The organism is Streptomyces sp. NPDC025784, assembly GCF_055558435.1.
Map to the genome: position 1 here is coordinate 267,120 of NZ_JBVHMN010000011.1, position 95,190 is coordinate 362,309.

Consider the following 95,190-nt stretch of genomic DNA (forward strand, 5'->3'; position numbering starts at 1 on the left):
GGTGGCCGCGACGGCCGTGCTGCAGCCTTATCGGGCACCCGACTTGAGCCAGTAGACCGTGCCGCCGTATTCGAAGCGCTGGAGCCCCGCGCTCATGTCGGCGCCGTCGATGCCCGCCGGCCTCCAGCTGCGGTCCGGCGCCCGCCCGAGGGTCGCCCCTGAGGGCCGTGCCGAGCCCTGCTCGCAAGACCCCTTCCTCCAGCGGCCGTTCGCGTCCGCCCTCGTGGCGGGCCCGTCCCTCGGAACCCCCGTGCCGTCACTCCCCGGTCCCCTCGGCCCGCTCCTGCGCGGCCATCACCTCGTCGCCGTGGACGTGGGCCCACGCCCCGAACGCCTCGATCGGGTCGAGCAACGTCCGGCCCAGCGGCGTGAGGCGGTACTCCACCCTGGGCGGTGACCCGCCGTACGCACACCGGGTCACCAGGCCGTTGAACTCCAGCCTGCGCAGCGTCTGCGTCAGCACCTTCGCGCTGATCCCGCCGATCGCGGCGCGCAGTTCCCCCGGGCGCCGCGGCCCGTGCCGCAGAGCCCACAGCACCACGGAATTCCAGGTGTTGCCCAGCAGGTCGAAGGCGAGCCGGGCCCGGCAGTCGGCGAGGAACGCGTCGGTGGTCACGTACCGAATGGTGCCCGAGCGGCTTCCTACTGTCGTCCCCGAACCACGGATCCGGGGACCGCGCGGATGCCGGGACGGCGACGACCGCGCACGGATGCGGTGGTGCGACGACGGAAGGGGCACGAGGCGGATGAGGATCGGGACGCTCGGCGCGGGGAACATGGCGGACGCGCTCGCCACGCAGTGGGCGCGCGCCGGGCACGACGTGTGCGTGGGCGCGCGTGACCCGGGCCGGGCGGCCCGGCTGGCCCGGCGGATCGGCGGGCGCGCCGGAGATCTGCGCGAGGCGGCCGAGTTCGGTACCGACGCGGTGCTGCTCGCGCTGCCGTACGCGGCCGTCGGCGAGGTCGTCGCGGGTCTCGAAGAGCCGCTGCGCGGCAGGGTGCTGATCGACTGCGTCAATCCGGTGGGACCGGGATTCGTCCTGCGGACCGCGGGCGGACCGTCGGCCGCGGAACGCGTCGCCGCCGCCGCGCCCGGCGCCCGCGTGGTCAAGGCGTTCAACCTCTGCCACGAAGACGTCTGGCGGCTGTCACCGCCGGTGTTCTCCGGGCGCCCGCTCGCGGTTCCGCTGTGCGGCGACGACGCGCAGGCGCTCGACGTCGTCCGCCGGCTCGTGCGGGACCTGGGGTGTGAGCCGCTGGACGCGGGCGGAACGGTCAGGGCCGGTCTGCTGGAGGCGACGGCTGCCCTGCTGATCGGACTGTGGGTGGGGGAGGGGGCGGACGCCCAGGCCATCGCCCCGCCCAGGGAGTTCGCGGGCGAGCGCTGACGCCGGGGCCCGCCGGTACGACAGCCGACGGACCGTGCAGGGGGATTCGGTCAGGGTCCGAGAGACGGCTCCGGCCTCGTGTCGTGCGGCGCGTGTGATGGTGTGGGTCACGGTCTGCGGGGCGGTTTCGGCCGTGTTCCGTGCGGCGCGTGTGACGGCTGCGGCCCCGTTCCGCGCGGGCCAGGCGAAGCCCGCGACCGCGCTCCGCGCGCCCCGCGCGGAGCGCGCCCGTGAACTCCGTTGGCGGGGCGGCCTGTCGTCGCGCGGTGGCCGCGCGGGCCCCGGCCGACTCAGTCCCTGCGCAGGGAGCAGAGCGCGTCGATGCGGTTCGTCGTGATGGAGTCGACCCCCAGGTCGAGCAGACGCCGCATGGAGCGGCGGGTGTCCGGCGTCCACACGGAGAGCAGGTGGCCGCCGCGGTGCACGCGGGCGGTGAGCTCCCGGGTCACCAGCCCGAAACGGTAGTTGAGCCAGCGCGGACGAATGGCGGCGAGGAGGCCGGGCCGCGGCGGCGCGAGCGTCGTCCAGGTCAGCGCGATCTCCGCGCCGGAATCGGCGGCCCGCACCGCGAGCATCGCCTCGGCGCCCGCGCAGTAGTACACCCGTTCCTCCGCGCCGCACGCCCGGACCACGTCGACAATCGTGCGGGCCGCCCGCACGTCGACCGGGCCGGGCAGATCGACCATGATCCGGCTGTCCCCGGTCGCGGCCAGGGCGTCGGCGAACGTCGGCACGCCGCCCCCGGTGAGCCCGCGCACCTCGTCCGAGGAGAGCGAGCGCAGCGGCCGGTCCTGCTCCCACAGCCGCTTCAGCGTCGCGTCGTGCAGCAGGACGGGTACGTCGTCGCGGGTCAGTCGTACGTCGATCTCGACCGCGTCCGCGCCCAGTCGGAGCGCGGAACGCAGGGAGTCGAGCGTGTTCTCACGGACGCGGTAGGGGGCGCCGCGATGGGCCACGGCAGTCACGGTGCGCATGGGCCCATTGTGTCGGGTCAGGGAGTGAGCCAGGTCGAGGCGTAGGTGTCGATCTCGGCTGCGAGGCGCGACTTGCCGTCCGCGTCCAGGAACGAGGCCTCGACGGCGTTCTTGGCGAGGGCGGCGAGACCCTGCTCGTCGAGGGCGAGGAGACGGGCGGCGACCGCGTACTCGTTGTTGAGGTCGGTGCCGAACATCGGCGGGTCGTCGGAGTTGATGGTGACGGGCACCCCGGCCTCCACGAACTCCCTGAGCGGGTGCTCGTCGAGCGTGCGCACCGCGCGGGTGGCGATGTTGGAGGTCGGGCAGACCTCCAGCGCGATGCGGTGCTCGGCGAGGTGGGCGAGCAGCTTCGGGTCCCCGGCGGAGCTCGTGCCGTGCCCGATGCGCTCCGCGCGCAGGTCGTTCAGCGCGTCCCAGACCGTCTCGGGACCGGTCGTCTCGCCGGCGTGCGGCACGGAACGCAGTCCGGCGGCGATGGCCCGGTCGAAGTACGGCTTGAACTGCGGCCGCGGCACTCCGATCTCGGGGCCGCCGAGTCCGAAGGAGACCAGTCCCTCCGGGCGCAGCCGGTCGTCGGTGGCCAGCCGCACCGTCTCCTCCGCGGCCTCCAGCCCGGCCTCGCCCGGGATGTCGAAGCACCAGCGCAGGACGACACCGAGCTCGGCCTCGGCCGCCTTGCGGGCGTCCTCGATCGCGTCCATGAAGGCCCGCTCGTCTATGCCGCGGCGTGTGGAGGACCACGGAGTGATCGTCAGCTCGGCGTAGCGGACCTGCTGCCGGGCCATGTCCCGCGCGACCTCGTACGTCAGCAGCCGCACGTCCTCAGGGGTGCGGATCAGGTCGACGACGGACAGGTACACCTGGATGAAGTGGGCGAAGTCCGTGAACGTGAAGTAGTCCGCGAGGGCCTCGGGGTCGGTCGGCACCTGCGAGTCGGGGTGCCGGGCGGCCAGGGCGGAGACGATGCGCGGGGAGGCGGAGCCGACGTGGTGCACGTGCAGTTCGGCCTTGGGCAGTCCGGCGATGAAGGCGTGCAGATCGCGGGCGCCGTCGCGTGCGATGTGGTGGTCGGTCAAGGTTCCTCCCCGGAACGGCGTCCCCGGACCGTGGTCGGCGGGACGCGGGTGATCGGCTGATCGGTGACTCGGGGATCATCGTAGGCGGACGCCCGAGCGGCCCGGCCCCGGTCCCGGGCCTTAGCATGACGGAACGTACGACTGAGGGGATTCGCGCATGCCCGACGATGCCCGGACGCCGGAAGCGCCCCGCGACGCCGCCGCCTGGGCCTCACCGGGCGGCCCGTCCCCGGACAGCGCGCCGCCCACGTCGGAACGGGCCTCCGCGGCGGGCAAAGCCGCTGAGTCGGGAGAATCCCCTATATCGGGACAAGGTCGGCCGTCGGCGCCGGAGGAGACGGGCGCGCCGGAACAGGCCCCCACGTCGGATCGGCCCCCTGCGTCGGGCCAGGCCTACGAGCCGGGGCACGACGACACAGCCGGCCAGGCCCCTCAGCCGGGACGGCACGCCACCTCGGACTGGCCCGCCGCACTTGGGGAGCGGCCTGCGTCAGGGGGGACGCGCAGGTCGTTTCAGGCTCCCGAGCCGGGACAGGGCTACACCTCGGACCGGCCCGCCGCACTTGGGGAGCGGCCTGCGTCAGGGGGGACGCGCAGGTCGTTTCAGGCTCCCGAGCCGGGACAGGGCTACACCGCGGACCGGCCCGCCGCGCCGGGCGAGAACCCCGCGCCGGTCGAGCCCCGAGGGTGGGAGCCGGGCCCCGTGCCGGAGCGTGCGGGAGCGGACCCGGTGTCGCTCGGCAAGCCGGACCGGACCCCGCCGCAGGCGTTCGATCCGTGGGCTCCGCCCGCGGAGCCCACGGACACGGTGCCCTCCGGGTGGGGCTCCGCGCCGGGGCCGCACCCCGTGCACGACGGGCCCACGGTCACCTCCGTCCCCGGCACGCCGGGGCCCGGGACGCCCGGCGCCTGGAACAACCCCTTCGCCCCGCCGCCGCATTCGGCCTTTCCGGGCGGCCCGGTGCCGGGCGCCCCGGGCAACCCCTTCGCGCCCCCCGCGGCCCACACTCCGTACCCGCAGCCCGCTCCGGGAGAGCCGGTACCGCCGCCTCCGACAGCCCCCGACGGCCCCGGCCGGTTCCCCTACGACCACGCGCACTACGCTCCCGCCCCGCCGCAGGGCCCCTACCAGGGTTTCCCCGGCTACGGATGGCCGGGGACACCCGTGCCGAGCAACGGCATGGGCACCGCCGGTCTGGTGCTCGGCATCATCGCGGCGGCCGTCTTCTGTCTGTGGCCGCTCGCCATCGTCCTCGGCGTCCTCGGGGTGATCTTCGGGGCGATCGGGCGGCGCAAGGCGCGCCGGGGCGAGGCCACGAACCCGGGGCAGGCCCTGGCCGGGATCATCTGCGGAGCCGTCGGCATCGCTCTGGGGATCGCGATGCTCGTCTTCCTCGTCGTGACCCCCGACGACGAAGGCGACGGCGGCCCGGGCGGCGACGGCGGCTTCTCCACCTCGCTCGTGACCGAGCGGTCCCGGTAGGACACCGCACGGAGACCGCCGCGTCGCGGCGGTCCTTGTGGACGGCGAGGGTTCGACCGTGTCGGGTGCGCCGCGGGACGGCGCGCTAGCGGAGCCGGTCCCGGGCCTCCATGAGCGCGAACCCGAGCAGATTCGGTCCCCGCCACCGGGCGGGATCGGCCGCCCGCTCGTCGTCCGCCGCCAGTCCGATGCCCCACACCCGGTCGAGCGGGCTCGCCTCGACGAGCACCCGCTCGCCGGTGCCCAGCAGGAACTCGCGCAGATCGGCGTGGGCCCGGAACTTGTGGACGCTGCCCTCCACCACGATCCCGAACCGCTCGCGCTCCCATATGACGTCGTCGAAGCCGCGCACCAGCCGTCCGGCCTTCTTGGCGAGCGCCGGGTTCGCGGCGTCCACCGCCAGGCGCTCCGCCTCCGCGTCGCCGAACAGCCGTGCCTTAGAGGCCATCATCCAGTGCTCCGCCGTCGCGTATTCGACGCCTTCGACCACGAACGGCGACGGCCACCACTGGCTGAGACAGCTCGCGCCCACGCCGCCGTCCGGTCGCGGACGGTGACCCCAGAAGTGCAGGTACTTGACCCTGGCCCCCGATTCGACCTCGCTGACCAGCGCTTCCCAAGAATCGATCTTCCCCATGCACGCCACTGTGGCACGCACCACTGACATTCCGTCCCGCCTTTACCAATCGGACTCGACACCTGGTCGACAGATTCCGTCGCGTAACCAAAAGGCAACAACGGAATCACTTGTTGGCGTCCCTTGGCTCTGTCAGGATCGGCACTCAAATCGAGCTGGAGCTACGCCGACCCCTCGCGGAGACGGGGAGGACGGCGGAGGAGAGCGACATGCACAATCCGGGCCATCGCTTCCAGGCGCAGGACCGCTTCGCGGACGGCGCGCAGTACATCGCGGGCCGGCTGACCAAGGGCACTTCCGGCCGTATGCACGCGGTCGCCGACCCCGCCACCGGCGACGAGGTCTACACGTACGAGCTGGCGGGCACCGCCGATGTCGACGCGGCCGTCGCCGCCGCGCGCGAGGCGTTCCCCGGCTGGTCGGGCGCCACCCCCGGCGAGCGCTCCGACGCGCTGCACCGCTTCGCCGCCGTCCTCGCCGAGCGCGCCGAGGAGTTCGCCCAGGCCGAGTCCCTCCAGTGCGGCAAACCGCTCAAGCTGACGCGCGAGTTCGACGTGCCGGGCACCATCGACAACGCCGCGTTCTTCGCGGGAGCGGCCCGGCACCTCCAGGGCCAGTCCGCGGGGGAGTACTCCGGCGACCACACGTCGTACGTCCGCCGTGAGGCGATCGGCGTCGTCGGCTCCATCGCGCCGTGGAACTACCCGCTCCAGATGGCCGCGTGGAAGATCCTCCCGGCCATCGCCGCGGGCAACACGATCGTCCTGAAGCCGGCCGAACTGACCCCGCTCACCTCGCTCCTGTTCGCCGAGGCGGCCACGCAGGCGGGGATTCCGGACGGTGTCGTCAACATCGTCACGGGCCTGGGCAAGGAGGCCGGCGAACACCTCGTCGGACATCCCGACGTCGCGATGACCTCCTTCACCGGGTCCACCGCCGTCGGCAAGCGGGTCGCCGAGATCGCCACCTCGACCGTCAAGCGGCTGCACCTGGAGCTGGGCGGCAAGGCCCCCTTCGTGGTCTTCGACGACGCCGACCTGGACGCCGCCGTGCACGGCGCGGTCGCCGGGTCGCTCATCAACACGGGCCAGGACTGCACGGCCGCCACGCGGGCGTACGTACAGCGGCCTCTCCACGACGAGTTCGTGCGCCGGACCGCCGCCCTGATGGAGAGCGTGCGGCTGGGCGACCCGTTCGCCCCCGGCACCGACCTCGGACCGCTGATCTCGCACGCCCAGCGCGACCGCGTCGCCGGGTTCGTCGACCGGGCCCGTGGCTACGCGCGCGTGGTGACCGGCGGGGTCGTCCCCGAGGGCGACCTCAAGAGGGGTGCGTACTACGCGCCCACGCTCGTCGCCGACGCCGCCCAGGACAGCGAGATCGTGCAGGCGGAGATCTTCGGACCGGTGCTCGTCGTGCTGCCCTTCGACACCGACGACGAGGGCATCGCCCTCGCCAACGACACCCCGTACGGACTCGCGGCCTCCGCCTGGAGCCGCGACGTGTACCGGGCGAACCGCGCGACCCGCGAGATCAAGGCGGGCTGCGTCTGGGTCAACGACCACATTCCGATCATCAGCGAGATGCCGCACGGCGGTTACAAGGCGTCCGGCTTCGGCAAGGACATGTCCGCGTACTCCTTCGAGGAGTACACACAGGTCAAGCACGTCATGTTCGACAACACCGCGGTGGCCGAGAAGGACTGGCACCGCACCATCTTCGGGGACCGGCCCTAGCCGGTGAGACGTTCGGCCACGGCCGAGCGGCAGACCAGGCCGCGACCACGGCCGCGACCCTTCCGAAAGGGCATCAGAGCATGGAGCACCACGAGCCCGAACGCCTGTCCCCGGTTCAACTGGCCGCGATACGGCGCAGCTTCCGGAACGGCAGGGCCTCCCTCACCCGCCGTTCGCTGCTGCGCGCCTCCGCGGGCGGAGCCCTCGCCGTCGGCGGTCTCGGGGCACTGAGCGGCTGCGGGATCCCCGCGGCGGGCAAGACGCAGGGCGGCACGTCCGCGGAGGACCACTCGGCCAAGGAGAAGACAGTCAACTTCTCCAACTGGACCGAGTACATGGACGTGGACGAGAGCGAGAAGCACCACCCCACGCTCGACGCGTTCACCCGGCGGACCGGCATCAAGGTCAAGTACACCGAGGACATCAACGACAACAACGAGTTCTTCGGGAAGATCAAGCCGCAGCTCTCCGCGGGCCAGGACACCGGACGTGACGTCATCGTCCTCACCGACTGGCTGGCGGCCCGCCTGATCCGCCTGGGCTGGGTCCAGAAACTGGACCCGGCGAACCTGCCGCACGCCTACACCAACCTGTCGGCGCAGTTCCGCAACCCCGACTGGGACCCGGGCCGCGCCTACTCGTACCCGTGGCAGGGCATCTCCACCGTCATCGCCTTCAACAAGAAGGCGCTCGACGGCATCGAGGTGAAGTCGGTCTCCGACCTGCTCGACAACCCCAAGCTCAAGGGGCGCGTCGGCTTCCTGTCGGAGATGCGCGACAGCATCGGCATGACGTTGCTCGACATGGGCAAGGACCCGGAGAAGTTCACCGCCGACGACTACGACGCGGCGATCGCCCGTATCCAGAAGGGCGTCGACAAGGGCCAGATCCGGCGCTTCACGGGCAACGACTACACGTCCGACCTCACCAAGGGCGACCTGGCGGCCTGCGTGGCCTGGGGCGGTGACATCGTCCAGCTCAAGGCGGACAGCCCGGACGTCGACTTCATCATCCCGGACAGCGGGTACATGACGTCGACCGACAACATGCTGATCCCGAACAAGGCGCGCCACAAGACGAACGCCGAGCGGCTCATCGACTACTACTACGAGCCCGAGCCGGCCGCCCAACTCGCCGCGTACATCAACTACGTGTCGCCCGTCGACGGCGTGAAGCCCTACCTCGCGAAGATCGACAAATCCGCGGCGGACAACCCGCTGATCATTCCTGACAAGGTCATGGCCGCGAAGTCGCACTCCTTCCGCGCACTGTCGCCGAAGGAAGAGACGGCCTACGAAGCGAAGTTCGCGAAGCTCACAGGGGCGTGACGATGATGACGACAGACAACAGCGGCGACGTCCGCCTCTCCGGGATCAGCAAGACGTACGGCTCCTTCACGGCCGTGCACCCGCTCGACCTGACCGTGCCGCAGGGCTCGTTCTTCGCCCTGCTCGGCGCCTCCGGCTGCGGCAAGACCACCACCCTGCGCATGATCGCCGGCCTGGAGGACCCGACCTCGGGCACCGTCTTCCTCGGCGACCAGGAGGTCACCCACCTGCCGCCCTACAAGCGCCCGGTGAACACGGTCTTCCAGTCCTACGCCCTCTTCCCGCACCTCGACATCTTCGAGAACGTCGCCTTCGGTCTGCGCCGGCGCGGCATCAAGTCGGTGAAGAAGCAGGTGGAGGAGATGCTCGACCTGGTGCAGCTGGGCGAGCAGGCACGCAAGAAACCGCACCAGCTCTCCGGTGGCCAGCAGCAGCGCGTCGCCGTGGCCCGCGCGCTGATCAACCACCCCAAGGTGCTGCTCCTCGACGAGCCCCTCGGCGCCCTCGACCTGAAGCTGCGCCGCCAGATGCAGCTGGAGCTCAAGCGGATCCAGACCGAGGTCGGCATCACCTTCGTCCACGTCACGCACGACCAGGAGGAGGCCATGACGATGGCCGACACCGTCGCCGTGATGAACGCGGGCCGCGTCGAGCAGCTCGGCGCGCCCACCGACCTGTACGAGAACCCGCAGACCACCTTCGTCGCCAACTTCCTCGGCACCTCCAACCTCATCGAGGCCGAGGTCGACTCCCGCAGCGGCGACGAGATAGTCCTCAAGGCGGGCGGCGGCAAGCTCACCCTGCCCGAGGCGCGATGTTCCGCCCCGGCGACCACCGGCGGCAAGGTGCTGGTCGGGGTGCGCCCGGAGAAGATCTCCCTCACGCACGCCGAGGACGCCGGTGAGATCCCGGCCGGCCGCAACCGCATCACGGGCCGGATAGCCGACTCCAGCTTCATCGGCGTCTCCACGCAGTACGTGATCGACAGCCCGGTCTGCCCCGAGTTCGAGGTCTACGCCCAGAACATCGACCGCGACTCCCGGCTCGTGCCCGGCGCCGAAGTCGTCCTGCACTGGAACCCGGCCCACACCTTCGGCCTGGACGCCGCTCAGGACATCGACGCGGGCGTCGAGGAGGAGGCCGCCTGATGTCGACGCTCACGGAGGCGCCGCCGCCTCTCGACCCCACCGTCACGGAGACCCCGGAGAGCAAGCCTCCGCGCAAGAGGGGCCGCTGGACGCCGTACTGGCTGCTCCTGCCCGGCATCCTGTGGCTGCTGGTCTTCTTCGCGCTGCCGATGATCTACCAGGCCTCCACGTCCGTGCAGACGGGCTCCCTGGAGGACGGCTACAAGGTCACCTGGCACCTCGCGACCTACTGGGACGCCCTGTCCGAGTACTGGCCGCAGTTCGTGCGCTCGGTGCTCTACGCGGGCTCCGCGACGATCCTGTGCCTGCTGCTGGGGTACCCGCTGGCGTATCTCATCGCGTTCCGCGCGGGCCGCTGGCGCAACCTGATCATGATCCTGGTGATCGCGCCTTTCTTCACCAGCTTCCTGATCCGCACGCTGGCCTGGAAGACCATCCTCGCCGACGGCGGCCCGGTCGTCGGCGCCCTCAACTCGCTGCACGTCCTGGACGTCACCAGCTGGCTCGGCATGACGTCGGGGGACCGCGTCCTGGCCACGCCGCTCGCGGTGGTCTGCGGTCTGACGTACAACTTCCTGCCGTTCATGATCCTTCCGCTCTACACCTCGCTGGAGCGCATCGACGGGCGGCTGCACGAAGCGGCGGGCGACCTGTACGCCAAACCGTTCACGACCTTCCGGAAGGTCACCTTCCCGCTGTCGATGCCCGGTGTCGTCTCCGGCACGCTGCTCACGTTCATTCCGGCCTCCGGCGACTACGTGAACGCCGAACTCCTCGGCTCCACCGACACCCGCATGATCGGAAACGTCATCCAGACGCAGTTCCTGCGTGTGCTCGACTATCCGACGGCCGCCGCCCTCTCGTTCATCCTCATGGCGGCGATTCTCCTCATGGTCACCCTCTACATCCGCAGGTCCGGGACGGAGGATCTGGTTTAAATGGCCTTCGTCAACTGGCTCAAGCGCCATCTCGTCGTCATAGCGGGACTGGTCACGCTCGGATACCTGCTCCTGCCGAACGTCGTCGTCACGGTGTTCTCCTTCAACAAACCGAAGGGGCGCTTCAACTACGAATGGCAGCAGTTCTCCACGGACGCCTGGAAGGATCCGTGCGGCGTCGCCGACATGTGCGGCTCGCTCTCGATCAGCCTCCAGATCGCCCTGTGGGCGACGGTCGGAGCGACCGTCCTCGGCACGATGATCGCCTTCGCGCTGGTCCGCTACCGCTTCCGCGCGCGCGGCGCGATCAACTCGCTGATCTTCCTGCCGATGGCGATGCCCGAGGTCGTCATGGCGGCCTCGCTGCTCACGCTGTTCCTCAACCTCGGTGCACAGCTGGGCTTCTGGACGATCCTGATCGCCCACATCATGTTCTGCCTCAGCTTCGTCGTCACCGCGGTCAAGGCACGAGTGATGTCGATGGACCCGCGCCTGGAACAGGCGGCGCAGGACCTGTACGCAGGTCCCGTGCAGACCTTCCTCCGGGTCACCCTGCCCATCGCGGCACCCGGTATCGCGGCGGGCGCCCTGCTGTCCTTCGCGCTCTCCTTCGACGACTTCATCATCACCAATTTCAACGCGGGTTCGACCGTCACCTTCCCCATGTTCGTGTGGGGATCGGCGCAGCGCGGAACACCCGTTCAGATCAATGTCATCGGTACGGCCATGTTCCTCGTCGCCGTACTGTTCGTCCTGGTCGGCATGGTCGTAGGAAATCGCCGGAACAAGCAAAAGGCATAACGCTCGTAGGGAGTTGAAATCATGGCCCCTAGCGCCATGACCCGTGGTAATCAGTGGACGAAGTCTCTTTCCGACGTCCAGCCGGTCTCGTACTGGCTGGACGACCCCGGCAAGCCCCACCCCGAGCCCGCGCTCACCGGCGCCGAGACCTGTGATCTGCTCGTCGTCGGCGGCGGCTACAGCGGACTGTGGACCGCGCTGCTCGCCAAGGAGCGCGATCCCGGGCGCGAGGTGGTCCTCGTCGAGGGCCGTGAGGTGGGCTGGGCCGCCTCCGGCCGCAACGGCGGCTTCTGCGCCGCTTCCCTCACGCACGGCCTGGCCAACGGTCTCACCCGCTGGCCGGACGAGATCGGCACGTTGGAGGAGCTGGGCGCCCGCAACCTCGACGAGATCGAGGCGACGGTCGCCCGCTACTCCCTCGACTGCGACTTCGAGCGCACCGGCGAGATCGACGTCGCCACCGAGCCGCACCAGGCGTCCGAGCTGCGCGACTGGCACGAGGAACTGGAGCGAGCCGGCCTCGCCGACGGCATCGAGTTCCTGGACACCGACGCGGTGAGGGAACAGGTCGACTCACCGACCTTCCTGGCCGGCCTGTACGACCGCCGGGGCGTCGCCATGCTCCACCCGGCCAAGCTGGCCTGGGGCCTGAAGGAGGCGTGCCTCCGGCTCGGCGTGCGGGTGTACGAGCACACGCCCGCGCTCCAGCTGAAGGCGTACGGCGCGGGGATGGCCGTGCGCACCCCGTACGGCTCGGTGCGCGCCCGCCGGGTCGCCCTCGGCACCAACATCTTCCCGAACCTGGTCAAGCGCGTCCGCTCCTACACCGTCCCGGTCTACGACTACGCCCTGATGACCGAGCCGCTGACGGCGGACCAGCTGGCGTCCGTCGGGTGGAAGAACCGCCAGGGCCTCGGTGACTCGGCCAACCAGTTCCACTACTTCCGGCTGTCGGCCGACAACCGGATCCTGTGGGGCGGCTACGACGCGATCTACCCGTACGGCGGCCGGGTGCGCGCCGAGTACGACGACCGTCCGGAGACGTACGCGAAGCTCGCGGAGCACTTCTTCACCTGCTTCCCGCAGTTGGAGGGCGTCCGCTTCACGCACGCCTGGGGCGGCGCCATCGACACCTGCTCGCGCTTCTCGGCCTTCTTCGGCACCGCCCACCAGGGCAAGGTGGCGTATGCGGCCGGGTACACGGGCCTCGGCGTGGGGGCGACGCGGTTCGGTGCGGACGTGATGCTCGACCTGCTGGCGGGGGAGCGCACGGAGCGCACCGAACTGGACATGGTCCGCAGGAAGCCGCTGCCCTTTCCGCCCGAGCCCTTCGCCTGGACCGGGATCGCCCTGACCAAGTGGTCGCTGGCGCGGGCGGACGCGCACGGCGGCCGGCGCAATCTGTGGCTGCGGGCGATGGACAGGCTGGGGCTCGGCTTCGACAGCTGATCCGCGGCCGGGCGAGCCGACCGGCGGGCGGGGCGCGTGGAGGCGTTCCTGATCCGTCGGCGCACGCCCTGATCGCACGGTGTGACCCGGTTCACTGCCCACAAGAAGCCGGAACCCGCGTAATGCCCGGCCCGAACCTCCCTCTCCCCTGTGACGCGACCAACGTCGCAGCAGAGAGGGAGGTTCCGTCATGACAGGGGCGAAGGCGGCGGTCGAGTGGCTGACGTCGGTGGCACCGGACCCCGAGGCCTGCCGATGGGAGTGGGAGCGCAACCCGAAGGGAGTCGCGTTGCTACCCGCCGGCCGGGCCTGGGACGTGCTCATCCTGCCGGGCGAACTCGGCTATCCGACGCTCGACGTGCTCACCCGGGTGATCGACCAGCCGGGGCCCGTGCTCGTCGACTTCGGTGACGCCCGGATGGGGTTCTTCGTGCCCGCGGGCACCGCGGCGCGGTGGCTCGGCACCGGGGTGCGCACGGCGGGCAGCGGCACGTGGATCGTGGTGCCGTACCCGGGCCGGTCGACCGGCGGGGTCCGCTGGCTGGTCCCGCCCGACGGCTCCGGCACGCTGACCGATCCGGCACTGCTCGAACTGGCCATGCACGAGGCGGCGGCGGGGCTGGCCGGGAACGAGGGTCGCTAGAGGCGCGCGGGCGGGTCCCGCGCCTGTCAGAGGTCTTGACAACCGAATTGGTCTGGACCAAGTTGGGCGCGCTCCACCCTCCCATTTCCCCCATGCCCGGAGGCAGTTGTGGATCGCACCGGACGCACCGGACCGTTCTCGCGTCGCAGACTCATCGCCGTGTGCACGGCGACCGCCCTGACCGTGCCCGGCCTTGCCGCGCTCTCGTCGGCCGCCCGTGCGGCCGACGCGGACCTCGCCCGCAACGGCGGGTTCGAGTCGGGCCTGGACGGCTGGACCTGCACGGCGGGCAGCACCGTCACCTCACCCGTCAGGAGCGGCAGTTCGGCGCTGAAGGCGACCCCGGCCGGCAGTGACTACGCGCAGTGCGCGCAGACCGTGACCGTCAAACCCGACGCGCAGTACACCCTCTCCGGCTACGTCCGGGGCAGTTACGTCTACCTCGGTGCCACCGGCACCGGCACCACCGACGTCTCCACCTGGACGCAGTCGGCCACCGACTGGCAGAAGCTGGCCACGACCTTCCGCACCGGCCCCTCCACCACCAAGGTCACGATCTACACGCACGGCTGGTACGGCACCGGCACCTACTACGCCGACGACGTCTCCCTGGTCGGCCCCGGCGTCGACGCGGGGCAGCCGCCCGCCGCGCCCACCGGCCTGACCGCCGGCACCGTCAGCTCCTCGTCCGTCGCCCTGTCCTGGTCCGCGGTGGCCGGCGCGACCGGGTACGCCGTCTACCGCGACGGCGTCAAGGTCCAGACCGTCACCGGCACCTCGGCCACCGTGAGCGGACTGACGCCGTCCACCGCGTACTCCTTCCAGGTCGCCGCCACGAACGACGCCGGCGAGTCCGCGAAGTCCTCGACGGTCACCGCCACCACCTCGGCGGGCTCAGGCGGCGGCTCCTCGGACCTCCCCCCGCACGCCCTCGTCGGCTACCTGCACGCCAGCTTCGCCAACGGCGCCGGCTACACCCGCATGGCCGACGTGCCCGACAGTTGGGACGTCATCGACCTCGCCTTCGGCGAACCGACCTCCGTCACCTCCGGAGACATCCGCTTCAACCGCTGCCCGGCCACCGAGTGCCCCACCGTCGAGAGCGACGCCGACTTCAAGGCGGCGATCAAGGCGAAGCAGGCCGCGGGCAAGAAGGTGCTGATCTCGATCGGCGGTCAGAACGGCCAGGTCCAGCTCACCACCACGGCCGCCCGCGACACCTTCGTCTCCTCGGTCTCGAAGATCGTCGACACCTACGGCCTGGACGGCCTCGACATCGACTTCGAGGGCCACTCGCTCTCCCTCGACGCGAGCGACACCGACTTCAAGCACCCGACCACACCGGTGGTCGTCAACCTCATCTCGGCGCTGAAGACACTGAAGGCCAAGTACGGCTCGAAATTCGTCCTGAGCATGGCCCCCGAGACCTTCTTCGTGCAGCTCGGCTACCAGTACTACGGCACGGGCAAGTGGGGCGGCCAGGACCCGCGCGCCGGGGCGTACCTCCCGGTCATCCACGCGCTGCGCGACGACCTGACCCTGCTGCACGTCCAGGACTACAACTCCGGCCCGATCATGGGCCTCGACAACCAGTACCACTCCATGGGCGGCGCGGACTTCCACATCGCCATGACGGACATGCTCCTCACCGGCTTCCCGGTCGCGGGCGACGCGAACAACGTCTTCCCGCCGCTGCGCCCCGACCAGATCGCCATCGGCATGCCCGCCTCCACCAACGCCGGCAACGGCTACGTCGCCCCGGCGGAGGTGACCAAGGCCCTCGACTGCCTCACCAAGAAGACGAACTGCGGCTCGTACGCCACCCACGGCACCTGGCCGGGGCTGCGCGGCCTGATGACCTGGTCGGTCAACTGGGACCGGTTCGGGAGCTGGGAGTTCTCGACGAACTTCGACCGCTACTTCGGCTGAGGAACATCCACAGTCCCGTCAGCAGCGCCGTGCACAGGCACCAGCTCGCCACCACGTCCAGCGGCCAGTGATAGCCGCTGCGGACCAGGCCGCAGGCGACCAGGGCGTTGAGGAGGAGACAGACGGCGACCAGGGCGCGACGGGCGCCCGGGCCGCGCAGACGGGGGAGGAGGAGCAGCGCGGCGGCGCCGTAGGCGATGGCCGCCGTGGCCGTGTGGCCGGAGGGGAAGAAGCCCGTGCCGGGACCCATGACAGGGGGTCCCGGACGGGCGACGAGCTCCTTCAGCGGGACGATCAGCGCCGGTACGGCCGCCATCAGCAGCGCCGCGGCCGTGGGCGCGAGCCACCAGCGGACCGCGCCGGCACGGCGGGCGTGGACGGCCACACCGACGAGGACGACGGCCAGGACCGGGACGGCGACGGCGATGCTGCCGAGGTCGGCGAGAAACTCGGCCGCGCGGTCCGGGCGGACCAGGCGGCCGCTGAGGCGCTCGTCCGCCCGGGCGAGCGCGCCATGGGCGGCCACCTGCCAGGTGATCAACGCGAAGAGGAGAACCGGAAGGCCGAGGAGGAAGGTCGGCCGCCCCGGAACAGGGGGGGTGGTTCCGGGGCGGCCGTCCTGATCGGATTGCCGCGCGCCCCGGGGGGTTTGGGGCGGGCGACTGTCCGATCGGTGAGGAGATCCGGAGCCGGAAGCCCCGGGTGTGTGCGCGAGGGCACGACCAGGCTGAAGCTGGGGAGGCCCCGACCCGGTGTCACCCACAGTCCCCTGTGGGCGGGGTGTATCTCTCATCTGGGTAGAACCTACGACAGGGGGTGCGGCTCCGACAGGCGGAATCGCGTCCCGTCATGCACCTCGCACACGTTCTTCACACGCTCTTACGCCGAGTGCCCCGGCACCGGAACCGACCGGAACCCGGCGGGGCCGGCGGACCGTGTTCCGGTGCTGGGGCGGGTGGGGTGTCAGACGCGGGCGAAGGCCTGCTCGATGATGTCGAGGCCCTCGTTCAGGAGGTCCTCGCCGATGACCAGCGGGGGCAGGAAGCGGAGGACGTTGCCGTAGGTGCCACAGGTCAGGACCAGCAGGCCCTCCTGGTGGCAGGCCTTGGCCAGCGCGGCGGTCGCCTCGGGGTTCGGCTCCTTGGTGGCCGGGTCCTTGACCAGCTCGATGGCGATCATGGCGCCACGGCCACGGATGTCGCCGATGATGTCGAACTTCTCCTGCATGGCGGACAGGCGCGACTTCATCGTCGCCTCGATCGCCTTCGCCTTGGCGTTGAGGTCGAGCTCCTTCATCGTCTCGATCGCGCCGAGCGCGCCGGCACAGGCCACCGGGTTGCCGCCGTAGGTGCCGCCGAGGCCACCCGCGTGCGCGGCGTCCATGATCTCGGCGCGGCCGGTGACGGCGGCGAGCGGCAGGCCGCCCGCGATGCCCTTGGCGGTGGTGATCAGGTCCGGGACGATGCCCTCGTCCTCGCAGGCGAACCACTGGCCGGTGCGGCAGAAGCCGGACTGGATCTCGTCCGCGACGAAGACGATGCCGTTGTCCTTGGCGAACTTGCTGATGGCCGGGAGGAAGCCCTTGGCGGGCTCGATGAAGCCGCCCTCGCCGAGGACCGGCTCGATGATGATCGCGGCGACGTTCTCGGCCCCGATCTGCTTGTTGATCATGTCGATGGCCTGGGCGGACGCCTCGGCGCCGGCGTTCTCCGGGCCGGTCAGCCAGCGGTAGCCGTACGCCACCGGAACGCGGTAGACCTCGGGCGCGAAGGGACCGAAGCCGTGCTTGTACGGCATGTTCTTCGCGGTCAGCGCCATCGTGAGGTTGGTGCGGCCGTGGTAGCCGTGGTCGAAGACGACGACGGCCTGGCGCTTGGTGTACGCGCGCGCGATCTTGACGGCGTTCTCGACGGCCTCGGCGCCGGAGTTGAACAGGGCGCTCTTCTTGTCGTGGTCACCGGGGGTCAGCTCGGCGAGCGCCTCGGCCACGGCGACGTAGCCCTCGTACGGCGTGACCATGAAACAGGTGTGGGTGAAGTCCTGGAGCTGGGCGGAGGCCCGGCGTACGACGGCCTCCGCGCTGGCGCCGACGCTGGTCACGGCGATGCCGGAGCCGAAGTCGATCAGCCGGTTGCCGTCGACGTCCTCGATGATGCCGCCGCCCGCGCGCGTGGTGAACACGGGGAGCACGGAGCCCACACCGGCCGCGACCGCGGCGGTACGGCGGGCCTGAAGCTCCTGCGACTTCGGGCCGGGGATGGCGGTGACGACGCGGCGCTCCTGCGGAAGTGCGGTCATGAGGGGCTCCCTGATGATCTTGCGTGGGGGTGTTTCGGACGCTTGCCTTCTTTTCTCGCAGGCTAGGACGGTAGGTGCGGACTGGGCATGCTCCATGTGGGCGTTGTCCGGGAGGACGCTTGTCCGCGGTGGACATAGCGGAGCAACCGTGCATCCCCGCGAGCCCGGCCGCGTATGCGGTGAACTCCCCTTGCGGGGGCGTTAGATTGACTCGCTGACGGTGGACGGAACGGCTGGTCAGGGGGCAAGGGCGATGAACAGCGACGGGACGCAGGACGCGCGGGACACGCATGCGGACCCGGTGCCGCGCCCGGCGGGACCCGCGGACGCGACACGGGTGCCGCCGCAGCCGGGGCGGAGCCCCGGCGCACGGGTGGCCGACTGGCTCAACGCGAACCGGCCCGAGGCCGAACCCGGCATCTGGCGCTTCGGCTACCAACGCCCGAAGGCGGCCCGCACGGCGGAGCGGCTCTCCGCGATGACGGTCGCCGGGATGCTGGTCCCGGTCGCCCTCGGGATCATCGTCTGGTCCTTCTGGCGGCGCGGTGAGGTCCCCTACGAGTTCACGCTGCTGCGCCTGTTCACCCCGGACGACTGGTGGTGGGGCGGCACGCTGGCCACACCCAAGGCGCTCAAGGGCGAGGCGGTGCCCTACCCCGGCGTGGAGGCGCTGGAGGTCTACGCCGGTCTCTCCTTCGCGGTGATCGTCTACGCCGTGATCCGGCTGGGCGGCTGGTGGGCGGTCGTGCGCCACTACGTCGGCCGCAAGCCCCAGCCCGCACGGGCCCTGCTCGCCGCGCTGCTCGCCCTGGTCGTCCTCAGCTTCGTCTTCCCGGACGCCTTCCCGCTCGTCGGCTGGGACCCGGTGCCCGTGATGACCCCCCTGTTCTCGCTGATCGTGCTGATCACCGGCGGCTACGGGGTGTACGAATCGCCGTCGAAGGAGGTCCTCGACGTCCTGGTCGTCCTCCTCGTGCTGTGGCCCTGCGCCCTGCTCGGTGACTGGTGGCCGCTGCTCCGGGCCCGGCGCGACGCCCGTCGCCGCGCCGCGCAGGACGGCCACCCCGCCCCGGCGGCCGAGCAGCCCCGGGCCCGCTGGCCCGAGCTGCGCGAGGCCGGACAGCAGCAGGTCGCCGACGCGCTCACCGCCGAGGTGCTCGCCGGGCGGATGAACGACGTGGACTGTGCCCGGATCGAGCACCGCTGGACCGGGGCTCGGCGCCTGGGCCGGCTCGCCGACTTCACGGACACGGTGCTGCGGCAGGGCGCCGCCGCCTTCACGCACCCCTCGGGCGCCCGCGACCTCGCTCACCGCGCCGCCCGGCACGACCTGCTCACCGGGCAGGTACGCATCGGACGGTGGGTGAAGGCCGAGCGCACCCCGTTGGCTTACGGCGGCGTCGACGCGGCCCTCGGTCCGGAGACGCTGCGCACCTCGCTGCTGCTCGTCGGGCCGTCGGGCGCGGGCAAGACCCGGCGGGTGCTCGCCCCGGTGGCGGAGTCCCTGACGCTCCAGGCCCTCACCGGCGCCTGCGCCGTCGTCGCGGTCGGCGCCCCGGGCGGCGAGCTGGGCCCCGACTCGGCCTACGACGTGGTGGTGCGCGTCGGCGACCCCGCCTCCGTCCACGACCTGGACCCCTACGCAGAGAGCGCCGACCCCGACGAGGCGGCCGGATTCCTCGCCGAGGCACTGGCCGGGGACCTGGACGGAGTGGGCGCCGAGCGCGCGGCCCGCCCCCTGGCCCAGGTGCTCGGCCCGTACCAGGCCGCGCACGGCCGCTTCCCGGCGCTGCCCGTCCTGCGGGAACTGCTGGACGGGGACCCCGCCGCCCTGGCCGACCTGCGTGAGCGGCTGGCCGGCGCCGAGCACGCGGTGATGCGCCGCGAACTCGACGCCCGGGCCCGGCAGGCCGGCGGCCCCGGCGACCCCGGCCCGGCGCTCGCCGACCGGCTCGCCCTGCTCGACCGGCCCGCCTTCGCCGGCTTCTTCGGCGCGGGCGGCGACACGATCCGCCCGTTCTCGCTGCGGGCCGTCGTCCACCACCCGCTGCGGGTCCGCATCGACCTGCCCCAGCACGGCCACGAGGAGGCCGCGCGGCTGATCGCCCGGCTGGTGCTGGCCCAGTTCACCGGGGTCGCCCGGGAGGACCCCCGCGACCACTTCCTCACCCTGGTCCTCGACGACGCCACCGGCACCGTCACCCCCGGGTCGGTACGGCGCATCCAGCGCCTGCGCTCCCAGAACGCCGGGGTGGTGCTCGCGCTGCGCACGGTCTCCGACGTACCGGAGGCGCTGCACGGACCGCTGTACGGGGCGGTCGGCTGCCGGATGGCGCTGGCCGGGGTGACGACCTGGGACGGCACCCGGTTCGCCGACGCCTGGGGCACGGAGTGGGTCGAGACCAAGGATGTCGCCCAGCACGCTGTCTTCGCCGACCAGCCGATGACCCGGGCCATGCACGCCCTGCGCAAGCTGGTCACCGGCAAGGCCATCACCACGGAGGCCGTCACCGTGCGCCAGGTTGAGCGGGAGCGCTGGTCCGCGTCCGAACTGGCTCACGCGGTACCGCCGGGGCACGCGGTGCTGTCGCTGACCGATGTGAAGGGAGAGCACGCGCCGCCCCTCCTGGTGGATCTACGCGGCTGAGCAGGACGAAGGGGCATCGGGTCACACGGCGACCGTACGGTGAGGCAGAATCGACACAGGTCGTTCATACGCCGCGGCCAAAAGATCACAGAGATCACACAGACCTGAAGGCCCCATGCCCCCCACGCTCGCCTCGCTCGTCCACCATTCCGCGCTCAAGCTGACCGTGCGCGCGGGCGAGGACCGCCTGGACGTGCCCGTCCGCTGGGCGCATGTCAGCGAGCTCGCCGACCCCGTGCCGTACATGGAGGGCGGGGAGCTCCTCCTGATCACCGCGCTCAAGCTGGACGCGGAGGACCCGGAGGCCATGCGGCGCTATGTGAAGCGCCTGGTGGGGGCGGGGGTCGTCGGACTCGGCTTCGCCGTCGGCGTCAACTACGAGGAGATCCCGAAGGCGCTCGTCGACGCCGCCGAGGAGGAGGGGCTGCCGCTCCTCGAAGTGCCCCGGCGCACGCCCTTCCTCGCCATCAGCAAGGCCGTCTCCGCCGCGATCGCCGCCGACCAGTACCGGGCCGTCACCGCCGGATTCGCGGCACAGCGCGAGCTCACCAAGCAGGCCCTGAACGACGGACCCGAGGGGCTCCTCGCCGCGCTCGCCGGGCAGGTCGACGGATGGGCGGCGCTCTACGACGCCTCCGGAGCCGTCGTCGCCACCGCACCCGAGTGGGCGGGCCGCCGGGCCGCACGGCTCACTCCGGACGTGGAGCGGCTGCGGGAGCGGCCCGCGCCCGCCAGCTCCGTCGTCGGCGGCGACGACCGGGTGGAGCTCCACTCCCTCGGCACCGGGCGACGGCCGCGCGCCGCGCTCGCCGTGGGCACCGCGGCCGCCCTCGGCACGGCGGAGCGCTATGCCGTGCACTCGGCGATCGCCCTGCTCACGCTCACCACGGAGCGGTCGCGGTCGCTGCACGCGGCCGAGCAGCGGATCGGCGCCGCCGTGCTGCGCATGCTGCTCGCCGGGGAGCCCGACCACGCCCGCGCCGTCGCCGGGGACCTGTACGGGGAGCTGCTGGACGCCCCGTTCCGGCTGATCCTCGCCGAATCGGCGTCGGCGTCGGCCGCGCGGGCGCACGCCGACGGGCACGCGCGCGTCGGCGCGGCGGCGCCCACGCAGACCGCCGTCACCGTGCCCGACACCCACGGCGACCCGCTCGGCGGGCTCGCCGAGGTCGTCGAGTCCGCCGCCGCGCGCTCCGGGGAGTCCGTGCTCGTCGTGCCCGACGGCGAACGGCTCGTCGTGCTCGCCGTGGACGGGGGCGCGGCGGTCGCCGCGTGCGGGGAGTACGCCGCCGGGCTGGAGGCCTCGCGTAGCACCGTGCGGGAACAGCCCGCCGGGGACGAGGACGAACTGGTGGTCGGGCTGTCGGCGCCCGCGGGCCCGATCGCTGCGGCGGCCGCCTACAAACAGGCCGAGCAGGCCCTGTCGGTGGCGCGGCGACGCGGACGGTTCCTCGTCGAGCACGAGGAGCTGGCGGCCGGCTCGGTCCTGCCGCTGCTCGCGGACGACGCGGTGCGGGCCTTCGCGGACGGCCTGCTGCGCGCGTTGCACGAGCACGACGCGACCGGGCGGGGCGACCTGGTGGCCTCACTCCGGGCCTGGCTGTCCCGCCACGGTCAGTGGGACGCCGCGGCCGCCGACCTCGGAGTGCACCGACACACCCTCCGCTACCGCATGCGCCGTGTCGAGGAGATCCTCGGCCGCTCCCTGGACGACCCCGACGTACGCATGGAACTCTGGCTGGCCCTGAAGGCGACGTCGGCACCGGGGGAGTAGCCCGCTGCGGCCCACCCGGCGAGCGGGTGCCTCCGGCGCGTCCGGTGACCTGGTGGCTTCGGCGCGTCCGGCGAGCGGTTCGCTCCGGCGCGTCCGGCGGCGAGGCTGTAGTCCGTCCGGGGGCAGAGAGGAATTAGCCCGTCCGGCGTTCGAGGACGGGGCCGTCCAGGCCGATCAGGGGGCCCGGGGGCGGAGCCCCTGGGGAACAGGCACGCGCCACCCACCGTGCCAAAGCGGAGCATCCCACCCGCTGACTGCTACGACTCGGACAAGCGACCGTCCCACGCCCCGGCCCTACCGTGGATCGTGAAAGCGCAGGACCATCCAGCGACACCCCCCAACACGGAAGGGCCGGGACTCGACAATGACTTCCACCCACGCCTTCTGGCTCGCCGGCCGCCAGGCCACCGGTGAGACCACGTTCGACGTCACCTCGCCGTGGGACGGCCGAGTCGTCGGACAGGTCAGCGTGCCGACCGAGGCACAGGTCGAGGAGGCCGTCGCCGCCGCGTACGCCGTGCGGGACGAGTTCGCCGCCACCCCGGCCCACGTGCGCGCCGCCGCCCTCGACCACGTCAGCAAGCGCCTGGTCGAGCGCACCGAGGAGATCGCGCAGCTCATCTCCGCCGAGAACGGCAAGCCGATCAAGTGGGCGCGCGGCGAGGTCGGCCGTGCGGTGTCGGTGTTCCGGTTCGCGGCCGAGGAGGCCCGTCGCTTCAACGGCGGAGAGGCCCAGCGCCTCGACACCGACCTCGGTGGCCAGGGGCGCCTCGCCCTCACCCGTCGCTTCCCCAAGGGCGTCGTCCTCGGCATCGCGCCGTTCAACTTCCCCCTGAACCTGTGCGCCCACAAGATCGCCCCGGCCATCGCCGCCGGCGCGCCGATCATCCTGAAGCCGGCGCCCGCGACCCCGCTGTCCGGCCTGATCATCGGCGACCTGCTCGCCGAGACGGAGCTCCCGGCCGGTTCCTGGAGCATCCTGCCGGTGTCGAACGAGCGGATGCCCGCTCTGGTCCAGGACGAGCGCCTGCCCGTCATCTCGTTCACCGGCTCCGAGAAGGTCGGTTACGCGATCATGGACTCGGTGCCGCGCAAGCACTGCACCCTGGAGCTCGGCGGCAACGGCGCGGCCGTCGTCCTGGCCGACTTCGCGAGCGACGAGGACCTCGACTGGGCCGCGACCCGCATCGCGACCTTCTCGAACTACCAGGGCGGCCAGTCCTGCATCTCCGTGCAGCGCGTGATCGCCGACGCGTCGGTGTACGACCGGCTGCTGCCCCGCATCGTCGCCGCCGTCGAGGCCCAGGTCACCGGTGACCCCTCCGACGACAAGACCGACGTCGGCCCGCTGGTCAGCGAGGACGCGGCCAAGCGCGTCGAGGCGTGGGTGGACGAGGCCGCCGCGGCCGGCGCCCGGGTGCTCACCGGCGGCAAGCGGGACGGTGCCTCCTACGCGCCGACCGTGCTCGCCGACGTGCCGACGGACACCACGATCTCCTGCGAGGAGGTCTTCGGCCCCGTCCTCACCGTGCGCAAGGTGGACGGCGAGGCCGCCGCCTTCGCCGCGGTCAACGACTCCAAGTACGGCCTCCAGGCAGGTGTGTTCACGCACGACCTGCAGACGGCCTTCCGCGCCCACCGTGCGCTGGAGGTGGGTGGCGTCATCGTCGGCGACGTGCCGTCCTACCGCGCCGACCAGATGCCGTACGGCGGTGTGAAGCAGTCCGGCGTGGGCCGCGAGGGCGTGCGCTTCGCGATGGACGACTACACCTACGAGCGCGTGATGGTTCTGACGGGCCTCGCCCTCTGACCCACACGTCCCGAGCCGACGGCCGGAGCCCGCTGTGCGGGGGCTCCGGCCGTCGGCGTATGCCCGCACGTCGTGACCTGGAGACGGCCGGCCCCGGCCGGTGCCCGGGCGCAGGGGAATCGCCAACAGGGCGCGGCGGCGCGGTCCGGCTCGTAGGCTGAAGGCGCCTGGCACGGACGCGTGCCCTCGGACGAAGATCAACCGATCGCATCACAGGAGGAACCGTGGCCGGTCAGTTCGAGGCGACAACCGAGGTCGACCGCCCCATCGACGAGGTCTTCGCGTTTCTCGCCGCGGGCACGAACGACCCGAAATTCAGCCCCCGGGTCCAGAAGATCACGAAGACTCCGGACGGCCCCACGGCCGTGGGCACGGTCTTCACCAGCACGGTCAAGGACGCCGGCATGAAGACGGGCCGGCAGTTCCGGATCACCGAGTTCGAGGCGCCCCACCGGATCCGCTGGGCGGAGATCTCGAAGAACGTCGTGACGGCCGACGCGGGCGGCTACGACCTGGAGTCCACCGGTGAGGGCAAGACGCGCGTGAGGATCTTCAACGTCCTCGAAGGCCACGGCATCGGCAAGCTCCTGGTCGGGTTCGCGCTGAGCGCGGCGCGCAAGGACGCGGACGCCTTCGGCCGGCGCATCAAGGCGGCGGTGGAGGCCTCCTGAGACCGGCCCGGCCCCGCCCGGCCCTGGCGTCACCGCCGGCCGAGCCGGCGCCCCGGCCGACTTCGGCCGGGTGCGTGAGCCCCGCGGCCCGAAGGCCCGACACCAGTGCTTCCGCGTGCCGCGCTCCGCGCCGTACGCGGACATCGCGCGCTCCCGGTGCCCCGCTCGCTCCGGACGCGCCGCGCCCCGTACGCGGAAAGGGCCCGACGTCGATGCCTCGTGTGCCGGCCCCGCCCCCTCCCCGAAAAGGGCCCGGCACCCGTGTCCCGGTGCCGGGCCCTCCGTCGGCTTCCGCGGACCCTCAACCGGAGAAGCCGACGTGCGCGAGCCGCAGCGGCCCGCGCAGCCTGAGGTGGACGTCGCGCACTCCGTCGGCGGTGACGACGGCGCCGAGCCTCGCGTAGTCGTACGGCCCCTTCGTCGCGGCGACGGTCAGTGCGACGTACGACCGGCCGCCGTCCAGCGACAGTTCCACGACGCCCTCGCCCGCCGCCTCGACGGAGACGTCCGTGATCCCGGTGCCGAAGTCGCAGGCCGTGAAGAGGAGTTCGGCCGTTCCGTCGTCCGCCGGTGACACCGCGTCCCCCGCCGTCCGCGTACGGTCGACCAGGACGGCCCCCCGCTGTTCGTCGAAGTCGGCCGCGTCCAGGCCGTGTGCCAGGACGGGGCGGGGCGTGGCCGGTTCACCGTCGAGCTCGACCGTCGTACGGAGCCGCACGTCCTCGCTGGACGCACCCGCGAGCAGCTCGTACCGGCCCGGTTCCAGGCGTGGCCGGCCGAGGGCCACGTCCCAGAACTCGAAGGAGGAGTAAGGGACTTCGAAGGAGAGCTCCGCCGAGGCGCCGGGTGCGAGGCGGAAGCGGCGGTGCGCCGCCAGTTCGCGTCGGGGACGCGGCACGGAAGGGGCGGCGGCGCGCACGTAGAGCTGGGCCACCTCGTCGGCGGTGGTCCCGCCGGTGTTGGTGACGCCGAACGAGACCGTCAGCCCGCCCGGGTGTCGGCGGACCCGGAGGTCGGCGTAGGCGAACGACGTGTACGACAGGCCGTGTCCGAAGGGGAACAGCGGCGTGCCCTCGAAGTACAGGTAGGTCTGGCGGCCGCCGATCACGTCGTAGTCGAGGAGGTCGGGCAGGTCGTCGTCGAAGGCGTACCAGGTCTGCGGGAGACGGCCCGCGGGCGAGACGTCCCCGGCGAGGGTGCGGGCCAGGGCCGTTCCCGCGGCCTGTCCGCCGTGCGCGGTCCACAGGACGGCCGGCAGCGCGGCGACGTCGACCGCGTACGGGTACGCGGACACCAGGACGAGGGCCGTGGCCGGGTTGGCGGCGCGGGCGGCGCGCAGCAGCCGCTCCTGGTGCGCAGGCAGCCGCAGGGTCGTGCGGTCCTCCGTCTCGCGGCCGTTGATGTGCGGGTCGTTGCCCGCGACGACGAGGACGACGTCCGCGGAGGCCGCCGCGCGCGCCACGGCGTCCGTGCCCCGCTCGGTGAAGTCGAGGAAGAGGACCGCCGGGTTCTCCGCGGCAACCTTCACGCCGTCGGTGGCGACCGTGACGTACCTGCCCGTCCCCAGGTGCTTGAGGAGGTGGCCGTTCTCGTGGGACTGAGAGGGTTCCAGGCGGAAGGTCTCCTGGACGACCCAGCCGCCGGGCCGGTCGGCGGAGGCGCGCACGAAGCCGTCCTCGGCGACCGACAGGTAGCGGCCGTCCGGGGCGCGCAGGGTCAGCACGCCCTCGCCCCAGTCGATCAGGGCGAACTCGGTGCCGGGGCCGTCGGTGGTGAGCGGCGGCAGGTCGGTGCGGCCGGACAGCAGGGCCGGATCCAGGGCGCCCGCGGCGCCGCGCACCTCGTCCGTGGCGCCGTCGGTGGCGGGCACCGACAGGTGCGTGCCCTGCGTGGTCCGCAGACGGACCCGGTCCACGCCTTCGGCGAAGTCCACGCGGTCGGCGCCGAACCGCTCGTACAGTCCCTCCAGCGGCGTCGAGCGGTGGATGAGCGTGCCGCTGTACCAGTCGAGCTTGCACTCGTCGGCGAGGAGCCCGACGACGGCGACGCGGACGTCCGGGGCGAGCGGCAGCAGCCCGTCGTTCTTGAGCAGGACGATCGCCTGTTCGGCGGCCTCCTGGGCGAGCGCGCGGTGGGCCGGGGTGTTGAAGTCCTCGGTGCCGGCGTACGGGTCCGAGTCGGGGTCGAACTCGCCCAGCCGGAAGCGGACGTCCAGCTGGCGGCGGACCGCGGTGTCGATGTCGGCCTCGCTCAACAGGCCCTGGACGAGGGCACCCTGGACGCGGGCGACGATCTGCGAGCTGTCCGTGCCGTGGTCCGTGAAGCTGTCGACGCCGGCCCTGACAGCGGCGGCGGTCGCCTCCTCGTGGGTGTCGAAGTAGTGCTCGGAGTCCACCAGGTTGGAGGGGGCGCCCGCGTCCGAGCAGACCAGCAGCTCCTGGTCGGTCCAGGTGCGCAACTGCTCGCGCAGGTACGGCGAGACGTGGTTGGGGCGGCCGTTGACCAGGTTGTACGCCGGCATCACCCCGGCCACCGCGCCCGCCTCGACGGTCGCGCGGAAGGCGGGCAGGTCGTACTCGTGCAGCACGCGCGGGCGCACCGACGACGACGTGGTGTCGCGCCGCGTCTCGTTGTTGTGTGCGAGCCAGTGCTTGAGGACGGGCGCCGTGCGCCAGTACAGCGGGTGGTCGCCGCGCAGGCCCCGCGTGTACGCCGTGGCGATGGCGGAGGTGAGCCGCGGGTCCTCCGAGTAGCCCTCCTCGTTGCGGCCCCACAGCGGGTGGCGCAGCAGATTGACGGTGGGGGACCAGACGTTGAGGCCGACGCGGTCGTCGCGGGCGCGCATGGCGCGGGCCTCCGTCGAGACCGCTTCGCCGACCCGGCGCACGAGGTCGTCGTTCCAGGTCGCGCCGAGCCCCACGGCCTGTGGGAACACGGTCGCGGGGCCCATCCAGGCCACCCCGTGCAGGGCTTCCTGCCCGGTCCGGAAGGCGGCGACGCCGAGCCGTTCCACGGCGGGCGTGAACTGGTGCAGGAACGCGATGCGTTCGTCGAGGGTGAGCCGCACCAGCAGGTCGTCGATGCGCTTCGCGAACGGCAGTCGCGGATCGCGGAAAGGCGGCGTAGGAGGCGTCTGTGCGGTCACTTGGTGATCCCTTTGCGACGGAGCGGCGGGGAGCTTTCGAAGCGCTTCGATGCTGGTTCGACCGAGGGGCGGGTGTCAAGACACCCCGGTGCAACAACTCCGATTCCTGGTTGTGATGTCAAGTGTCAGAAGGGGCACGCAGATTGGTCCACACCTCCGAGGAATCTTGGGAACGACTCTTGTGCGCCCCCAGGTGTTCACTTAACCTCGCAGCAACATCGAAGCGCTTCGACTGCCGGGCCTGCCGCTCAGAAGTCCGCATCTCTCCGAGGACCGCTTCAGCTCAGCCAGTTCCACTCAAGACACCGCAGCCGACGGCTCCACCGCCGGGTGTCCTGCTGTGCGCCACGAAGGGTTGACGCAATGACGCCGAACTCCGCCACCTCCGCTCCCAGCCGGAGAAGCTTCCTCGCCTCCACGGCGGTCGCCGCGGCCGCCGTGGCCGGCGGCATGCCGCTGCTCACCGCCTGCGGCGGGCAGGACGGCAACAAGGAGGGCACGACCTCCGGCAAGGACGCCCAGAAGATCCTTCCGGCCTTCGTGGCGTCGAGCGTCGTGACGCCCGACATTCCGGCGAAGAACGGTTCGGCGGCGGGGTTCACCCAGGCGATCGCCCTGGACGGGCTGAAGGCGTCGGTGCCGAAGAAGCTCGGCAGCGGCGGCAAGCTGAAGGTCATGGCGCCCCTGTGGGGCACCCCGCCGTCCAACGGCAACGCCTACTACAAGGCCATGAACGAGGCCGTCGGCGTCGACGTGACCTGGCAGAACCAGGACGGCAACACCTACGACGAGAAGTTGGGCGCGGTCCTCGCCTCCAGCGACATCCCGGACGTGGTGGTCGTCCCGGGCTGGAATCTGATGGGCAAGATCCCCAGCGCCGTCAACGCCAAGTTCGCCGACCTCGGCCCGCACCTGTCGGGCGACAAGGTCAAGGACTATCCGAACCTCGCGGCCGTCCCCACCGACGCCTGGCAGCGCGCCATCTTCGGCGGGAAACTGCGGGCGATCCCGATGCCCGCCTCGTACGTCAACAACATCGCGCCCTTCTACCGCAAGGACATCTTCGCCAAGAAGGGTTACCAACTCCCCAAGAGCGCGGACGAGTTCCTGTCCTGGGCCAAGGACGCGACGAGCGCCAGGGCGAAGGTGTGGGCCTGCGACGACCTGAAGTGGACCGCCTTCAACATGTTCGGGGTGCTGTCCGGCAGCGACAAGGCGCTGTGGTGGAACCTCGACGGCGGCAAGCTGATCAACCGCATCGAGACCGACGAGTACCTCGAAGCCCTGGAGTGGACCCGCAAGCTCTACGCGGCCGGCGTGGTCCACCCCGACGCCAAGGCCGTCAAGGGCGACGCGTCCAACCGGTTCGGCGCCGGACAGGTGCTCGTCTTCAACGGAGACCTGTCCTACTGGTACGGCAAGACCGCCGAACAGCGCACCCAGAACGCCGACTTCGAGATGGCCGCGTTCGACATCTTCGGCCACGACGGCGGCGACCCCGCCCTGTGGGCCGTCCAGCCCGCCAACATCTTCACCTTCGTCAACAAGAAGGCGTCCGAGCAGCAGATCAAGGACTTCCTCGCGCTGGCCAACTTCTGTGCCGCCCCGTTCGGCACCAAGGAGCGCATGCTCACCGACTACGGGGTCGAGGGCGCCGACTTCGAGCTCAAGAAGGGGCTGCCCACCAAGACCACGCAGGGCACCAACGAGGTCAACGGCGCCTACGACTACACCGGCGACCCGGCCGCCTATCTCGCGCACCCCGACCTGCCCGAGATCGCCAGGCTCCAGGTCGAGTGGCAGCAGCGCATGGGCGCCTTCACCAAGAAGTCGTCCTTCTACGGCCTGACCGTCACCGAGCCCAACCGGTGGACCAACCTCGCCAACGACTTCGAGCAGCTCGAGGACGACATCGTGCGCGGCCGCAAGAAGATCGCCGACATGCAACAGGCGGTCTCCGACTGGAAGCAGAAGGGCGGCGACGGCCTGCGCGCCTGGTACAAGAAGCTGCTCGACGACAACGGCTCCGCGGCCAAGTGACCCAGGGCTGAGGCAAGGAGGAGGCCGTGTCCCACAGCACGGTGCCCCGGAGCAGGGCCGATGCGACGACGGGCGGGCGGACGCCGGGCGAGGACGCGCCCGGCGGGAGCGCCGGGAAGGCGGCCGCGAGACGTGCGGCCAGGCGGGCGGGGCGGCGTACCGGCCGGCTGGAGCTGCGGCTGCGGTTCAGACGCGACCGCACCCTGATCCTGATGACGCTGCCGGCGGTCGCGCTGGTCCTCGTCTTCACCTACATACCGGTGCTCGGCAACGTCGTAGCCTTCCAGGACTACGACCCGTATCTGAGCGACAACGGCTTCGTCGCCATGCTCCAGAGCCCCTGGGTCGGCTTCGAGAACTTCCAGCGGATCTTCGAGGACTCGGCGTTCTGGCACGCGGTGCAGAACACCTTCGTGCTGTTCTTCCTCCAGCTGGTGCTCTACTTCCCGATCCCGATCCTGCTCGCGCTGCTCATCAACAGCGTCGTCAGGCCCCGGGTCCGGGCGGTCGCCCAGGCGATCATGTACCTCCCGCACTTCTTCTCGTGGGTCCTCGTCGTCACCGTCTTCCAGCAGATCTTCGGCGGCGCCGGCATCATCGCGCAGACCCTGCGCCAGCACGGACACAAGGGCATCGACCTGATGACCGACCCGGGGATCTTCAAGTTCCTGGTGACGGCCGAGGGCGTCTGGAAGGACGCGGGCTGGGGCATCATCGTCTTCCTCGCCGCCCTCTCGTCCGTGTCGAACGACCTGTACGAGGCCGCCGCGATGGACGGCGCCGGACGCTGGCGGCGGATGTGGCACATCACGCTGCCCGCCCTGCGCCCCGTGATCGCCCTGCTGCTGGTACTCCGCGTCGGCGACGCGCTGACGGTCGGGTTCGAGCAACTGCTGCTCCAGCGCGATTCCGTGGGTCCCGGAGCCTCCGAGGTCCTCGACACCTACGTGTGGTGGAACGGCATCCGCAACCAGGACTTCGGGTACGCCGCTGCCGCCGGCCTCGTCAAGGGTGTCGTGGGCCTCGGACTCGTCCTGACCGCCAACAAGGTCGCCCATCTCATGGGTGAGCAGGGGGTGTACAAGAAATGACCGCCGTCATGGACAAGTCCGCCGTCCGGCCGGCCCGCCCGCCGGGCCGGTGGGCGGCGCCGCCCCGGCCGCCCTGGGAGGAGGAGCCGAGCAGGGCCGGGATCGCGGGCAAGGGGCTCGCCCTCACGCTCGCCGCCCTCGCGATCCTCTTCCCGCTGTGGATCGTCGTCGTCACGAGCCTGCAGTCGAAGAAGACCATCGACGCCGCCGGAGGCCTGGTGGTGATCCCCAAGGGCGTCACCTTCATCGCCTACCAGGAACTGCTCGGCGGCGGCCAGGTGCAACGTGCCGCCCTGGTCAGCCTCGGGGTGACGCTGGTCGGCACCCTCTTCAGCATGGCCGTCTCGGTCCTGTGCGCGTACGGACTGTCGCGCATCGGCTCGCTCGGTCACCGCTGGCTGCTGATGCTGCTGCTCGCGACGATGTTCTTCGGCGCGGGACTCATCCCCACCTATCTGCTGGTGCAGGCGCTCGGCCTCACCGACACCTACCTCGCGCTGATCCTTCCGAGCGCGGTCAGCGTCTTCAACATCCTGGTGCTGCGCGCGTTCTTCATGGGCATCTCGCCGGAACTGGTCGACAGCGCACGCATCGACGGCGCGGGCGACTGGCGCATCCTCTGGAAGATCGTGATGCCGTTGTCGCGGGCCGTGCTCGCGGTGATCTCCCTCTTCTACGCGGTCGGGTACTGGAGCGCCTGGTTCAACGCCTCCATCTACCTCACCGACCAGGACATGATGCCGTTGCAGAACGTCATGATCCAGCTGGTGCAGAAGCAGGAGCGTCCGGTCGGTCTCGCGACCCAGGTGAACACCGGGCAACTGTCGCCGCTCGCGATCCAGATGGCCGTCATGGTGCTGGCGCTGCTGCCCGTCGCCGTCCTCTCGCCCTTCGTCCAGCGGCACTTCAAGAAGGGGATGCTCACCGGGGCGGTGAAGGGCTGACCTGGGGTCCGCCCGCTCTGCTTCGCCTCGTCGTTCGGGTCGGCCGGTCCGGGGTGCCGGGTGCTCCTGCTGTCCACCGGCCGCGGGTTCGTCGTGGCCGGTCGGGCAGTTCCCCGCGCCCCTGGGCGGCGCAGTCCTTGCCGCCTCTGATCAGTGCCGTCCCTGATCCCTTCCCTCCTTCACGAACGAGGTATGTCATGCGCACGCCCCGACCGGGCAGAAGAACCGTGCTCGCCGGAAGCGCCGCCGCGGCTGCGGTCGCCGCCATGCCCGGCGTCGCCGCGGCGGCACCGGGCGGCCCGACGGACAAAGCCGCCGCGGACCCGGCGCCGTACCGCTGGCGCAACGTCGTCGTCGGCGGCACCGGCTTCGTCACCGGTGTCCTCTTCCACCCCGCCGTACGCGGTCTCGCCTACGCCCGCACGGACATAGGCGGCGCCTACCGCTGGGACGACCGGACGGCCCGCTGGACGCCGCTGACCGACCACCTCGGCTGGGACGACTGGAACCTGCTCGGCGTGGAGGCACTGGCCGTCGACCCCGCCCACCCGGACCGCCTGTACCTCGCCGTCGGCACCTACGCACAGTCCTGGGCGGGCAACGGCGCCGTCCTGCGCTCCGAGGACCGCGGCACCACCTGGGCGCGCACCGACCTGTCCGTGAAACTCGGCGCCAACGAGGACGGGCGCGGCTCGGGAGAACGCCTTCTCGTCGATCCCCGCGACAGCGCCGTCCTGTGGCTGGGCACCCGGCACGACGGGCTGCTCAGGTCCACCGACCGGGGGGCCACCTGGTCCGCCGCGACCGGTTTCCCGGCGAAGGCGAACCCCACCGGGCAGGGTGTCACGTTCCTCGCCGCGGCCGGGCGCACCGTCTACGCCGGCTGGGGCGACGGCGACGGCACCCCGGGCACGCCGAACCTCTACCGCACGGCCGACGGCACCCGCTGGGAGGCCGTCCCCGGGCAGCCCGCGGGCAGCTCCGCCAGGATCCCGCTCCGCGCCGCGTACGACCCGCACACTCGGGAGCTGTACGTGACGTACGGCGACGCGCCCGGCCCCAACGGGCAGACCGACGGCAGCGTGCACAAGCTGCGCACCGCCACCGGAACATGGACCGAGGTGACCCCGGTCCGGCCGGGCGGCACCACGGCCGACGGCTCGGCGGACACCTTCGCCTACGGCGGGGTCGCGGCCGACGTCCGCAGGGCGGGCACGGTCGTCGTGTCCACCAACAACCGCTGGGCGGACGGCGACACCGTGTTCCGGACCGCCGACGGCGGCCGTACCTGGACCTCCCTGAAGGACACGGCCGTCCTCGACGTGTCCGAGACCCCCTACCTCAAGTGGGGCGGTGACCGGCCCAAGTTCGGCTGGTGGATCCAGGCGGTGGCCGTCGACCCGTACGACTCGGGGCACGTCGTGTACGGCACCGGAGCGACCCTCTACGCCACCCGCGACCTCAGGCACTGGGCGCCGCAGATCCGGGGCCTCGAGGAGTCGGCCGTGCGCCTGCTGATATCGCCCCCGTCCGGCGCGGCGCATCTGATCAGCGGAGTCGGGGACATCGGGGTCCTCCACCACGAACGGCTCACGGCGTCCCCCTCACGCGGCATGGCCACGAACCCCGTGTCCGGCACGGCGACGGGACTCGCGCAGGCCGCGGCCGAGCCGTCGTACGTCGTCCGCACGGGCTGGGGCGACAACGGAAACGGCGCCCACTCCCACGACGGAGGGCGGACCTGGACGCCCTTCCTGGCGCAGCCCGCCCTCGGCAAGGACGCGCCGGGGCCGATCGCCGTCAACGCCGACGGCAGCGTCCTGCTGTGGTCCTTCGTCCACTGGGACGGCACCAAGTACGCGGCGCACCGCTCGACGGACGGCGGCGCAACCTGGGCCGAGGTCCCCTCGTTCCCGAAGGGCGCCACACCGCTCGCCGACCCGGTGGACCCGACCGTGTTCTACGCGTACGACACGGACACGGGAACGCTGTACGCGAGCACGGACGGCGGCGGCTCCTTCGGCGCCCGCGCCGGCGGACTGCCCTCAGGGGACGACCAATTCAGGCTGGCCGCGGCACCGGGACGCAGCGGCGACCTGTGGCTGAGCCTGAAGGGGAACGGGCTGTACCGGTCCACCGACGGCGGCACGGGCTTCGACAAGGTGACCAGTTGCTGGGCCTCGTACGCCCTCGGCTTCGGAAAGGCGGCCGACGGCGCGGACTACCCCGCCCTCTACCAGGTCGGCTCGACCGGGCCGGGCACCGCGGTCCTCCGCTCCGACGACACCGCCCGGACCTGGATCCGGATCAACGACGACGCCCACCAGTGGGGCTGGACCGGTGAGGTCGTCAGCGGCGACCCCCGTATCCACGGCCGTGTGTACCTCGGCACCAACGGCCGGGGCATCCAGTACGGAGACCCGGTCTGATGCGCGCACACCAGCGACCGAGCCTCGCCGACGCGACCCGCGGCCGCATCCTCTTCGGCGGCGACCACAACCCCGAGCAGTGGCCCGAGGAGACCTGGCACGAGGACGTCCGCCTCATGAAGGAGGCCGCCGTCAACTCCGTCACCCTCGGCGTCTTCTCCTGGGCGAAGCTCGAACCACGTCCCGGGGCACGCGAGTTCGGCTGGCTCGACCGGCTGATGGACCTGATGCACGACCACGGCGTCGGTGTCGTCCTCGCCACCCCGACCTCCTCGCCCCCGCCGTGGATGGGTCGCCTGCACCCCGAGACCCTGCCCCGCGACGCGGAGGGCCGCACCGAATGGTGGGGCTCCCGCCAGCACTTCTCCCACTCCAGCGCCGTCTACCGCAGGTACGCCGCCGCCATCACGGACGACCTGGCCGCCCGGTACGCGGGCCACCCGGCCCTCACGATGTGGCACATCAACAACGAGTACTGCACCTACGACTACGGCGACGAGGCGGCCGCCGGCTTCCGCCGCTGGCTCCAGGACAGGTACCAGACCCTCGACGCCCTCAACCACGCCTGGGGCACGGCCTTCTGGGGCCAGGGATACGACCGCTGGAGCGAGATCCTCCCGCCCCGCCACGCCCACTACATGAAGAACCCGACGCAGGTGCTCGACTTCCGCCGCTTCACCTCCGACATGCTTCTGGAGTGCTTCGTCGCCGAACGGGACATCGTCCGCAGGCACGCCCCGCACATCCCGGTCACCAGCAACTTCATGCCCCTGTGGGCGGGACAGGACGCGTGGCGGTGGGCGCGGGAGGAGGACGTCGTCTCGGTCGACCTCTATCCCGACCCGCGCGACCCCCTCGGCGCCCAGTACGGGGCGCTCGTCCAGGACATGACGCGCTCCCAGGCGGCGGGCGGGCCCTGGATGCTCATGGAGCAGGCGGCCGGAGCGGTCAACTGGCGCGGCGTCAACCACCCCAAGCCGCGCGGCCTCAACCGGCTGTGGTCCCTCCAGGCCGTGGCGCGCGGCGCCGACGCCGTCTGCTACTTCCAGTGGCGCCAGTCCCGGCAGGGCGCCGAGAAGTTCCACTCGGGGATGGTCGGCCACGCGGGGGAGCGGGGACGCACCTTCCAGGAGGTCAAGCAGCTCGGTGCCGAACTCGCCGTGATCGGCTCCGAGGTGGCGGGCACCCGCATCACCGCCGACGTCGCCGTGCTGCACGACTGGAACTCCTGGTGGGCGGGGGAGCACGACGGCCGCCTCTCCCAGGAGGTCGACCACCCCCAGGTCCTGCGGGCCTGGCACCGCGCCCTGTGGGAGGCACACCTCACCACGGACTTCGCGCACCCCGAGCACGACCTGTCCGCGTACCGGCTCGTCGTCGCCCCGCAGCCCTACCTGCTCACGGACGCCGCGATCGACAATCTCCTCGCCCACGTACGCGACGGCGGCACCCTCGTCTGCGGCTTCCTCACCGGTGTCGCCGACGAGGACGACCGGGTCCGGCCCGGCGGCATGGACGCCCGGCTCCGAGAGCTCTTCGGCATCCGCACGCTGCACGAGTGGTGGCCGCTGGACGCGGGGGAGACCGCCGAGTGCGACGGCTTTCGCGGGACGCTGTGGTCCGAGGAGCTGGAGGCCGAGGAGGACGCGGTCGTCGAGGCCGCGTACAAGGGCGGCGAACTGGACGGGTTGCCCGCGGTGCTGCGCAAGGGCACGGCCTGGTACCTCTCCACCCTGCCCGAACCCGACGCGCTGCGCGCCCTGCTGGCCGGCGTCGCGGACCGTGCCGGCCTGCGCCCGGTGCTCGAAGGCCTTCCGGACGGAGTCGAGGCCGTCCGGCGCGGCGCACTGCTCTTCCTGCTCAACCACCGGCCCGACGCCGTCACGGTCGCGGTGCCGGGACGCCACCGCGACCTGCTCACCGGCGACCGTGTGAGCGGCTCGGTGCGGCTGGAGCGCCACGGAGCGGTGGTGCTCCAGCCATGACCGGCCCCACCCGCGACAGGAACGGGTCCGCGCACGGCGCGGGCCACGGCGCCCGCCGGACGAGCGGGCGCGCCGGCGGCCCGGCCTCCTCCGCGCCCGGGACGAGCGACCGCACCGGGCCCGTCCACGGCACCTGGGAGCCGTTGCCCGCCGGCCGCTGGGAGGACGCCTTCCTGAGCGGGAACGGCACACACGGCGCCATGGTGTTCGGAGATCCGAACAGTGACCGGATCATCGTCAACCATCACCGCCTGGTCCGGCCGAACGGCAGCGCGGACGCCCGGCCCCCCGCGCTGGCCGACCGTCTCACGGAGCTTCAGGACCGCTTGCTGGCGGGAGACGTCACGGCCGGGGAGGACTTCACCGACGGGCGCCCGCTGCTGTGGGTGCAGCCCTTTCACCCCGCCTTCCAGGTGCGGCTGCGCCGCCCGGCCGCACAGTGGCAGGCCTACCGGCGCGAGTCCGACTTCACCACCGGCGTCGTCGGCGCCGTGTGCGGCGGCTGGCGCAGCGACGTCTTCGTCTCCCGCGCCGACGACGTCGTCGTCCAGTACGTCACCGACGCGGACCTCACCGTCGACGTGACCCTGGACCACCGGCTGCCAGGGGCCCCCGCGGGCCTCGCGGTGGGGCACGGCACGGTCCTGACCCGCGAGGGCGCCGTACTCACCCTGCGGGCCCGCTACCCCGACAGCGACCGCGCGTACACCGGGGTGACGCTCGTCGTCGTCTCCGGCGGCCGGACCCGGTCCGTGCTGCCCGGCGTCCGGATCGAGGGCGCCCGCTCGGTCCTCCTGCTGACGCGGGTGAGGCGGCACACGGGTGAACTGGACGCGACGGCGGAGGCCCGCGCACTCCGCGACCTGCTGCTCCCGGACGAGAGCCACGACGATCCGGAGCGGCTCGGAGACCGGGACCGACACGGCGACCCGGACCAGTTCGACGATCCGGACCGGGACGGGCGCCGGGACCAGGTCCGCCACGGCGACGGGGACCGGGACGGGCGCCGGGACCAGGTCCGCCACGGCCACCGCAGCCAGGACCGGCACCGGACGGAAGACGCCGCGCCGGACGGCGGTGACGCGTACGCCCGGCTGCTCGCCCGGCACACCGCGCTGCACCGCCCCGCCTACCGGCGGGTCACGCTGGACCTGCGCGCCGGCCCCGCCGAACGCGCCCTGCCGGGCTCGGAACTGATCAGCCGCCCCCAGAGCCCCGCTCTCCTGGAGCGGCTCTTCGCGGCCGGCCGCCACCACCTGCTGTCCGCGGCCGGCACTCTGCCGCCACGGCTGACCGGGCTGTGGACGGGCGACTGGGACACCGCATGGTCCGGGGCGTTCACCACGGACGCCAACCTCAACCTCCAGACCGCGTCGGCGGCAGCGGCGGCGCTCCCGGAGGTCACCGAGGCCCATGCCGCACTGATCCACGCCCAGATCCCCCAGTGGCGCGACAACGCGCGCGCCGTCTACGGCACCCGGGGCGTCGTCGCCCCCGCACACACCGACGGCGAGTCCGGCCACCTCTACCACCTCAGCCGCGAGTACCCGCTGCACGTGTGGACCGCCGGCGCCGACTGGCTCCTCAAGCCGCTCGTGGACCACGACGAGACACGCGGTGCCCGCGATCCCCGCCTGGCCGCAGCCCTTGCCGAAGTGGCCCTCTTCTACGAGGACTTCCTCACCCGCAGCGACGACGACGGCCGCATCGTGATCGTCCCGTCGTACTCCCCGGAGAACCGGCCCGCGAACGCCGGCTGGATCACCGTCAACTCCGCCATGGACCTCTCCGCGGCCCGCCACGCACTGCGCACCGCCGCCGACTACCACCCCGGACCCGCCGCCGAACGCTGGCGCGCGCTCGCCGACCGGCTGCCGCCGCACCGGGTCAACGCCGATGGCGCGCTGGCCGAATGGGCCCGGCACGGCCTCGACGACACCTACGACCACCGGCACCTCAGTCACCTCTACGGCGTCTGGCCGCTCGACGAGATCACCCCGTACGACACCCCCGCACTGGCCGCGGCGGCCCGCCGGGCCCTCGAACTGCGCGGCTCCGAGAACGACTCCGCGCACGGCCACCTCCACCACGCCTTGGTGGCCACCCGTCTCGGGGACGCCGGCCGGGTGACCCGGGCCCTGCACGAGGTCCTCGCCGGGGACTTCTTCCACGTCTCCCTGATGAGCGGGCACTACCCGAAGCGCCACGTCTACAACGCCGACGCCGCGCACACCCTCCCGGCCGTGCTCATCGAGTCACTGATCCAGTCCACCCCGCAGCGGCTCGTCCTGTTCCCCGCGCTCCCCGCCACGCTCCCCGCCGGTGAACTCCGCGGCATCCGCACGAGGTTCGGCGCCGAGGTCGACCTCGCCTGGAGCCCCGCGGGAGCGACGGCGGTGGTGAGACCGGGCCGTACCTGCCGCGTCGACCTCAGGACTTCCACCGGCGCGCGACCGCTCTCCTTGAGCGCCGGCGAAGACTGCGTCCTCAGCCTGGGGCCGCAGTGACCGAGTGAATCCGCAGTTCCCCCCACCCATGGAAGGGACACCATGGCACTTCGCACACTGAAGAGGATCACCAAGGCCCTCGTCGCCCCCGCACTCGCGCTCGGCGCCACGGTCGGCCTCGCCTCCGCCCCCGCACAGGCCGCCGTCTGGTCCTCCTGCGACCAGTGGGGCAACACCACGCTGAACGGCTACACGCTCTACAACAACATCTGGGGATCCGGCGCCGGCAGCCAGTGCATCTGGGCCAACTCCGGCACCAGCTGGGGCGTATGGGCGAACCACCCCGACACCGGCGGCATCAAGTCCTACCCCAACTCCAAGAAGTACGTCGGCAGGACGATCTCGGGGCTGTCCTCCCTCACCAGCACCTACAACGTCACGGTCCCGTCCTCCGGCGCCTACAACACGTCGTACGACATCTGGGACACCGACTACGACTACGAGACCATGCTCTGGGTCAACTACAACGGCGCCGTCGGCGCGCTCGGCACCTCCCAGGGCACGCTCACCCTCGGCGGCAACACCTGGACCGTCTACAAGGGCAACAACGGCTCGAACGACGTCTTCTCGTTCCTGCGCAGCTCGGACTCCACCTCCGGCACGATCGACATCCTCCCGATCCTGAAGTGGATCGCGAACACCAAGGGCTGGATGTCGAGCAGCGAGACCATCGGCGACGTGCAGTTCGGCTTCGAGATCACCTCGTCCTCGGGCGGCCTGGACTTCGCCGCCGACAATCTGACGGTCAGCAGCAGCTGACCCCCTCATGGGAGTGCGGCCGGTCCTCCGGGGGACCGGCCGCACTCGGCTGCCGGACTACCCGGCCACGGGCAGCCGCGCCCCGTCCCGCAGGAACAGCGGGATGCGGTCCAGCGGCGCGTCGACCGTCACGGCCGCGCCGCCTTCGTACGTCTCGCCCGTCCACGCGTCCGTCCAGCGGGCCCCCGCCGGCAGGTACGCCGTACGGGCGGTCGCCCCCGCCGTGAGCACCGGCGCGACCAGCAGATCGGGGCCGAAGAGGTACGCGTCGTCCACCGACCAGGCGGCCTGGTCGTCGGGGAACTCCAGGAACAGCGGGCGCATCACCGGCAGCCCCTCCTCGTGCGCCTGCCGCATGACGTCCAGCACGTACGGCTTCAGGCGCTCCCGCAGCAAGAGGTACTTCTCCAGGATCGCGCCGGCCTCCTCGCCGTACGACCAGACCTCGTTCGGGCCGCCGGTCATGTCCGGGCCCAGCGGCATGCCCGGGTCGCGGAAGCCGTGCAGACGCATCAGCGGGGACAGCGCGCCGAACTGGAACCAGCGGACCATGACCTCCCGGTACGCGGGGTCGTCCGGATCCCCGCCGTGGAAGCCGCCGATGTCGGTGTTCCACCACGGGATGCCGGACAGCGCGGTGTTGAGGCCCGCCGCGATCTGACGGCGCAGGGTCGGGAAGTCCGCGCCGATGTCGCCCGACCAGAGGGCCGCCCCGTAGCGCTGACTGCCCGCCCACGCCGAGCGGTTGAGGGTGACGATGTCCGTCCGGCCGGCGGCGAGCAGGCCCTCGAAGAAGGTGCGGGAGTTCTCCCGCGGATAGAGGTTGCCGACCTCCAGGCCGGGCCCCGCGTGATAGCGCAGGTTCTCCTGGAAGCCGGGCTTCAGCTCCGGCTCGCAGGCGTCCAGCCAGAAGGCCTTGATGCCGTACGGTTCGAGGTAGTTGTCCTTCACCCGCGACCAGAGGAAGTCCCGCGCGTCGGGGTTCGTCGCGTCGTAGAACGCCACCTGGACGGTGGACGCGACCCCCTTGTCCGGCCAGTCCGCGTGCGCCATCGGTCCGTACTGGGTGCCGATGAGATGGCCCCGCTGCTCCATGAGCTGGTGGTTCTCGGAGAGCGGCGAGACCGAGGGCCAGACGCTGACCACCAGCTCGACGCCCAGCTCGGACAGCTCCCGCTGCATGGCGGCCGGGTCCGGCCACTCGGCCGGGTCGAACTTCCAGTCGCCGAGGTGCGTCCAGTGGAAGAAGTCGCACACGATGACGTCCAGGGGCAGCCCGCGACGCTTGTACTCCCTTGCCACGGCGAGGAGTTCGTCCTGCGTTCGGTAGCGCAGCTTGCACTGCCAGAACCCGGCCGCCCACTCGGGCAGCATCGGTGTGCGGCCGGTGGCGGCGCTGTAGCGGCGCTGGGTGTCGGCCGGGGCGCCCGCCGTGATCCAGTAGTCGATCTGACGGGCCGAGTCGGCCACCCATCGGGTGCCGTTGCCCGCGAGCTCCACGCGGCCGATCGCCGGACTGTTCCACAGCAGGGTGTAGCCGCGGCTGGAGGTGAGCACGGGGATGGTGACCTCGGCGTTGCGCTGGACGAGGTCCAGGACCGCGCCCTTCTGGTCCAGCAGCCCGTGCTGGTGCTGTCCGAGGCCGTACAGCTTCTCACCCTCGTACGCGGCGAACCGCTGCTCCAGGCGGTGGTGGCCGTTCCCGGTCGGGGTGTACAGGCGGGGTCCTGGCCACCAGAAGTGGGCGCGTTCCTCGGCAAGCAGCTCGCCCCCGTCCGCGGTACGCACGAAGCGGATCATGCCCTCGGCGTCGACCTCGACGGTCAGCGCGCCCACCGTCAGCCGGCCCTCGCCGTCGAGGATCTTCACGGTGCTCTCGGTGGCCGGCGGCTCGTCGAGCAGTGCGCCGGGGAGGCCTTCGAGGAGCGGTCCGCCGAGGCGCGCACGGACCCGGACCGCGTCCGGCCCCCATGGTTCGATGCGGACGGTCTCCTGGCGTCCGCTCCACTCCAGCGCGCCGTCCCGCTCGCGGAACGTGCCGACGGTCGGGGAGGACTGCGCGAGGCTGACCGAGCTCGACGGGGTCTGGTTTTCGGCAGGCTGATTCACGTGGAGTGCTCCTGAAGGAAGGAGTGACGACGAACCCGGAACGGCCGTGACGGCCGCCGGGGCAGACGGGGCTGCCGCAACGCCCTTACGGACCGGGGCGGTTGCGCGGTACGTGGACTCGGGGAGCGGCCGGGGCCGTCCGGTGCCTTCGGGAACCGGCTGCTGCCGGTCCCGTTCTTCGGGGACGCGGCCGGAGCCGGTCCCGTGCCCTGACGGGCGTGGTCGGTGCGGTGGCGCCTCGGGCCCGCCGGTCAGGGCGGGCCGGTTGCCCACGCGGCGGCCCCGGCCGTGCCGCCGGTGCCTGTCCGTCCGTCTCCGGGGGACGGACGGACAAACTCCGCGACCGGCTCCGACGACTGGCCCGGCCCGGGGGCTTCCCGGTCGCGGTCCCGGTCCGGAAGTCCGGTCCCGGTCCGGAAGTCCGGTCCCGGACCGGATCCCGGGCCCGAGTGCGGGAGTCGTTCGATGCCACTGCCTTGGCCGGGGAGCGGCCCGGTGCTGCGCCAGAGCCCGGGAGCCGCCAGGGCCCGACGCCGGGCCCCTTGTGCGAGGGGAGGGGGCCCCGGCCGGGGAGCCGCCCGGTGCGCCCGGACGCCGTCCCGGGCGGGCCCGGGACGGCGTCAGGAAGCGGACGGCGCCGGACCCGTACTCGCCCGTACTGTCAACTCCGGTGCGATCAGGGCGACTTCGTCCTCACCGTGTCCGTCGAGCTTGGCGATCAGCTGCTCGACGGCGTGTCGGCCCATCTCCTGTGCGGGGATGGCGACCGAGGTCAGCCGCACCGAGGCCTGCGTCGCGACCTGGTCCGGGCAGATCGCGATCACCGACACGTCCTCCGGTACGGCCCGGCCCTGCTGGCGCAGCAGGGCGAGCAGCGGTTCCACCGCGGACTCGTTCTGCACGACGAAGCCCGTGGTGGCGGGGCGCTCGTCGAGGATCCGGGCGAGTGTCACGGCCATCGCGTCGTACCCGCCCTCGCAGGGGCGGTGCAGCACGCGCAGGCCCAGCTCCCGCGACCGGGACCGGAGCCCGTCGAGGGTGCGTTCGGCGAAGCCGGTGTGCCGTTCGTAGACGGCGGGCGCCTCGCCGATGACAGCGATGTCACGGTGTCCCAGCATCGCCAGATGCTCGGCGCACAGCGCGCCGGTGGCGCCGAAATCGAGGTCGACGCAGGTCAGTCCCGAGGTGTCGGCGGGCAGACCGATGAGCACGGACGGCTGGTCGGTCTCGCGCAGCAGCGGCAGCCGCTCGTCGTCGAGTTCGACGTCCATCAGGATCATCGCGTCGGCGAGCCCGCTGCCGGTGACCCGGCGGACCGCGTCGGGGCCCTCCTCACCGGTGAGCAGCAGGACGTCGTACCCGTGGATGCGGGCGGTGGTCGCCACCGCGATGGCGATCTCCATCATCACGGGTACGTACATGTCGGTGCGGAGCGGAACCATCAGCGCGATGATGTTGGACCGGCTGCTCGCCAGTGCGCGGGCGCCCGCGTTCGGGTGGTAGCCGAGCTCCTGGATGCTCTGCTCGACCCGCTGCCGGGTGTTCGCGGAGATGGACCGCTTGCCGCTGAGGACATAGCTCACCGTGCTCGCCGAGACTCCGGCGTGCTGGGCGACCTCGGCGAGGGTGACCATCCAGCTCTCCAAGCTTTGTGAAGCGCTTCGACAGTGCGCGTGTTGCGGACAGGGGAGTGAGGGTGGCTCGACAGTAGCCCGGTGGAGATGGTGTGTCCATAGGCTGTCGAAGCGCTTCGACAACGAAATTCCGGCGACGGGAATCCTCGGTGCCCCCCGGTAAGCCGCGGGGTGGGGTCCCGGGCGCCCCGACTCCTCGTGGGTCGCGATCCCGGACGCTCCCGGCGAGCCGGAGGGCTGCCGTCCCACGAGCTCCCCGGCGGTCTTCGCGAAGAGGATCCCGGGAGGCTCCCCGGCGCCCCGGGAAGGGTGCGGCGGCCGCTCGGTGGCCTGTGCAGACGTTCCCCCGAACGGCCCCCTGACGCAATATCGCGGACAGTGCCCGTCCGGGGCGGCGCGGACACGGCGCACCGGCCCCGAACCCGGGGGCGCGTACCGGCCGAACGCCGCGCGAGGACTGGTGGGGTCACCCTGGATCGGGTACATACGATCGAGTAGCACCGGTCGGTAATGATCGATGCTGATGAGCGATGAACGGCCCCAAGATCCCTATTCGCGGCGAGGTGAGCCTCATGTCCGCAACACCCCACAAGCCCACGGTCACGGAGCGTGAGGCCCGACAGGTCGCCGAGGCCGCGCGTGAACAGGACTGGCGCAAGCCGAGCTTCGCCAAGGAGCTGTTCCTCGGGCGCTTCCGGCTCGACCTGATCCATCCGCACCCGATGCCGTCCGACGAGGCCTCGCAGCGCGGCGAGGAGTTCCTCGCCAAACTGCGCGACTTCTGCGAGACGAAGATCGACTCCGCTCGCATCGAGCGTGAGGCGCGGATCCCGGACGAGACGATCGACGGGCTCAAGGAGCTCGGCGCCCTCGGCATGAAGATCGACACCAAGTACGGCGGCCTCGGGCTGACGCAGGTGTACTACAACAAGGCGCTGGCCCTGGTCGGTTCGGCGAACCCGGCGATCGGCGCGCTGCTCTCCGCGCACCAGTCGATCGGTGTCCCGCAGCCCCTGAAGATCTTCGGCACCCAGGAGCAGAAGGACGTCTTCCTGCCGCGCTGCGCCCGCACCGACATCTCGGCGTTCCTGCTGACCGAGCCCGACGTGGGCTCCGACCCGGCGCGGCTCGCCACGACCGCCGTGCCGGACGGTGACGACTACGTCCTCGACGGCGTGAAGCTGTGGACGACCAACGGTGTCGTCGCCGATCTGCTCGTCGTGATGGCGCGGGTGCCGAAGTCCGAGGGCCACAAGGGCGGCATCACGGCCTTCGTGGTCGAGGCGGGCTCCGAGGGCATCACGGTCGAGAACCGCAACGCCTTCATGGGTCTGCGCGGCCTGGAGAACGGCGTCACCCGCTTCCACCAGGTCCGGGTGCCCGCCGCGAACCGGATCGGCGCCGAGGGCGCCGGCCTCAAGATCGCCCTGACCACCCTCAACACCGGCCGGCTCTCCCTGCCCGCGATGTGCGTCGGCGCGGGCAAGTGGTGCCTGAAGATCGCCCGCGAGTGGTCGGCGGCCCGCGAACAGTGGGGCAGGCCGGTCGCCCTCCACGAGGCCGTCGGTGCCAAGATCTCCTTCATCGCGGCCACCACCTTCGCGCTGGAGGCCGTCGTCGACCTGTCCTCGCAGATGGCCGACGAGGACCGCAACGACATCCGGATCGAGGCGGCCCTCGCCAAGCTGTACGGCTCCGAGATGGGCTGTCTGATGGCGGACGAACTCGTCCAGATCCGTGGTGGCCGCGGCTTCGAGACGGCCGCCTCGCTCGCCGCCCGCGGCGAACGCGCCGTGCCCGCCGAACAGATCCTGCGCGACCTGCGCATCAACCGGATCTTCGAGGGCTCGACGGAGATCATGCACCTGCTGATCGCCCGCGAGGCCGTGGACGCCCACCTCTCGGTGGCCGGCGACCTCATCGACCCCGACAAGTCCCTCTCGGACAAGGCGAAGGCGGGCGCGAACGCCGGCGTCTTCTACGCCAAGTGGCTGCCGAAGCTGGTTGCGGGACCGGGTCAACTCCCGCGGTCGTACCACGAGTTCAACCAGCAGGTGGACCTGTCGCCGCATCTGCGGTACGTCGAGCGCAGCGCGCGCAAGCTCGCCCGCTCCACCTTCTACGCCATGTCCCGCTGGCAGGGCCGCATGGAGACCAAGCAGGGCTTCCTGGGCCGGATCGTCGACATCGGCGCCGAGCTCTTCGCGATGAGCGCGGCCTGCGTCCGCGCCGAGCACCTGCGCGCCACGGGTGAGCACGGCCGCGAGGCCTACCAGCTCGCCGACGCCTTCTGCCGCCAGTCCCGCATCCGCGTCGAGGAACTCTTCGGCCGCCTGTGGTCCAACACCGACGACCTCGACCGCAAGGTGGTCAAGGGAGTCCTGTCCGGCACCTACACCTGGCTGGAGGAGGGCGTCGTCGACCCGTCCGGCGAGGGCCCCTGGATCGCCGACGCGACTCCCGGAGCGAGCCGGAAGGAAAACGTCCGCCGGCCCATTCGCTGACCATTTTCCCCAGGAATTCACTGGGGTCCCGTTCGCCATTCCGCTGCTTGCCGCGCCGAACGTGTGCGCCGACAATGAACGGAATGGCGAACGGGGACGGCAGATGCGCCAAGGAGTCGGGGAAGAATACAGTCACGGTATTTCCGTACAGCTGACGCGCGCCCGCGGGGAGGCGTGGCGTCAGCTCGACGAGATGGATCTCGTACGGGCGCTGCGGACGGTGCGCGACGAAGTGCAGCCGCTGGCGCAGAAACTGCGCGAAGGGGCGCCGGAGACCTTCGAGGCACACCGCGACGCGCTCGCGGTCCTGCTCAACGACTGCGCGCTGGCCGTGGTCGACGAGGAGCCACGGCCGCCCGTGGCCTCCTTCGACGCGGTACGCATCCGGAGGATCGACCTCCGTGACGTCGACGCTCTGCTCGACGCCGGACGGCCGGGCGAACGGCCCGTGATCCAGCAGCTCCTCCGCGCCGCGCTCGACGTCGTCGACGACCCCGTGCTGCGCGAAGTGATCACCGCGAATCAACAGGGCGTCCATATTCTCCAGCGCGCGAATCGCTGGATCCGGATGCTCGCGGACGCCGTCTAGTTGCGGGGGAATTCCCATGTCAGGTAAAGGCCTCGACGCCCTGACCGGAAAAATCATGCGGGCGGGCGAGGGCAGGATGCTGCGGCGGCTGGAGCGCACAGCCGCCCAGGTGGGATCCCTGGAGGAGGAGTTCAAAGCCCTCACCGACGAGGAACTCCAGGCGCTCACACCGGAGTTCAAGACGCGGTACGCCGACGGCGAGAGCCTGGACGATCTGCTGCCCGAGGCCTTCGCCGCGATGCGCGAGGCGGCCCGGCGGACCCTCGGCATGCGCCACTTCGACGTGCAGGTCATGGGCGGCACGGCGCTCCACCTCGGCAACATCGCCGAGATGCACACGGGAGAGGGCAAGACGCTCGTCGGCACACTGCCCGTCTACCTGAACGCGCTGACCGGCAAGGGAGTCCACCTGGTCACGGTCAACGACTACCTGGCCGAGCGGGACGCCGCGTGGATGGGCCGGGCCTACCGGTTCATGGGGCTGACCGTCGGCGTGATCAAGACCGGGTCGACCCCGGCGGAGCGGCGCGCGCAGTACGCCTGCGACATCACCTACGGCACCAACACGGAGTTCGGCTTCGACTACCTGCGCGACAACATGGCCTGGTCGCAGGACGAACTGGTGCAGCGCGGCCACCACTTCGCGATCGTCGACGAGGCCGACTCGATCCTCATCGACGAGGCGCGCACCCCGCTGATCATCTCCGGCCCCGCCGACCAGCCCACCCACTGGTACGACGCCTTCGCCGGCTTCGCGCGGCGCATGGAAGGCGTACAGGTCCAGGAGGAGCAGTACACCACCCAGACGGACAAGGACCGCCTCGCCGAACTGCGCACCCGGTACGACTACGAGTACGACCCGAAGAAGCGCACCGTGGCGATCCTGGACCGGGGCGTCGAGTACCTCCAGGACCAGCTCGGCATCGACAGCCTCTACGAGTCCGACCACACCCCGCTCATCGGCCACCTGAACAACGCACTCAAGGCCAAGGAGCACTTCAAGCGCGACAAGGACTACGTGGTGGTCGACGGCGAGGTCCTCATCGTCGACGAGCACACCGGACGCATCCTCGCCGGACGCCGCTACAACGAGGGCCTGCACCAGGCGATCGAGGCCAAGGAAGGCGTGACGATCAAGGACGAGAACCAGACGCTCGCCACGATCACCCTGCAGAACTTCTTCCGCCTGTACACGAAGCTCGCGGGGATGACCGGCACCGCCATGACCGAGGCCGCCGAGTTCCACCAGATCTACAAGCTGCACGTCGTCCCGATCCCCACGAACCGGCCCATGGTCCGCCGCGACGACCCCGACCAGATCTACCGCACCGAGGAGGCGAAGTACGCCGCGATCCTCGCGGACATCGCGGAGAAGCACGAACAGGGCCAGCCGATCCTGGTGGGCACCACCTCCGTGGAGAAGTCCGAGGTGCTGTCGGCGCGGCTGAGGAAGCAGGGCATCCGGCACGAGGTGCTCAACGCCAAGAACCACCAGCGCGAGGCACAGATCGTCGCCCAGGCCGGCCGCAAGGGCGCCGTCACCGTGGCCACGAACATGGCGGGACGCGGCACCGACATCATGCTCGGCGGCAACCCCGAGGCGATGGCGCTCGCGGAGAGCGGGGACGAAGCGGACCCCCAGGAGCGGCGGCAGGTCCTCGACCGGATCACCGCCGCGGTCGCGGCCGAGCACGACGAGGTCAAGGAACTGGGCGGCCTCTACGTCCTCGGCACCGAGCGCCACGAGTCCCGGCGCATCGACAACCAGCTGCGCGGCCGCTCCGGCCGTCAGGGCGATCCCGGCGCCTCCCGGTTCTACCTCTCGCTCCAGGACGACCTGATGCGCCTGTTCCGCGCCAACGTGGTCGACCGGGTCATGGCCATGGCGAACGTGCCCGACGACATCCCCATCGAGAACAAGATGGTCACCCGCGCCATCGCCTCCGCACAGGCGCAGCTGGAGCAGCAGCACTTCGAGTCCCGCAAGGACGTCCTGAAGTTCGACGAGGTCCTCAACCGCCAGCGCACCCTCATCTACGCCGAGCGCCGCCGCGTCCTCGCGGGCGAGGACCTGCGCGAGCAGATCGTCCACTTCATGGACGACACCGTCCGCGCGTACGTCGAGGTCGAGACCGGAGAGGGCTTCCCGGAGGAGTGGGACCTGGAACGGCTGTGGAGCGCGCTGAGGCAGCTGTACCCGGTGGGCGTCTCGGTCGAGGAACTGGAGGACGCCGCGGGCGGCCGGGACGCCCTCACCACCGAGGGAGTGACCGACGCGATCACCGAGGACGTCCACGCGCGGTACGAGGAGCGCGAGACCGAGCTCGGCGCCGGGGTCCTGCGCGACCTGGAACGTCTGGTCGTGCTCTCCGTCCTGGACCGCAAATGGCGCGAGCACCTCTATGAGATGGATTACCTCCGCGACGGCATCGGACTGCGCTGGACGCTCGGCCGCGAACCGATCGTCGAGTACGAGCGCGAGGGCTTCGACATGTACATAGCCATGACCGACGCCATCAAGGAGGAGTCCGTCGGCTACGTCTTCAACCTCGACGCGGCGGGCCCCGGCGCCGAGAGCCTCGACCGCCGGGACCGTACCGACGGCCTGCACTTCACCGCGCCGACGCTCGACACGGCGGACGGCGTGGTCGAGGGCGCCTTCGCCCCCGCCGACGCCGCGCCCGCCGGACCGACCTCCGCCGACGCGCCCGGGACGGCGCCCGCACCCGACGGCCCCGGCCCTGCGCCGCGCGACGCCTCCCCGCGGTCCCGCGCCCGCACCGGGAACCGCAAGCAGCGCAGGCGCAGGCGGTAGGGGACGTCCAGGACCACGGGGGACGACGCCGCCCCGTCCGGACCCCAGGAGCGGCAGCGCGGCGCGAAGTGGGGGAGCCCTGTCCTGCCGGGGACGCGTTGCGGCCACAATGGGGGGATGAGCGACAGTCCAGCCCCCCTCGCTGATCCGCACCTTGTCTTCGACCCCGTGGACGGAGTCAGGGATGTCGTGATCCTCGGCTCCACCGGCTCGATCGGCACCCAGGCCATCGACCTCGTGCTGCGCAACCCCGACCGGTTCCGGGTCACCGCGCTGTCCGCCGCCGGCGGCAGGGTCGGACTGCTGGCCGAGCAGGCCCACCGGCTCCGGGTCCGGGCGGTCGCCGTCGCCCGCGAGGACGTCGTCCCCGCGCTGCGCGAGGCACTCGAGGCGCAGTACGCCCCTGGAGAGACCCTTCCCGAGATCCTCGCCGGGCCGGACGCCGCCACCCGGCTCGCCTCCTCCGACTGCCACACCGTGCTCAACGGCATCACCGGTTCGATCGGCCTCGCGCCCACCCTCGCCGCCCTGGAGGCGGGCCGTACCCTCGCGCTCGCCAACAAGGAATCGCTCATCGTCGGCGGCCCGCTGGTGAAGGAGCTGGCCAAGCCGGGACAGATCATCCCCGTCGACTCCGAGCACGCGGCGCTGTTCCAGGCGCTGGCCTCCGGCACCCGCGCCGACGTGCGCAAACTGGTCGTGACCGCCTCCGGCGGCCCGTTCCGCGGCCGTACGAAGGCGGAGCTGGCCGACGTCACCCCCACCGACGCCCTCGCACACCCCACCTGGGCCATGGGACCGGTCATCACGGTCAACTCCGCGACCCTGGTCAACAAGGGGCTGGAAGTCATCGAGGCGCACCTCCTCTACGACATTCCCTTCGACCGCATTGAGGTCGTCGTGCACCCGCAGTCGTATGTCCACTCGATGGTGGAATTCACTGACGGATCGACGATCGCCCAGGCGACGCCCCCCGACATGCGGGGGCCGATCGCCATCGGCCTCGGCTGGCCCGAACGCGTCCCGGACGCGGCGCCGGCCTTCGACTGGACCAAGGCGTCGAGCTGGGAGTTCTTCCCGCTCGACAACGACGCGTTCCCGTCCGTCGGGCTCGCCCGGCACGTGGGGCAGCTCGCGGGCACGGCCCCGGCGGTGTTCAATGCCGCCAACGAGGAGTGCGTCGACGTGTTCCTGAACGGCACACTGCCGTTCAACGGGATCATGGAGACCGTCACACGGGTGGTCGAGGAACACGGCACCCCGGTCACGGGAACTTCCCTGACCGTCGCGGACGTCCTCGAAGCGGAGACCTGGGCGCGTGCCCGGGCCCGGGAACTGACCGCCCGGACGACAATCGCGGAGGCTCGTGCATGACGACCCTGATGATGATCCTCGGCATAGTCGTCTTCGTGGTCGGCCTGCTCATCTCGATCGCGTGGCACGAGCTGGGGCATCTGTCGACGGCCAAGCTCTTCGGCATCCGCGTGCCGCAGTACATGGTCGGCTTCGGCCCGACCATCTGGTCGCGCAGGAAGGGCGAGACGGAGTACGGGATCAAGGCGGTTCCGCTCGGCGGCTACATCCGCATGATCGGGATGTTCCCGCCCGGCCCGGACGGCCGTATCGAGGCCCGTTCGACGTCACCGTTCCGCGGCATGATCGAGGACGCCAGGTCCGCGGCCTTCGAGGAGCTCAAGCCCGGCGACGACACCCGCCTCTTCTACACGCGCAAGCCCTGGAAGCGCGTGATCGTGATGTTCGCGGGCCCCTTCATGAACCTGATCCTGGCCGTCGTGATCTTCCTCGGCGTGATGATGACGTTCGGCATCCAGACCCAGACGACCACGGTCGGCAAGGTCTCGGACTGTGTCATCCAGCAGAGCGAGAACCGCTCGAAGTGCGAGTCCGGGGACCAGGCGGCGCCCGCCAAGGCCGCCGGGCTGAAGGGCGGCGACAAGATCGTCGCGTTCGACGGCAAGGCCGTCGAGGACTGGTCCGTCCTGCAGTCCGACATCCGTGCCAACCCCGGCAAGGACGTCACGATCACCGTCGAGCGCAAGGGCGAGAAGGTCGACCTGACCGCTCACCTGATCAAGAACCAGGTGAGCAAGACCGACGGCAACGGCGGCTATGTCGAGGGCAAGTACGTGTACGCCGGGTTCCTCGGCTTCACACCGGCCTCCGGCATCGTCCAGCAGTCCTTCTCACAGTCCGTGGACCGCATGGGCGACATGATGCAGAACGGCGTCGAGTCGCTGGTCGCGCTCCCCGGCAAGGTCCCCGACCTGTGGGACGCCGCCTTCGGCGACGGACCGCGCAAGGCGGACTCCCCCATGGGCGTGGTCGGCGCGGCCCGCATCGGCGGCGACGTCTTCACCCTGGACATCCCCGCCTCGCAGCAGGTCGCGATGATGCTGCTGCTGGTCGCCGGCTTCAACCTCTCCCTGTTCCTCTTCAACATGCTCCCGCTGCTCCCGCTCGACGGCGGGCACATCGCGGGCGCCGTCTGGGAGTCGCTGCGGCGGAACACGGCGAAGGTGCTCCGCCGCCCCGACCCGGGTCCGTTCGACGTCGCGAAGCTCATGCCCGTCGCCTACGTGGTGGCCGGGATCTTCGTCTGCTTCACGCTCCTGGTGCTCATCGCGGACGTCGTCAACCCGGTGAGAATCTCCTAGCGGCACGAGCTTTTCGGGTGGCCGGACACACGTCGTGTCCGGCCACCTTCCATTGAGTGGGTTTGGGGGCGTGATGTGCTCGGCCGCGCGCCGGTGCCGTAATCTCGAAGCCTGGAGCCCACGATTCCGGGACCTTGATCCACAACTTGGGGTTGCACAGCAGATGACTGCGATTTCTCTCGGCATGCCGTCCGTTCCGACCAAGCTGGCCGAGCGCCGCAAGAGCCGGCAGATCCAGGTCGGAACGGTCGCCGTGGGCGGAGACGCACCGGTGTCGGTGCAGTCGATGACGACGACGCGTACGTCGGACATCGGTGCCACGCTCCAGCAGATCGCCGAACTGACCGCGTCCGGCTGTCAGATCGTGCGCGTGGCGTGCCCCACCCAGGACGACGCGGACGCGCTCGCGACGATCGCCCGCAAGTCGCAGATCCCGGTCATCGCGGACATCCATTTCCAGCCGAAGTACGTCTTCGCCGCGATCAACGCGGGCTGCGCCGCCGTCCGCGTCAACCCCGGCAACATCAAGCAGTTCGACGACCAGGTCAAGGAGATCGCGCGGGCCGCCAAGGACACCGGCACCCCGATCCGCATCGGCGTCAACGCCGGCTCCCTCGACAGGCGCCTGCTCCAGAAGTACGGCAAGGCCACCCCCGAGGCGCTCGTCGAGTCGGCGCTGTGGGAGGCCTCCCTCTTCGAGGAGCACGACTTCCGCGACATCAAGATCTCCGTGAAGCACAACGACCCGGTGGTCATGGTCAACGCCTACCGGCAGCTCGCCGCCGCGTGCGACTACCCCCTGCACCTCGGTGTGACCGAGGCCGGCCCCGCCTTCCAGGGCACCATCAAGTCGGCCGTCGCCTTCGGCGCCCTGCTGTCCGAGGGCATCGGTGACACGATCCGCGTCTCCCTCTCCGCCCCGCCGGCGGAGGAGGTCAAGGTCGGCCTCCAGATCCTGGAGTCCCTCAACCTCAAGCAGCGCGGCCTGGAGATCGTCTCCTGCCCGTCCTGCGGCCGCGCCCAGGTCGACGTCTACAAGCTGGCCGAGGAGGTCACGGCCGGCCTGGAGGGGATGGAGGTCCCGCTCCGCGTCGCCGTCATGGGCTGCGTCGTGAACGGTCCCGGCGAGGCCCGCGAGGCCGACCTCGGCGTCGCCTCCGGCAACGGCAAGGGCCAGATCTTCGTCAAGGGCGAGGTCATCAAGACCGTGCCCGAGTCGAAGATCGTGGAGACCCTCATCGAGGAGGCCATGAAGCTCGCCGAGCAGATGGAGGCCGACGGCGTGGCCTCCGGCGAGCCCTCGGTCGCCGTATCGGGCTGACCTCCCGCCCTGTCCGCCCCCGCCGCTCTCCGAGGGCGGCGGCAAGCTCCGGCCCGCCCGGTCTCCGACGACGAGACCGGGCGGGCTGCTTGTCTGACTCCGGTGGTCTCCGCGTCCGAGGGCGGGGGCAACCCTTCAGCTCGTCCGGCGTTCGAGGACGAGGCCGTCCAGGCCGAAGCGGGGGTCTGTGGGCGGCAGCCTCCAGGGCAACGGGACGGGCAGGGGCGGAGGGGGCGAGAACCGTCGGCCCCAGGCACCCCAGGTGCCACGACCGCATCACGCCCGCCCGTTCCCGGCCGGCGGAAAGCCCCCCACGAGCCCCGGGAAGTCTCCCCGAGGGCCCCAGGGAGGGCAACGGGCGGCACACCCCAATCGGGCCAGGTACAGTGCGGAGATCAGCAGACCGTATGGTGAAGGCCCCCGCACTTGTTGACCCAGACCACCACCAGGGTCCTCGAACCGAGCGACCTGGACGCCGTGCTCGCCGTCCTCGACCGCGAGCCGGTCGCGAACGCGTTCGTCGCCTCCCGGGTACAGATCGCCGGCCTCGACCCATGGCGTCTCGGCGGCGAGATGTGGGGCTGGTACGAGGACGGCATGCTCCGCTCCCTGTGCTACGCGGGCGCCAACCTGGTCCCGATCTGCGCCACCCCGAGGGCCGTGCGCGGCTTCGCCGACCGGGCCCGCCGAGCCGGCCGCCGCTGCTCCTCGATCGTCGGCCCCGCCGAGCCGACCGCCCAGCTGTGGCGGCTGCTCGAACCGAGCTGGGGCCCCGCCCGGGAGGTCCGCGCCCACCAGCCACTGATGGTCACCGACCGGCTCCCCGACACCGTCGCACCCGATCCGTACGTCCGCCGCATCCGCAAGGACGAGATGGAGACGATCATGCCGGCGTGCGTGGCGATGTTCACCGAGGAGGTCGGCGTCTCGCCGCTCGCCGGGGACGGCGGCCTGCTCTACCAGGCACGGGTGGCCGAACTCGTCGGTTCCGGAAGGTCGTTCGCACGCCTCGACCAGCACGGCAAGGTCGTCTTCAAGGCCGAGATCGGCGCCGCGACCACCCAGGCCTGCCAGATCCAGGGCGTCTGGGTCGCCCCCGAGTACCGCGGCCAGGGCATCGCCGCCCCCGGCATGGCGGCCGTCCTGCGCTACGCCCTCGCGGACGTGGCCCCCGTCGTCAGCCTCTACGTGAACGACTTCAACACGGCGGCCCGCGCCACCTACCGCCGCGTGGGCTTCCAGGAGGTCGGCGCGTTCATGAGTGTCCTGTTCTGACGCCCCGCACGGGCCTTACGGCACCTCACACGCCCCACCCCTCGCCAGGTAGTCTCCCCGGCATGCTGCGCATTCCCGGTCAGGGCTTCCGCAACCCCGACGACGTGGTCATCGGCCCGCTGGATCTCGCCGCGCGCGTGGACGAGGCGCTCGCCGTACAGGCCCTCGCCTTCGGACTCGGCGCCGACGAGGTCGCCGTACGCCGCCAGATCGTGCTGCGCCACCTCACCTGCCCGGGAGCCCGCGCGCTGGGCGCCACCACCGCCGACGGACGCCTCGTCGGCTTCGTCTACGGCATGCCCAACGACCGCGCGCACTGGTGGTCCACCGTCGTCGAACCGTATCTGCGCGCCCAGGGCCGCGACGGCTGGCTCGACGACTCCTTCGTGATCACCGAACTGCATGTGCACCCTCGCTACCAGAACCGGGGCATCGGTCGCTCTCTGATCACCCGGATCACGGACACCGCCGCCGAACCCCGCTCGATCCTGTCCGCGATCGACACGGACAGCCCGGCCCGTGGCCTCTACCACTCACTGGGCTACGAGGACCTCGCCCGCCAGGTTCTGTTCCCCAGTGCACCCAAGCCGTACGCCGTGATGGGCGCCCCTCTGCCGCTGCGCAGGCACTAACCGATTTCCACCGTCCCGTCCCGCCCGGCTAACCTCCTGCCATCACCCTTACGCAGCAGGAGTCGAGAATCATGGCCCAGGTCCAGCGCATGTCCCGTTTGATGGTCAAGACGCTGCGTGACGACCCGGCGGATGCCGAGACGCTCAGCCACAAGCTGCTCGTCCGCGCCGGTTACGTGCGCCGCAACTCCGCGGGCATCTGGACCTGGCTGCCGCTCGGCAAGAAGGTCCTCGACAACATCTCCCGCGTGGTCCGCGAGGAGATGGACGCGATCGGCGCCCAGGAGGTCCTGCTTCCCGCGCTGCTCCCCAAGGAGCCGTACGAGGCGTCGGCGCGCTGGGAGGAGTACGGCGACCTGCTGTTCCGCCTCAAGGACCGCAAGGGCGCGGAGTACCTGCTCGGTCCGACCCACGAGGAGATCTTCACCCTGGTGGTGAAGGACCAGGTGGCCTCGTACAAGGACCTGCCGGTCATGCTGTACCAGATCCAGACGAAGTACCGGGACGAGGCCCGCCCGCGCTCCGGCGTGCTGCGCGGCCGCGAGTTCCAGATGAAGGACTCGTACTCCTTCGACACGACCGACGAGGGGCTCGCCGAGTCCTACCGGCTGCACCGCGAGGCGTACCAGAAGATCTTCGCGCGTCTCGGTCTCGACTACCGCATCGTCTCGGCCGTCTCCGGCGCGATGGGCGGCTCCGCGTCGGAGGAGTTCCTCGCCCCGGCCGCGGCCGGCGAGGACACCTTCGTGGACTGCCCGTCCTGCGACTACGCGGCCAACACGGAGGCGGTGACCTTCAAGCTCACGCCGGTGTCCGAGGAGCACGGCCCGGTCGAGGAGCTGGACACCCCCGACACCCCGACCATCGAGTCGCTCGCCGAGCACCTCGGCGTCCCCGCCTCCGCGACCCTGAAGAACCTCCTGGTCAAGGTCGACGGTGAGATCGTCGCGGTGGGCGTCCCGGGCGACCGCGAGGTCGACCTCGGCAAGCTGGGCGAGCACCTCGCCCCGGCCGTCGTCGAACTCGTCACCGCCGAGGACTTCGAGGGCCGCGGCGACCTCGTCCGTGGCTACGTGGGCCCGCAGGGCCTGGAGAAGGTCCGCTACATCGCCGACCCGCGGGTGGCGCCCGGGACCGCCTGGATCACCGGCGCCAACAAGGCCGACACGCACGCGAAGAACGTCGTCGCGGGCCGTGACTTCGAGGTCGACGACTACCTCGACGTCGTCGTGGTCGAGGAGGGCGACCCGTGCCCCGCGTGCGGCACCGGCCTGAAGCTGGACCGCGCCATCGAGATCGGCCACATCTTCCAGCTCGGCCGTAAGTACGCCGACACCTTCCAGCTCGACGTCCTCGGGCAGCAGGGCAAGCCCGTGCGCGTGACCATGGGCTCGTACGGCATCGGTGTCTCCCGTGCGGTGGCCGCGCTGGCCGAGCAGTCGGCGGACGACCAGGGCCTGTGCTGGCCCGAGGAGATCGCTCCCGCCGACGTCCACGTGGTCGCCGCGGGCAAGGCCCTGCAGACCGAGCTGGCGCTCGACGTGTCCGAGAAGCTGAACGCCGCGGGGGTGCGCGTCCTGGTGGACGACCGTGCCGGGGTCTCGCCGGGCGTGAAGTTCACCGACGCGGAGCTCATCGGCGTGCCGAAGATCCTGGTCGCCGGCCGTCGCTCCGCCGAGGGTGTCGTCGAGCTCAAGGACCGGCGGACCGGTGAGCGCGAGGAGCTGACCGTGGACGAGGCGATCGCCCGTCTCACGGCCTAGTCGGTTCCCCCTGGGCCCGCGCGGCGGTGCGCTGCCGCGCGGGCCCTTGCCGGCTTTCGGTCCGTGGTCCTCCGCCGCTGCGTCGTGGCTGGGCGCGCCGTTCCTCGCGCCCCTTTCGGGTGTGTCTCGGCCGGTGCTGTTCGGTGATCCGGGGCAGCCGGTCTGTGTGTCTGTGCCGGTGCGTCGTGGCCGGGCGCGCCGTTTCCCACGCCCCTTTCGGGGCGCTCGGTGCCGTTGGCCGGCGTCGGTGTCAGAGCCAGCCGGCGAATTCGAGGAGGAGTTCTGCGTCCTGGGGGCGGCCGACGCGACGGGCTCGGACGCCCGACTCGACCGCTCGGAACAGGGTCCAGCCGCGCAGCCGTTCCTGGTCCACGTCGAGGGACTCGGCGAGCCGCTTCACCCGGCGCCGGGTGATCGACGACCCCGACGGGGACGCGATCAGGTCCTCGACCCGGTCGCGGACCAGCCGGGCCAGATCGAAGGCGCACTCGCCGACCACCGGGTCGGGGCCCACGGCCAGCCACGGCATGCGCTCGCCGGCGAGCACCTTGCTCTGCCGGAACGTGCCGTGCAGCAGCCGTTCCTCCGGCGGCGCGGCGAGCAGTTCCTCGCGGGCCGTGAGTGCCGCGTCGACCAGCGGCGCGACCTCCTGGTCGGCGGACGCGGACGCCCGCATCGCCTCCGCCTGCCGGCCCGTCCGCTCGGCGACCGTCTCGAAGACGTGCGCCGCGGGCGGCTCGACCCACAGCCGCCGCAGCGTGCCCGCCGCCTCCAGCAGGGCCTTCGCCTCAGGCAGCGACCGTACCGACATCTCCGGGTGCAGCCGCTCCAGAAGCAGCACACCACGGGTGTCGCCGGGGTTGAGGAGCCGCACCGCGCCGCGTCCGTCCCAGTGGGCCAGGGCGGCGCACTCGCTCTCCGGACGGGCCCGCTCGGGCGCGAGCTTCAGCACGGCGGGCGTTCCGTCGGCCTGCCGTACCAGCAGGACCAGGCTGCTCCTGCCACCCGGCGCCTGCACCCGCTCCACGATCAACTCGCGTACGTCTGCGGCCTGTTGTGCCAGCTCGGGCAGCTTGGCGAGCCATTCGTCGGTCCCGTCGGCGCCCTCGGCGCCGCCCCGCTGGATCTCGCCGAGCGCCCGGACGAGACGCCGCGGCGGTTCGAAAGCCATGCCCGAGTTGTTCCCTTCCAGGTCGCGTCACGTCTGTGGGGACGCGGACGCGGAGGTGGTGGCCGCCCGCTCCGCGAGCCCAGGGAAGGCTACGCTCTCGCCGCTCCAGCGCACCGCCCGCACCGCCGCCTCGCGCAGCGCCTCGGCGGCGGCACGCCGCCGGTCGCCGGTGGCGGCGCGCACGAGGTCCGAGTAGACGCCGGCGACGCGCTCCTCCAGTTCCGCCGCGAGCCGGACCGCCGCGGCCGAGTCCTTGACGGCGAACGGCAGCGCGTACGCGGCGGAGGCGGCCTGGGGCGTGCCGTCCAGGTCCCGGACGGCCCGCGCCAGCTCGTCCCGTCGCGCCCGGTGCGCGTCGTAGGCGGCCCGCGCCTCGTCGCGCCGCCCCTTGCCGATCTTGCCGCCGACGACGCCGTATCCGTAGACGGCGGCGTGTTCGGCGCCCAACGCGGCCTGCAGAGCCCCGAGTTCGGCCTTCTCGGCCCGCTCGGTGCGGGCCGGGCCCGTGGTGCGGGAGGTCTTGCTCACTTCGCCCCTTCCGACAGCAGATACGCGTGGACGGCGCCGGCGGCCGCCACCGAGGCCAGCAGCCTGGCCAGTTCGCCCGGCATCTCCACCAGGGCCTTCGTGCGCGCGTCCGCCAGGGCGCGTTCGGCCGCGCCGAGCTCACCGACCGCGTCCTTCGGGTCGGCCGGCACGGTGGGGGAGGCGGACGCGGACGCGGACGCGGGCGCGCCGGCCGCCGTCGCGGAGACGGTCGCGGAGGGCGAGGCGGTGGCGTGAGCCCCGTCCCCGAAAGCCTTCGCGTGCCGGACGACCTCGGCCCGCAGCGGGGTCAGCCGCTCCGCCAGTGCCGGATGCGCGGCGATCACGGCGGCGTAGTGACCGGCGAGCTCCTCGCTGTCGCGCGCGGCACGCGCGCGTGCCCGGTCCGCGGCCGAGGGGCTGCCGCCGGCCGTGTCGGTGGACGGTTCGGAAGTGGAACAGCCCGCGAGCGCGAAGGCGCCCGCGGCCGAGGCGAGCAGGGTCCTTCGGCGCGGACCCGACGGGGCGCGCGACGGCAGGGTGAACGGCACGGCAGTCGTCCTTGGAGGGCTCGTACGGAAGGAGAGGGCGAGGCGCCCGTGATCACGGTACCCGCGCCCCGGCCGAACGCGTGCCAGCGGCTCTCCCGAGCCGGTCCCGGCAGGTGGTTTCCGCCCTTCCGCGCAGGGCACCGGCTAGGCAGCGGGCGGCGGAGGGCCGCACCCGGCCGGCTCCCGGTGGACGGCAACACCCCCCGCGACCGGATACCCTTTGACCTGACACACGACCTAACCACAACAGCACACGCGGCCGAGGAGTCACCCGGATGAGCACCACCCAGAGCGAGAGGCTGCGAGAACTTCTGGAACCGCTCGTAGGCTCTCAGGGACTCGATCTCGAAGAGATCGCAGTGGACTCGGTAGGCCGCAAGCGTGTGCTGCGTGTCGTCGTCGACTCGGACTCCGGTGCCGACCTGGACCAGATCGCCGATGTGAGCCGCGCGCTCTCGGCGAAGCTCGACGAGACGGACGCGATGGGCGAGGGCGAGTACACCCTCGAGGTCGGAACCCCCGGTGCCGAGCGTGAGCTCACGGAGCACCGTCATTACGTGCGCGCGACCGACCGCCTGGTGAAGTTCCAGCTGACGGAGGGCGGCGAGCTGGTCGCCCGGATCCTGAAGGTCGACGACGACGGTCTCGACGTCGAAGTCCCGGGCGTGAAGGGCCGCAAGCCCACCGCCCGGCACCTCGCCTTCGAGGACGTCGCCAAGGCGCGTGTCCAGGTCGAGTTCAACCGCAAGAACAAGAACGAAGAGGAGGCGTAGCCGTGGACATCGACATGAGTGCCCTGCGGGGCTTGGTACGGGAGAAGGAGATCTCCTTCGACCTGCTGGTCGAGGCGATCGAGTCGGCCCTCCTCATCGCCTACCACCGCACCGAGGGAAGCCGCCGCCACGCGCGCGTGGAGCTGAACCGGGAAACCGGCCATGTGACCGTGTGGGCGAAGGAGGACCCCGAGGACCTGGAGGAGGGGCAGGAGGCGCGCGAGTTCGACGACACCCCCTCGGGGTTCGGGCGGATCGCGGCGACCACCGCCAAGCAGGTCATCCTGCAGCGCCTGCGGGACGCCGAGGACGACGCGACGCTCGGCGAGTACGCCGGACGCGAGGGCGACATCGTCACCGGGGTGGTCCAGCAGGGCCGCGACCCGAAGAACGTGCTCGTCGACATCGGCAAGCTGGAGGCCATCCTGCCGGTGCAGGAGCAGGTCCCCGGCGAGAACTACGAGCACGGCCTGCGCCTGCGCTCGTACGTCGTCCGGGTGGCGAAGGGTGTGCGCGGTCCGTCCGTCACCCTTTCGCGCACGCACCCCAATCTGGTGAAGAAGCTCTTCGCGCTCGAGGTGCCGGAGATCGCCGACGGCTCCGTCGAGATCGCCCACATCGCCCGTGAGGCCGGCCACCGTACGAAGATCGCCGTCCGGTCCACCCGCAGCGGCCTGAACGCCAAGGGCGCCTGCATCGGCCCCATGGGCGGCCGCGTGCGCAACGTCATGGCCGAACTGAACGGCGAGAAGATCGACATCGTCGACTGGTCGGACGACCCGGCCGAGATGGTGGCGAACGCCCTCTCCCCGGCCCGCGTCTCGAAGGTCGAGGTCGTCGACCTCGCGGCCCGCTCGGCACGCGTGACCGTCCCCGACTACCAGCTGTCGCTGGCCATCGGCAAGGAGGGGCAGAACGCCCGGCTCGCCGCCCGGCTCACCGGCTGGCGCATCGACATCCGTCCGGACACCGAACAGCAGCCCGAGCAGAGCGGGGAATAGATCCAAGCCGCGGGTGGCTCAGATCACGACAGTTCCCGCCGAAGCAACTGTTCGATTCTTGCCCCAAAGGGGTGAGGTCGCTACGGGGAGGTAGACTTAAGAGTGTCTGGCCGGACGCGAGCCCGCGCATGCCCTGAGCGCACCTGTGTGGGGTGCCGGGAGCGAGCGGCCAAGAAGGACTTGCTGCGCATCGTGGCGGTCGAGGACGAATGTGTCCCCGATCATCGCGGTACGCTGCCCGGCCGGGGTGCATATGTGCACCCCGCCCTGGTCTGTCTCGACCTGGCGGTCCGCCGCCGGGCGTTCCCGCGGGCGCTGCGCGTCCCGGGACCGCTCGACACCGCGGCGTTGCGCCTCTCCGTCGAGCAGGCAACACCGTAAGACGTGTCGTACGGAACCCCCGTGCGGCCCTGGTACCCCGCGAGTTGGAAGTAGGTCGAGATTGCGATGAGCACTCGATGAGCACGCGATGAGTACGCCCATGAAGTAGCGACGGTCCGGACGCAAACCCGGACCTAAAAGGAGCGAAGTGGCTAAGGTCCGGGTATACGAACTCGCCAAGGAGTTCGGCGTGGAGAGCAAGGTCGTCATGGCCAAGCTCCAAGAACTCGGTGAATTCGTCCGTTCGGCGTCCTCGACGATCGAGGCGCCCGTTGTCCGCAAACTGACTGACGCCCTCCAGCAGGGCAGCGGAGGCGGCAAGTCCGCCCCCGCCCGCAAGGCTGCCCCGGCCAGGCCGGCAGCCCCCTCTCCCGCGCAGGCGGCCCGTCCGGCTGCCCCGCGCCCGCCGGCTCCCAAGCCGGCCACGGCCGAGCGCCCCGCGGCTGCCCCGGTCACGCCGGCTGCCCCGGGTCCGCGCCCGACACCGGGCCCCAAGCCCGCGCCGCGGCCCGCTCCGGCGACCCCGGCTCCGGCGGCGCCCGAGTTCACCGCGCCCCCGGCGGCCTCCCCGGCTCCGGCCGCAGGCCCCCGTCCGGGTGCCCGCCCCGGCGCGCCGAAGCCCGGCGCCCGTCCGGCCGGTCCCGGCCAGGGCGGCCAGTCCCGCGGTGACCGTCCCGAGCGCGGCGACCGTCAGGGCGCCCCGCGTCCCGGCGGCCAGGCCCCGCGTCCCGGTGCTCGTCCGGCCGGCCCGCGTCCGGGCAACAACCCCTTCACCTCCGGCGGCTCCACCGGCATGGCGCGCCCGCAGGCGCCCCGTCCGGGTGGTGGGCGTCCCGGTCCCGGCGGTCCGGGTGGCGCAGGCGCCCCTGGTGGCCCGCGTCCGCAGGGCGCCGGTCAGGGTGGTCCCCGTCCGCAGGGCGGCCCCGGCGGCGCTCCGCGTCCGCAGGGCGGTCCGGGCGGCGCCCGTCCGACCCCGGGAGGCATGCCCCGTCCGCAGGCCCCGCGTCCCGGCGGCGGCCCCGGCGGCAACCGTCCGAACCCCGGCATGATGCCGCAGCGTCCGGCTGCCGGCCCGCGTCCCGGCGGTGGCCCCGGTGGCCGCGGTCCCGGCGGCGGCGGTCGTCCCGGTGCCGGTGGCGGCGGTCGTCCGGGCGGCGGTGGCGGCTTCGCCGGTCGTCCCGGTGGCGGCGGTGGCGGCTTCGCCGGTCGTCCTGGTGGTCCCGGTGGCGGTGGCGGCGGCTTCGCCGGTCGTCCCGGTGGTCCCGGTGGCGGCGGTGGCCGTCCCGGCTTCGGCGGTCGTCCGGGTGGTCCCGGTGGCCGTGGCGGCACGCAGGGTGCCTTCGGCCGTCCCGGCGGTCCGGCGCGTCGTGGCCGCAAGTCGAAGCGGCAGAGGCGCCAGGAGTACGAGGCCATGCAGGCCCCGTCCGTCGGCGGCGTGATGCTGCCTCGCGGCAACGGACAGACCGTCCGCCTGTCGCGCGGTGCGTCCCTCACCGACTTCGCGGAGAAGATCAACGCCAACCCGGCGTCGCTCGTCGCCGTGATGATGAACCTCGGCGAGATGGTCACTGCCACGCAGTCCGTCTCCGACGAGACCCTCCAGCTGCTCGCCGGCGAGATGAACTACGTCGTCGAGATCGTCAGCCCGGAGGAGGAGGACCGCGAGCTGCTCGAGTCCTTCGACATCGAGTTCGGCGAGGACGAGGGCGGCGAGGAATTCCTCATGCCGCGTCCGCCGGTCGTGACCGTCATGGGTCACGTCGACCACGGTAAGACCCGACTGCTGGACACCATCCGCAAGACGAACGTCGTCGCGGGCGAGGCCGGCGGTATCACGCAGCACATCGGTGCGTACCAGGTCGCCACCGAGGTCAACGACGAAGAGCGCAGGATCACCTTCATCGACACCCCGGGTCACGAGGCGTTCACCGCCATGCGTGCCCGCGGTGCGAAGTCGACCGACATCGCGATCCTCGTGGTGGCGGCCAACGACGGTGTGATGCCCCAGACGATCGAGGCGCTGAACCACGCCAAGGCGGCCGACGTGCCGATCGTGGTCGCGGTCAACAAGATCGACGTCGAGGGCGCCGACCCGACGAAGGTGCGCGGTCAGCTCACCGAGTTCGGTCTGGTGGCCGAGGAGTACGGCGGCGACACGATGTTCGTCGACATCTCCGCCAAGCAGGGTCTGAACATCGACCAGCTGCTCGAGGCCGTGGTCCTGACCGCGGACGCCTCGCTCGACCTGCGGGCCAACCCGGAGCAGGACGCGCAGGGCATCGCGATCGAGTCCCACCTCGACCGTGGCCGCGGTGCCGTGTCGACCGTGCTCGTCCAGCGCGGCACGCTGCGCATCGGTGACACGATGGTCGTCGGCGACGCGTACGGCCGTGTCCGGGCGATGCTCGACGACAACGGCAACAACGTCGAGGAAGCGGGTCCCTCGACCCCCGTCCTCGTCCTCGGTCTCACCAACGTCCCGGGTGCCGGCGACAACTTCCTGGTTGTCGACGAGGACCGCACGGCACGTCAGATCGCCGAGAAGCGCGCGGCGCGTGAGCGCAACGCCAACTTCGCCCGCCGGGGTGTCCGGTTCTCCCTGGAGAACCTGGACGAGGCCCTCAAGGCCGGTCTGGTGCAGGAACTCAACCTCATCATCAAGGGCGACGCGTCCGGTTCGGTGGAGGCTCTCGAGTCCTCGCTGCTCCAGCTCGACGTCGGCGAAGAGGTCGACATCCGCGTCCTGCACCGCGGTGTGGGTGCGGTCACCGAGTCGGACATCGACCTGGCGACCGGCTCCGACGCCATCGTCATCGGCTTCAACGTCCGCGCTGCGGGCCGCGCGGCGCAGATGGCGGAGCGCGAGGGCGTCGACGTCCGGTACTACTCGGTGATCTACCAGGCCATCGAGGAGATCGAGGCGGCCCTCAAGGGCATGCTCAAGCCGGAGTACGAGGAGGTCGAGCTCGGCACGGCGGAGATCCGCGAGGTCTTCAAGTCGTCCAAGCTGGGCAACATCGCCGGTGTCCTGGTCCGCTCGGGCGAGGTCAAGCGCAACACGAAGGCGCGCCTCGTCCGCGACGGCAAGGTCATCGCGGAGAACCTCACCATCTCCGGTCTGCGTCGCTTCAAGGACGACGTCACCGAGATCCGCGAAGGCTTCGAGGGTGGTATCAACCTCGGAAACTTCAACGACATCAAGGTCGACGACGTCATCGCGACGTACGAGATGCGGGAGAAGCCGCGCTCGTAGCAGCAGGTACCTCTTGGTGCGACCCGGGGCCGGTCGGCGGCAGTAAATGCCGTCGATCGGCCCCGGCCGTTCGTTGTACGGTTCTTGATGTCCCGGGCAAGCATGGCCGGGCCATCTACCCCGTACCGGCGGGACATCCGGATACACATATGTACGTGGGGACTCTGTCCTTCGACCTCCTGCTCGGCGACGTACGGTCGCTGAAGGAGAAGCGCTCCGTCGTCCGTCCGATCGTGGCCGAGCTCCAGCGCAAGTACGCGGTGAGTGCGGCGGAGGTCGACCACATGGACCTGCATCGCAGGGCCGGCATCGGCCTCGCGGTGGTGTCCGGGGACGCCGGCCATCTGACCGACGTGCTGGACCGGTGCGAACGACTGGTCGCCGGGCGTCCCGAGGTGGAGCTGCTGTCCGTGAGGCGGCGCTTCCACGGCGACGACGACGAGTGACACACAAGCTTGAGACGCAGAACAGGAAGAACGAGGGAGACGGACCAGTGGCCGACAACGCGCGGGCTAAGAGGCTGGCGGACCTCATCCGAGAGGTGGTGGCCCAGAAGCTGCAGCGCGGGATCAAGGACCCGCGGCTCGGTACGCACGTCACCATCACGGACACCCGGGTCACCGGGGACCTCCGGGAGGCGACCGTCTTCTACACGGTGTACGGGGACGACGAGGAGCGCGCGGCGGCCGCCGCGGGCCTGGAGAGCGCCAAGGGCGTGCTCCGCTCCGCGGTCGGCGCGGCGGCCGGCGTGAAGTTCACGCCGACCCTGACGTTCGTCGCGGACGCCCTGCCCGACACCGCCCGGACCATCGAGGACCTGCTCGACAAGGCGCGCGCCTCGGACGCGAAGGTGCGCGAGGTCTCGGCGGGCGCCACCTTCGCCGGTGACGCCGACCCGTACAAGAAGCCGGGCGAGGACGAGGACGACGCCGCCGAATGACCCAGAAGCACCGGACGCCCGACGGGCTTGTCATCGTGGACAAGCCGTCGGGCTTCACTTCGCACGACGTGGTCGCCAAGATGCGCGGGATCGCCAGGACCCGCCGCGTCGGACACGCCGGAACCCTCGACCCCATGGCGACGGGCGTGCTCGTCCTCGGCGTCGAGAAGGCGACCAAGCTCCTCGGGCACCTCGCGCTGACCGAGAAGGAGTACCTCGGCACGATCAGGCTCGGCCAGAACACGCTGACGGACGACGCGGAGGGCGAGATCACGTCGTCCACCGACGCCTCCGGCGTGAAGCGTGACGCCGTCGACGCCGGGATCGTCAAGCTGACCGGCGACATCATGCAGGTGCCGTCCAAGGTCAGCGCCATCAAGATCGACGGCGTGCGCTCGTACAAGCGGGCACGCGACGGCGAGGAATTCGAGATCCCGGCCCGGCCGGTGACGATCTCGTCGTTCGCCGTGTACGACGTCCGTGACGCCGTCGCCGAGGACGGCACGCCCGTGCTCGACCTGGTGGTCTCGGTCGTCTGCTCGTCCGGCACCTACATCCGGGCACTCGCCCGCGACCTGGGCGCGGATCTCGGCGTCGGCGGTCACCTGACCGCCCTGCGCCGCACCCGCGTCGGCCCGTACAAGCTGGACTCGGCGCGCACGCTCGACCAGCTCCAGGAGGAGCTGACCGTGATGCCGATCGCCGAAGCCGCCGCGGCCGCGTTCCCGCGCTGGGACGTGGACGCCAAGCGGGCGCGGCTGCTCCTGAACGGCGTGCGGCTGGAGATGCCCGAGGAGTACGCGGGCAAGGGCGCCGTGGCGGTCTTCGACCGCGACGGGGTCTTCCTGGCCCTCGTCGAGGAACAGCGGGGCAAGGCGAAGAGCCTGGCGGTGTTCGGCGCCTAGCTCCTCCGGCCCCCCGGGCGGGAACCGGCGCGGGGGAGTGCTGCCCGAGGAGCGGCGGTCACGGGGTCTCGTGCCCGCCGCTCCACGGTCCCCCCTCGGTTCCCCCACCCAAGGGTGTATCCATCCACCCCCGCCTGTTCACCCCTTCGGGCGGGCGCTCGGAGTGAACCGAGGGTGTGGAAGGGGGCGCGTTCACCGCGCGATCTGTCCCGCTGATCACCTCACGCCTACCTTCGGAAGAAGGAGCACGGCGGGGAGGTTCGAGCATGGCGGGACGGGGCCCGCGGACCATGGGCCGGCAACCGGCGGACGACCGCGGCGATGCGCGCGACACGGCCCTGGTGCGCATCTGCGACCTGGCGGGCCGTCCCCGCGGCACGGGTTTCGCCGCAGACCACCACGGCACGGTGATCACCAGCCACGAGGCCGTCGACGGTCTGGCCCGCCTCGTCCTGCACGCCCCCGGCGACCGCACCTGCGTCGTCACCGCCGACGCGGTCACCCCGCTCCCCGACGCCGATCTGGCACTCGTACGCACCGAAGGTCTCGGCCTCGACCCGCTCCCCGTCACCGTGCGGGACAGGATCGCGACCGGTACGTACGTCCGGATCGCCGCCGGCGGCTGGCGCGAGGCGCGGCTGCTCGGCACCTCCCCCGCCACGTACACGGCCACGGACCGTTTCCACCTCCTCGGCGACGTCCAGGAACTGGCCATCGGCACCGCGGGCGCGGACGCGCTCCGGCTGGGCGGGGGAGCGGCCGGGGGGCCGGTCCTCGACGCCACGACCGGCGCGGTCGTCGCCGTGCTCGGTACCGCCCTGCACACCGGGCACCGGGCCGCCGGCTTCGCGGTCCCGCTGCGCGGCGTGCCGGGTCTCGCCGCGCTGCTCGCCCGGAACGCGGCCTCCGTACCGGCCTACGGCGCGGACCTGAACCTGGCGGGCGCCCTGGAACTCACCGCGACCTCGGTGGGTTCGGACGGGCCGGGCGCGGCGACCACCCTCGGCTCCGGCCGCACCGGGCGCGGTCCTGTCGAACGGGCCGACGTCGTCCGGGAGTTCACTGCTTTCGAGGACGGCCCGGCCGCCGTCCTCGGGCTCGTCGGCCGGCCCGGCAGCGGCCGTACGACGGAACTGGCTGCCCTGGCCGCCCGCCGCACCTCGGGCGCCGAACCGGCCCCCACGCTGTGGCTGCGCGGCGCCGACCTGCTCGGCACCGACACCTCGGTGGCCGACGCGGCGACGCGGGCGCTGGAGAGGGCGGGCCGCATCGTGGCGGCGCCGGGGGAGGAACAGGCAGCCCCCGGGGGTCCGTCTCAGGGGGCTCCGGCGGACGGCTCACCGGCCACTGACCCGGCCGGCGACCCGGAGACGGTCCAGGGGATCCCGCCCGATGCCGGTCTCCTGCCGCCCGGCAGGTACGAGGGAGAGCTGGGCGACATCGGGCCCGAGCGGCTGGCCCGGCTGGCGCGCGAGACGGGGCGGCCCCTGCTGCTCCTCCTCGACGGCCCTGAGGAGATGCCCCCCGACCTCGCCCACCGGCTGCCCGAATGGACCGCCGGGACCGCCGACTGGCTGCGCGAGACAGGGGCACGGCTCGTCGTCGGATGCCGGGCCGAGTACTGGGAGCAGGCGGGCGCCGGCTTCCCCGCCGACCTGCTGCACGGCACGGCCGCGGGGACCGCGTCCCCGCAAGGGCGGCTGCCCGCCTGCGTACATCTGGGGGACCTGACCGAGGACGAGGCACGGCTCGTCCGGGTGCGCGCCGGGATCGCCGAAGGCGCGCTCGCCGGGGCCGACGCACGCCACCCGCTCGTCCTGCGGCTGTTCTCCGAGGTGCGGGCCGCGCTGCCCGGCCATCCGGCCGGGCGGCCCGACCGGGACGAGGTGTTCTCCGCCTACCTCGACCTGATGTGCCTGCGCGTCGCGGTGCGCCTCGCTGCGGCGAACGGCCTGCGCGGCACCGCGGTGCGCAGGCTCGCCGCCCTCGTCTCCGGCCAGGTCCACGAGGCCGCGCGGCGTTGTCTGGGCCCGGGGCAGGGCGAGCTGGACCGCGCGTCCTTCGAGACCGTCTTCCCCTGGGGGCCCGTTCCCGGAGGACGCCTCGCCGGGACCTGCGGCTGGGCCTCCGCCGTCCTCACCGAGGGCCTCCTCGTCCCCGCGGGCGACGGCTACCGGTTCGCCCACGAGGAGCTCGCCGACTGGATCCAGGGCACCCACCTCGACCTGGGGGCGGCTCTGCACGCCCTCGTGCACCGCAGGCGCCCACCGACATCGCCGCAGGTTCCCGCCCAGCGAACGGCACCCTCGCGCCGCGCCCGGCCCGCCAAGGCCGCCGACGCCCGCACGGTCCCCGTACCCCGTCACCGCATCGGCCCCGTCGTGGAGACGCTGCTCCTCCTGGCCCGGCAGCAGGGCGCCGCCGAACTGGCCCGCCGGCTGGACGACCTGGCCGACGCCGTGGACGACCTGCTGCCGAAGTCCCCCGGACCGCTCGGCGACCCCGCCTGGTGGGCGACCCGGCTCTGCGCCGAGGTGCTGCTGCGGGTGCCCGACGCGATGCCGTACCTCGGCGTGCTGCGACGGCTCGCCGAGCGGATCGTGACCTGGCGGGAGACCGGGCGGGACGTACCCGAGGAGTTCGGGCCCGGCTTCTGGGAGGCGCTGCCCGTCCCCGACACCGAGCGGTTCGACCTGCTGAGGCGCCTGGTGGTCGCGGACGAGGTGCGCCGTCCGGGGGCTGCCGGAGGCACGGAGGAACCACGCCGCCCCGGGACTCCCGGGGGCGCCGACGGGACAGCCCGGCCGGCTGCGCGTCCGACGACACCGCAGGACGGCTTCCCCGGGACCGCGGACGCCGGTGGCACCGGGGGCACCACGGATCTCGGGGGCACCGGGGACGCCGCCCGGCGCGGCGCGCGCGAGAGCGGGTTCCGCGCCGCTCCGACGGCCCCGCGCTGCCTGGACGCCGTCGCCCGACTGCTCGCCGCCGACCCCACCGCCGTACAGCGACACCTGACGGGCTGGTTCGACGACGAGCGGCCCCTCCCCGCGGCCCCGCACGCGACCGTGGCGACCGCCGCACAGGCCCTGCTGTACGCGCACCGGGGACGGGCGCTGGACGACCTGGCCGAGGCGCTGGTCGACAGCGCGCACCGACGAGGCGACGAACTGCTCGCCGTGCTGGCGGAGGAGGAGCCGTCGGCCGTGTGCCGGGCCGTGGACCGCTGGGCGCACGACGAGCGGCCCGCACGGCGCGTGGCGGCGGTGACGTACGGACTGCGGGCCGCGCCCTTCGTACGGACCGAGGCCGACCGCGAACTCCTGCGCTACGCGGCGCTCGCCCTGCTGTCCCGTCCCGCGGACTGCACCCTGCACGGCGGCGCGCTCGGCCTCCTCGTCCGAGACCCGCGCACCCGGGCCCGGTACCTCCCGCAGGCCCTGGACCGCTTCACCGCCGGCGACCCGGGCCTCCCCCCGAGCGCGCTGGTCGCGGCGCTCACCACCCACCCGGACCCCGTGCTCGACGCCATCCGGACCCGGCTGCGCGGCACGGGTCCCTGCACCGGCGAGACGCTGCGCACCCTCGCCGACGTCACCACGCCCGCCCTCGCCCGCCGCGTCGCGGCACTGGTGCGGGAAGCCGTGGAGCTGCGCCCCGACGCCGCCTCCCACGTCGCCGCGTACGTGGACCGGCGGCTGGAACAGGGGCCCGCGGTACGCGCCGTACTGCTGCCGCTGGTCGACGGTCTGCTGGACGGCTGCCGCACCCCGGTGCGCGCGGCGCTCGCCGCGGTTCTCGCGGCGCCCGGCAGCCGCTCGTCGCGCCCCCTGCGCCGCGAGCTGCTGGACCTGCTCCTCGCGCGGGAACACGACCCGGCGGTCCTCGGCAGCCTGCTCAAGGCCGCCGCGGACGGAGCGGACCGCCGGGGCGAGGAGCCCACCCGGGAACTGGTGCACCGGGCGGGCCTCCTCCTCGTGCGCACCCCGGCCGGAGCCACCGGCTTCGACCGCGGCCTCGTCGACCTGGCCCGGCACGCCCCGGGATTCGCCGTCCTGCTGGCCCGCTGGCTGACCGGTTCCCCCGAGGAATGGGCGGCGGTCGTAGGACCGAGCACCCGCCGCATGATCGAGAACCTGGCCGGAGTCCGGGTCCCCGCGTGACTGCGAGCACCGTCGGCTGCCCGCTCCGTGTCCGTGCTCCTCGTCACAGCTCGATGCCGATGCAAGCCGAACGCACACGGCATGGCACCCTTAGAGCTGCGAATGAGGCAATCACGGACTCGGGTTCGACAAGGAGCGGTCACAGTGCAGCGCTGGCGTGGCTTGGAGGACATCCCCCAGGACTGGGGGCGCAGCGTCGTCACCATCGGCTCCTACGACGGAGTCCACCGCGGGCACCAGCTGATCATCAAGCATGCCGTGGACCGCGCCCGGGAGCTGGGCGTGCCGTCCGTCGTCGTGACGTTCGACCCGCACCCGAGCGAGGTCGTGCGCCCCGGCAGCCACCCCCCGCTGCTCGCCCCGCACCACCGCCGCGCGGAGCTGATGGCCGAGTTGGGCGTGGACGCCCTGCTCATCCTTCCCTTCACCAGCGAGTTCTCGAAGCTGTCGCCCGCCGACTTCGTCGTGAAGGTCCTGGTCGACAAGCTCCACGCGAAGGCCGTCGTCGAGGGCCCGAACTTCCGCTTCGGCCACAGGGCCGCGGGCAACGTCGACTTCCTGCGCGAGCAGGGCGAGACGTACGACTTCGAGGTCGAGGTCGTCGACCTGTACGTCACGGGTGAGGCGGGCGGCGGAGAGCCGTTCTCCTCGACCCTGACCCGGCGGCTCGTCGCCGAGGGCGACGTCGAGGGCGCCCGGGAGATCCTCGGTCGCCCGCACCGCGTCGAGGGCGTCGTCGTCCGTGGCGCCCAGCGCGGCCGCGAGCTCGGCTTCCCGACGGCCAACGTCGAGACCCTCCCGCATACGGCCATCCCCGCGGACGGCGTGTACGCCGGCTGGCTGCACGTCGCGGACGAGGCGATGCCCGCCGCGATCTCCGTCGGCACGAACCCGCAGTTCGACGGTACCGAGCGCACGGTCGAGGCCTATGCCATCGACCGCGTCGGCCTCGACCTCTACGGCCTCCACGTCGCCGTCGACTTCCTCGCCTTCGTCCGCGGCCAGGCCAGGTTCGACTCGATCGAGGCGCTGCTGGAAGCCATCGGGGACGACGTGAAGCGGTCGCGCGAGCTCATCGAGGCCTACGAGGCCGACTCCGCCCCTCCGGCGTAGTCGCCCAGCCCATTGCGGTACGACGACGGGGGCGGCCGGTGCTCCGAAGCACCGGCCGCCCCCGTCGTCGTGGTCAGCCCGCGACCGTCGCCCGGGCCCAGTGGCAGGCCACCTGCGTCCCGCCGGCGCCGTCGAGCACCTCCAGGTCCCGGCCGCGGCAGGCGTCCGCCACACCTGCCCGCTCGGCCTCGCCGCTCGCGAGGATCTGGCAGCGGACGTGGAAGCGGCAGCCCGCCGGAATGCGGGACGGGTCCGGGGGCTCGCCCGTCAGCACGACCGGATCGCCCGGTGCCTCCGGCAGCACGGAGAGCAGGGCCTGGGTGTAGGGGTGCCGAGGCGTCGTCAGGACCTGCTCGACCTCGCCCGTCTCGACGATGCGGCCGAGGTACATCACCGCGACCCGGTCGGCGATGTTCCACGCCAGACCCAGGTCGTGCGTCACCACCAGGGCGGACAGGCCGAGTTCGGTGCGCAGACGCAGCAGCAGGGCGAGGATCTCGCCGCGCACCGACGCGTCCAGCGAGGCCACCGGCTCGTCGGCGACGATGAGTTCGGGCTCCAGGACGAGGGCTCCGGCGATCACCACGCGCTGGCGCTGACCGCCGGACAGCTCGTGCGGGTACCGGAGGAAGAAGCGCTCCGGCGGGCGCAGTCCGGCCCGGGAGAGGGCCTCCGCGACGGCCGCCCGCTCGTCCCCGCCGTACCCGTGGATGCGCAGGCCCTCCGCCACCGCGTCGTACACGGTGTGCCGGGGGTTGAGCGAGCCGCTCGGGTCCTGGAGGACGAGCTGGACGCGCTTGCGGTACGCCTTCAGGGCGCGCGAGGAGTAGTCGAGCGGCTTGCCGTCGAAGGTGACGTGCCCGCCGGTCGGCGGGACGAGACCGAGGAGCGAGCGCGCGAGTGTCGTCTTGCCGCAGCCCGACTCGCCGACCAGGGCGACGATCTCGCCGCGCCGGATGTCGAGGTCGACTCCGTCGACCGCCCGCGCGCGAGCGGCGCCGTTGCGTCCGGCGAACGAGACGTGCAGGTCCTGCGCGCGCAGCAGCGGAGCGGCCGGCGCGGCGGTGTCAGTGGTCATGGCGTGGTGCTCCTGGCTTCTTCCGCCGGGCTGCCCGGCTGGGGGACCGACGCGCCCGCGTGCACGCAGGCCGCCCACCTTGCTGTGCCCGCGTCGCGGAGCTCCTGGTCCTCGGTCATGCAGGAGTCCAGGGCCACCGGGCACCTCGGGTGGAACGTGCATCCGGACGGCAGCGCGGACGGGTCCGGCGGATCGCCCGGCAGTCCGCGCGGCGCGAACCGCGACGCCGTGTCGCCGATACGGGGGAAGGCGGCCGACAGGGCCTTGCCGTACGGGTGCCGGGCGTCCTCGTACACCTGCCGGGCCGGGCCCTCCTCGACGACTCGGCCCGCGTACATCACGGCGAGGCGGTCGCAGGTGTCGGCCAGCACCGCGAGGTCGTGGCTGATCATGACGAGGCCCAGGTCCTGCTCGCTGACCAGCTGCTCGATCAGACGGAGGATCTGCGCCTGGATCATCACGTCGAGCGCCGTGGTCGGCTCGTCGGCGACGACCAGCCGCGGGTCGCAGGCCAGCGCCATGGCGATCATGACGCGCTGGCGCTGACCGCCGGACAGCTCGTGCGGATAGGCGCTCGCGCGGGCGGCGGGCAGGCCGACGTGTTCGAGCAGTTCCCCGGTCTTCTTCCGGGCACCAGCGGGCGTCGCCTTCTTGTGCAGCAGGATCGGCTCGGCGATCTGGTCGCCGATGCGGTGGACCGCGTTCAGCGAGTGCATGGCGCCCTGGAAGACGATCGAGGCGCCCGCCCAGCGGACCGCCCGCACCTGCCCCCACTTCATCTTCAGGACGTCCTCGCCGTCGAGCAGGATCTCCCCGCTCGTGCGCGTCCCGGCGGGGAGCAGCCGCAGCAGCGCGAGCGCCAGCGTGGACTTGCCGCAGCCGGACTCGCCCGCGACACCGAGCTTCTGGCCCGCGTCGAGCGACAGGTCCACGCCGCGGACGGCGGCCGCGCCTCCCGCGTAGGTCACTTCGAGGTTCCTGACCTCCAACAGGGTCAACGTGCCACTCCCAGTTTGGGGTTGAGGACGGACTCGACGGCGCGCCCACACAGCGTGAACGCCAGCGCGACCACGGCGATCGCGACACCGGGCGGCACCAGGTACCACCATTTCCCGGCGCTGACCGCGCCCGCCTCCCGCGCGTCCTGGAGCAGCCCGCCCCACGACACCACCGTGGGATCACCGAGCCCGAGGAAGGCGAGGGTCGCCTCGGCGAGGATCGCGGAGGAGATGATCAGGGTCGTCTGCGCCAGCACCAGCGGCATCACATTGGGCAGGACGTGCCGGGTCATGATGTGCCAGTGTCCGCCGCCGAGCGCCTTGGCCCGTTCGATGTACGGCCGTGACTCCACCGCGAGGGTCTGTGCGCGCACCAGACGCGCCGTCGTCGGCCAGGTCGTCACGCCGATCGCCAGGATGATCGTGCCGAGCGACCGGCTCATGACGGTGGCCAGCGCGATCGCGAGGACCAGCGTGGGCATCACCAGGAACCAGTCCGTGATCCGCATCATCACGGTCGCGTACCAGCCCTTGAAGTGTCCGGCGGTGATGCCGATGAGCGCGCCGATCGCCACCGAGAGCACGGCGGCGAGCAGCCCCACGAGCAGCGAGACCCGGGCGCCCCAGACCACGAGCCCGAGCAGATTGCGCCCGAACTGGTCCGTTCCCAGGGGGAATTCGGTGCTCGGGCTCTCCATGGGGCCGCCCGGCGCGTCGGTCACGCTCTGCACGTCGGAGCCGACGGTCAGCGGCGCGGTCAGCGCGATGAGCGCGCAGAGCCCCAGGGCGGCGAGTCCGAAGACGCCGGCGTGGTGGGTGCGGTACTGCTTCCAGAAACGGGCGGCGGAATGACGGCGGCGCTGCCAGGCGAGGGCGCGGGGGCTCCTCGCCGTCGTGGGGCCGCCTTTCGAAGCCGCCGTGGGTTCGGTCGTCATCGGCCCGTCCGACTCGGTCGTGGTCATCGGCCCACCCGTGGGTCCAGCAGCGGATAGATCAGGTCGGCGAGTGTGTTCATCACGATCACGGCTGCCGCGAAGACGAAGAACAGCCCCTGCACCAGGGGCAGGTCCGGCACGCTCAGCGCCTGGTAGAAGAGCCCGCCGAGGCCCGGCCAGGAGAAGACGGTCTCGACGAGGATCACTCCCGCGACCGTCCGGCCGAGGTTGATGAAGATCAGCGTCACGGTCGGCAGCAGCGCGTTGGGCACGGCGTGCCGACGGCGTACGAGGTCGTCCCGCAGCCCCTTCGCCCTGGCGGTCGTCAGGTAGTCGCTGCCCATCTCGTCCAGCAGGGCCGACCGCGTGACGAGCAGGGTCTGCCCGTACTCGACCGCGACCAGCGTCACCACCGGGAGGATCAGATGGTGGGCCACATCCATGACGTACGCGAAGCCCTCCTTGCCCCCCGTCTCCATGCCCCCGGTGGGGAAGAGACCGGGGATGGGGCCCATGCCCACCGAGAACACGATGATGAGGAGCAGGCCCAGCCAGAAGGACGGAATGGAGTAAAGGGTCAGCGCCAGACCGGTGTTGACCCGGTCGCTCAGCCCGCCGTTGCGCCACGCGGAGCGCGTGCCGATGAAGATGCCGAGCGCGGTGTAGAGCACGAACGCCGTGCCGGTGAGCAGCAGGGTGTTCGGCAACGCCTCGGTGATCTTGTCGATGACGGGGGCCCGGAACTGGTACGAGGTGCCGAGGTCGCCGGTGAGCGCCTTGCCGCAGTAGTCCGTGAACTGCTCCCACATCGGCAGGTCGAGCCCGAACTCCTTGCGGTAGTTGGCGAGTTGCTCGGCGGACACCTGACGACCGCCCGTCATGTACTTGACGGGGTCGCCGGGGATGAGCCGGAACAGGAAGAAGCTGGTGACGAGGACGGCCAGCAGCGAGACGGCCGCGCCGCCCAACTTGCCCGCCACATAGCGCAGATACGCGGTTCTGGTACGCGCCTTGGGCCCGCGGACCGACGGTCCGGCCTCCGCCGGACCGTCGGTCGCCTCGACCAGCGAGGGTGTTGCCTCAGCGGTCATGAACTACTCATTCGCTCGTGCGTTCACGGGGACCCCGCATGCGTTCCCGGAGGTTCCCTCGGGGGCGGTGCGGGTCCTACTCACGGTCCTCGGCCGTCGAGCGCCTCCGCATCGCGAAGAACGCCCCGACGCCCACGAGGACGACGACGCCCGCGACGATGCCGATGATGACGCCCGTCGAGCTCGAACTGTCGGAGGACTCACCGGAGGCCCCCGCCGGGACCGCCGACCACCAGCTCCAGTAACCGTCCTGGCCGTAGATGTTGCCCGCGGCCTTCGGCATCGTCTCGATCGACTTGATCTGGTCGGTGCGGTAGGCCTCGACCGCGTTCGGGTACGCCATGACGTTCATGTACCCGGTGTCGTACAGCCGCGACTCCATCTGCTTGACGATGTCCGCCCGCTTGGCGGTGTCGTACTCGGCGAGCTGCTGGTCGTAGAGCTCGTCGTACTTCTTGTCACAGATGAAGTTGTCCGTGGCCCCGGTGTCCTTGGGGGTGGCGGGCAGCGCCCCGCAGGTGTGGATCGACAGGACGAAGTCGGGGTCGGGGTTGACGGACCAGCCGTCGAACGCCAGGTCGTAGGTGCCCGCCAGCCAGGGGTCGGTCACGTTGTCCAGGCAGTTGAGGGTGACACCGATGCCCAGCTTGCCGTACCACTCCTTCAGGTACTGTCCGACCGCCTTGTCGTTCGGGTCGGTGGCGTGGCAGAGGACCCGGTAGTTGATCGGCTTGCCGTTCTTCTCGACGCGCTTGCCGTCGCCGTTCTTCTTGTAGCCCGCCTCGTCGAGGAGCTTCGCGGCCCTGGCCGGGTCGTACGCCAGCTGCTGGCTCGCCTCCGGCTTCCAGAAGTACGTCGAGAAGCGCGGCGGGATGTAGCCCTCGCCCTCCACGGCGTGGCCCTGGAAGACCTTGTCGATGAGGGTCTTCCGGTCGATCGCGAGGGAGAGCGCCTGGCGCACCTTCTGGTCGAGCAGCGACTTGGCGCCGTCACCGAACTTCTTGCCGTTCTTCGCCTGGGCACCGGGGTTGGTGGCGAGCGCGTAGAAGCGGCGGCCGGGGGCGTCGTTCACCTTGATGTTCTGCTGGCTCTTGAGCGCCGTCGACTGGGCCGGCGTGAGGCCGGAGACGAAGGACACCTCGCCCTTCTGGAGGGCGGCGACGGCCGCGTCGCCGTCCTTGTAGTACTTGAAGACCAGCTCGTCGAACTTGGGGGCGCCCCGCCAGAAGCTCTTGTTGGGCTTCAGGCGTACGTAGCTGTCCGGCTTGTAGTCCGTCAGGATGAACGGCCCGTTGCCGACGATCGGGAACTGCTTGTCGTTGTTGAACTTCGTGAAGTCCCCGACCTTCTCCCAGACGTGCTTGGGCACGATCGGCACGTCGAGCGCGGCCATCGTGGCCTGCGGCTTCTTCAGCTCGATGACGAGCTTGGTGGCGCTGGGGGCCGTGACCTTCTTGAAGTTGCCGACGAAACTGCCGTTCGCGGTGGCCGCGCCCTCGTCGGTCATCATCTTGTTGAACGTCCAGGCCGCGTCCTCGGCGGTGGCCTGCTGACCGTCCGACCACTTCGAGTTCGCCCGGATCGTGTAGGTCCAGGTGAGCTTGTCGGCGGACGGCTCCCACTTGGTGGCGAGACCGGGGATCGCGTGGTTGTCCGCCGGGTCGTAGTTGGTCAGGTACTCGTACATGAGCCGGTGGATGCTCGTGCTGACCAGTCGTGACGCCAGGAACGGACTCAGCGAGTCGACGCTCTGCGCGACCGCGACGGTGAGGACCTTCTTGTTCTCCTTGGCCTGGGCCTGGTGCGGTGCCGGGTTGAGCGGGGTTGCCAGACCGGCGGTGAGGGTGAGCGCTGCGGCACCTGCGGCGGCGACGAGCCGCGGACGCAGGAGCCCTCTGTGGTGCTGATCCTGTGTGTTCATGGGTCGGTGACCTCACGTCATCGCTTGCGCAGAGATGGCTGGTTGAACGACTTGATCGGGATGGCGCCGGCGGGGTTGATGTGTGTGTCTATCAGCGGCGGTCGACGCGAGTCAACGGCGCATGAACCCCGTGTGGCCTGCGGAAATAACGAGTTGGCGCGGATTTTTCGCTCATTGGTTCAGACCGGTGAAGCCGCCCTGGTGACGGCCTGACGGCTCAAGACGTCCCTGCACACACGAAGGGCCCGCTCCGTCCGTGGACGGTGCGGGCCCGAGCGTGAATCGGTCCCTCAGGAGGGGCCGATCGGGTTACTGCTGAGGCGGCGGGGGCGGCGTCTGGCCCTGGTGCGGCTGGTACGGCTGCCCCGGCGCCGGCTGCGCGGGCTGGTAAGGCTGCCCGGGCTGCGCGTAAGGCTGTCCCGGCTGCGGCTGCGGCTGCGGCTGCTGGGCCTGGCTCTGGGGGGCCTGCGGCGGCAGACCCGGCTGCGGGTACGCCTGACCGGGCTGCGGCGGGTAGGGCTGTCCCGGCTGCGGGTAGGGCTGGCCGGGCCGGCCGTAGGGCTGTCCGGGCTGCGGACCACTCGGCTGCGGAACCTGCCCGGGGTTGTGCTGCCCTGGAGCCTGCTGTCCGGGGACGGGCTGCCCGGGCACGTACTGACCCGGCATCGGCGGGGCGGCCACCGGCGGCGGGTTGCCGTCGTTCGTCCACAGCCCGTGCGACTGCTGGTGCCGCGCGAAGTCCTCGGCCACCATTGCCGAGAGGTTGAAGTAGGCCTCCCGCACCTTGGGCCGCATCATGTCGAGGTCGACCTCGGCACCCGCGGACAGGTGCTCGTCGAACGGCACGACCACGACGCCGCGGCAGCGCGTCTCGAAGTGGCTGACGATGTCGTCCACCTTGATCATCTTGCCGGTCTCGCGCACTCCGGAGATCACCGTGATGGACCGGGACACGAGGTCCGCGTACCCGTGCGCGGACAGCCAGTCCAGCGTCGTACTGGCGCTGCTCGCACCGTCGACGGACGGCGTCGAGATGATGATGAGCTGGTCGGCGAGGTCGAGCACACCGCGCATGGCGCTGTACAGCAGACCGGTACCCGAGTCGGTCAGGATGATCGGGTACTGCTTGCCCAGTACGTCGATCGCACGCCGGTAGTCCTCGTCGTTGAAGGTCGTGGACACGGCCGGGTCGACGTCGTTGGCGATGATCTCCAGCCCGGAGGGGGCCTGGGAGGTGAACCGCCGGATGTCCATGTACGAGTTGATGTAAGGGATCGCCTGGACGAGGTCACGGATCGTGGCGCCGGTCTCGCGGCGCACGCGGCGGCCGAGCGTACCGGCGTCCGGGTTGGCGTCGATCGCGAGGATCTTGTCCTGACGCTCGCTGGCGAGCGTCGCACCGAGCGCGGTGGTGGTGGTCGTCTTGCCCACACCGCCCTTGAGGCTGATCACGGCGATGCGGTAGCACGACAGCACCGGTGTGCGGATCAGCTCCAGCTTCCGCTGCCGCTCGGCCTCCTCCTTCTTGCCGCCCAGCTTGAACCGCGACGACGCGGCGGCGGGACGACCGCTCTTGGGCCTCTGCTTCTTGTTGTTGAGCAGTCGGTCGGAGGAGAGCTCCACCGCGGCGGTGTAGCCGAGCGGGGCCGCGCCCGGGTTGGTGGGCTGGCGCTGGTCGTGCTGCACGGGCTGCGGCCAGGCCGTCCCCGTACGGGGGTCGACGGGAGCGGTACCCGTGGGCTGCTGCGGCACGTGCGGGGCGGCGGGCTGCGGCTGCTGCTGCGCCGGTCCCGGCTGGGCCGGGTGGGGAGGAGCCGCCTGCGCCGACGGGAGCGGCGACGGCGCCGCGCCGGGCACCTCCGAGTGCGCGGGCGCCGCGGACGGCCGGGGGAGGTCGTAGCCGGGCTGCGGGACAGGGGCGGCGGGGGCCTGCGGGAATCCGTAGCCCTGCTGCGCACCCTGGGCCTGCGGTGCTGCCGGGGGCGTGGTCGGCTGCGGGAAGCCGTAACCGGGAGCCGGGGCAGGCGGGTTGGGCGCCGGCGCGTCCTGGGCCGCCGTGCTCTGCTGCGGGAAGCCGTAACCGGAGCCCGGAGCGGGCGGGTTGGCGGCAGCCGGGGCCGGCGGTTCAGGGGTGGCGGCCGGGGTCGGCGCGGGGGCCGGAGCGCCCGGCTGCGGGAAGCCGTAGCTGCCCTGCGGGGTGGGGCTCGGGGCCGGAGTGCTCGGCTGGGGGAAGCCGTAGCTGCCCTGCGGCGGGACTGGAGCGGGGGCCGCGGCGGGCGCTTCGGGAGCAGGGGCGCCCGGCGCCGGTGCGTGACTCTGCGGCGGAACCGGAACGGGGTTGCCGTGGGCGGGCGGTGTCACCGACATGGGTCCCTGCGCCGGCGGCGTCGACGCGGGCCCACCGGAAGAGGGCCACGCGGGAGGCGCCGGCTGCGGGGCCGGCGGCTGGAACGGCCGGCCGGGAGCCGGGGCGGGCGCGGGAGGCTGGAAGGCCTGGCCGGGCGCCGGGGCGGGCATCGGGGGCTGGAAGGGCTGCCCGGGCGCCGGCGCGGGCGGCTGGAACGGATGTCCCGGGGCGGGCGCCGACGGCTGGAACTGCGGCGGCGTCCGTGCCTGGGCCGGCTCGGCCCCCGAGGGCTCGGGCTTCGCGGGCTCGTCGGACGCCGGCCACTGGGCCGCGGGAGCGGGAGCGGCGGGCTGGTACGCGGGCGGCAGGGGCGGCAGCCCGCCCTGCGGCAGCGGCGGGGGAGCCCAGGCGGGAGGCGCGTCCTGCACGCCCTCGGGCGCGCCGGGTCGGTCGACGGGCACGGCGTCCTGGGGCACGTCCAGCGGCCGGGCGTCCTCGGGCTCCGCTTCGGCCGCCTCGGCATCCTGCGGCACCGCGTCGCTCACGTCGTCACGGCTCTCGTCGCCCGCCTCGTCGCGTACGTCGTCATGGACGGCCTCGCTCACGCCGCCGTCCACCGCGTCGGCGGGGACCACGTCGTGCGGTACGGCGTCGGCGGCCTCGTCGCCCGCGCCGGCGGACACCGGCGCCACGGCGTCCGCGACGACATCGGGCTCTCCGGAAGCGTCGGAACCGTCCGAAGCGTCGGAACCGTCCGAAGCGTCGGAGGTGTCAGAGGCATCGGCGACACCAGGCGCATCGGCGACATCAGGCCCGTCGGCGACATCGGAGGCGTCGACGGAGTCGGCCGTACCGGACGCGTCGTCCACCGCCCCGGCAGCCTCCGCCGTCGGCTCGTCCGCCGCGGCGTCCTCGGCACCCACGTCGGAGCCGCCGTCCACGACGCCCTCGGGGTCGGCAGCGGCGTCCGCCTCGCTCGCCGTCCCCGGTGCGTCCTCCTGTGCGTCGGCATGCCGCACGTCGTCACCGACGTGGGCCTCCGCTGCTTCGGAAGTCTCGGAAGCGTCCGCGACGGAGTCGGCGTCCGACGCGGCGGAGCCGGGTGCGGACGTGACGCGGGCCGCGGCCGGAGCATCCGGGTCCGGCTCGGACCCCTCCCCGGACCCGTCCGCGTTCTCGGGCTGCTCCTGGCCCGCGGCGGCACGTTCCGCGAACTCCCGCTTCAGCGCGACAGGAGAGATCCGCATGGTGGCGCCGCTCTCCAGGTCCCCATTGCCGGACTCGATCTCGTCGGAGGCGCCCAGGGGAGCGACGGGGGCCGGCGGCGGAACCGGGGCCACCGGAGCGGCCGGAGGCGGCGCCCACTGGCTCTGGTACCCGCCCACGGGAATGTTCGGCAGCGCCGTCGGACTGCCGGCGTCCGCGACGGGCGCCGCACCCGGAGCCTGCGAGGCAGGTGCCTCCGCCGTCTCCGGCGCCGCTGAAAGGTCGTCAGAAGCCGCGGGGCCCGAAGGAGCCTCGGTCACCGGGGGAGTTGACGGAGCCGAGGAGTCCGCAGCCGTCGAGGGAGCCGGAGCCGCCTCCTCCTCCGCGCCACCGGAGTTCGCCGGAGTCCCCGACGCGTTCTGCGTGTACCAGGCGGGCGGCGCGTAGTCGATGGTGAACTCGCCCGTCGTCTCGACGGCGGACTCCGCGTCGGACTGGTCATCGCCGGGTGTGGCCCAGCCCCCGCGGATCCCGTCCCGATCGCTGTTCACAATTCCTCCTGGTGTGGTCGAGCACCCTCAAGCCGTGCCGGGGCGACCGTTTTCTTGTCGTCCGCCGGCGTCCGTTGACGCTTTTGGTCGTCCGAAGTCGTACGAGGTCGTCCGAATTGACCCGGCTCCCCCTGAGACGCGATCGGCCCCTCCACGGGTTCTGGCGTCGCGCCCTGTCCCAGCCTAATCACCATGACTGTCACAAGGGCAGGCCCGTCCACCCCACCGCGGCCGCCCGCTACGTCACACCCTGCCCAGAAGTTGCTTGCGCACGCTCACGATTGACCTTCAATGCGGACAAACGAAGCCATCGCGACAGACCCGCTGCCCGCTGTATGTACACGATCAAGCGGCATGCATAGTTGGGGGTTCCCCCGCCACCGAACGGTTCCCTCCGAAAGGACTTCTCCGCGTGAGCTTCGGCCCGCCTCCCTCCCCGTACACCCAGTCCGCGTTGACGGCGGACAACGAGCGAAGACGGCGCCGCACAAGGCTGTTCGGCGTCGTGGCCGCCGTACTCGTCGTGGCGCTGTGCGCGGGCGGCTGGCTCCTCATGCACGCGAACGGTGACGACGGCCCGTCGAAGAAGGCGGTGGCCGTCCCGCAGGCCCCTGACGAGATCAGGGAGACGGTCGAGCGGGTCCCCCGCACCCCGGAGGGTGAACTCGTCGTCGACCACGACGAGGAGAAGTTCAAGGACGACGAGACGCGGTACGCCCCCGGCACCTGGGCGACCGACAAGATCTTCGCCAAGGGCATCAAGAACCAGCTCATGGGCTTCAAGTTCGGCGAGTGGGACAAGAAGGCCTGGACCATCGAGCTGGACGGGCACATCTGCGCGACGACGAAGCACGTCACCGCGGACGGGCGTACCGCCGTCGTCGTCCAGCCGGCCAAGCGCAAGGGCACCAAGGACGCCGGTGTCTGCGACGAGGTCGTCTTCTTCGACCTCGACACCGGCAAGAAGCTGTGGACGGCGACGATGCCCGACGCGAAGAGCGCGTACGTCACCAACACGAACCTCACCATGGCGCGTGGCACGGTCGCGGTGGCGTGGGGCAACGGCTCCGTCGCCTACGGCATGGCCGACGGCAAGCAGTTGTGGAAGAGCACCGGTGTCACCACGTGCGAGGACAAGGGGTTCGCGGGCGGCCGCAGTCTGCTGGTCCTGCTGCGCTGCGGAGACGAGTCCGAGCACGCGTACCGGGTGCAGAAGATCGACCCGCGCACCGGGAAGCCGCAGTGGACCTACAAGATGACGAAGAACATCTCGGAGGTCTACCTGCCGTCCTCCGATCCACCGGTCATCGCCGTCGGCGCGGGGGACTACACGGTGACCGACCTGATCACCCTGGACGACCAGGGCCGCCACAGCGCCACCATCTCCATGAAGGGCGGCCGTTTCGACCCGATGTGCGGCAGCTCCTTCGACGGGACGCAGTACTTCGGAGCCATGGAGAACTGCTACGCGCTGGTCGTGGGCAAGGACGCGTTGTTCGTCGCGAGCAAGGACGACGGCGAGATCGACCAGCCGGAGAACTGGATCGTGGCCTACGACGTGCATACGGGCAAGAGCCTGCGGAAGTTCGACGGACGGCCGCTCCAGCCGCTGTGGCCCGTGAAGATGAACGGGGACCAGCTCCTGGCCTACCGGCCGAGTGCCGACACCGTCGGACCCGCCGCCGTCGTGAGCATCGATCCCGCCACCGGGAAGCAGACGCCGTTCCTCTTCTTCAATCTGCCGGACGGCACCACTCGCATGGAGACCCCCGAGTGGTCCGACATCCTCTTCGAGCACGGCAGGGCGTTCTTCTCGCCCCGCCAGCTCTCGGCGTCCGCCGCGCACCCCGACGACCCGGTGCCGGCCGCGGTCGGCATCGGCAACGTGCGCTGACCCGTCACGGCGAAGACCGACCGGTCACGACGCGGGAGGCCCACCCGTCACGACGCGGGAGGCCCACCCGTCACAGAGACGAGGGCCGGCGCGGAGACACGGTCCCGCGCCGGCCCTCGTCCGTCCCCGTCTGCCCCTCGCACCGCGGTGCCTCCGGGACCGCTAGAGCGTCGCCGGACCACCGTTGTGCGGCGCGGGTTCCAGGTCGAACTCCCCGTCCCGCGCGCCGAGCACGAAGGCCCGCCACTCCGCCTCCGTGTACCGAAGGACCGTGTCCGGGTCGAGGGAGGACCGCATGGCCACCGCGCCCTCGGGCAGATACGCGATCTCGACCCGCTCCTCGTGCTCCTCCGTACCCGGGGCGCTGTGCCATTCGACGCCCGAGATGTCGAGGGCGTAGAGCTCGTTCTTCTCCCGCTCCTTGCGCGCCTTCACGTCCTTGTCCGCTTCCTCGGCCATGTTCCGGCGGCCCCTTCCCCACGTGCGAATGACCTGTGCCGTCACAGTAGTGGCCAGGTCCGCGCGGTCGGCCGGGTTCGGGGAGGCGGACGGGCCGGTCCTGCCGGGCTGGTACCCTGTGTGACGGCCGTTTGTGTACGCACCCCCGGAGCCTCGCGCTCTGGAGGCCGCGCCCAGCGGATCCCCGCCTCCCGAGTAACGGAAGCTCCCCTGAGAAGTGGACCAGGGGCACTCGGTGGCCACTCAGAGACTACGAGGAGTACGCGTGTCGCTCGACGCCGCTACGAAGAAGCAGATCATCAGCGAGTTCGGTCAGAAGGAGGGCGACACCGGCTCCCCCGAGGTCCAGGTCGCCATGCTCTCGCGCCGCATCTCGGACCTGACCGAGCACCTCAAGACCCACAAGCACGACCACCACTCCCGCCGTGGTCTGCTGATCCTGGTCGGTCAGCGTCGCCGCCTGCTGCAGTACCTGGCCAAGAAGGACATCCAGCGCTTCCGTGCGCTGGTCGACCGCCTGGGCATCCGCCGCGGTGCGGCGGGCGCCAAGTAAGACGCCGTGAAGGGAGCGGTTCCCACATCTTTTGGGGACCGCTCCTTTTGCTGTACGTGCTGCTGTACGTCTCTGTACGTGCGGAGTGTCACTGACGCTTTGTAGTGTGGTAGCACAACGCAATACGCAGGACACAGCACGTACGACACAGCGTGATGGGGCCGTGCCCGCCGGGTAGGGCCCGTCACGACACGAACGAGGAGAAGCGCACCTCGCCGCCGCCGGTCCTCGGTAGTGGCCCCCGGGGGGAAGCGAGCCCCGGGTGCTTCGATCGAAGACCGGCCCGCACCAGAAGGCGCGTCTCTCCGCCACCGTCCCCCTGCCACACGGGCAGGACAGGACGAAGACGAGGAGAAAACGCTAGTGGAGAACGAGACCCACTACGCCGAGGCCGTCATCGACAACGGCTCCTTCGGCACCCGCACCATCCGCTTCGAGACGGGCCGCCTGGCCAAGCAGGCTGCCGGCTCCGCCGTCGCGTACCTGGACGACGACACCATGGTGCTGTCGGCCACCAGCGCTTCCAAGAAGCCCAAGGACCAGCTCGACTTCTTCCCCCTCACGGTGGACGTCGAGGAGCGGATGTACGCCGCCGGCAAGATCCCCGGCAGCTTCTTCCGCCGTGAGGGCCGTCCCTCCGAGGACGCGGTCCTCACCTGCCGTCTCATCGACCGTCCGCTGCGTCCGTCCTTCAAGAAGGGCCTTCGCAACGAGATCCAGGTCGTCGCCACGATCATGGCGCTCAACCCCGACCACCTGTACGACGTCGTGGCGATCAACGCCGCCTCCGCGTCCACGCAGCTGGCCGGTCTGCCCTTCTCCGGCCCGGTCGGCGGCGTCCGCGTCGCGCTGATCAACGGCCAGTGGGTCGCTTTCCCGACGCACACCGAGCTCGAGGACGCAGTCTTCGACATGGTCGTCGCCGGTCGCGTCCTGGAGGACGGCGACGTCGCGATCATGATGGTCGAGGCCGAGGCCACCGCCAAGACGATCCAGCTGGTCAAGGGCGGCGCCGAGGCGCCGACCGAGGAGGTCGTGGCCGCCGGCCTCGACGCCGCGAAGCCCTTCATCAAGGTCCTGTGCAAGGCGCAGTCGGACCTCGCCGCGAAGGCCGCCAAGCCGACCGCCGAGTTCCCGATCTTCCTGGACTACGAGGACGACGTCCTCGAGGCCCTGACCGCCGCGGTCAAGAGCGAGCTCGCACAGGCGCTCACCATCGCCGGCAAGCAGGACCGCGAGGCCGAGCTGGACCGCGTCAAGGAGATCGCCGCCGAGAAGCTGCTCCCGCAGTTCGAGGGCCGCGAGAAGGAGATCTCCGCCGCGTACCGCGCGCTGACCAAGAAGCTGGTCCGCGAGCGCGTCATCAAGGACAAGATCCGCATCGACGGCCGCGGCGTCACGGACATCCGTACGCTCGCCGCCGAGGTCGAGGCCATCCCGCGGGTCCACGGTTCGGCGCTGTTCGAGCGTGGCGAGACCCAGATCCTGGGCGTCACCACCCTCAACATGCTCCGCATGGAGCAGCAGCTGGACACCCTTTCCCCGGTGACCCGCAAGCGCTACATGCACAACTACAACTTCCCGCCCTACTCCGTCGGTGAGACGGGCCGCGTCGGCTCCCCGAAGCGTCGCGAGATCGGCCACGGCGCGCTCGCCGAGCGTGCGCTCGTGCCGGTCCTGCCGACCCGCGAGGAGTTCCCCTACGCGATCCGTCAGGTGTCCGAGGCCCTCGGCTCCAACGGCTCGACGTCCATGGGCTCGGTCTGCGCCTCCACCATGTCGCTGCTGAACGCCGGTGTGCCCCTCAAGGCCCCCGTCGCCGGTATCGCCATGGGCCTGATCTCCCAGGAGATCGACGGCCAGACGCACTACGTCGCCCTCACCGACATCCTCGGTGCCGAGGACGCGTTCGGTGACATGGACTTCAAGGTCGCCGGCACGAAGGACTTCGTCACGGCCCTCCAGCTGGACACGAAGCTCGACGGCATCCCGGCGTCGGTCCTGGCCGCCGCGCTCAAGCAGGCCCGTGACGCCCGCCTCCACATCCTCGACGTGATGATGGAAGCGATCGACACGCCGGACGAGATGTCCCCGAACGCCCCGCGGATCATCACCGTCAAGATCCCCGTGGACAAGATCGGTGAGGTCATCGGCCCCAAGGGCAAGATGATCAACCAGATCCAGGAGGACACCGGCGCCGAGATCACGATCGAGGACGACGGCACCATCTACATCGGTGCCGCCGACGGCCCGGCCGCCGAGGCCGCCCGCGCCACGATCAACGGCATCGCCAACCCGACCATGCCGGAGGTCGGCGAGCGCTACCTGGGCACCGTCGTGAAGACGACGACCTTCGGTGCGTTCGTGTCGCTGCTCCCGGGCAAGGACGGTCTGCTGCACATCTCGCAGATCCGCAAGCTCGCCGGCGGCAAGCGCGTGGAGAACGTCGAGGACGTCCTCGGTGTGGGCCAGAAGGTCCAGGTCGAGATCGCCGAGATCGACTCCCGCGGCAAGCTCTCCCTGATCCCCGTGGTCGAGGGCGAAGGCGACGATGAGAAGAAGGACGACACCGACAAGTGACGTCGAGTAGCTCCACGACGACGGCCCGCACCTCTTCGGAGGCGCGGGCCGTCGCCCGTACCCAAACCCTCATCAAGGGTGAGAACGGCATCGGCACGGTCCGCAAGACCACCCTCCCCGGTGGCCTGCGCATCGTCACCGAGACTCTGCCCTCGGTCCGCTCCGCCACCTTCGGCATCTGGGCGCACGTGGGCTCCCGCGACGAGACGCCGTCGCTGAACGGCGCCACGCACTACCTGGAGCACCTGCTCTTCAAGGGAACCGCCCGCCGGTCCGCCCTGGACATCTCCGCCGCCCTAGACGCGGTCGGCGGCGAGATGAACGCGTTCACGGCGAAGGAGTACACGTGCTACTACGCGCGCGTGCTCGACACCGACCTCCCGCTCGCCATCGACGTGGTCTGCGACATGCTCACCGGCTCGCTCATCCTCGAGGACGACGTGAACGTGGAGCGCGGCGCCATCCTCGAAGAGATCGCGATGACCGAGGACGACCCGGGCGACTGCGTGCACGACCTGTTCGCGCACACGATGTTCGGCGACAACCCCCTCGGCCGCCCGGTCCTCGGCACGGTCGACACCGTCAACGCCCTCACCGCGGACCGCATCCGCCGCTTCTACAAGAAGCACTACGACCCGACGCACCTGGTCGTGGCCTGCGCGGGCAACGTCGACCACAACAAGGTGGTCCGCCAGGTCCGTGCCGCCTTCGAGAAGGCCGGCGCGTTCCGGAGCCCCGCCGCGACCCCCATCGCCCCGCGCGACGGCCGCCGGTCCATCCGCACCTCGGGCCGTGTCGAGCTCCTCGGCCGCAAGACCGAGCAGGCCCACGTCGTTCTCGGCATGCCCGGCCTGGCCCGCACGGACGACCGCCGCTGGGCGCTCGGCGTGCTGAACACCGCCCTCGGCGGCGGCATGTCCTCGCGCCTCTTCCAGGAGGTCCGTGAGAAGCGCGGCCTGGCCTACAGCGTGTACTCGTACACCTCGGGCTTCGCCGACTGCGGCCTCTTCGGCGTGTACGCGGGCTGCCGCCCGAGCCAGGTCCACGACGTGCTCAAGCTCTGCCGCGACGAGCTCGACCAGGTCGCCGAGCACGGCCTCTCGGACGACGAGATCGGCCGCGCCGTCGGCCAGCTCCAAGGCTCCACCGTCCTCGGTCTGGAGGACACCGGTGCGCTGATGAACCGTATCGGCAAGAGTGAGCTGTGCTGGGGCGAGCAGATGTCCGTCGACGACATGCTGGCCCGGATAGCCGCGGTCACCCCGGACGAGGTCCGGTCGGTCGCCCGCGACATCCTGGGACAGCGTCCCTCGCTGTCGGTCATCGGCCCGCTCAAGGACAAGCAGGCGTCCCGTCTGCACGAAGCGGTCGCGTAAATCCCGTCTCTGTAAGGAACGAAGCAATGAGCAAGCTGCGCGTGGCGGTCCTCGGTGCCAAGGGCCGGATCGGATCCGAGGCGGTACGAGCCGTCGAGGCCGCCGAGGACATGGAGCTGGTGGGTGCGCTGGGCCGCGGCGACAAGCTGGAGTCGCTGGTCGAGGCCGGCGCGGAGGTCGTCGTCGAGCTGACCACGCCGGGCTCGGTGATGGGCAACCTCGACTTCTGCGTCCGGCACGGCATCCACGCCGTGGTCGGTACGACCGGCTGGACCGACGAACGCCTCGCGCAGCTCAACACCTCGCTGGCCGCGTCCCCGGAGACGGGCGTGCTCATCGCGCCCAACTTCTCCATCGGCGCCGTCCTGACCATGAAGTTCGCCGAGGTCGCCGCGCCGTACTTCGAGTCCGTCGAGGTCGTCGAGCTGCACCACCCGAACAAGGTGGACGCTCCCAGCGGCACCGCCACGCGCACCGCTCAGCTCATCGCCGCCGCCCGTGAGCGTGCGGGCAGCGCCCCGCAGCCCGACGCCACGGTCACCGCCCTGGACGGCGCCCGCGGAGCGGACGTCGACGGCGTCCCGGTGCACGCGGTCCGCCTGCGCGGCCTGCTGGCCCACCAGGAGGTCCTGCTCGGCGGGGAGGGCGAGACGCTCACCATCCGCCACGACTCCCTGCACCACAGCAGCTTCATGCCGGGCATCCTGCTCGGTGTCCGCCGCGTGGTGACCACACCCGGCCTCACCTTCGGCCTGGAAAACTTCCTGGACCTCGGCTGAGCCGGGGGACGGACACAGATAGCTGGCAGACATGCGCGCGAAGATCACCTATGCCGTCACGGCCGCCGTCCTGGTCGTCTACTTCGTCCTGGTCGGCAGCCGGGGCGTGTTCCTCATCCAGAACGGCACCCTGATCACCGTCACCTTCGGTGTCGCGGTGCTGATCCTGCCGGTCATCGGTATCTGGTTCCTGTGGAAGAACACCCAGTTCGTCCGCAAGGCCAACCGACTGGCCGCCGAACTCGACGCCGAGGGCGGACTGCCCGTGGACGAGCTGAAGCGCACCGCGGGCGGCCGTATCGACCGCGACTCGGCCGACCAGGTGTTCGCCAAGCGCAAGGCCGAGACCGAGGACGCCCCGGACGACTGGCGCAGCTGGTTCCGTCTGGCGGTCGCCTACCACGACGCCCGCGACACCCCGCGCGCCCGCAGGGCGATGCAACGTGCCATCGCCCTGCGCGAGGGCAGAACGCTGGAGGCATAGCCTCGGGGCCCGACCGGCATCGCGTGTGAGGCGCGAGCGCTCCGGGGCCGCTGCGTCCCGGGATCGAGCGACGCGAAAGGGCCGGTCCGGCACCGCGGACCGGCCCTTTCGTCATGTCGTGAGGCGCGTGCGGCGTGCCGTCGCCGTGCCGCGCAGGTGTGTCTGTCAGCCGCGCCGGTACTCGTCCGCCCACACCTCGATGGTGTCAGCGGACCGCTCGAAGGCCTCCGAACGTGCCAGGAAGTCGGCGTTGTGCGTGGTCAGCAGCGGCGGAAGGTCCTCAGCGGCGCGGTCCTGGCGCACGAGGACCAGGGCCTGACCCTGGACGGTGCGCGGCAGACCGAGCCAGCGCACCGGCTGCTGCACGGTCCGCACGGCGACGACCTGCTGCCACGGCGCCGTGCGCGTGACGAAGAAGCCCACTCTGCGCAGCCCCCGCGCACTGACCCAGACGCCCATGCGCAGCAGCCGGAGCGCGGCCAGTATCGCGACCAGGGCGCCGACCAGACAGGCCACCGCCGCGGCGAGGGTCCCGGCCACGGCGATGATCACCGCGGCGACGAGCACGTACGAAGCGAGCAGCAGGACGAGCGCGGCCGCGCCCACCCGCCACGGTCCGGGCCGGTAGGGGCGCCGCCAGCGGTCGAGGTCGTCGAAGGGCAGCGCGAGGTCGTCCGCCGCCTCGTCAAAGGCACGGTCCGCCGTCAGGAAGGGCAGGGGCACGACTGATCCTCACTCGATCCACGCATGGGCTGTGCCCGGTGAGGCTATCGAGCCCCATGCCCGCTCACCACCCTTGGGGGTCCGGAAGAGTCAGCGGCCGTCCGACGCCTCGGAGTGCTGCGTCGTGGCAGGTGACTGGTCCTGCGAGAGAGCGGGCATCCCGAGGACCAGGGAGCCGGCGAGTCCGGCGACCACGGTGAGCCCTATCAGCCACCGGCCGGCTATCTGTCCGGCGGAGGCCCGCTCGCGGGGCGGGGGAGTGACGTTGCTGCGGAACGTGTCGGCTTCGGCGATGAAGGCGAACGGGACGGGCTCGCGCCGACGGAACATGGGGCGGCTTCCTCTGAGACTCGTGGGTGTGCGGGCGGCGGTGACTCGAACGCAGTCACCGTCACCCATACAGACGAGCGATTGTCTCAAGAGGTGCCCAGAATCACCGAATTCGCAGAAGTTCGCTGCCGAATGTCGCGGCACGGTACCGAACGCCCCGTTGTCAGTGGCGGCCCGTAGAGTGGGCGCCGCCCGAGCCTGTGATGGGAAGGACCTTCCGCACCGTGACCGACACCCCCGCCGACGACCTCAAGCCCAGCTTCCGCAGCGATGTCACCGTCGAGCTGATCAAGCACACCGCGTCCGACGCCGACGTGCTGTTCGCCGCCCGTGTCTCCACCGCGGGGGAGCAGTCCCTGGACGAGCTGCAGAAGGACCCGGAGCGTTCGAAGGGCCTGATCAACTACCTCATGCGGGACCGTCACGGCAGCCCCTTCGAGCACAACTCGATGACCTTCTTCATCAGTGCCCCGATCTTCGTCTTCCGCGAGTTCATGCGGCACCGCGTCGGCTGGTCGTACAACGAGGAATCGGGCCGGTACCGGGAGCTCCAGCCCGTCTTCTACGTCCCGGACGAGTCCCGCAAGCTGGTCCAGGAGGGCCGCCCCGGCAAGTACGTCTTCGTCGAGGGCACGCAGGCGCAGCAGGAGCTCACGGGCCGCGTGATGGAGGACTCGTACCGCCAGGCGTACGAGGCCTACCAGGAGATGCTCGCCGCCGGTGTGGCCCGGGAAGTGGCCCGCGCGGTCCTCCCGGTCGGCCTCTTCTCCTCGATGTACGCCACGTGCAACGCGCGCTCGCTGATGCACTTCCTCGGCCTGCGCACCCAGCACGAGCTGGCGAAGGTGCCGTCCTTCCCGCAGCGGGAGATCGAGATGGTGGGGGAGCGGATGGAGGCGGAGTGGGCCCGACTCATGCCGCTCACCTACGCGGCCTTCAATGCGAACGGTCGTGTGGCGCCGTAGCGCGCGCCCCGCGCACCGCGCGGTACAGATGTACGGATCAACCGAGCGAGGTGTCCGTATTGCGGCATTTCGAGAAGTTCATCTAGCCTGATCAAACGGACCCGGCACTGCTTGAACCCCCGAGCAGGCAGTGCCGGGCTCCGCATTTGTCGTGCTTTGTCGTGTCCCCCGAGGGCAGACCACGCGTTGAGCAGCGAGTAGCGTGTTACCCATGGCTCCGACCTCCACTCCGCAGACCCCCTTCGGGAGGGTCCTCACCGCCATGGTCACGCCCTTCACGGCGGACGGCGCACTCGACCTCGACGGCGCACAGCGGCTCGCCGCACACCTGGTGGACGCAGGCAACGACGGCCTGATCATCAACGGCACCACCGGCGAGTCCCCGACCACCAGCGACGCGGAGAAAGCGGACCTCGTACGAGCCGTGCTGGAGGCGGTCGGCGACCGCGCCCACATCGTCGCCGGCGTCGGCACGAACGACACCCACCACAGCATCGAGCTGGCACGTGCCGCCGAGAAGGTCGGCGCGCACGGCCTGCTGACCGTCACGCCGTACTACAACAAGCCCCCTCAGGAGGGCCTCTACCGGCACTTCTCGGCCATCGCCGACGCGACCGAGCTGCCGGTGATGCTCTACGACATCCCGGGCCGCAGCGGCGTGCCGATCAACACGGAGACGATCGTGCGCCTCGCCGCGCACCCGCGCATCGTCGCCAACAAGGACGCCAAGGGAGACCTCGGCCGAGCCAGCTGGGCCATCGCCCGCTCCGGCCTCGCCTGGTACTCCGGCGACGACATGCTGAACCTGCCCCTGCTCTCCGTGGGAGCGGTCGGCTTCGTCTCCGTCGTCGGCCACGTCGTCACCCCGGACCTGCGCGCCATGCTCGACGCCTACCTCTCGGGCGACGTCCAGAAGGCCACCGAGATCCACCAGAAGCTGCTCCCGGTCTTCACCGGGATGTTCCGCACCCAGGGCGTCATGACCACCAAGGCCGCGCTCACCCTCCAGGGCCTGCCCGCCGGGCCGCTGCGCGCCCCTATGGTCGAGCTGTCGCCCGAGGAGACCACCCAGCTCAAGATCGATCTTGCCGCCGGCGGGGTACAGCTCTAATCACAGACTTCACAACTGAATACGCATGATCCCGCAGGCCACCGGCCTGCACCCCACACAGACAACTGCTATTGCACGAACGTCACGCGCGCCACGTGCCCTACCAGGTACGTGGCGCGCGTGGTGAGGAGAGTCTTTTGAGTCATCCGCATCCTGAACTCGGCCCGCCGCCCAAGCTCCCCGAGGGCGGCCTCCGGGTCACCCCGCTCGGCGGCCTCGGCGAAATCGGCCGGAACATGACGGTCTTCGAATACGGCGGCCGCCTGCTGATCGTCGACTGCGGAGTGCTCTTCCCCGAGGAGGAGCAGCCCGGAATCGACCTGATCCTGCCGGACTTCACATCCATCAGGGACCGCCTCGACGACATCGAGGGCATCGTCCTCACGCACGGCCACGAGGACCACATCGGCGGTGTCCCCTTCCTCCTGCGCGAGAAGCCGGACATCCCGCTCATCGGCTCCAAGCTGACCCTCGCCCTCATCGAGGCGAAGCTCCAGGAGCACCGCATCCGTCCGTACACGCTCGAAGTGGCCGAGGGTCATCGTGAGCGCATCGGCCCCTTCGACTGCGAGTTCATCGCCGTCAACCACTCCATCCCGGACGCCCTCGCGGTCGCCATCCGCACCCCTGCGGGCATGGCCGTCCACACCGGCGACTTCAAGATGGACCAGCTCCCGCTGGACCGCCGTCTCACGGACCTGCACGCGTTCGCACGGCTGAGCGAGGAGGGCATCGACCTCCTGCTCTCGGACTCCACCAACGCCGAGGTCCCGGGATTCGTCCCGCCCGAGCGCGACATCTCCAACGTGCTGCGCCAGGTGTTCGCCGGCGCCCACAAGCGGATCATCGTCGCGAGCTTCGCCAGCCACGTCCACCGCATCCAGCAGATCCTCGACGCGGCCCACGAGTACGGCCGCCGGGTCGCCTTCGTCGGCCGCTCGATGGTCCGCAACATGGGCATCGCGCGCGACCTCGGATACCTGAAGGTCCCGCCGGGCCTGGTGGTCGACGTCAAGACACTGGACGACCTCCCGGACAACGAGGTCGTGCTCGTGTGCACGGGCTCCCAGGGCGAGCCGATGGCGGCCCTGTCGAGGATGGCGAACCGGGACCACCAGATCCGCATCGTCCAGGGAGACACGGTCATCCTGGCCTCGTCCCTGATCCCGGGCAACGAGAACGCGGTCTACCGCGTCATCAACGGCCTGTCCCGCTGGGGCGCGAACGTCGTCCACAAGGGCAACGCCAAGGTGCACGTCTCCGGCCACGCCTCCGCCGGCGAGCTGCTGTACTTCTACAACATCTGCAAGCCGCGGAACCTGATGCCGGTCCACGGCGAATGGCGGCACCTGCGCGCCAACGCCGAACTCGGCGCTCTCACCGGCGTCCCGCACGACCGCATCGTGATCGCCGAGGACGGCGTCGTGGTCGACCTCGTCGAGGGCAAGGCCAAGATCTCCGGCAAGGTCCAGGCGGGATACGTGTACGTCGACGGCCTCTCGGTCGGCGACGTCGGCGAGCCCGCGCTCAAGGACCGCAAGATCCTGGGCGACGAGGGCATCATCTCGGTCTTCGTGGTGATGGACTCCAGCACCGGAAAGATCACCGGCGGCCCGCACGTCCAGGCGCGGGGCTCCGGCATCGACGACTCCGCCTTCGGAGACGTCCTCCCGAAGATCACCGAGGTCCTGGAACGCTCCGCCCAGGACGGCGTGGTCGAGCCCCACCAGCTGCAGCAACTCATCCGCCGCACGCTGGGCAAGTGGGTCTCCGACACCTACCGCCGACGCCCGATGATCCTCCCGGTCGTCGTCGAGGTCTGACCTCGCACACGCGCCAACCACGAGCGGGGCGCCTCGATTTGCATCGGGGCGCCCCGCTCCAGTACGTTTACGGCTCCGCCTGAACGGGAACCCGGCACAACTGCGTGCCTGGAACCACCCGAGCGGGGCGGAAATTCCGACTCAGAATCTCTGATAAAGTCGGAGCCGCCGGAAAGGGAAACGCGAAAGCGGGAACCTGGAAAGCACCGAGGAAATCGGATCGGAAAGATCTGATAGAGTCGGAAACGCAAGACCGAAGG

The 95,190-nt window shown here is 71.4% G+C and carries 68 protein-coding genes and 1 pseudogene; 48 read left to right on the forward strand and 21 right to left on the reverse strand.

Features of this window, described 5'->3' with window-relative positions:
* Nucleotides 1-256 precede the first annotated feature (256 nt).
* On the reverse strand, nt 257-616 hold the full coding sequence (locus ACZ4IF_RS25370; protein ID WP_467566532.1) for a winged helix-turn-helix transcriptional regulator: 360 nt from the start codon (nt 614-616) through the stop codon (nt 257-259).
* A 130-nt stretch (nt 617-746) separates the two neighbouring features.
* Between ACZ4IF_RS25370 and ACZ4IF_RS25375 the strand changes: the two genes are divergently transcribed.
* A complete protein-coding gene (locus ACZ4IF_RS25375; protein WP_467566534.1) occupies nt 747-1,388 on the forward strand; it encodes an NADPH-dependent F420 reductase in 642 nt (213 codons plus the stop codon).
* Nucleotides 1,389-1,678: 290 nt separating this feature from the next.
* On the opposite strand, the gene ACZ4IF_RS25380 is transcribed toward ACZ4IF_RS25375, so the two are convergent.
* Nucleotides 1,679-2,362 carry a glycerophosphodiester phosphodiesterase gene (locus ACZ4IF_RS25380; protein WP_467566537.1) on the reverse strand — a complete coding sequence of 228 codons (684 nt, stop codon included), beginning with the start codon at nt 2,360-2,362 and terminating at the stop codon, nt 1,679-1,681.
* Nucleotides 2,363-2,379: 17 nt separating this feature from the next.
* Nucleotides 2,380-3,494: pseudogene (locus tag ACZ4IF_RS25385) on the reverse strand (adenosine deaminase).
* A gap of 650 nt (nt 3,495-4,144) precedes the next feature.
* On the opposite strand from ACZ4IF_RS25385, the gene ACZ4IF_RS25390 reads away from it, so the two are divergent.
* A complete protein-coding gene (locus ACZ4IF_RS25390; protein ID WP_467566540.1) occupies nt 4,145-4,924 on the forward strand; it encodes a DUF4190 domain-containing protein in 780 nt (259 codons plus the stop codon).
* An 85-nt stretch (nt 4,925-5,009) separates the two neighbouring features.
* Here ACZ4IF_RS25390 and ACZ4IF_RS25395 read toward each other — a convergent pair whose 3' ends face one another.
* A complete protein-coding gene (locus ACZ4IF_RS25395) occupies nt 5,010-5,591 on the reverse strand; it encodes an NADAR family protein (RefSeq protein ID WP_467566543.1) in 582 nt (193 codons plus the stop codon).
* Nucleotides 5,592-5,770: 179 nt separating this feature from the next.
* Here ACZ4IF_RS25395 and ACZ4IF_RS25400 point away from each other — a divergent pair, with 179 nt between their 5' ends.
* The 8 genes from ACZ4IF_RS25400 (at nt 5,771) to ACZ4IF_RS25435 (ending at nt 15,533) form a co-directional block, all read left to right on the forward strand.
* Nucleotides 5,771-7,297, forward strand: a complete 1,527-nt coding sequence (locus ACZ4IF_RS25400) for a gamma-aminobutyraldehyde dehydrogenase (RefSeq protein WP_467566546.1) — start codon at nt 5,771-5,773, stop codon at nt 7,295-7,297.
* A gap of 80 nt (nt 7,298-7,377) precedes the next feature.
* Nucleotides 7,378-8,625 (forward strand): polyamine ABC transporter substrate-binding protein, encoded by a 1,248-nt coding sequence (locus ACZ4IF_RS25405; RefSeq protein ID WP_467566549.1) that lies wholly within the window; start codon nt 7,378-7,380, stop codon nt 8,623-8,625.
* Nucleotides 8,626-8,630: 5 nt separating this feature from the next.
* Entirely contained in the window at nt 8,631-9,773 is a 1,143-nt protein-coding gene (locus tag ACZ4IF_RS25410) for an ABC transporter ATP-binding protein (protein ID WP_095937093.1), read from the forward strand.
* Entirely contained in the window at nt 9,773-10,711 is a 939-nt protein-coding gene (locus ACZ4IF_RS25415; RefSeq protein WP_467566552.1) for an ABC transporter permease, read from the forward strand. Before ACZ4IF_RS25410 ends, ACZ4IF_RS25415 begins: the two co-directional genes overlap by 1 nt.
* Nucleotides 10,712-11,512 carry an ABC transporter permease gene (locus ACZ4IF_RS25420; RefSeq protein ID WP_359492259.1) on the forward strand — a complete coding sequence of 267 codons (801 nt, stop codon included), beginning with the start codon at nt 10,712-10,714 and terminating at the stop codon, nt 11,510-11,512.
* Between the two features lie 21 nt (nt 11,513-11,533).
* Nucleotides 11,534-12,961, forward strand: coding sequence for an NAD(P)/FAD-dependent oxidoreductase (locus tag ACZ4IF_RS25425; protein WP_467566555.1), 1,428 nt, complete (start codon nt 11,534-11,536; stop codon nt 12,959-12,961).
* A 190-nt stretch (nt 12,962-13,151) separates the two neighbouring features.
* Entirely contained in the window at nt 13,152-13,604 is a 453-nt protein-coding gene (locus ACZ4IF_RS25430) for a bifunctional DNA primase/polymerase (RefSeq protein WP_467566558.1), read from the forward strand.
* A gap of 108 nt (nt 13,605-13,712) precedes the next feature.
* Nucleotides 13,713-15,533 carry a chitinase gene (locus ACZ4IF_RS25435; protein WP_467566561.1) on the forward strand — a complete coding sequence of 607 codons (1,821 nt, stop codon included), beginning with the start codon at nt 13,713-13,715 and terminating at the stop codon, nt 15,531-15,533.
* Here the strand turns inward: ACZ4IF_RS25435 and ACZ4IF_RS25440 are convergent.
* Nucleotides 15,472-16,326, reverse strand: coding sequence for a phosphatase PAP2 family protein (locus tag ACZ4IF_RS25440; protein ID WP_467566564.1), 855 nt, complete (start codon nt 16,324-16,326; stop codon nt 15,472-15,474). The genes ACZ4IF_RS25435 and ACZ4IF_RS25440 overlap by 62 nt on opposite strands.
* A gap of 170 nt (nt 16,327-16,496) precedes the next feature.
* Complete coding sequence (gabT, locus tag ACZ4IF_RS25445; RefSeq protein ID WP_467566567.1) at nt 16,497-17,831, reverse strand: 4-aminobutyrate--2-oxoglutarate transaminase; 1,335 nt, start codon at nt 17,829-17,831, stop codon at nt 16,497-16,499.
* A gap of 253 nt (nt 17,832-18,084) precedes the next feature.
* Here gabT and ACZ4IF_RS25450 point away from each other — a divergent pair, with 253 nt between their 5' ends.
* The 4 genes from ACZ4IF_RS25450 to ACZ4IF_RS25465 all read left to right on the forward strand — a co-directional run bounded on the left by ACZ4IF_RS25450 (nt 18,085) and on the right by ACZ4IF_RS25465 (nt 24,733).
* Nucleotides 18,085-20,478, forward strand: coding sequence for a type IV secretory system conjugative DNA transfer family protein (locus tag ACZ4IF_RS25450; RefSeq protein ID WP_467566569.1), 2,394 nt, complete (start codon nt 18,085-18,087; stop codon nt 20,476-20,478).
* 115 nt (nt 20,479-20,593) lie between these two features.
* Nucleotides 20,594-22,252, forward strand: a complete 1,659-nt coding sequence (locus ACZ4IF_RS25455) for a PucR family transcriptional regulator (RefSeq protein WP_467566572.1) — start codon at nt 20,594-20,596, stop codon at nt 22,250-22,252.
* Nucleotides 22,253-22,616: 364 nt separating this feature from the next.
* Nucleotides 22,617-24,062, forward strand: coding sequence for an aldehyde dehydrogenase family protein (locus ACZ4IF_RS25460; protein ID WP_467566575.1), 1,446 nt, complete (start codon nt 22,617-22,619; stop codon nt 24,060-24,062).
* Between the two features lie 224 nt (nt 24,063-24,286).
* Entirely contained in the window at nt 24,287-24,733 is a 447-nt protein-coding gene (locus ACZ4IF_RS25465) for an SRPBCC family protein (protein ID WP_467566578.1), read from the forward strand.
* A 301-nt stretch (nt 24,734-25,034) separates the two neighbouring features.
* On the opposite strand, the gene ACZ4IF_RS25470 is transcribed toward ACZ4IF_RS25465, so the two are convergent.
* Nucleotides 25,035-27,878, reverse strand: coding sequence for a glycoside hydrolase family 3 C-terminal domain-containing protein (locus ACZ4IF_RS25470; protein WP_467566581.1), 2,844 nt, complete (start codon nt 27,876-27,878; stop codon nt 25,035-25,037).
* A gap of 363 nt (nt 27,879-28,241) precedes the next feature.
* Here ACZ4IF_RS25470 and ACZ4IF_RS25475 point away from each other — a divergent pair, with 363 nt between their 5' ends.
* The 7 genes from ACZ4IF_RS25475 (at nt 28,242) to ACZ4IF_RS25505 (ending at nt 39,633) form a co-directional block, all read left to right on the forward strand.
* On the forward strand, nt 28,242-29,918 hold the full coding sequence (locus tag ACZ4IF_RS25475) for an extracellular solute-binding protein (protein ID WP_359492239.1): 1,677 nt from the start codon (nt 28,242-28,244) through the stop codon (nt 29,916-29,918).
* Nucleotides 29,919-29,944: 26 nt separating this feature from the next.
* Nucleotides 29,945-31,009 (forward strand): ABC transporter permease, encoded by a 1,065-nt coding sequence (locus ACZ4IF_RS25480; protein ID WP_467566584.1) that lies wholly within the window; start codon nt 29,945-29,947, stop codon nt 31,007-31,009.
* Nucleotides 31,006-31,953 carry a carbohydrate ABC transporter permease gene (locus ACZ4IF_RS25485; RefSeq protein WP_359492235.1) on the forward strand — a complete coding sequence of 316 codons (948 nt, stop codon included), beginning with the start codon at nt 31,006-31,008 and terminating at the stop codon, nt 31,951-31,953. Before ACZ4IF_RS25480 ends, ACZ4IF_RS25485 begins: the two co-directional genes overlap by 4 nt.
* 197 nt (nt 31,954-32,150) lie before the next feature.
* Nucleotides 32,151-34,382, forward strand: a complete 2,232-nt coding sequence (locus ACZ4IF_RS25490; protein ID WP_467566587.1) for a 1,4-beta-glucanase — start codon at nt 32,151-32,153, stop codon at nt 34,380-34,382.
* Entirely contained in the window at nt 34,382-36,367 is a 1,986-nt protein-coding gene (locus ACZ4IF_RS25495) for a beta-galactosidase (protein ID WP_467566590.1), read from the forward strand. The genes ACZ4IF_RS25490 and ACZ4IF_RS25495 overlap by 1 nt, the downstream gene beginning before the upstream one ends.
* Nucleotides 36,364-38,874, forward strand: a complete 2,511-nt coding sequence (locus ACZ4IF_RS25500; protein ID WP_467566593.1) for a glycosyl hydrolase family 95 catalytic domain-containing protein — start codon at nt 36,364-36,366, stop codon at nt 38,872-38,874. The genes ACZ4IF_RS25495 and ACZ4IF_RS25500 overlap by 4 nt, the downstream gene beginning before the upstream one ends.
* A gap of 42 nt (nt 38,875-38,916) precedes the next feature.
* Nucleotides 38,917-39,633: a glycoside hydrolase family 12 protein gene (locus ACZ4IF_RS25505; protein WP_467566597.1), complete on the forward strand. Its 717-nt coding sequence runs from the start codon at nt 38,917-38,919 to the stop codon at nt 39,631-39,633.
* A 57-nt stretch (nt 39,634-39,690) separates the two neighbouring features.
* Here the strand turns inward: ACZ4IF_RS25505 and ACZ4IF_RS25510 are convergent, their stop codons facing one another.
* Entirely contained in the window at nt 39,691-41,742 is a 2,052-nt protein-coding gene (locus ACZ4IF_RS25510) for a glycoside hydrolase family 31 protein (protein ID WP_467566600.1), read from the reverse strand.
* Between the two features lie 620 nt (nt 41,743-42,362).
* Nucleotides 42,363-43,376 carry a LacI family DNA-binding transcriptional regulator gene (locus tag ACZ4IF_RS25515; RefSeq protein WP_467566603.1) on the reverse strand — a complete coding sequence of 338 codons (1,014 nt, stop codon included), beginning with the start codon at nt 43,374-43,376 and terminating at the stop codon, nt 42,363-42,365.
* A 572-nt stretch (nt 43,377-43,948) separates the two neighbouring features.
* On the opposite strand from ACZ4IF_RS25515, the gene ACZ4IF_RS25520 reads away from it, so the two are divergent.
* The 9 genes from ACZ4IF_RS25520 (at nt 43,949) to ACZ4IF_RS25560 (ending at nt 56,950) form a co-directional block, all read left to right on the forward strand.
* Complete coding sequence (locus tag ACZ4IF_RS25520) at nt 43,949-45,880, forward strand: acyl-CoA dehydrogenase family protein (RefSeq protein WP_467566605.1); 1,932 nt, start codon at nt 43,949-43,951, stop codon at nt 45,878-45,880.
* Nucleotides 45,881-46,073: 193 nt separating this feature from the next.
* Nucleotides 46,074-46,469, forward strand: a complete 396-nt coding sequence (locus ACZ4IF_RS25525) for a hypothetical protein (protein WP_467566608.1) — start codon at nt 46,074-46,076, stop codon at nt 46,467-46,469.
* A 16-nt stretch (nt 46,470-46,485) separates the two neighbouring features.
* A complete protein-coding gene (secA, locus tag ACZ4IF_RS25530) occupies nt 46,486-49,284 on the forward strand; it encodes a preprotein translocase subunit SecA (RefSeq protein WP_467566611.1) in 2,799 nt (932 codons plus the stop codon).
* Nucleotides 49,285-49,401: 117 nt separating this feature from the next.
* Nucleotides 49,402-50,658, forward strand: a complete 1,257-nt coding sequence (gene dxr, locus ACZ4IF_RS25535) for a 1-deoxy-D-xylulose-5-phosphate reductoisomerase (RefSeq protein ID WP_467566614.1) — start codon at nt 49,402-49,404, stop codon at nt 50,656-50,658.
* Nucleotides 50,655-51,959 (forward strand): M50 family metallopeptidase, encoded by a 1,305-nt coding sequence (locus ACZ4IF_RS25540; RefSeq protein ID WP_467566617.1) that lies wholly within the window; start codon nt 50,655-50,657, stop codon nt 51,957-51,959. The genes dxr and ACZ4IF_RS25540 overlap by 4 nt, the downstream gene beginning before the upstream one ends.
* Nucleotides 51,960-52,122: 163 nt before the next feature.
* Nucleotides 52,123-53,280, forward strand: coding sequence for a flavodoxin-dependent (E)-4-hydroxy-3-methylbut-2-enyl-diphosphate synthase (gene ispG / locus ACZ4IF_RS25545; protein ID WP_467566620.1), 1,158 nt, complete (start codon nt 52,123-52,125; stop codon nt 53,278-53,280).
* A gap of 426 nt (nt 53,281-53,706) precedes the next feature.
* The gene (locus ACZ4IF_RS25550; protein WP_467566623.1) at nt 53,707-54,555 is read left to right on the forward strand and encodes a GNAT family N-acetyltransferase; all 849 of its coding nucleotides are present in this window, start codon (nt 53,707-53,709) and stop codon (nt 54,553-54,555) included.
* A gap of 62 nt (nt 54,556-54,617) precedes the next feature.
* Nucleotides 54,618-55,187, forward strand: a complete 570-nt coding sequence (locus ACZ4IF_RS25555; protein ID WP_359492209.1) for a GNAT family N-acetyltransferase — start codon at nt 54,618-54,620, stop codon at nt 55,185-55,187.
* Between the two features lie 71 nt (nt 55,188-55,258).
* Nucleotides 55,259-56,950: a proline--tRNA ligase gene (locus tag ACZ4IF_RS25560; protein WP_095937002.1), complete on the forward strand. Its 1,692-nt coding sequence runs from the start codon at nt 55,259-55,261 to the stop codon at nt 56,948-56,950.
* A gap of 250 nt (nt 56,951-57,200) precedes the next feature.
* On the opposite strand, the gene ACZ4IF_RS25565 is transcribed toward ACZ4IF_RS25560, so the two are convergent.
* Genes ACZ4IF_RS25565 through ACZ4IF_RS25575 form a run of 3 tightly spaced genes read right to left on the reverse strand, consistent with a single transcriptional unit; the run spans nt 57,201 to nt 59,197 of the window.
* On the reverse strand, nt 57,201-58,121 hold the full coding sequence (locus ACZ4IF_RS25565) for an aminoglycoside phosphotransferase family protein (protein ID WP_467566627.1): 921 nt from the start codon (nt 58,119-58,121) through the stop codon (nt 57,201-57,203).
* A 27-nt stretch (nt 58,122-58,148) separates the two neighbouring features.
* On the reverse strand, nt 58,149-58,649 hold the full coding sequence (locus ACZ4IF_RS25570) for a ferritin-like domain-containing protein (RefSeq protein ID WP_467566630.1): 501 nt from the start codon (nt 58,647-58,649) through the stop codon (nt 58,149-58,151).
* Nucleotides 58,646-59,197, reverse strand: a complete 552-nt coding sequence (locus tag ACZ4IF_RS25575; protein WP_467566633.1) for a hypothetical protein — start codon at nt 59,195-59,197, stop codon at nt 58,646-58,648. Before ACZ4IF_RS25575 ends, ACZ4IF_RS25570 begins: the two co-directional genes overlap by 4 nt.
* Before the next feature lie 275 nt (nt 59,198-59,472).
* Here ACZ4IF_RS25575 and rimP point away from each other — a divergent pair, with 275 nt between their 5' ends.
* From rimP to ACZ4IF_RS25620, 9 genes are all read left to right on the forward strand, one after another.
* Nucleotides 59,473-59,970, forward strand: a complete 498-nt coding sequence (gene rimP, locus ACZ4IF_RS25580) for a ribosome maturation factor RimP (protein WP_467566635.1) — start codon at nt 59,473-59,475, stop codon at nt 59,968-59,970.
* 2 nt (nt 59,971-59,972) lie between these two features.
* Nucleotides 59,973-60,971 carry a transcription termination factor NusA gene (nusA, locus tag ACZ4IF_RS25585; RefSeq protein WP_467566637.1) on the forward strand — a complete coding sequence of 333 codons (999 nt, stop codon included), beginning with the start codon at nt 59,973-59,975 and terminating at the stop codon, nt 60,969-60,971.
* Between the two features lie 102 nt (nt 60,972-61,073).
* Entirely contained in the window at nt 61,074-61,352 is a 279-nt protein-coding gene (locus ACZ4IF_RS25590; RefSeq protein WP_359492198.1) for a YlxR family protein, read from the forward strand.
* A gap of 148 nt (nt 61,353-61,500) precedes the next feature.
* Nucleotides 61,501-64,605, forward strand: a complete 3,105-nt coding sequence (infB, locus tag ACZ4IF_RS25595; protein WP_467566640.1) for a translation initiation factor IF-2 — start codon at nt 61,501-61,503, stop codon at nt 64,603-64,605.
* Nucleotides 64,606-64,754: 149 nt separating this feature from the next.
* Nucleotides 64,755-65,051 carry a DUF503 domain-containing protein gene (locus ACZ4IF_RS25600; RefSeq protein WP_028802531.1) on the forward strand — a complete coding sequence of 99 codons (297 nt, stop codon included), beginning with the start codon at nt 64,755-64,757 and terminating at the stop codon, nt 65,049-65,051.
* 47 nt (nt 65,052-65,098) lie between these two features.
* Complete coding sequence (gene rbfA / locus ACZ4IF_RS25605; protein ID WP_095937010.1) at nt 65,099-65,545, forward strand: 30S ribosome-binding factor RbfA; 447 nt, start codon at nt 65,099-65,101, stop codon at nt 65,543-65,545.
* Nucleotides 65,542-66,450, forward strand: a complete 909-nt coding sequence (gene truB / locus ACZ4IF_RS25610) for a tRNA pseudouridine(55) synthase TruB (protein WP_467566643.1) — start codon at nt 65,542-65,544, stop codon at nt 66,448-66,450. Before rbfA ends, truB begins: the two co-directional genes overlap by 4 nt.
* Before the next feature lie 266 nt (nt 66,451-66,716).
* Entirely contained in the window at nt 66,717-70,613 is a 3,897-nt protein-coding gene (locus tag ACZ4IF_RS25615; protein ID WP_467566646.1) for a trypsin-like peptidase domain-containing protein, read from the forward strand.
* 144 nt (nt 70,614-70,757) lie between these two features.
* Nucleotides 70,758-71,726: a bifunctional riboflavin kinase/FAD synthetase gene (locus ACZ4IF_RS25620; protein ID WP_467566648.1), complete on the forward strand. Its 969-nt coding sequence runs from the start codon at nt 70,758-70,760 to the stop codon at nt 71,724-71,726.
* Between the two features lie 73 nt (nt 71,727-71,799).
* On the opposite strand, the gene ACZ4IF_RS25625 is transcribed toward ACZ4IF_RS25620, so the two are convergent.
* From ACZ4IF_RS25625 to ACZ4IF_RS25650, 6 genes are all read right to left on the reverse strand, one after another.
* Nucleotides 71,800-72,804: an ABC transporter ATP-binding protein gene (locus tag ACZ4IF_RS25625; protein ID WP_467566650.1), complete on the reverse strand. Its 1,005-nt coding sequence runs from the start codon at nt 72,802-72,804 to the stop codon at nt 71,800-71,802.
* Nucleotides 72,801-73,802 carry an ABC transporter ATP-binding protein gene (locus ACZ4IF_RS25630; protein ID WP_467566653.1) on the reverse strand — a complete coding sequence of 334 codons (1,002 nt, stop codon included), beginning with the start codon at nt 73,800-73,802 and terminating at the stop codon, nt 72,801-72,803. Before ACZ4IF_RS25630 ends, ACZ4IF_RS25625 begins: the two co-directional genes overlap by 4 nt.
* Nucleotides 73,799-74,737, reverse strand: coding sequence for an ABC transporter permease (locus tag ACZ4IF_RS25635; protein ID WP_359492478.1), 939 nt, complete (start codon nt 74,735-74,737; stop codon nt 73,799-73,801). Before ACZ4IF_RS25635 ends, ACZ4IF_RS25630 begins: the two co-directional genes overlap by 4 nt.
* Nucleotides 74,738-74,760: 23 nt before the next feature.
* Nucleotides 74,761-75,828: an ABC transporter permease gene (locus ACZ4IF_RS25640; protein WP_467566656.1), complete on the reverse strand. Its 1,068-nt coding sequence runs from the start codon at nt 75,826-75,828 to the stop codon at nt 74,761-74,763.
* A gap of 76 nt (nt 75,829-75,904) precedes the next feature.
* Nucleotides 75,905-77,749, reverse strand: coding sequence for an ABC transporter substrate-binding protein (locus ACZ4IF_RS25645; protein WP_467566659.1), 1,845 nt, complete (start codon nt 77,747-77,749; stop codon nt 75,905-75,907).
* A gap of 309 nt (nt 77,750-78,058) precedes the next feature.
* Entirely contained in the window at nt 78,059-81,853 is a 3,795-nt protein-coding gene (locus ACZ4IF_RS25650) for an SCO5717 family growth-regulating ATPase (RefSeq protein ID WP_467566661.1), read from the reverse strand.
* 412 nt (nt 81,854-82,265) lie between these two features.
* Here ACZ4IF_RS25650 and ACZ4IF_RS25655 point away from each other — a divergent pair, with 412 nt between their 5' ends.
* Nucleotides 82,266-83,747: an outer membrane protein assembly factor BamB family protein gene (locus tag ACZ4IF_RS25655; RefSeq protein ID WP_467566664.1), complete on the forward strand. Its 1,482-nt coding sequence runs from the start codon at nt 82,266-82,268 to the stop codon at nt 83,745-83,747.
* Between the two features lie 162 nt (nt 83,748-83,909).
* Here the strand turns inward: ACZ4IF_RS25655 and ACZ4IF_RS25660 are convergent, their stop codons facing one another.
* Nucleotides 83,910-84,206, reverse strand: coding sequence for a DUF397 domain-containing protein (locus ACZ4IF_RS25660; RefSeq protein ID WP_095937019.1), 297 nt, complete (start codon nt 84,204-84,206; stop codon nt 83,910-83,912).
* 265 nt (nt 84,207-84,471) lie between these two features.
* Here ACZ4IF_RS25660 and rpsO point away from each other — a divergent pair, with 265 nt between their 5' ends.
* The 5 genes from rpsO to ACZ4IF_RS25685 all read left to right on the forward strand — a co-directional run bounded on the left by rpsO (nt 84,472) and on the right by ACZ4IF_RS25685 (nt 89,978).
* Nucleotides 84,472-84,759, forward strand: a complete 288-nt coding sequence (gene rpsO / locus ACZ4IF_RS25665; protein ID WP_037741887.1) for a 30S ribosomal protein S15 — start codon at nt 84,472-84,474, stop codon at nt 84,757-84,759.
* 363 nt (nt 84,760-85,122) lie between these two features.
* Nucleotides 85,123-87,339 (forward strand): polyribonucleotide nucleotidyltransferase, encoded by a 2,217-nt coding sequence (locus ACZ4IF_RS25670; protein WP_467566667.1) that lies wholly within the window; start codon nt 85,123-85,125, stop codon nt 87,337-87,339.
* A complete protein-coding gene (locus ACZ4IF_RS25675) occupies nt 87,336-88,715 on the forward strand; it encodes a M16 family metallopeptidase (protein WP_467566670.1) in 1,380 nt (459 codons plus the stop codon). Before ACZ4IF_RS25670 ends, ACZ4IF_RS25675 begins: the two co-directional genes overlap by 4 nt.
* A 26-nt stretch (nt 88,716-88,741) precedes the next feature.
* Nucleotides 88,742-89,494: a 4-hydroxy-tetrahydrodipicolinate reductase gene (gene dapB, locus ACZ4IF_RS25680; protein ID WP_345658515.1), complete on the forward strand. Its 753-nt coding sequence runs from the start codon at nt 88,742-88,744 to the stop codon at nt 89,492-89,494.
* Nucleotides 89,495-89,525: 31 nt separating this feature from the next.
* The gene (locus ACZ4IF_RS25685) at nt 89,526-89,978 is read left to right on the forward strand and encodes a hypothetical protein (RefSeq protein WP_467566674.1); all 453 of its coding nucleotides are present in this window, start codon (nt 89,526-89,528) and stop codon (nt 89,976-89,978) included.
* A gap of 165 nt (nt 89,979-90,143) precedes the next feature.
* On the opposite strand, the gene ACZ4IF_RS25690 is transcribed toward ACZ4IF_RS25685, so the two are convergent.
* Nucleotides 90,144-90,701, reverse strand: a complete 558-nt coding sequence (locus ACZ4IF_RS25690) for a hypothetical protein (RefSeq protein WP_467566677.1) — start codon at nt 90,699-90,701, stop codon at nt 90,144-90,146.
* A 90-nt stretch (nt 90,702-90,791) separates the two neighbouring features.
* A complete protein-coding gene (locus ACZ4IF_RS25695) occupies nt 90,792-91,031 on the reverse strand; it encodes a hypothetical protein (protein ID WP_359492166.1) in 240 nt (79 codons plus the stop codon).
* A gap of 224 nt (nt 91,032-91,255) precedes the next feature.
* Here ACZ4IF_RS25695 and thyX point away from each other — a divergent pair, with 224 nt between their 5' ends.
* The 3 genes from thyX to ACZ4IF_RS25710 all read left to right on the forward strand — a co-directional run bounded on the left by thyX (nt 91,256) and on the right by ACZ4IF_RS25710 (nt 94,930).
* Entirely contained in the window at nt 91,256-91,996 is a 741-nt protein-coding gene (thyX, locus tag ACZ4IF_RS25700) for an FAD-dependent thymidylate synthase (protein ID WP_426682448.1), read from the forward strand.
* A 211-nt stretch (nt 91,997-92,207) separates the two neighbouring features.
* Complete coding sequence (gene dapA / locus ACZ4IF_RS25705; RefSeq protein ID WP_467566680.1) at nt 92,208-93,107, forward strand: 4-hydroxy-tetrahydrodipicolinate synthase; 900 nt, start codon at nt 92,208-92,210, stop codon at nt 93,105-93,107.
* A gap of 137 nt (nt 93,108-93,244) precedes the next feature.
* Nucleotides 93,245-94,930, forward strand: a complete 1,686-nt coding sequence (locus tag ACZ4IF_RS25710) for a ribonuclease J (protein WP_467566683.1) — start codon at nt 93,245-93,247, stop codon at nt 94,928-94,930.
* The last annotated feature ends 260 nt before the right edge of the window (nt 94,931-95,190 follow it).

Excerpts from the sequence above, each read along its gene's own strand:
- ACZ4IF_RS25375 (WP_467566534.1), top strand. The coding sequence starts at position 747 with ATGAGGATCGGGACGCTCGGCGCGGGGAACATGGCGGACGCGCTCGCC.
- ACZ4IF_RS25380 (WP_467566537.1), bottom strand. The coding sequence starts at position 2,362 with ATGCGCACCGTGACTGCCGTGGCCCATCGCGGCGCCCCCTACCGCGTC.
- ACZ4IF_RS25395 (WP_467566543.1), bottom strand. The coding sequence starts at position 5,591 with ATGTCAGTGGTGCGTGCCACAGTGGCGTGCATGGGGAAGATCGATTCT.
- ACZ4IF_RS25400 (WP_467566546.1), top strand. The coding sequence starts at position 5,771 with ATGCACAATCCGGGCCATCGCTTCCAGGCGCAGGACCGCTTCGCGGAC.
- ACZ4IF_RS25405 (WP_467566549.1), top strand. The coding sequence starts at position 7,378 with ATGGAGCACCACGAGCCCGAACGCCTGTCCCCGGTTCAACTGGCCGCG.
- ACZ4IF_RS25410 (WP_095937093.1), top strand. The coding sequence starts at position 8,631 with ATGACGACAGACAACAGCGGCGACGTCCGCCTCTCCGGGATCAGCAAG.
- ACZ4IF_RS25415 (WP_467566552.1), top strand. The coding sequence starts at position 9,773 with ATGTCGACGCTCACGGAGGCGCCGCCGCCTCTCGACCCCACCGTCACG.
- ACZ4IF_RS25420 (WP_359492259.1), top strand. The coding sequence starts at position 10,712 with ATGGCCTTCGTCAACTGGCTCAAGCGCCATCTCGTCGTCATAGCGGGA.
- ACZ4IF_RS25425 (WP_467566555.1), top strand. The coding sequence starts at position 11,534 with ATGGCCCCTAGCGCCATGACCCGTGGTAATCAGTGGACGAAGTCTCTT.
- ACZ4IF_RS25430 (WP_467566558.1), top strand. The coding sequence starts at position 13,152 with ATGACAGGGGCGAAGGCGGCGGTCGAGTGGCTGACGTCGGTGGCACCG.
- ACZ4IF_RS25440 (WP_467566564.1), bottom strand. The coding sequence starts at position 16,326 with ATGAGAGATACACCCCGCCCACAGGGGACTGTGGGTGACACCGGGTCG.
- gabT (WP_467566567.1), bottom strand. The coding sequence starts at position 17,831 with ATGACCGCACTTCCGCAGGAGCGCCGCGTCGTCACCGCCATCCCCGGC.
- ACZ4IF_RS25450 (WP_467566569.1), top strand. The coding sequence starts at position 18,085 with ATGAACAGCGACGGGACGCAGGACGCGCGGGACACGCATGCGGACCCG.
- ACZ4IF_RS25455 (WP_467566572.1), top strand. The coding sequence starts at position 20,594 with ATGCCCCCCACGCTCGCCTCGCTCGTCCACCATTCCGCGCTCAAGCTG.
- ACZ4IF_RS25460 (WP_467566575.1), top strand. The coding sequence starts at position 22,617 with ATGACTTCCACCCACGCCTTCTGGCTCGCCGGCCGCCAGGCCACCGGT.
- ACZ4IF_RS25475 (WP_359492239.1), top strand. The coding sequence starts at position 28,242 with ATGACGCCGAACTCCGCCACCTCCGCTCCCAGCCGGAGAAGCTTCCTC.
- ACZ4IF_RS25485 (WP_359492235.1), top strand. The coding sequence starts at position 31,006 with ATGACCGCCGTCATGGACAAGTCCGCCGTCCGGCCGGCCCGCCCGCCG.
- ACZ4IF_RS25490 (WP_467566587.1), top strand. The coding sequence starts at position 32,151 with ATGCGCACGCCCCGACCGGGCAGAAGAACCGTGCTCGCCGGAAGCGCC.
- ACZ4IF_RS25495 (WP_467566590.1), top strand. The coding sequence starts at position 34,382 with ATGCGCGCACACCAGCGACCGAGCCTCGCCGACGCGACCCGCGGCCGC.
- ACZ4IF_RS25500 (WP_467566593.1), top strand. The coding sequence starts at position 36,364 with ATGACCGGCCCCACCCGCGACAGGAACGGGTCCGCGCACGGCGCGGGC.
- ACZ4IF_RS25505 (WP_467566597.1), top strand. The coding sequence starts at position 38,917 with ATGGCACTTCGCACACTGAAGAGGATCACCAAGGCCCTCGTCGCCCCC.
- ACZ4IF_RS25515 (WP_467566603.1), bottom strand. The coding sequence starts at position 43,376 with ATGGTCACCCTCGCCGAGGTCGCCCAGCACGCCGGAGTCTCGGCGAGC.
- ACZ4IF_RS25520 (WP_467566605.1), top strand. The coding sequence starts at position 43,949 with ATGTCCGCAACACCCCACAAGCCCACGGTCACGGAGCGTGAGGCCCGA.
- ACZ4IF_RS25525 (WP_467566608.1), top strand. The coding sequence starts at position 46,074 with ATGGATCTCGTACGGGCGCTGCGGACGGTGCGCGACGAAGTGCAGCCG.
- secA (WP_467566611.1), top strand. The coding sequence starts at position 46,486 with ATGTCAGGTAAAGGCCTCGACGCCCTGACCGGAAAAATCATGCGGGCG.
- dxr (WP_467566614.1), top strand. The coding sequence starts at position 49,402 with ATGAGCGACAGTCCAGCCCCCCTCGCTGATCCGCACCTTGTCTTCGAC.
- ACZ4IF_RS25540 (WP_467566617.1), top strand. The coding sequence starts at position 50,655 with ATGACGACCCTGATGATGATCCTCGGCATAGTCGTCTTCGTGGTCGGC.
- ispG (WP_467566620.1), top strand. The coding sequence starts at position 52,123 with ATGACTGCGATTTCTCTCGGCATGCCGTCCGTTCCGACCAAGCTGGCC.
- ACZ4IF_RS25555 (WP_359492209.1), top strand. The coding sequence starts at position 54,618 with ATGCTGCGCATTCCCGGTCAGGGCTTCCGCAACCCCGACGACGTGGTC.
- ACZ4IF_RS25560 (WP_095937002.1), top strand. The coding sequence starts at position 55,259 with ATGGCCCAGGTCCAGCGCATGTCCCGTTTGATGGTCAAGACGCTGCGT.
- ACZ4IF_RS25565 (WP_467566627.1), bottom strand. The coding sequence starts at position 58,121 with ATGGCTTTCGAACCGCCGCGGCGTCTCGTCCGGGCGCTCGGCGAGATC.
- rimP (WP_467566635.1), top strand. The coding sequence starts at position 59,473 with ATGAGCACCACCCAGAGCGAGAGGCTGCGAGAACTTCTGGAACCGCTC.
- ACZ4IF_RS25600 (WP_028802531.1), top strand. The coding sequence starts at position 64,755 with ATGTACGTGGGGACTCTGTCCTTCGACCTCCTGCTCGGCGACGTACGG.
- truB (WP_467566643.1), top strand. The coding sequence starts at position 65,542 with ATGACCCAGAAGCACCGGACGCCCGACGGGCTTGTCATCGTGGACAAG.
- ACZ4IF_RS25615 (WP_467566646.1), top strand. The coding sequence starts at position 66,717 with ATGGCGGGACGGGGCCCGCGGACCATGGGCCGGCAACCGGCGGACGAC.
- ACZ4IF_RS25625 (WP_467566650.1), bottom strand. The coding sequence starts at position 72,804 with ATGACCACTGACACCGCCGCGCCGGCCGCTCCGCTGCTGCGCGCGCAG.
- ACZ4IF_RS25635 (WP_359492478.1), bottom strand. The coding sequence starts at position 74,737 with ATGACGACCGAACCCACGGCGGCTTCGAAAGGCGGCCCCACGACGGCG.
- ACZ4IF_RS25640 (WP_467566656.1), bottom strand. The coding sequence starts at position 75,828 with ATGACCGCTGAGGCAACACCCTCGCTGGTCGAGGCGACCGACGGTCCG.
- ACZ4IF_RS25645 (WP_467566659.1), bottom strand. The coding sequence starts at position 77,749 with ATGAACACACAGGATCAGCACCACAGAGGGCTCCTGCGTCCGCGGCTC.
- ACZ4IF_RS25660 (WP_095937019.1), bottom strand. The coding sequence starts at position 84,206 with ATGGCCGAGGAAGCGGACAAGGACGTGAAGGCGCGCAAGGAGCGGGAG.
- dapB (WP_345658515.1), top strand. The coding sequence starts at position 88,742 with ATGAGCAAGCTGCGCGTGGCGGTCCTCGGTGCCAAGGGCCGGATCGGA.
- ACZ4IF_RS25685 (WP_467566674.1), top strand. The coding sequence starts at position 89,526 with ATGCGCGCGAAGATCACCTATGCCGTCACGGCCGCCGTCCTGGTCGTC.
- ACZ4IF_RS25695 (WP_359492166.1), bottom strand. The coding sequence starts at position 91,031 with ATGTTCCGTCGGCGCGAGCCCGTCCCGTTCGCCTTCATCGCCGAAGCC.
- dapA (WP_467566680.1), top strand. The coding sequence starts at position 92,208 with ATGGCTCCGACCTCCACTCCGCAGACCCCCTTCGGGAGGGTCCTCACC.